The sequence below is a fragment of the Roseibium sp. genome, from assembly GCF_965216085.1.
GTDB lineage: Bacteria > Pseudomonadota > Alphaproteobacteria > Rhizobiales > Stappiaceae > Roseibium.
Genome location: NZ_OZ244138.1, coordinates 403,946 through 518,587 on the forward strand (window position 1 = coordinate 403,946; position 114,642 = coordinate 518,587).

Sequence of the window (114,642 nt, forward strand, 5' to 3'; positions counted from 1 at the left end):
TTCAGGTCCGGCAGCACCAGGCCAACAGCTTTCGCGGCGCCAGTTGACGTCGGGATCATGGACATGGCTGCCGCACGGCCGCGGTACAGATCCTTGTGCATGGTGTCCAGTGTCGGCTGATCGCCCGTGTAGGAGTGGATCGTGGTCATCATGCCCTTGTCGATGCCAACTGCATCATTAAGGACCTTGGCGACCGGGGACAGGCAGTTGGTGGTGCAGGACGCGTTGGAAACAACAAAGTCTTCTGCAGTCAGCGTGTCGTGGTTGACGCCGTAAACGATAGTTTTGTCAGCGCCGGCCGCCGGTGCGGAAACCAGAACCCGCTTGGCGCCTGCATCCAGATGCGCAGAAGCTTTTTCTTTGCTGTTGAAGATGCCGGTGCACTCCATGGCAACGTCAACACCGAGTTCGCCCCACGGCAGTTCTTTCGGGTCGCGGATCGCGGTTACTTTGATCGGCGTGCCACCATCGATGGAAATTGTTTCTCCGTCGACGGAAACGGTTGCCGGAAACTTGCCGTGTACCGAATCGTAACGCAGCAGGTGTGCATTGGTTTCAACCGGGCCGAGGTCGTTGATGCCGACAACTTCAATGTCGGTGCGTCCGGATTCGACGATGGCACGCAGGACATTGCGGCCGATGCGGCCGAAACCGTTGATTGCTACCTTCGTTACCATACTTTTCTCCCGCATTGTGGCGCCAGGGGAGGCCTGGCGCGATAAAAAGGCTACTGCATTTAATCGATTTAGTTAAAAAATAATAGTCCAAAACCCGGCGGAAATCGTAGGAAACGATGCCGCCGGGAAATTCGATGAATTAAGCGCCGAGTTTTTCTTTCGCTGCGGCAACAACAACATCCTTGGTGATGCCGAAGTGCTCGTAGAGTTCTTTATATGGCGCGCTGGCGCCAAACCCGGTCATGCCGACAAAATGGCCATCATTGCCAATGAAGCGGTCCCATCCCATACGGATACCCGCCTCTACCGCGATCTTTACCGGGCTGGAGCCGATGACAGCATCCTGATAGTCAGCGGACTGGGCCTCGAACAGTTCAAAGCTCGGTACAGAGACGACACGTGCCGCAATACCTACTTCAGTCAGTTCTTTATGGGCCTCAACTGCGATTTCAACTTCAGACCCAGACGCAAAGATTGTGACCGCGGCATCGTCTTCACTTTCGATCAGAACATAGGCGCCATTGGCACATAGGTTCTTCTCTTCGTAGGATTTGCGCTGGGCCGGAAGGTTCTGGCGGGTGAGAGCCAGAACAGACGGGGCATCCTTGCTTTCCAGCGACAGCTGCCAGCACTCGAGTGTCTCGGTGACATCGGCCGGGCGGAAGAAGGTCAGGTTCGGAATCGCACGCAGCGCTGCAAAATGTTCGACCGGCTGGTGGGTCGGGCCATCTTCGCCAAGACCGATGGAATCGTGGGTCATCACATGAATGACACGCTGGTTCATCAGGGCGGCAAGGCGGATAGACGGACGGCAGTAATCAGAGAAGATCAGGAAGCCGCCGGAATAAGGGATGAGCCCGCCGTGCAGCGCCATGCCGTTCATGGCAGCTGCCATGCCGTGTTCGCGAATGCCGTAGTGAATGTAGCGGCCAGAGAAATCGTCCGGGGTCACCGGCAAAGTCTGCGCCGTCTTGGTGTTGTTGGAACCGGTCAAGTCGGCGGAGCCGCCGATGGTTTCCGGGATGACTTCGTTCAAGACACCCAGAACCGCTTCCGAAGCCTTACGGGTTGCCATCGTCGGCAGGTCTTCGGAAAGTTGTTTTTTGTAATCCAGAACAGCCTGTTTCAGGCCTGACGGCAGATCGCCTCGGTTCCGGCGGTCAAATTCGGCACGCTGTTCTGCGTCTGCATCATTGAAGCGCTTCTGCCAGTCTTTATGAGCCTGCGCGGAGCGCAGGCCGGCGATGCGCCAGGCATCGAGAATGTCGCTCGGAACTTCGAACGGCTCATGCGGCCAGTTCAGCGAATCGCGGGTACCGGTGATTTCTTCAGCGCCAAGCGGTGCGCCGTGAACCTTTGCTGTGCCAGCCTTTGTCGGAGCGCCAAAACCGATGGTGGTTTTGGCCGCGATCATGGTCGGCTTGTCGCTTTCCTGCGCCTGGCGGATTGCGGAGGCAATGGCATCGGGGTCGTGACCATCAATGCTGATGGTGTTCCAGCCGGAAGCTTCGAAACGGGCAATCTGATTGGTCGAGTCGGTGATGCTGACAGCGCCATCGATGGAGATGCCGTTGTCGTCCCAGATCACGATCAGCTTGTTCAGCTTCAGATGACCTGCCATCGACAAGGCTTCCTGGCTGATGCCTTCCATCAGGCAGCCGTCGCCCGCAAGGACATAGGTGAAGTGATTGACGAGGTCTTTGCCGAAACGCTCCTCTTGGAGGCGCTCTGCGATTGCCATGCCGACTGCGTTGCCGAGGCCCTGACCCAGCGGGCCGGTGGTTGTTTCGATGCCGGCGCCATGACCGTATTCCGGGTGGCCGGCAGTTTTTGCGTCCAGCTGGCGGAAGTTCTGCAACTCTTCAATTGGGAAGTCTTCATAGCCGAGCAAATAAAGCAGGCTATAAAGCAGCATGGATCCGTGACCGGCGGACAGGACAAAACGGTCGCGGTCGGCCCAGTTCGGGGCGGTCGGATCGAATTTCAGAAATTCAGTGAACAGGACTGTGGCGATATCGGCCGCGCCCATTGGCAGTCCCGGGTGTCCGGATTTGGCCTTTTCCACGGCATCAATGGCAAGGAAGCGGATTGCATTTGCCATGCGCTGGTGTTTTTCAAGATCGCTCATCTTTGTCCCGTCGCTTGCGTTAGTGCTCCTGGCGCCAGCGTGGACCGTCCGGCGCGGAGAATGGTGTGGTGCGTTGCTTTAAAAAGATAACTGTCGTCAGTTTCGATCAGGCGCCAGACAAATATCAGGAACCGGCAGCGAGTCAATAAAGCGCTGACAGGGTTGTGAGGGAATAAATTCCGCATTCAGGGGTTATTGAATTGAGGAAATTAACAATGGTCCCATTGACGGAAAGAATATGCTGCACCTAATCTCGACATCCGGTAACAGATTTACCTTTTTTGATTTGTCAGGTTGCCAAGGAAAGCGAGAAACCCGCAAGTTGTTTGCGGGCGCATCATTTTTTGTGCGAAATAGCTATGCTGAATGTTGCTCTCTTCAAGGGGCTGGGTTCAGCCGCCACGACGGGGAATTGGGGTAACGCTTTATATGGCGGATGTCGATTGCATGGAAAAGACCAGCCTGGCCGATGCCGTAAAGCGCCTTGAAAATGCCTTAGGTCAACTGGAAACTGCGGTTCAACGCCGTTTGGATTCGGATCGCTCTCTCAATTCTTTGCAAGATGATTTGCAACGGATGGGTGAGGATCGCTCCCAACTGGCTGCCACTTTGGATGAGAGCGAGGCGAAAGCCTCACGTCTGGAAGAGGCAAACAAGGATGTATCCCGCCGTCTGGTTACGGCGATGGAAACGATCCGCAGCGTTTTGGATGCACACGGAGGCTGATGGCACTTGGCCCAGATTAGCGTGACCATAAATGGCAAGTCGTTCCGGATGGCTTGCGACGATGGTGAAGAGCAGCGCCTGGAAGGCCTTGCGGCCCGTTTCGATGGCTGGATCGGTGAGCTGAAATCGGCATTTGGTGAAATCGGCGATCAACGCCTCACCGTGATGGCCGGGATCATGGCAACCGATCAGCTTTCCGAGCTGGAGCGGAAGGTTGCGCGCCTGGAGCAGGAACTGGCAGCCGCCAAAGACCAAGAGGCGGCGGCCGTGAACAACATGAGCCAGCACGAGGAAGATCTTTCCAGGGCGGTGAATACAGCCGCGGCACGGATTGAAAGCCTTGCTGAGGGCCTGAACAAAAGCCTGCGCAGCAATTCTGATTGACGGCGGCTTTTAAACATGTCCCCGTTTCGTTTGGGAACAAGAATATGCCGCTCTGGTAATTGCGCGGCGTTGTCTCTATATGCGGTAATCGTGGCTGCCCGATTTGTCAGGATATTTATCCCCGGGGCCTTACGCATTCCTTAGGGAGCTGTCCCTGCGCTGGGCCGTGGTCCGTTGCATACGGCGCCCACCTACTTTGTAGGTTCTCCGGGATTGCAGATCCAACGGTCGGGCGGCTACGCTGCTTGAGGACGCTGCCTCAAGCCGGGTCACGCAAAAACACATGACATAAGACACCGATGACGACCCAGACTTCCCTCGCTCACGAAAAAAATCAGCTCCGAAAAGAGGCTCTTGCACGCCGCAAGGCCATGCCGGAAGTTGATCGGATCGAAAAAAGCCTGGCGCTTGCCGAGCATGTTTCCGGCCTGCCGATATCTCCTGGAACTGTGGTTGCAGGATTTTGGCCAATCCGGGATGAAATTGACCCACGCCCGCTGATGGATCAATTACGTCAGGCGGGCCATCCCTTGTGCCTGCCCGTAGTCGCCGAGCCGCACCTGAAGTTCCGGAGGCTTGAACGTGGCGCTGAAATGGAGCCGGCTGGGTTCGGCACCATGGCGCCAGGTCCTGAAGCTGAAGAGCTGCGGCCTGACGTTTTGCTGATGCCGCTGGCGGGTTTTGACAAACACGGCAACCGCATCGGATATGGAAAAGGCCATTACGATACTGCGATTGCTGCGTTGGAGAAGGCCGGGCCGGTGGTGTGCATTGGCCTTGCTTTTGGCGTTCAAGAAGTTGACCTTGTCCCGGCCGAAGGACATGACAAGCCCTTGGCAGGCATTTTAACGGAAGACGGATACAGATCCTTCCGGTAAACCGGGGCCAGATTTGAAGTAGGCGTTCTGCGAGGTTTTATGCGTATTCTTTTTCTGGGGGATTTGGTCGGCCGGGTCGGCCGCACGGCGGTCATTGAACAGCTGCCGGGCCTGGTCGAAGAACAGCAGCTGGATTTCGTGATTGTGAATGGCGAGAATTCCGCCTCCGGGTTCGGGATTACCGAAGCGATCTTGCAGGACGTTCTGGATGCAGGTGCAGATGTCGTCACCACGGGCAATCATGTCTGGGACCAGCGCGACACGCTGGTTTACATCGAACGGCAGGACCGGTTGCTGCGCCCGGTGAACTATCCGAAAGGTACTCCGGGGCGTGGCGCGCATCTTTATACCGCCCGAAATGGTGCCCAGGTGATGGTCGCCAACGTCATGGGCCGGGTCTATATGGACGCGCTCGACGACCCGTTTGCGGCGATGGACAAGGTGGTCAATGACTGTCCGCTTGGTCAGGTGGCGGACGCCATCATCGTGGATGTTCATGCAGAAGCGACCAGCGAAAAACAGGCCATGGGCCATTTTCTTGATGGCCGGGTGAGCCTTGTGGTTGGCACGCACACGCATGTGCCGACGGCCGATCATCAGATCCTGGAAAATGGTACGGCATACCTGTCAGATGCTGGTATGTGCGGCGCCTATGACAGTGTGCTGGGCATGGACAAGGAAGAGCCGGTCAATCGCTTCCAGCGTAAGATCCCTGGCTCAAGGTTTACGCCAGCAACGGGCCCAGCCACCATATGCGGCGTTGCGATTGAGACCGATGACCGCACCGGACTGGCGGAAAAAGTTGGCCCGCTCAGAATTGGCGGGCGTCTGGAGCCAGTGCTGCCGTCCTTTTGGACAGCTGATTGAGAGGTATCAATCTCCGCAATTTCCGGAACTGGATTTTCAGCGTCAACTTGCCTATAAGCGGGCGAGTTTTCTAAAAAGCAATCCGACTGAGAGCCGAGAAGAGCCATGGCAGGCCATTCAAAATTCAAGAACATCATGCACCGCAAGGGACGTCAGGATGCCGTCCGCTCCAAGATGTTCTCCAAACTGTCCAAGGAAATCACCGTCGCCGCAAAGATGGGCGACCCGGATCCAGATTCCAATCCGCGTCTGCGTTTGGCGGTCAATAACGCCAAAGCCCAGTCCATGCCGAAGGACAACATCCAGCGGGCGATCAACAAATCCCAGGCCGGTGATGCGGAAACCTATGACGAGATCCGTTACGAGGGTTATGGTCCGGCAGGTGTCGCTGTTGTTGTTGAAGCCTTGACCGACAACCGTAACCGGTCCGCATCCAACATCCGGTCCTATTTCACAAAATGTGGCGGATCTCTGGGCGAAACCGGCTCGGTGTCATTTATGTTCGACCGGGTTGGCGAGATCATCTACAAGCCGGAAGCTGGCGAAGCCGATGCCGTTTTGGAAGCGGCCATTGAAGCGGGTGCTGAAGACGTGCAGTCCGATGAAAACGGTCACACGATCTACACAGCCTTTGAAGATCTGAACGATGTCGGCAAGGCGCTTGAAGACGCGCTCGGTGAAGCCGACTCCACCAAGATCATCTGGAAGCCGCAGAACCTGACACCGGTTGATGCGGACAAGGCCCAGACGCTGATGAAACTGATCGACATGCTGGAAGATGATGATGACGTTCAAAACGTCTACACCAACTTCGATGTTGATGACGAGACGATGGCGCAGCTGGCGTCTTAAGCTGACAAAACGTTTGTTGATCAACCCCGGCCCGGCCGGGGTTTTTCTTTTGGGAAACGCAATGCGCGAAATCTACGAACTCACCCAACTTGACGGCAAGTCTCTTCAAGAACGGACGTTGAAACTGTCCGAAGAGGCCGGCGAACTGGCCCAAGCTGTTTTGACAGTTACCAAAGCGCCCGGCAGCACCTACAAAAACCATTCCTTGGCAGATGTTCGCGAGGAAGCCGCAGATGCTGCAATTGTCGCGCTTAGTATTCTGGCACAAACCTGTTCGTCTGAAGCTGAGTTTTCAGCGGAATTGGACCGGTTGATAGGCGCTAAGTGCGCCAAATGGAAATCTGTGCTCTCGCAGGATTGATTGAAATTCCATTCGTCCGGCGATGCTCTGTACCAAAATCGATTGTCATCTGCTTCCCGAGTGTGAACTATCAACTGGACACGAATGGGGAGAAAACAGATGTCTTGGTTGCCGACATTGCTGACAGATACACCAGAAGATGGTTATGAGCTTGCCATCAAGCTCTCGCGCATGGCGGTCAAAAAAACTCAGCCTGATGACGCGGCGCGAGAAAAAATGCGCAGCGACTATGCGTTTAACGCCGACAGCCTGACGAGTGTCTCTCAAGTCGTTGCGACCAATTTTCAAACCATTGCCCAAGCCAACAATTATTGGCGCGATTGAGCTGTATGCTTTTACGGCCGGAAGACCGGATCAAGCGCAGGAAGGCTTGTGAGAGCTGCGAGAGCAATCAACAAATTTGCGATCCAGCGGTAGAGGCGCTGATCAGCGTTTTTGAATGCTTTGGAGCCTAGAAACAGCGAAATCCCATAGGCCGGAACCGCGATAACAAGCAGGCGGCCGACTTCGAGCGTGAAAAACCCGTTCAGGATGTAAGCGATGAAGGTGCCGATGCTTGCCAGCGGAAAAAACAAGATAAGGTTTGCCCGGATAACCTCAGCACTATGATTGCTGGACAGCCAGAAGGCTGCGACTGGCGGCGCTGAAACTTGAGAAACACCGCCAAGAACACCGGAGACCGCTCCGACACCAAAGGAGACGGGTCTTGTCGGTTGTCGCTGATACCGCCAGCCGGAAACAACAAGCGCCAGCATCGCGATGACGACAAAGCTGATGATCCAGCGCAACGCGAGTACATCCATGTTGGCGAGCATCCAGGCACCTGCATGCACAAAGATCACCGACCCAAAGACGGCCGGTAGAACCGTTGACCAGTCACACAGGCGGATGGCGCGTCTCACCAGAGGCAGAGAAACGATGCTGTCAATGAACAGGAAGGTTGCTGCCGCAGTAGATGGCAGCATGACGCTGGCAGCGACAGGCATGAAAATCATGCCGGCGCCAAATCCGGCGAACCCGCGGATATAACCGGCGATGAACAAAATGCCCGCCAAAAAAAGCAGCAAGTCTGGAGAGTAGGACGCAAAGATATCGAACATACGGGCTCGCAAATTGCAGGAGTTTGTTGGTAAGCAGCGCTTTCACTGGCGTCAATGGGCAAGTTTTGTTACCGATTTGTTCCATGACACATGCGATTCGATTGCTGGGGATTGATCCCGGCCTGCGACGGACCGGATGGGGCATGATTGAGGCTTCGGGAAACCGGCTGTCTTTCATCGCTTCCGGGACTGTGACGTCGGACAATAAAAAGAGCCTCGCAGAACGGCTCGTTCAGTTGCACGACGGGTTAAGCGAGGTGGTGCGCCAGCATGATCCAGCGGAAGCGGCAGTCGAGCACACCTTCGTCAACAAGGATGCCGGCGCGACTCTTAAGTTGGGACAGGCGCGTGGTATTGCGCTTCTGGTGCCGTCGCTCGCTGGATTGTCGGTTGCTGAATACGCACCGAACCTGGTCAAGAAAACGGTGGTCGGGACGGGGCACGCGGAAAAGGAACAGATCCGGGCCATGGTCAAGGTTTTGATGCCGCGTGCGACCTTTAATTCTGACGATGCGGCTGACGCCTTGGCGATTGCGATCTGTCATGCGCAGCACCGGGCGAGCAGCGCCGCCAAACTTGCAGCTTTGGGGGCGGCATGATCGGGAAACTCAAAGGGACCGTCGACAGCTATGGCGAGGATCATGTGATCCTGGATGTTCATGGGGTTGGATATCAGGTTCATTGCCCCTCGCGTATTTTGCAAGGTCTGCCGCGGGCTGGTGAAGCCGCCGTTCTTTTCATCGAAACCATCGTTCGCGAAGACATGATCCGCCTTTATGGATTTGGCCATGAATCTGAACGCGAATGGTTCCGGATCTTGATGACCGTTCAGGGTGTGGGAGCCAAGGTGGCGTTGGCGATCCTTGGCATTTTGAAAGCCAGTGAAGTTGCCAATGCAATTGCGTTGAACGACAAGGCGACGATTTCGCGCGCGCCGGGCGTTGGAAAACGTGTTGCAGAACGGATAATGACGGAGTTGAAAGACAAGGCACCCAGCCTTGCCAGCGTTGATCAGGACACCATTGCCGTCTCGCAAAACGTGGCGGACAATGTTGCCTCGCGTCCCGTTGCCGAAGCAGTGTCGGCTCTGACCAATCTCGGTTATGGCCAGCCGCAAGCAAGCGCGGCTGTTGCCAAAGCCATGCAATCTGCCGGCGAAGATGCAACGACCGAAACCTTGATCCGCTTGGGTCTGAAGGAGCTGGCAGGATGATAGCCTTTACCTACGCCGTGATTGCGGTTGTCTTTGTCGTGCTTGGAATCGGCGGAATCATGTATCTGGATCACCGGTTTTCCCTGACTGTCGGCGACCGGCCGTTTGCGATCAAAGGGCGCCGGATTGAATCTGACGATCCATTCGTCGTTCGCCAGTTCAAGAAGTTCTATGCGCTTCGCGTGGCCTATTCGTTGTTCTTGCTTGTGATGCTGTTTGTGGTGGTCTCCCATGTCGGATGAATCGCGGATCGTTACTCCGGAAATCCGGGGAGACGAAATCGACAGCACCATGCGCCCGCAGGCGCTGGATGATTTTGTTGGACAGGCACAGGCCCGCGCCAATCTGAAAGTCTTCATCGGCGCAGCCAAAGCGCGCGGTGAAGCTCTCGACCACGTTCTTTTTGTCGGGCCTCCCGGACTTGGCAAAACCACGCTCGCTCAGATCATGGCGCGTGAGCTTGGGGTGAATTTTCGGGCAACGTCCGGTCCTGTGATTGCAAAAGCCGGCGATCTGGCCGCGCTTTTGACAAATCTGGAAGAGCGCGACGTTCTTTTCATTGATGAAATCCACCGGTTAAACCCCGCCGTTGAAGAAGTGCTCTACCCGGCGATGGAGGACTATCAGCTTGATCTGATCATTGGTGAAGGGCCGGCGGCGCGTTCCGTAAAGATCGATCTGGCGAAATTCACGCTTGTCGCGGCAACCACCCGGCTTGGGCTTTTGACGACGCCGCTACGCGACCGCTTTGGCATTCCCGTCCGCTTGGAGTTTTATACGGTCCCGGAACTGGAACATATCGTCAAACGCGGCGCATCGATCCTTGGCATTGGAATAGCCGAAGACGGCGCGCATGAGATTGCAAAACGTTCCCGTGGAACGCCCCGGATCGCCGGACGTTTGTTGCGCCGTGTCCGGGATTTTGCCGTGTTCGAAGGCGTCGAAAAAGTTGACCGGACCCTTGCTGATAAAGCGCTCCGCCAGCTGGAAGTTGATGGTGCGGGGCTCGACAGCCTAGACCGCCGCTATCTCAATCAGATCGCCGTCAATTTTGGTGGTGGACCGGTAGGGATCGAGACCATTGCCGCTGCGCTTTCGGAGCCGCGCGATGCGATTGAAGAAATTGTGGAACCTTATCTCATTCAAAACGGATTCTTACAGCGGACACCGCGGGGGCGAATCCTCACACCAACTGCATTTGAGCATCTCGGGCTTGCTGCCCCGCCACGTACGGATGGACCGCAAATGGGACTTTTCATGGATTCGGATTAAGTGAATCCTAATGAAACCTTACAGGGCTTTAGCAATTTTACTGATCTCAATTATAACTAGTTAACCTTTAGTTGGCGTTTTGCCCCTAGTTTGCTCGGAACTCCTGGGGGGAACTATGCGTAAGCGTTTATCTTCAAAACTTGCACTGATGTTTTTGGCCGGCGCAATGGTGATGTGTGTCGCTATTGTTGTTGTCACATCCACGATTTCCCGTGATGTCGCTAATGGTCAGGCCGACAGTGCTCTTAAAAGTGCGACCAATGCGAAGCTGAAAGTCTTGGACCTAGCACTGGGTCAGGTTACTGACAGCGCCAAATTCTTCTCTACTCTTGAAGAAGCAAAAGACGGCCTGATGAAGACGCTGGTCGGCTGGAAAAACCTGAAGGAAAACCAGACTGCGATCCTTCGGAAAATGTTCGTTGAGGACAATCCGCACCCAGAACACGAGCGCCATCTGCTGCATGAACCATCAGAGTCGAATTACTACGTAAACAATCACAAAGTGATTCATCCGGCCTTTCAGGAGCTTATCGCTCAAGGATTGTTCTCCGATGTCGCGCTCGCAAATCCAGACGGCTTCATCACCTACTCCTATAACAAGGGTCCGGAATTCGCGTATCACTATGATGCTGCTGAAATTAGTGGGCATCCGGTTCAAACGGCTTTAAAGCCCTTGTTCGCAAAGTTACCGGATGAATCTTTGGAGTCTGGCCAGATCTTCACTTCTGGTTTTGTGACTATGGATAATGGTCAGGTTTCTCTCGTGCTTGCAGCGCCGGTTTTCTATCTCGACCGGTTCTTTGGTGCGATTGCATTCTCTGCGAATATGGAAAACCTTGCCGGTCTCTTGAACGAACCAACAGGCCTGGCTGAGAGCGAACAAATCTTCCTCATTGATGCCGTGAATCAACTCGTCAGCTTTGATGAGATGGGTAAGGTAAATGAGGTTCATACGGCCGAAAGTGCCGCTCAAGACGGCCTCACCATGGAATTCCACGGCGAAGGTTACCGTTATGCCGAAGCCAAAAGCGCATACGGCAACACCTCTTATGGGGTGGTCGATGCTGTGCGCCAAACCGAGCTTTCGGCCGCTGCAGATCGAATCACCTACGGTGCTGTTATCTCCGGTATTTTGTGCCTGCTGCCGGTTGTCGGTTTGATTTGGTGGATCACCGGTCGGATGTTTGCACCGCTGGAGCGTTTGTCAGGAACAGCCCGCAAGATTGCAGACGGCGATCTTGAAGTTGGTGTTGAAGCGACCGAACGCCAGGACGAAATTGGCCGCATGGCGCGATGCATTGAGATTTTCAAAGAAAACTCGATCGAACGCGAACGCCTTTCTGAAGAGCGGAAAGTTGGTCATATCGCCCGCGCTGAACGCGAGCAAAAGATTGATGATCTAATCAACGACTTCCGGACCGAATCCCAATCGGTTCTGGAGCTCGTGGAAACCAACATCATCCGAGTGGAAGAATTGTCCGCCGCTTTGAGCACCCGGTCTTCATCGGCTGCTGATCAAGGGCAGACCGCGGTCACGTCTTCTGAAAATGCGTCTTCAAATGTTCAGGCGGTGGCGTCTGCGACTGAAGAACTGAATGCATCAATTTCGGAGATTTCACGTCAGGTCGAAACGACCGCGACGATCGTTGAGCAGACGACCGTTGCAGCTCAGAGCTCAAACTCCAAGATTTCTGGTCTTGCGGAAGCGGCCAACAAGATCGGCGATGTTGTCTCGTTGATTTCCGAAATTGCAGAACAGACCAATCTGCTTGCGCTTAACGCTACGATCGAAGCGGCGCGGGCAGGGGATGCTGGCAAAGGATTTGCGGTTGTTGCCTCTGAGGTGAAATCTTTGGCTGGTCAGACCGCCAAGGCAACGGAGGAAATCTCCGCTCAGATCGCTGCAATCCAGGCGTCCACAACAGACGCGGTTGAAGAGATTGCTCGCGTGTCTGAATCTGTTGAAGAGGTCAATTCTTATACCGGAACGATCTCAGATGCGGTTCAACAGCAAGGTGCTGCTACAAATGAGATTTCCCGGAACGTGGCTGAGGCTGCCGATGGAACCCGAAGTGTTGCATCCACCGTTGTGTCCCTCAACCAGGGTGTTGCAGAAAACTCAGAGGCGGTTGGCGACATGTTGAATGCGACCATCGAAATGAAGCAGCAGGCCGATCGCCTGCGGGGCTCAGTCGAAAAATTCCTGAGCGAGGTTGCGGCTGCATAACGCCGCACCTAGGTAAGACCTGCTGGGCTTTCCGGTTTTCTGACCGGGAAGCCCTTTTCGATTTTAGGAGTATGCAAAGTGAGCGATTGGCCGGATCTTGCAGGGCGCTTGGATGACAGTGGTCATGTTCTGCCGGTGCGGGTCTATTATGAAGACACCGATTTTACCGGGATCGTCTATCATGGTGCTTATGTCCGGTTCTTTGAGCGGGCAAGGTCCGATTTTCTCCGCTTGATCGGCATTCATCATAGCGAATTGGCAGAGGGGGGCGATGGCCTTTCGCTGGCATTTGCCGTCCGCACAATGACGCTCGATTTCCAAAAGCCTGCGAAAATCGATGATGTTCTGGAGGTCCGAACCAGTCTTGCCGACTACAAAGGAGCCCGGATCAAGCTGGATCAGCTAATTTATCGCGGAGAGGACCTTTTGGTGTCTGCGGCTGTTACAGTTGCCGTAATTTCTTCTGAAGGTAAACCAACACGCCTTCCGACCCCGCTTGCGGATAAACTCGGCCGCCACCGACCCTCAGAGCAGAATTGACCTTCAATACACTGTAATTGTTGGACCAAGAGCGAATTCTGACCGGTTCAGGTAAAATATTACGATCCGGGCCGTCTTGTTAAGCTTGCAGTAACCTTAATTGATTCCTTTAGAAAAGGGGGCATTTGCGCCCCGTTAGTCCCAGTTTTGACAAAATCAAACGTCAGAGAGGCGTAGGCCCGAGGAGCAATCGCTCCCGTGACCGGTGCAATCGGGGCACCGGTTCTCTGAATGCAACATGCATCATGCGGCCGAGAGGTCATCGAGTTAATGGAAACACTAGTCGAAACGACATTGGCGGCGCCTGAGGGCGAGCTTTCTTTTTATGCCTTGTTCTGGCAGGCGCACATCGTGGTGCAGATTGTCATGTTGGGGCTATTGGCCGCATCGGTATGGTGCTGGGCAATCATCGTCGACAAAATCATGCTGTTCGGCAAGACACGGCGCCAAATGAACCGGTTTGAAACCGTGTTCTGGTCCGGGCAATCCTTAGAAGAGCTTTACGGCACTTTGCACAACCGGGTGAACCATTCGATGGCAGCGCTTTTTGTCGCCGCCATGCGCGAATGGAAACGCAGCCACGAAGGCGCCCGGCCTGCCATAGGAAGTTTGCAGCAACGCATCGACCGGGTGATGGACGTCACCATTCAGCGGGAACAGGAGCGTCTGGAAAATCGTTTGCTGATCCTTGCCACTGTCGGGTCTTCAGCCCCGTTTATTGGTCTCTTCGGCACGGTCTGGGGCATCATGACAGCCTTCCAGGCGATCGCCGCTTCAGAAAGCACAAACTTAGCTGTTGTTGCGCCGGGGATTGCGGAAGCTCTGTTTGCGACGGCGCTTGGTCTTTTGGCTGCGATTCCAGCGGTTATTGCCTATAATAAATTCTCCTCCGATGTCGGTCGGACGGTCGCACGGATGGAAGGCTTCGCCGACGAATTCTCCGCGATCTTATCGCGGCAGATCGACGAGAGGGGCTGATCCATGGCGATGCATGTCGGGTCTGGACAGGCTGGAAGCGGACGCCGCGGACGGCGCCGGCAGCGCAGCCTGCCGATGAGTGAAATCAACGTCACCCCGTTTGTCGATGTGATGCTGGTGCTCCTGATCATTTTTATGGTCGCCGCACCGCTACTCACTGTGGGTGTGCCCATCGACTTGCCCGAAACAAGAGCGAAAGCCTTGGAGGGAGACACGGAGCCGATCACCATCTCCATCAACTCGCTTGGCGAGATTTACATCCAAGATACGCCAATTGCGATTGACGAAGTCGTCCCGAAACTCGAGGCGATTGCTGCCAATGGCTATGAAGAGCGCATTTATGTGCGCGGTGATCAGGATGCCGACTACGGCACCATGATGAAACTCATGGGCCGGATCAACGCGGCCGGCTTTAAACGGCTCGGCTTGGTTACTCTGGAAGAACGGGACTCGTAACGCGTCATGCGCGCAGGTCTCATCGCGTCTTTGGCCGGTCATACGGCCCTTATGCTCTGGGGCGTTGTCGCCTTTCCGGACGCGGAGAGCTTTACTGTCCCGCAGGTCGAATCTCTGCCGGTAGACCTGGTGCCTATCGAAGAATTCACTCAGCTGCGCATCGGCGAAAAAACTGCCGAGGTTCGGGAAGTTGCTGCTCTGCAGCCCAGCGAAACTCCGACCGAAGAGACGCCGCAGCCGGCCGACAAACCTGGCGAGAGCCAGGTGCAGCAGCCGACACCGCCAACGCCATCTCCGGCGCCTGCACCCGAGCCAACGCCTCCTGAGCCGCAACAAGTTGCCGAGCCTGAGCCTGCAGCAGAACCAGCACCATCTCCGGAACCTGTGCCAGAACCGACTCCAGCAACGGAACCAGAACCAGCTCCTGAGCCTGAACCTCAGCAGGAGGCTGCGCCTGCCGTTCAACCAATCTTGACCAGTGTTGCGCCCCGGACCAAGCCAAAACCGCCGCGCCGGCAACCTGAAAACAACCGCGATGAATCGGTCGTGAGTGAAGTCGCAGCCTTGCTGAACAAGGTTGAACCGGCCGGGCATACCGGCAGTATCTCGGAGCAACCTGCATCGCTCGGATCGCGCCAGGGCGCACCGAATATCAGGATGAGCCAATCCGAACTCGATGCATTACGCTCCCAGGTGGCCATGTGCTGGAATCCTCCGGTTGGTGCAGTTGGAGCTGAGGATCTAAAGGTCCGGGTCCGGTTCAACCTATCGCAAAGCGGCGAAGTGTCTGGCGGGCCGGAAGTTGTAAATTCAAATGGCAATCCAGCGTTCCGGGCAGCCGCCAGCAGTGCTGTCCGGGCTGTGATGCGATGCCAGCCGTACTCTCTTCCTGTCGCCAAATACGAAGCCTGGCAGGAAGTGATCATTAATTTTGACCCGAGGGAAATGCTCGGTGGTTAGTCCGGTCAAAGATCCGGCAATAAAAGGTAAGGGAGCTATTGTGCTCATGCGTGAGATGTTGAAGCGGTGTTTTTGTTTCGGTGGCTCGAAAGCCGCTGCGCTGCCAGTCATTCTTGTGTTGTTTGCTGCGCTACTTCCTAAACCTGCCGCTGCTTTGGTGGAAATCGACATCACACAAGGCAATGTCGAGCCGCTTCCAATCGCGCTGCCGCAGTTTTCTTCCGAAGGCGGGGACACCAAATTGGCAGCCGACATGACGTCGGTAATTGCCGCGGACCTGAAACGCTCCGGCCTTTTTAACCCCCTGGATCCGGCAAGCTTCATTCAAAAGAACATGAGCGTGAATTCCACACCACGCTTTGGCGATTGGCGCACGATCAGCGCCCAGGCCCTGGTGACCGGCACCGTGAGCAAACAGGCGGACGGTAGGCTGCGCGCCGAATTCCGTTTGTGGGATGTTTTCGCAGCAGAACAGATGCTTGGCCAACAGTTCTATACGACACCGGAAAACTGGCGGCGTCTGGCCCACATCATTGCCGATGCGGTTTATGAGCGTCTCACCGGTGAAAAGGGCTATTTCGATACGCGCATTGTGTTTGTCGACGAGACTGGTCCGAAGAACAAGCGAGTTAAAAAACTAGCTCTGATGGATCAGGATGGGGCCAATGTCAGGTATCTGACCCGCGGTGATGATCTTGTGCTGACACCGCGGTTTTCGCCGACCAGCCAGGAAATCACCTACATGTCCTATGGCGGCAACGACCCGAGTGTCTATCTGCTCAATATCGAGACTGGACAACGGGAGATTGTCGGCAACTTCCCTGGAATGACGTTTGCACCGCGGTTCTCGCCGGATGGGCAGAGTGTTGTTATGAGCCTGCAGCAGGGCGGCAATGCCAACATCTTCAAGATGGATTTGCGGTCCCGCCGTACGACACGATTGACCAACACGGCTGCGATTGATACCAGCCCGTCTTATTCGCCGGACAGCAAACGCATCGTTTTTGAATCGGATCGGGGTGGCTCACAACAACTCTATGTGATGAGTGCCGCTGGCGGGCAGGCGCAGCGTATTTCCTTTGGGCCAGGGCGGTATTCGACACCGGTCTGGTCGCCGCGTGGTGACCTGATTGCCTTTACCAAACAGCACCAGGGGCGCTTCATGATTGGCGTCATGCGCCCAGATGGCAAAGGCGAACGGATCCTGACAGAGGGTTATCACAACGAAGGGCCAGCTTGGGCACCAAATGGCCGTGTTTTGGTGTTCTTCCGGGACACGCCAGGGGCCAACGGCGGCCCGCAAGTTTGGACGGTTGATCTGACCGGGTACAACGAACAAAGGCTGGAAACACCTGCCTTTGCGTCGGACCCGTCTTGGTCACCGTTGATCGACTAAGAAAATCAGTAAACGAGTATTAACCAGTCTTGTACAGAGCGCATTAACCGACTTTGACTAGAAAGCGTTTACTTAAATGCGGGGCGCATTTTGGTTTCAGGCTGACGGGCTGGGGTAAGGAGACGAGAATGTTCAATTTGGTGAGTGCGTCCAAGGGCGCGCGTTGGATTGCGGTCTGCTTCACCGTTTTGTTTGTTGCAGCCTGTGCGCAAACAAAGCCGGATGGACTGGCAACCAATGTCAAGCCGGGAACCGGGCAGGATTTTGTCGTGAATGTCGGTGACCGGGTCTTTTTTGAAGAAGATCAGTCGACACTGAATTCACAAGGACAGGCGACGCTGGCCAATCAGGCGAAGTGGCTGAACCGCTATTCCAATTATACAATCACTTTGGAAGGTCATGCTGACGAGCGTGGAACCCGCCAATACAACATCGCGCTGGGGGCCCGCCGGGCTCAGGCTGCACGCGACTATCTGGTTTCTCAAGGCGTGTCTGCATCGCGCATCAAGACGATTTCCTACGGCAAGGAACGTCCGGTCGCCGTTTGTAATGACAACAGCTGCTGGTCGCAAAACCGGCGGGCTGTCACGGTGTTGAACAACGCCACCAACTGATCTCAGCGTAAAAGCCGCAGGAACGCCGGGCCTTGGCCCGGCTTTTGCGTTCTGGAGTGCAGTTGACGTCGAACCAATCGAACGAACGACGGTCAAACTTTAGCCGAACTCGAAGCGCTTTGTGCTCTTGAGTGAACGCGTCGGCATGTTAAGACATTGGCTGCACAGCGGAGGGATGAATGAACACTTTTTATCGGCTGGCATGTCCGGTTTTAGCGGTGATGTTTTTCGCCGTGGCAACACCGTCTCATGCCCAGCTCTTTGGGAAACGGAAGGACGACTCGTCCGTCCGTATTGGCCAATTGGAAGAACGGATCCGCACGCTAACAGGTCAAATCGAACAAATGGCCTTTCAGATGCGTGAACTTCAGGACCAGTTGCGCCGGATGCAGGAAGACAATGAATATCGGTTTCAGCAGCTTGAAGGCGGAACTCCTGGAAAGCGGTCTGATGCTGCACCTGGTCTCGGTCAGGACGGAACGCCACAAACCGGCAACTTGATTGCACCGGGCGGCGGTTTTGCGACTGTTCCTGGAAATGGTTCTGGCGATGGGGATTGGGCGCAATCCGGAGGGTATGAAGCAGGCAGCGGCTTGCCAACAGACGGTCCGATTGACCTGTCTTCGCTCGCCAAGGGGCTGGAAACGGTGCCCGGGACCGCTCCTGCTGTGACACCAGGGCCGGAGTTTTCGACGGATGACGATGCCATTGCCGGGATTATCGGCAGCGGCGATCCGCGGACCGACTACGACCAAGCCTATTCTATGGCTGTGAACGGGGATTATTCTGCAGCGGAAACAGGGTTCCGGACGTTCCTGGAAAGTTATCCGGACCATGAGCTGACAGCCAATGCGCAGTATTGGCTCGGCGAAAGCCTGTTGGCGCAACAAAATTACCGCGAAGCGGCTGATGCGTTCCTGAAGACGTATCGGGATCATCCCGGCAATTCAAAAAGTCCGGACAGTCTGTTGAAGCTCGGTGTCTCTCTGCGGGGCCTGGGTGAAACGGACGTTGCCTGTGCAACATTTTCTGAACTTCTAAACAAATTCCCGAACGCCGCGCCTGCGGTTCTATCGCAAGCCCGGGATGAGCGCCAACGTGCCCAATGCTCCTGAGAAGCCAGTTCAATATTCTGAACTTCGCGATGGCGACATTGACCAGCTTTTTGCTTCTTTCAAAGATTTTTCAGAAATTGCTCTAGCGGTCTCCGGTGGCGCGGATTCAACCTGCCTGTTGATTGCTTTTCATGATTGGGTGTCCCGGAACAACTGGGACGGCACGTGTGAAGTTTTGACCGTGGATCATCAATTGCGGCCGGAAAGCAGTCAGGAAACCGGCTTTGTCCAAGACTTATGCAATTCTCTCGGCATTCCTTGTTTTGTCCTCAAATGGAAGAGTGAAAAGCCGGCTTCGGGATTGCAGGAGGCAGCAAGGGACGCCCGATACCAATTGATTGCGGACCACCTCTCTCAATCTGGATCGGAAGCCGTTGTTCTTGCGCATCATCTTGATGATCAGGCCGAAACATTTCTTGACCGTCTGACACGGGGAAGCGGGATTTACGGCCTGGGAGCGATGGCACCGGATGAACCAAACGGACCCGCCGGGCTGCGACTGATCCGGCCCTTCCTTGACGTGCCAAAAGAAAGTCTAATCGCGACCCTTGAAGCCCGGAACCAATCCTGGTGTGAGGATCCGTCTAATCAGGACCATAAATATAAGCGAAGCCGCCTCCGGAAGATTTCTGGCCTTCTTGCCGAGGAAGGGCTTTCTACGAAACGGATTGCGACAACCGCACGGCAGTTGAGGCGAACCCGTGCAGCCATTGAAAGTGTCCTTGCCCACATTTTTTTTGATCATGTTGAAGAACATCCTGCTGGCCCGCTGCGCATTCAAAAACATGTATTTACGGCGCAAGCTGAGGAGTTCCGGCTACGTCTGTTGATCTTGATGATCGAGCGGGTAACGGGCCGGTCACATCTGCCGAAGCTGCGGAAAATAGAAGCCTTGGATCAATGGATCTTAGCGCAAAAAAACGGGCGTCAGACGCTTGGCGGGGCTATGCTGGAAATCAAACGGGACGCGATTTTGGTTTGGAAAGAAGTTGGCCGTGCGCGCCCGGCCACATTGGAAGCGATTTCCGGAAGTGGTTGTTGGGACAACAGGTTTCTTTATCGAATAGGCGCTCTGGATGCGAACTATTTGAACGAGACGGAGCTCTGTCTTGGTCCGCTTTACAATGCTCCCGTTGACCGGCAGTCGCTCCCCTGGCCAAAGGGCTGGCCAAAGGAGGCATTTGAGTGTTCTCCGGTCTTCTGGACAGGGAATGGGGCCGTATGTGTGCGGTCGGCAGCTTCCCTCTTCTGGCAGGACACATATGGCGGCCAATGCGATATTACGCTGCAGCGCATCCCGTTTCCGCCAAAATTGGCCGGTAACTATAGAACCGATCTTGAGGGATCGTAGTAATTCTGCAGTTTTCGCAGGCGCGAACATCTGCTAGGGGTTTCCTTAAGAAAATAGTCAGCGTGCCTGTGCAATATGGCGCACCATCTTGGCAGCGGGCTATAGGCGACCTATCTTCGCTGAAAGAAATGTAACCGTGCGCAGTCAGTCGCGTCGGGCGGTTTAGGGATAGAAATGAACGCACATTTTCGCAACTTCGCGCTTTGGGTGATTATCGCCCTCTTGCTGATCGCATTGTTCCAGCTTTTTCAAAGCCCAACACAGAACAGTGCGACGGATGAGATTGCCTTTTCGGAATTCATGAACAAGGTCGACCGCGGCGATGTCCGATCGGTCACAATTCAAGAACAGAAGATCTCAGGCAGTTCGACAAGCGGGCCGTTCCAAACTTATGCGCCTGAAGGGGCTCAATATGTTGACGAACTTCGCTCCAAAGGCGTTCTAATCAACGCCCGTCCACCGGCAGAAAGCTCGCCGCTTCTTGGCGCTCTGTTCTCTTGGTTGCCGATGCTGATCATCCTCGGGATCTGGATCTTCGTCATGCGCCAGATGCAAGGATCTGGCGGTAAAGCGATGGGTTTTGGCAAGTCCAAAGCCAAATTGCTGACAGAGGCCCACGGCCGGGTCACCTTTGAAGATGTGGCCGGGATCGACGAGGCGAAGGAAGACCTGCAAGAAATCGTTGAGTTCCTGCGTGATCCGCAGAAGTTTCAGCGTCTTGGTGGCCGTATCCCGCGCGGTGTTCTATTGGTCGGCCCTCCGGGTACCGGTAAAACGCTGACAGCCCGTGCTGTTGCCGGTGAAGCCAATGTTCCGTTCTTCACGATTTCGGGTTCTGACTTTGTCGAAATGTTTGTGGGTGTCGGCGCAAGCCGTGTCCGTGACATGTTCGAGCAAGCCAAGAAAAACGCGCCTTGCATCATCTTCATCGACGAGATCGATGCGGTTGGCCGTCACCGTGGTGCCGGTCTGGGCGGCGGCAACGACGAACGCGAGCAGACTCTCAACCAGTTGCTGGTCGAGATGGACGGCTTTGAGCCGAACGAAGGCATTATCATCATCGCGGCGACCAACCGTCCGGACGTTCTGGATCCGGCTTTGTTGCGCCCGGGTCGGTTCGACCGTCAGATCGTTGTGCCTAACCCGGATGTCACAGGCCGTGAAAAAATCCTCAAGGTGCACATGCGCAAAGTGCCGCTGGCACCGGATGTTGATGTCCGCACGCTTGCTCGAGGCACACCAGGCTTCTCCGGCGCTGACTTGATGAACCTCGTCAACGAAGCCGCTCTTTTGGCTGCGCGCCGGTCCAAGCGCCTTGTGACCATGGCTGAGTTCGAGGATGCCAAGGACAAAGTCATGATGGGTGCGGAACGCCGCACACTGGTCATGACTGAGGAAGAAAAGAAACTGACCGCCTACCACGAGGCCGGCCACGCTTTGGTTGCGCTTCATCAGGATGCTTCTGATCCGATCCACAAGGCCACCATCATTCCGCGCGGACGTGCGCTCGGTATGGTGATGCGCTTGCCGGAAAAAGATCAGGTGTCGCTGACCCGGGCCAAGTGTAAGGCCGATCTGGCTGTGGCCATGGGCGGACGTGTGGCAGAGGAAATGATCTTCGGCTACGAAAAAGTCACGTCCGGGGCGTCCGGCGATATCCAAATGGCCACCAAGCTTGCCCGTGCAATGGCAACGCAGTTCGGCATGTCCGACAAGCTTGGTCCGCTTCTCTACGGTGAAAACCAAGAAGAAGTCTTCCTTGGTCATTCGGTGGCGAAAAACCAGACGGTTTCCGATGAAACCCAGAAAATCGTTGATGCGGAAATCAAATCCTTCGTCAATCAAGGATATGAAACTGCGAAGAAGATCCTCGGCGATCATGAAGATCAGCTGCATACCATCGCCAAAGGTCTTCTGGAGTATGAGACCCTGTCCGGTGATGAGATAAAAGGCCTTCTGGATGGCAAGCCTCCGGTTCGCGACACCGATGACGATCAGCCGATTGGCCGCTCGTCCGCGGTTCCGTCTGCCGGCGCCAAACGCGGTGGCGACGAGCCAAGTGGTGGTATGGAGCCACAGCCGCAGGCTTAATCATTCCCTAAATGGTTGATTTTAAAGTGCCCGGTAACTCACCGGGCATTTTTCATGTGGCGGCTTGTTTTAGGAGTGTCAGTGGATGGTAACATTTGCTCACACGAATTGACTCCGAGCGCCATTAAACTCGGTTACAACAGCGATGTTTCAGAACTCAAAAGGGTTGGTTTATGCGTAAGTTCTTCGGCACCGATGGGATCCGCGGAGAGGCTAATGCCTATCCTATGACCGCCGAGATGGCGCTTAAGGTGGGCATGGCCGCAGGTCTGGTGTTCAAGAACGGCGGTCATCGCCACCGTGTTGTGATCGGCAAAGATACTCGCTTGTCCGGTTATATGTTGGAGAACGCACTTGTCGCGGGCTTCACCTCCGTTGGCATGGATGTGTTTTTACTGGGTCCGTTGCCGACTCCAGCCGTTGCAATGCTGACACGGTCCCTGCGAACCGATCTGGGCGTGATGATCTCCGCCTCTCACAATCCTTACCAAGACAATGGAATAAAATTCTTTGGGCCGGATGGGTTCAAGCTCAGCGATGAGATTGAAAAAGAGATCGAGAGCCTCATCGAAATTGATGTAAGCGCACAGCTTTCCAGTGCCCATGATTTGGGGCGGGCCAAGCGTATCGATGGTGCACAGGAGCGCTATATCGAGTCGGCAAAACGCACCTTACCGCGGAAAATGAGCCTGGAAGGGCTTCGTGTGGTCATAGATTGTGCCAATGGTGCGGCCTATAAGGTTGCGCCGGAAGCGCTGTTTGAGCTTGGTGCCGATGTCATTCCGATGGGTGTCTCCCCGGATGGGTTCAACATCAACAAAGATTGTGGTTCGACATCGACGGATGCTTTGTCGAAGAAAGTCCATGAGGTCCGTGCGGATATCGGGATTGCGCTCGATGGTGATGCCGATCGGGTTATCATTGTCGATGAGCATGGCACGGTCGTAGATGGTGATCAGTTGATGGCTGTTGTCGCCCAATCCTGGCAAGCAGGTGACCGCTTGGCTGGTGATGGAATTGTGGCAACGGTCATGTCAAATCTTGGCCTGGAACGTTACCTGCAGGGCCTAGGGCTCAGCCTCGCACGGACAAAGGTTGGTGACCGGTATGTGGTCGAACACATGCGGGCAAACGGTTTCAATGTTGGCGGGGAACAGTCTGGTCATATTGTCTTGTCAGACTTTGCGACCACCGGTGATGGTTTGATTGCTGCACTTCAGGTCATGGCTTGCATCAAGGAGCAGGACAGACCGGTATCGGAAGTCTGCCGCCGTTTCGAACCCGTGCCACAGATCCTGAAGAACGTCCGGTATGCTGGTGGAACTCCGCTGGAAAAGGATCAAGTCAAATCGGCGATCGAAGATGGTGAAGCCCGGCTCGGCACATCCGGCCGGCTGGTGATCCGGGCATCTGGAACGGAACCGTTGATTCGCGTGATGGCAGAAGGCGACGATGCCGAGTTGGTCAAGCAAGTGGTTAATGATATCGCAGGTGTTGTTGCATCCTCCGCAGCGTAAGTGCGGCATAGGTCATAAATCAGAATTGATTTTGCGAAAAAGCCAGCAGTTTTTGCTGGCTTTTTTAATAATAGGTAAAGTTCACTTTGAGTTGTTTACCATCTCTTAACGTAAAAAAACACGGTTAAAGAACACGGTTAAGTCAACCTTAATGAATACGGGTCATCTTCGTCGTGAGATTGGTGTGTCCGCTATGAACATGCAGACGCTATATCGGAAGAGGACGAGGACATGGACAATATATTTAAGCGTTTGTCTTTGACCGGCTTTGCTGTTGTGCTTTCTACTGCGGGCTATGCAGCTGATTTGCCGACACCGGTCATTGAACACGTTCCGGTTGCTCCGGCAGCCACTGGTGGCATCTACCTGCGCGGTGATATCGGGTATAAGATTTACAGCGATCCAAGCGGTAGCTTCAGCAACCCTGCGATTGGCGATCTGCGCTATGAGCGCGAAAGCCTCGACAATGCCTGGATGATTGGCGTTGGTGTCGGTTATCAGTTCAACAACTACTTCAGAAGTGATCTGACGATCGATTATGAGACCAAGGCTGGCGCTACGGGTTATGCACCGTGTGGCGGCTGTGTACCGGCCGGATCCTTCTCGACTGAAAAGGCGGACATCGACGTCTGGACAGTCATGCTGAACGGTTATGTTGATCTGGCAACCTGGAACAACATCACACCATATGTTGGTGCCGGTATTGGTGCGGCTTATGTCAATGCCAGCAACAAGACTTCGTACAACCCGGATGGCACGTCCTCAAGCTACGACGGCAGCAACGGCCAGTGGAACTTTGCTTGGGCTTTGATGGCGGGTGCAGAATACGCCATTACGCCCAATTGGAGTGTTGATGCCGGTTACCGGTACAAGAACCTCGGCGAAGCAAAAACCGTCCAGCTCCATAATGTTGGAACCGGTACATCCCGCGAAGTCTGGGAAGACCTGACGGCGCATGAGTTCCGGCTTGGTGCCCGCTATACGTTCAACACAGCGGCGGCTCCGACCTACTACGCTCCGCAAGGGCCGATCTCGAGCAACTTCTGATAATATCAGACAAAACGCTTTGAAAGGGCCGGTCATCGACTGGCCCTTTCGTATTAAAATGCGGCAATTGATTTGACCTTCGAGCGATCAGGTCTTATCCCAATAGGTGGGCCACCCCTCCCCAACGAGGGGCTCCTATCTGTGAGGGTAGACTTGAAATGAGCACACTTATCGCCAAGCCGGACGACCGTCCGGCCAATCCCAATTTTTCTTCTGGTCCCTGTTCCAAACGTCCGGGCTGGTCGCTGGACGGTTTGTCAGATGCGCCGCTTGGCCGGTCGCACAGGGCCAAACCCGGCAAGGCCAAATTGGCCGAAGCCATCGATCTCACCCGCAAGGTTCTGGGCGTTCCGGATGACTACCGGATCGGTATTGTTCCGGCATCCGATACCGGCGCTGTCGAAATGGCTTTGTGGTCGCTGCTCGGCGCACGCGGTGTCGAAATGCTCGCCTGGGAAAGTTTTGGTTCGGGCTGGGTGACCGATGTGGTCAAGCAGCTGAAACTAGAGAACGTCCGCAAGCTGGAAGCGCCTTACGGCGAGTTGCCGGATCTCGGCACAGTCGATTTTGCGAATGATGTTGTCTTCACCTGGAACGGCACCACCTCCGGTGTCCGGGTGCCGGATGGCGACTGGATCCCGGCAGACCGCGAAGGCCTGACCATTTGTGATGCGACATCGGCTGCCTTCGCGCAGGATCTCGACTTTGCAAAGCTCGATGTTGTGACCTTCTCCTGGCAAAAGGTTCTCGGTGGTGAAGCCGCACATGGTGTTCTGATCCTGAGCCCGCGTGCCGTGGAGCGTCTCGAATCCTATACGCCAGCCTGGCCTTTGCCAAAAATCTTCCGCCTGACCAAAGGCGGCAAGCTGATCGAGGGCATTTTCCGCGGCGAAACAATCAACACCCCGTCGATGCTTTGCGTGGAAGATTATCTGGATGCTCTGAAATGGGCAGATAGCCTTGGCGGCCTGTCCGGTCTTATCAACCGCGCCGACAGCAATCTGAAAGTTCTGGCGGACTGGGTGGCGGAAACGCCTTGGGCGGAATTCCTGGCAAAAGACCCGGCAACCCGGTCGAACACTTCGGTTTGCCTGACCGTCGTCGATCCGGACGTTTTGGCACTTGGCTCTGATCAGCAAGCCGCCTTTGCCAAAGGGATGGTTGCACTGCTTGATGGCGAAGGCATTGCCTATGACATCGGTGCTTATCGGGATGCCCCGTCCGGTCTCCGGATTTGGGCTGGTGCCACGATCGAGACCAGCGATCTTAAGGCGCTGACGGTCTGGCTCGATTGGGCCTTCCAAACTGAGAAAGCAAAACTCGCTCAGGCCGCCTGAGTGAAATGTTTGAGCTTCATAGGAGCAATTGGTTCGCTGACATTCGATTGTTAGTCGATATCAAGAAACCAGTTTCGGGGGTTCGGGACTCGGAGAGCTGCTTTCCCGAACTACCTGATGGTATGCGAATAGATCATTGTGTTTTGGATGCACTCACTTTCACGGCTGATGAGGGAGCATGCTTCAAAATTTCGATGAAAATTGAGCCTAAGCCCAATCTCAATTCTAATTGGGAAGCCGGTCAAGCGCTTGATGCAATGGTCTTTGATGACGCTGCTGGGAACACCGCATGCATTGGTATGCGTGATCCTGACTGGATGGAGACGGAATTCCCTATCCGGGTCCTGCGTGCGTCGACAAGGGACGCTTTGCATCTAGCTGCTTTCTATGAAGTTTTTGCATCTACGAAAGTAACGGTTGAGTTTGCCACTGCCTGGACGATCAATGCCTCTAACGAACAAGAGGCTCTTTCCCCTTGGTTTGCGGTGGATCGAACTCTCTCTTTCTAAGGAGAGGCTCATATGGCCCCGAAAGTATTGATTTCTGATAAGTTGTCTCCTGCCGCCGTGCAGATCTTCAAGGATCGCGGTGTGGAGGTGGATTTCCTGCCTGATGTTGGCAAGGACAAGGAAAAGCTGCGCGAGATCATCGGCCAGTACGATGGTTTGGCAATCCGCTCAGCGACCAAAGTGACTGAAAAGATTATTGCGGCTGCCGATAACCTGAAAGTTGTCGGCCGGGCAGGCATCGGTGTCGACAACGTCGATATCCAGAAAGCCACGGCGCGCGGCATCATTGTGATGAACACGCCTTTCGGCAATGCCATCACGACGGCTGAACACGCCATCTCCATGATGATGGCGGTTGCCCGCCAAATCCCGGCAGCAGATGCCTCGACCCAGGCTGGAAAGTGGGAAAAGTCCCGTTTCATGGGCCGGGAAATCACCGGCAAAACCCTCGGCCTGATTGGTTGCGGCAACATCGGCTCCATCGTTGCTGAGCGTGCGATTGGTCTCAAGATGAAGGTTGTTGCCTTCGATCCGTTCCTGACGCCGGAACGCGCCGTTGGGCTAGGTGTTGAAAAGGTCGAGCTCGACAGCCTTCTTTCCCGGGCCGATGTCATCACGCTGCACACTCCGCTGACGGATAAAACCCGGCACATCATTGATGCAGCCGCGATCGAAAAAATGCGGAATGGGGCTTACCTCATTAACTGCGCCCGTGGTGGCCTGGCGGATGAACACGCCGTTCGGGATGCTCTGGACAGCGGCAAGCTGGCGGGTGCGGCGTTTGATGTTTTTGTTGATGAACCTGCCAAGGAAAACGTCCTCTTCGGTGCACCTAACTTTGTCTCAACGCCTCACCTTGGAGCGTCGACTGAGGAAGCTCAGGAAAATGTCGCGCTGCAGGTGGCAGAACAAATGTGCGATTATCTGGTTGATGGGGCCGTCCGCAATGCATTGAACATGCCGTCGATCAGCGCCGAAGAAGCGCCGAAGCTAGCGCCTTTTGTCCGCCTGGCTGAGCAGTTGGGGTCTTTTGCCGGACAATTGACCGAAACGGCAATTGAAGGAATTCGGTTGGAATATGCTGGCGCCGTTGCGGATATGAACGTCAAAGCGCTGACGTCTGCGGCCCTGACAGGTCTGCTGACCCCTTTGCTGCAAACCGTCAATATGGTGTCAGCACCGACTTTGGCTAAGGAACGCGGGATCAAGATCGAAGAGGTCCGGCGCGACAAGCAAGGTGCTTATGAGACTTATATCCGTTTGACTGTTGAGACTGAGCGCCAAAGCCGCTCTGTTGCCGGCACTGTGTTTGCTGATGGCAAGCCCCGGATCATCCAGGTGAAGGGCATTAATATGGAAGCCGAGCTTGGCGAACATATGCTGTACATCACCAACGAAGATAAGCCTGGATTCATCGGTCAGTTGGGCATGGAGCTGGGCAACAGCGATGTCAACATCGCGACCTTCAATCTTGGTCGGATCGGCCCTGGCGAGGGCGCGATTTGTTTGGTCGAAGTTGATGGTGAGGTTTCAGAAGCGGTGATGGCCCGTTTGGAATCGGTGTCTCACGTTAAACAGGTCAAAGCACTGAAGTTTTAAGCACCGAAAACGCCCGGTCGATTGCCCGGGCGTTTTTCTATCACGGCTTTGCTGTTCTTTCCTGACGGGTAAACAGACGGCCATCAAGCACGATCAGGCCTAAGAGCAGAATTGCAAAGCCGGTCAGCTGAATGGGTGAGAGATTTTCGCCCAACAATAGCCAGCCAAAAAACAACGCGCTCGCCGGCACCAGCAACGTGACCAGTGACGCATTGGTCGCGCCAGCTTCTGCAAGCAGGCGGAAGTAAATCAGGTAGGCCATAGCGGTTGCAAAGACACCAAGCGCCAGAACGTTCAGCCAGGCTGTCAAACTGGGATCAGAAAACGACCATCCGCCAGATGCAAAAACAGCAACAGGCAGCATGATTACGGTCGATCCTGACAGCTGACCGGTTGCTGAAACAAGTGGCGGTAGCGACTTGAAGCGTTTGGCAAAGGTTGCGGCAAAGGCATAGGAAACCGCAGCCCCAAGGCAGGCCATCTGTGCCCAAAGCGGGTCAGACACTATGCCGGAGAGTGAGCCGGACAGCATTGTCGCCACACCTGCTACACCAAGCAGAATTCCTGCAATTTTATTGACGCTGAGTGTTTCCTGGCGGAACAGGACACCGGCAACCAAAACGGTGAACACCGGTGTTGTTGCGTTTAAAATGGACGCAAGACCCGCGCCGATTGCAGTTTGTCCGGCAAACAACAACGAGAATGGAATCACGTTGTTCAAGAGACCCATCATCAAAAACGAAAGCGCCATCTTGATTGGAAACTGTTTCAGTGCGCCTTGAGCCCACAACACAGCCCACAGCACCGCGCATGCAGAAGCCACTCTGAAAAACACCAGTGTGAGCGGCGGAATTTCCGCGACCGCAACTTTGGCGAAGATAAAGGACCCACCCCAGACCGCACCGAGGACGATCAAAAGTATCCAGTGACGAAGAGACATTTTCAGAATTCCATTGTCAGTCTGCGCGAATCTCTGCCTAACATGGCCTCAACTTGTCAGACACCCGAAATGCGAGCCGGTTTGTCTAAGACGGACGCAAGGATCGATAAACAACAATGAAGACTGAACCAAGCGGCGGCTCAATTGCCAACCGCATTTCTCCGCTTCTGGTGGCAGCGGCGTGTTTGCTGGGCGCCAATGGTCTATCCATGACCATGATCGCGGTTCGCGGCCGGGCTGAAGGGCTGTCAGATGGCAGCATTGGTCTGCTCGGGTCGGCCTATTATGCGGGGATGGTCGTTGGTGTTCTCTTGACGCCATGGCTGGTGGCGCGCGCTGGTCATATCCGGGTTTTTGCAGCCTTTGCGTCAATAAGTGCAATTTCCGTTCTCGCGATCGCGTTCTTGCCGCCAGGCTGGAGCTGGATGGTTACGCGGCTTGTCAGTGGAGCTGCCTTCTGCGGTACGGCGATGGTTTTGGAAAGCTGGCTCAATTCGATTGCGTCCAACAACACCAGAGGGCGGATATTGTCAGTCTACAGAATTGTAGACTTGGGCGCCGCTATGGGCGGGCAGTTTATCCTGCCGGTATTCGGTGCCTCAGGTTCAGATATTTTGATGGTTCTGGCGGTCTTGTTCTGCTTTGCGCTTGTTCCAATTTCGCTATCGCGCAGTGACAATCCGCAGGCACCGAGTGGCAAAATCGTGAATCCTTTGCTCTTGTGGCGGGTGTCGCCTGTCGTGATGGTGGGGGTTCTGACAATCGGGCTTACCAATGGCGCATTCCGTATGGTCGGGCCGATTTACGCGGAGACGATTGGGCTTGGGCTCGAGCTGGTTGCGGCTTTTATCGCAATCTGGGTGTTCGCCGGGGCCGTGTTTCAATATCCTGCCGGATGGATCTCGGACCGGATCGACCGCCGGATCATTCTGACAATTTTCACTGCGGCAGCCGGCTTGGCATGTCTGTTCATCTCCAGATCGATGACGGATACTGAACTTTTTATCGGTGTCTTTCTGTTCGGCGGGTTTGCTTTGCCGCTCTACTCCTTGCTTGCAGCCCATGCGAACGACCATGCAGAACCTGGCCAGTTTATTGATGTCGCGGCCGGATTGACCCTGGCTTATGGAATTGGGGCCGTATTCGGCCCTGTCATCGCATCGATGCTTATGGAAGTTTTTGGGCCTGGTGCCTTTTTCGTCTACACCGCGACATTGCATTTGGCGCTGGTGGTTTTCATTATCTTCCGTATGTCGAGCCGGTCGGCTGTTCCGGTCGATCAGCGCAGACGGTTTGTCTGGCTCCTGCGCAATTCGCCAGTGATCTTCCGCTTGGCTGGCGGTGCTAAAAATACGGACCCAACAGGGCTTGCAAGCGGGCGCGTTTCTGAAGAAGAAGCAGCAGATGAAAAAAGAGGCTGAAGCTGGGAATTAAATTGCTGTTGAAGACTCGCGCAGCCCGGCATTCATGGCTATAGTCCGCGCCGTTTGCCCCGGAACCATGTCCGGGGCTTGTTGTGTTGGTGCGGTTGAGCATCACGAACCTGCTTTAGGAGAGCAAAAGCTAGATGGCGAATGTGGTTGTTGTCGGTTCGCAATGGGGTGACGAAGGCAAAGGCAAGATTGTCGACTGGTTGTCGGAACAAGCCGATGTCATTGTAAGGTTCCAGGGCGGACACAATGCCGGGCATACACTCGTCATCGATGGCGTCAGCTACAAGCTCTCCCTGCTTCCCTCCGGTGTTGCGCGCCAGGGCAAGTTGTCGGTGATCGGCAATGGTGTGGTTCTGGACCCGCATGCACTGGCAGAAGAAGTTGAACGGCTTGGAGAACAAGGAGTTGTTGTAACTCCGGAGAGCCTCCGGGTCGCTGAAAACGCGACATTGATCCTATCTCTGCACCGTGAGTTGGACGCGCTGCGCGAAAACTCTAACACCGGTACAAAAATCGGTACGACCAAACGGGGCATCGGCCCGGCGTATGAAGACAAGGTTGGCCGCCGGGCGATCCGTCTGATGGACCTGAAAAATCTGACCACGCTTCCGGCAAAAATTGACCGCCTGCTGTCGCACCACAATGCGCTCCGACGCGGTCTTGGACAGAATGAAGTCGCTGCCGACGTTATCTTCGAAGAGCTGACGAGTGTCGCCGATAAGGTCCTGCCGTATATGGACAAAGTCTGGTACCTGCTGGACGAACAGCGCCGCCAGGGTAAGCGGATCCTGTTTGAAGGAGCGCAAGGCGCACTTCTTGATATCGACCACGGCACCTATCCGTTTGTAACCTCCTCCAACACAGTCGCCGGACAAGCCGCGACAGGTTGTGGCCTTGGCCCGGGTTCAGTCGATTATGTTCTTGGAATTACCAAGGCTTACACCACACGCGTTGGCGAAGGTCCTTTCCCGACTGAGCAGGAAAACGAAGTCGGAGAGTTCCTCGGAACGCGTGGTCATGAATTCGGTACGGTTACCGGCCGCCGCCGCCGCTGTGGCTGGTTCGACGCTGTTCTCGTGCGTCAGACCGTCTGCACCTCCGGCATCAATGGCATTGCCTTGACCAAACTCGACGTTCTGGATGGTCTTGAAGAAATCAAGATCTGCGTTGGTTATGAACTGGATGGCGAGCGGATCGACTACCTGCCTGCTTCTCAAGGTGCGCAGGAACGGGTTAAGCCGATTTACGAAACAATGCCGGGTTGGAAAGAATCGACTGAAGGTGCTCGAACCTGGGGCGAATTGCCGGCGCAGGCGATCAAATATGTCCGCCACGTTGAAGAATTGATTGGTGCACCGGTCGCGATCCTGTCCACCAGCCCGGAGCGGGATGATACAATTCTTGTGCAGAATCCTTTCCAGGATTGAGATATTTGCCGTAAACAGAACAATACTGGGAAGTAGAAATGGGGCGCCGCGATTCGTGGCGCGCCAAACGGAGTTTTGAGTTCCAGTGTTCTGGAACGAAAGTCGTGGTGGAGTATCGATTGCGCGTGCCGCCGGGCAGGGTGTAAAGAAGGCGGATAACTCTTCTAGAACTTGCTATAAGTCACAGAGTGATCGCAAACCTGAGCCAAGAGACGCAAAAGCGCAGTTGGCCAGTAGGCAGGAAGATGGCTGATTATTATTCGATATTAAAGAAAACGATCGCGTCCTTGCCCGAAAGCAACGGGGCCGCCCGCCGGAGTGTTTATAGCCGCGCGCGCAATGCCATCGTCAATCAGCTAAAAGCCTATGAACCGCCCCTGTCGCCTTCGGAAATCACAGCCGAACAGCTCCGCCTGGAAGAAGCGATCCGTAAGGTGGAAGCAGAAGCTGCCCGGGCGAGCTTAGGACTGGAACCACCTCCATCAACGGCTCCTGCAACTCCAGCTGCGCCTGCTACGCCGCCTTCTGAACCACTGGCTGTAAGTGCATCTGCATCGGTATCGGAGCCATCGGTTCCTGTGTCCGCGCCAACAGAACCGGCTGTTGTTGCACATGAGCCTGCAGGCATTCAGGCTGAGGCACCGGCCAGTCCTCCGGTTCAGTCGCAGGTGGCCGACGTGCCTGCGCCTTCAGACGAAGTGCCCGCCGCGACAGCTGCAGACGCCAGTGTTGCTGAAGCAGCTCCGGTTTCATCTGCCTATGCTGCACCTGAAGATTTAGAGCCGCCACAGCATCAGTCCGCATTTGAGGAAGTTGCGCCGGAGCCTGAGAGCACTGCGCTGTTTGAAGATGAAGATGCTGCTCTGGAAACCGCAACCGCCGGTCTTACAGAGCCGGGCATGGATGCTCGGAAAAGCCGCGTAAAACTGTCGGCATCTGAGGCACTGCAGGGCGGTGAAGGCAAAAGCCGGCTCGTTCCAATTGCCGCAGCTGCGGCTGCCGTAATCCTCATTCTTGGCGGTGCAGCCTATTTTCTGCTGCCAGGCCCTTCAGGCGATACTTCGACTGAAACATCGGTTTCTGAGCCGAAAGAGCAGCAAACTGCTGTTGTCACCGAAACGACTCCTGAGCCGGAAAAACCTGAAGTGCCGGCGGTTCAACCGGTCGGCGAGACACCTGCTCCGCAAGACGATGCTGATGCCGGTAAAAACACCGACCGTTTGCTGAATGAAAACGAAGATGATTTTGTTGCTTCGGACGCGCGCAGCGTAACCACAACGACGATCAACCCGCAACCGGCTGCTCCAGTAACGCCGAGCCAGCCGTCAATCGTTACAAATGTTGAGAGCTCACCTTCTGCAGAGCAGCCAGCATCTGAAGGCGGGCCCGTCGCTGTCGTTGGCGATCCAGTGCCGCAGGACAGCCTGGCGGCAGTCACGCCGCCGCAAGTTGAGCAGCAACCATCCGCTGAGGCTGCCGACACGGGCGCGCAGCGGTCAATTCTCTATGAAGAAGGTGCGGACGCCAGCGCAGCTGGCACAGCGGCACAAGGCGCCGTCATTTGGACACTGGGCGAGGAAACAGGTCTGGGTGGCCAAGCACAGTCGGTTCTGAGCGCCTCTGTTGAAATTCCGGAACGGGACGTGAAAGTCGATATCCGGATCAAGCCGAACGATGATACGTCGTTGCCAGCGAGCCACTTGGTCGAGATCAAATATGAGTTCCCGGAGAACTTTTCCGCCGGCGATATCGTAAATGTGCCGGGCCTTGTCATGAAGCCGACCGAAGAAGCGCGCGGTGATGCACTGATCGGCGCCTCTGTGAAGGTGTCTCCGGGTTTCTTCTGGATCGCCTTGTCGAGTCTGCCGAATGAGCAGCAGCGAAATTTGGCGCTCCTGCGGGAACGCGGCTGGATCGATATCCCGATGCTTTATGAGAACGGCAAGAGGGGTATCTTGACCCTCGAAAAAGGAACCGCTGGTGCGGACGCCGTAGAAAAAGCCGTCGCTGCCTGGCAAGCTGGCTAATAAGCCAGACGTGTGTCTGTGATGCGAGCGCGAAGAGATGGGCTTGCATTTTGATGAAGAGCGGGGCATTGTCCTGCTTGGTCCGAGGGGTGTTCCGGAAACCGGAACTGAGATGGCACTTAGCCGAACCCTTAGAACCTGATCCGGGTCATGCCGGCGAAGGGACGGAAACCTTAGCCTCTTCCCGGATCTCCAATGTCATTTTCGGTCTGCGCCGAAGACGGGAGATCCTTATGTTTGCTTGTGCTCTTAAGCGCAAGTCGTGGGCCATGAATATGGCCTATGAACGCGATTACGACCGATGCCATCAATGCCTCCTTCGTTGCGGAGAAGCATTGTGACAGTCGTGTATTTTCTCTTGAAACGGTGTGCCGGGCTGGCTGTCGCAGTTCTTATTTGGGCTGGACTTGTTCAACTGTTTGAAATTCCACCCTTCATGCTGCCGAGCCCGGAACGGGTTTTCTTTGTGTTTCAGGACCAAGGTGCATTTCTGCTGCATCATGCAGCCATCACCTTTTCTGAAACTCTGCTTGGCTTTGTGTTTGGCGTTTGTGCCGGTTGCCTGCTGGCAGTCACGATCTGGCTGTTTCCCTTGGCAAAACGCGCAGTTATGCCAACCATCCTGGTCACCCAAGCGCTTCCCGTTTTTGCGATTGCGCCGATCTTGGTGCTTTGGTTGGGATTTGGCCTTGCTTCCAAGATTGTGATGGCCGTGCTCGTCATCTTCTTCGCTGTGACGTCAACCTTCTATGATGGATTGCGGCGCCTGGACCCTGGCTTGGCCGACCTCAGCCGGCTTTATCGCGTATCCAGGCTCCGCGAACTCTGGGTCTTCCGGTTGCCCTCGGCCTTGCCATCGCTCGCATCTGGACTGCGGATTGCTGCCGTATTTGCCCCGATAGGCGCAATTGTCGGCGAGTGGGTCGGCGCCAAAGGCGGCCTTGCTTTCATCATGCTTCAGAGCAACGCGCGCATGCAGACTGATGTCATGTTTGCGGCCCTGATCCTGCTCGCTTTGATGGTGCTGACCTTAAGGTTCGCCGTCGACCACTTCACACGTTTTCTTGTTCCCTGGCAGGTCGAAGACTGATCTGCTGTTCCTTGGAGGATTGAATGAAAAAAACACTGCTCTCCGCCGTTTTCGCCGCTGGGCTTCTGGCGTCGGCACAAGCCCAAGCCGCTGATAAATTGGTGGTATTGATGGATTGGTTCACCAACCCGGATCACGCGCCGGTCATCACAGCGCAGACAAAAGGTTTCTTTGAAGCTGAAGGTCTGGAAGTTGAACTGATTGAGCCAGCAGATCCTGCTATGCCTCCGAAGTTGGTTGCCGCCGGGCAGGGAGACATCGCGATTTCCTATCAGCCGACCTTGCATGCGCAGATCGAGGAAGGCCTGCCGTTGAAGCGGATCGGGACACTGGTTGAAACCCCGCTGAACTCCTTGATTGTTCTGAAAGATGGTCCGATCAAGGAATTGAAGGATCTCAAGGGCAAAAAAATCGGCTTCTCTGTGTCCGGCTTTGAAGACGCTATGCTCGGCCAGATGCTGCGGTCTGTCGATCTGACAGTCGAAGACGTAGAGCTAATTAACGTCAACTTCGCACTGTCACCGTCTCTGATGTCCGGCCAGGTCGATGCAGTTATCGGCGCATACAGGAACTTTGAGCTCACTCAGATTGAGATCGAAGGCAAGGAAGGCAAGGCATTCTATCCGGAAGAAAACGGTGTGCCGATCTTTGATGAGCTGATCTATGTGGTTCATAAGGACAAGACGAACGATCCGCGTTATGAAAAATTCATGGCTGCCGTCGAAGCTGCGACCATCTATCTGACAAACCATCCGGACGAAGCCTGGAATGCGTTCATTGAGGCTTATCCGAACCTCAACGATGAACTGAACAAGCGGGCCTGGGCCGATACCCTTCCGCGCTTTGCAAAACGCCCGTCTGCTCTGGATGCCGGCCGGTATCAGCGGTTTGCCGAGTTCATGGCGGAAAACAATCTGATTTCCAAGGTGGTTCCAGTCGGAAGCTACGCGGTCGAAATCCGCTAAGGCTGAGTAATATTGTGGCAGCGCCGGTCACTTTAAGCGCTGCCACAAGCCCAGCATTGGCTGATGATTGATTTATTTGATGTTTTCAAGTCTCGCATATGGCTGCTGAATGACTACATTTATGACGTCAAAACGGTCTATCACGCGGGATTTCCAATCATGGGCCCGTCGAAATTAGGTATTTTTACGGATCCGAGAGTTTTGTAGTTTAGAATTATCGGATATGAATACTGTGCTGCGGCGCCATATATTTTGTTCTTATAGAATAATTTTTGTGTTGTTGCTTTATTTTTATTTTCTTTCATCTAACTCGAAAATGTATTTTTTGTTTTATATTGTTTATCCGGTTTTTGTAGGAGAATTCATGTCGACTTAAGGTTTTATTGTCTTCTTTTACTCGTCACGTAAAAGTGATGATTTTGTAACTATTGTCAGAAGAGCGGATGTTTGTATTTATTCGTTTCTTGAATGTATTTCGAAGAATTTCATTTTTTAGAGTTAGTAAAATAATTTTCCTACGTTGGGTGATTTTGGTCTATTTATTTGAATAGATTAATCTATTTTTGAAGTCTGATTTAAAAATTGATAATGGAAAACGGTTTTTAATAATCTTAGAAATTGAAAAATTTTGGTAGAAAAAGTGCCGACCCGCGAATGTCTTTTCGTCATTTTCGTGATGGTGGAATTTCCTTCTGTCAATTTTGGAGGTGAAGCCTAAGATCAGTCTTATCGCCGAAGTTTTAGTGGGGGATATTATGGCTGCTATTTATCGCTTTTTTAATCCGGCAACTGGGTCACATTACTTTGCAGTTGGTGATACTGAACGTGCTGTAATTGCTGCGCAAAATCCAACATGGCTCAACGAAGGCAAGGCCTTCGATGCAATTACAACTGCCGCGACCGGTTTGGTCGGTGTTGAGCGCTGGTTCAACCCGTCATCTGGTCGATATCTGTTTACCGCTGATGAGTTCGAACAATCTGTTTTGCCAGCCACAGGCTGGGTGAAGCAATTGGATGCCACTTGGTATGTCAGCCGGGGAGAAAGTGCCGAACTTGGCTACACATCCGGTGTTTTCCGGTTGTTTGTTCCAGCTTTGAACGGTCACGTGTATTCATCGAATTCGGTTGAAATTGGTATTCTTGAGTCCACTTTGAACGCGACAAACGAAGGCCAAGCTTATTTCATCAGTCCAACCGGTGGCGAGGTGATTACAAACGCGATCGTACTCACTACGAATACGGACATCCCAGGTGCGACTTCACCTTCGCAGGACACAACCGGCACAACTGGAGATGATAACTATTCTGGGCGCTACGATCCGACGGGCAATGCGACTACCTATTCCAATGCGGATGTTTTGTCTGGCAGCACTGGCACAGACACCATGACCGTGCTGGTCACTAGCACTGACGGTAATACCGTCGATTCCGTTTCTACAGGCGTAGAAAACTTCAACGTTACCAATCAGTCTACGTCCGCCAATAGCTTCATCTGGAATTTCCAGAACATCCAGGGTGAAACGACTGTTACGGATTTGAGCTCAACAGGGACGGGGGGCAGCAACAGCATGCTGATCAACGTCGATTCGAGCGCAACCGCAGCGATGACAACCTCAAAGGGTTTGTTTGCGGTCAATTACTCCGGTGCAACATCCCGTACAGGGACTTCGGATTCATTTTCCCTTCAGCTGAATGGATCCGGTGATTCCACAAGTTCTGCGCATTTCAGCACGGTAGACACCAGCGGCAACATTGATACCAGTTTTGAAGTCGCCAACATAACCAGCTCGACTGCTGCATCAACGGTGTCGCTTGGCACGGCTGGGAATGGCGGTGGAATGACGCTGACAACCGTCAATGTGTCCGGCGATGCCGATCTAACTCTCACTGAACAACAGAATTTCGCCGGACTGACAACCGTAAACGCCAGCACCTTTACCGGCGCTTTGAACATCAACGCTAGTGGGTCGACGTCGTCCGGCTTTTCCTTCACGGGCGGCAGCGGAAATGACCGGATTTTGCTGGCCAACAACACTGTGAACTCTGCAACGACGCTGAATGGCAACGGTGGCACTGATACTCTTGCGACGTCGAATATCAACACCCTCACAACATCGACTGTGAATGCAGCGACGAACTTTGAGGTTCTGGAAGATATCACCGGGGCTCGGAGCTTCACGGCATCGAACTTCACAAGTATCAACTCGTTCCTTTTCAGCACTGCTACCACCAATAACCGGGCGACAATGTCTGGGATCGAAAATACCGATTCAATCGCGATTTCTTCTGATATCACCTACGGCGGTGATGAAGGCTTGCGATTGTCGGGGAATTCGGCCGGTACGACGGCCAATCTGGAACTGAGGGCGACGAGCGCAACCAACGGTGAAGTGGCAATCACGTCCAGCAACAACAATAACAACGTCTCTGGCATCGGTTTGGAAACAAATGTTTCTACCCTCAATCTCAGCAGCACACTGTCGTCGGGGACGCAAACCAATGCCAACTTGATCAAAGGGACGTCGACTAATAACGATTCTTACGGCATCGAAAACAGCAATGTCGCCAACGTCAACATTTCCGGGTCTCACGCTTTGACCATCAATGCGGACGCGGGAACGTCCCTTGCAAACGGGCAGCAGGTCTACGGCTTCTCGTCGGGTGTCAATGCGGATGCCAGCAGCTTCACTGGTGTCTTGCGGATCGCCGGATCGTCCGCTGCTGATACGATCCAGGGGGGCTCAGCTGCTGACATCATTTATGGTCTGGGCGGTGCCGATGTCATGACCGGCAATGGCGGGGCGGATCAATTCCGTCATGCGCATTACAACAATTCCGTTGACCGGATCACTGACTTTACCGTTGGGACCGACAAGATTGGACTGAACCAGATCAACTTTGGCAACACGACAGCCACCCAGGCTGGAGCAACGCTGAGCACAGCCGACTATGTTACCAACGTCTCGACGGTCACGACCATCGGCGGCGGTGCAGCAAACACCGTGATTGAATTGCAAACATCGCAGTCCACGACGGATATGACCAACAATACCGGTTCTGCCGTTGCTGCTTATGTGCTGGTGCACAACTCTACGACCGGTAGAGGCGAGCTTTGGTATGATGCGGACTGGAGCACGACAGCAAACCGGTCTCAAATCACGACATTCGACAATGTGACGTCGTTGACCGGAGTCCAGGCCTTTAGCAACACGGACTTTGTCGAATACAGCTTCTAAAGCCCACGTTGTCAGGCAGCGCCACTTCTTAGGACGTGGCGCTGTTTTCCGTTTGAGGGGCGTTCGTATTGATTATCTGGTCTTCAAACCGGTCGAAAAAGGTGCTCAGAGCCGGTGCAAGTTTGCGAGCAGCTGCGAGTTCTGTTGCCGAAGATCCTGTCTCGCCGGATTTGACCGCAGACGTCAGACTGTCATGGATACGGGCAAGTTTCCGGTAGTCTTCAGATGCAGCGTAAGTTTCATCGCCGATCAGTGCATAAAGGCGGACCGGTTCGCTTTTGCCTTTGAGTGGAATTTCGCCGGCTTCCAAATAGGCAAGTTCGGGCGCCTGTGCTCTCGTCTCTTCAGAAACCAGCAGTTCAGCTCCCACCGCCTTGCAGCTCGATTCAATTCGTGAGGCGACGTTCACCGCATCCCCGATTACTGAGTAATTGAAGCGCCGTTCTGAACCCATATTGCCGACACAGGCATCGCCGCTGTTCAGGCCGATGCCGATCTTAACCGTCTGAGCCTTGAGATCGCGGGCTTTGAACCCGAACGCGTCCCGAGCGTTGAGATCCTCGACAATCTTGAACATGGCCAGGCTGGCGCGGCAGGCTTTTCCCGCATGATCTGGGACTGCCAATGGCGCATTCCAGAAAGCCATAATGCTGTCGCCGATGTATTTGTCGATCGTGCCGCCTTCAGCCTGGATGGCATCGGACAAAGGCGACAGGAGAGTGTTCAAGAATGCGACCAGCTCTGTCGGTGTAAGTTGCTCTGAGATTGGGGTAAAGCCACGGATGTCCATGAACAGAATAGTCATCGGCCGGATTTCTCCGCCGAGTGTCAATTGATCCGGGGTCTTTTCAAGCTGAGTCACAAGGTCAGGTGAAAGGTATTGGCTGAAGGCCTGGCGCACAAAGCGTTTTTCCCGCTCGGTGAGGAAATAGAGCATCGCAGTGGCGGCCGCAAAAACCATGAAGGCGGCAAGGCTCGGATAAATTGGATCAATCAGCAGGCCTTGTTCCAGAAACAAATAGAACGAGCCGCCAATCAGAACGGTTGTCACTGCCACACCGATCAACGCGGTGCCAAGACTGCCAACTACCGGCAAAATCAGAATGAAGAGCGAACCGGTCAGGATCGTTGTCAGGGTCTCCAGGCCCTCGGCCCAATCCGGCCGGTTCAAAAACTGACCATTAATCATTTGTTCCAGCGCCTGGGCATGGACAGAAACCCCGGGCACCAAATCCCCAAGAGCCGTTGCACGGATGTCGCGAAGGCCGGCGGCCGATGTGCCCACCAACACGATATGGCCTTCAATCAGTGGTGCGAGGTCTGCGTGTTTGTCCCGAGCAAACAGTTCTTTTGACTGGATGTACCGGTCAGGCCGATCGGGGGTGTAATAGACCCAAATTTCACCAGTGGCGGTGGTTGGGACTGTGAAAGCGCCGATTTTTAAATCGGTTATGGCCGGTGTGCCACTGTCGATCTCTCCGCTGGCACTCGTTGTGCGCACGATCAGTCCACTGGCGCCTTGCGCAACCCGTAAGGCTTCGGAGGCCAATCCTGGATACACACTTGTCCCATCGCTCATGATGAGGGGTACCCGGCGGATGACACCGTCGCGGTCATCTTGAGACACAGAAATTGAGCCAACGCCGCTGGCGCTTTCCTGAAGAATATCGAGGCTGGGCACTGCAGCGGGAAACGGAGGGAGGATGCTTACAGGATCAGCGCCGCCGTAGGCCATTCCAGTTTTTTTTATCGGAACACGTCCTGTCGATTTGTCTGTAATCGCAAAGCCAAGAACGACCGGATATGAGGCAATTGTCTCGGCCAAAGACTCGTCATTGTCGGGCAAATCTTGCAGTGATTTTATGACATGATCCGGTGTTCCGGCCGGCAAGAATGCTTGTATTTGTGCCGGAGATGTCCGGTCTGGCTCAGGAAAGATTACGTCGAAAACAACGGTCGCAGCACCAAGCTCCATCAAAACATCGACCAGTTCGGCGATCTTAGTTCTCGGCCACGGCCATTGCCCGATATCCGAGATGGACGCTTCATCAATATCGACGATACGTACGGGTGCTGGTTGATAATCGCGGGGCTGGAACCGCTGATAATAGTCGAAGGTCAATTCGCGGACGGCGACAAGAAAATCCGGATTGGCAATCCTCAGACCGGTCATGAGAATGAGGACGAGCGTCGCAGTCAACGCGACAAACCCTCGGCGGGAGAAAATGGCTTTGATCTGAAAGGTCATTCGGGCCTGACTTTTTGAAAATCAAGCAAACCTAGGACGTGGGTGGAGAGGGAGCAAGTGGACGGCCGTTCTCCGAACAAAAAACGCCGGGCTGTGGGCCCGGCGTTGTGATGCTTATTGTTGCCATCGGTTATGCGACCGGCTGTGGCTCCATGGTGCGCGCGCTGCTGCGGACAGCCTTTTGAACCTTTTCGAAGGCCCGGACCTCGATCTGACGTACACGCTCCCGGCTGACACCGAATTCACCGGAAAGGTCTTCCAGCGTCATCGGGTCTTCAGAAAGACGGCGGGCTTCGAAGATGCGGCGCTCGCGCTCGTTCAAGACACTCATGGCATCGCTGAGCATCTTCCGGCGCATGTCCAGCTCTTCCTGGTTGGCGAGCAGGGTTTCCTGGCTGTCGCTTTCATCCACCAGCCAATCCTGCCATTCGCCGGCATCGGCTTCGGCCCGGATCGGTGCGTTGAGGCTGGCATCACCGCCGAGGCGCCGGTTCATCGACACCACTTCGTCCTCAGACACGCCGAGGCGGGTGGCGATCTCTTTGACCTGATGCGGTTTCAGATCGCCTTCATCCAGGGCCTGGATTTTGCCTTTCAGGCGGCGGAGATTGAAGAACAGCCGTTTCTGGTTGGCGGTCGTGCCCATTTTGACCAGGGACCAGGACCGCAGGATGTACTCTTGGATCGCTGCCTTGATCCACCACATGGCGTATGTCGCCAAACGGAATCCTTTGTCCGGCTCAAAACGTTTGACCGCCTGCATCAGGCCGACATTGCCCTCTGACACGACTTCGCCGATCGGCAGGCCGTAGCCACGGTAACCCATAGCGATTTTGGCGACGAGGCGCAGGTGTGAATTGACCAGACGTTCGGCAGCCTGCGGATCCTCATGCTCTTTGTAGCGCTTGGCGAGCATGTACTCTTCCTGCGGCTGGAGCATCGGAAACTTGCGAATCTCATCCAGATATCGGCTGAGACCACCTTCACCTGCGGTGAGCGTCGGTAAATTTTGGGCCATTGAATGCACCCCCCTTCGTCAAATTCGCTCGGTCACCCTGTTTGTCCCGCTAAGCGCAGACAAAGAAAACGGGCACACCAAATGCACATCCCATGTCCATTCCGGCACACGGGAACTCATAATATAGGTTGGAATTTGCCGATTACATGGCCGGAAAGCGGAATGGCTTCCTAAAATTTTTGTAATGCAGATAAAAGCTTTGCAAAATCCTCTGGATATGGGCTCTCAAAACGCAAAGTTTTTCCTGTTGTCGGATGTTCGAAAGCGAGCAATCCGGCATGCAGTGCCTGCCTTTGAAAACCGCCGACCAGGCTTTTCAAAGGTTCTTCCAACCGGTTGATTTTCGTTTTGAAGCCGGATCCGTAGTCGTCATCTCCCAAGAGCGGGTGGCCGATATGAGCCATATGAACGCGGATTTGGTGGGTGCGGCCAGTCTCCAGGCGGCACTCCATAAGGGAGGCCAGAGCCGCTTGATCAGAGGGACCAAATCGTTCTTTAACTTGCCAATGGGTAATGGCCTGGCGTCCGCTTGTTTTTACAACGGCGATCTTCTGGCGGTTCGCTTGGGAGCGTGCCAGATTGGCATCAATGGTGCCTTTGAGGCTGGATGGCGCGCCCCAAACGAGCGCCGAATAGGCCCGTTCAAGCGGACCCGTCCGGCCATGGTCGGCGAATTGTGCTGCAAGCCCTTGGTGAGCTTGATCCGTTTTGGCAACGACCAAAAGACCGGAAGTGTCCTTGTCGATCCGGTGCACGATCCCGGGCCGTTTCACACCACCAATGCCAGATAGGCTCTCGCCGCAATGATGGATGAGGGCGTTGACAAGAGTGCCGGTCCAATTGCCGGCGCCCGGATGAACCACCAGTCCGGCCGGTTTGTCGATCACGATTAGGTGCTCGTCTTCAAAAATGACTGACAACGGGATGTCTTCGCCCTTGGGCTCCGGGTCTTCCAGTTCCGGTAGGACCAAAGTAATCTCATTACCTTCATTGACCCGGAATTTCGGCTCAACTATTTTCGCGCCTCCGATGGAAACGCTACCAGCCTTGATCAGAGTTTGAATTCTGTTCCGGCTCAACGTTTCCAGATGCGCTGCAAGTACGGCATCAATTCGTTTGCCAGCGTCGTCAGGCTCAACCGTCATAGTGAAATCCGCGTCATCGCCGGCCGGATCGTCTTGGGAAAATTCTGTCATGTCTCAACCTGATTACCGGGATGAAGGTCCGGAAGAAGCGCCTCTGGATCCTGCTGCCCAGCGGGTACAAGCAAAGCTGAAGCGATTGCTGCTTGGCTCATCCCTGATCATGTTTGCTGGGTTCATCGCTGTCTTTGCAGCAATCCTTTATAAGATCAACTCCTATGAAGCAGATCCTTCCGGCATTGCGTTCACAGAAAGCGTGAATGTTGGGCCAGATGCAGAGGTTCTTCAGGCCACACTTGCCGATGGAATGATGCTGGTTCTTATCCGTGAAGGCACCACAACAGCCTTGCTTCGCTTTGACCCGGCCAACGGAAAACTGTTGGGCCGGACCGCCTTTATTGGCAGATAGTGGTTATGAACAGCTTGTTGCTAAAAAAATGACGCAAGGGGCTTGCGTCCGGCGCTGAGCCCATTTATACGCACGGTCCTCGGCTTGAGGAACAACGTCTCTCGAGCTTGCGCGCCCATCGTCTAGCGGTTAGGACGCCGCCCTTTCACGGCGGAAACAGGGGTTCGATTCCCCTTGGGCGTGCCATTCTTTTTCCAAAAGCAGAATAAAAACAGTCCGTGCCTTTCGGTGGGCGGCTATGCCGTGTGGCGAGACTTTCCACCCGATCAGCTGGTCTCTGGGTTTTCCGTTTCGATCAGTTTCGTGTCAGACTCAGCGGCGATCTCTGCAAATTCCGGACTGGGGCAGCGGTCGGTAACCAGAGTTGTTACCTGAGAGAGATGTCCGACGCGGACAGGCGCGGTCCGTTCGAACTTGGTGCTGTCGGCAGCCAGGATCACATGCCGCGCGTTTTCCATGATCGTCTTGGTGACTTTGACTTCCCTGTAGTCGTAGTCGAGGAGTGAGCCATCTGGATCGATCGCTGATGCGCCGATGACAGCAAAATCCACCTTGAATTGGCGCATAAAATCCACGGCAGCCTCCCCAACAATACCGCCGTCGGCATGGCGCAGGACACCGCCGGCCACAACAACTTCGATCTGGGAATAGCCGCGCATGAGGCTGGCTACATTGATGTTGTTTGTGATCACCATCAATCCGTGATGCTGCAATAACGCCTGTGCGACTGCCTCAGTCGTCGTGCCGATGTTGATGAAGATGGATGCATTGTCCGGGATGAGGGCGGCAACGCTGGAGCCGATATCAGCTTTCTCTTTGCTGGAGATGATCCGGCGGGCTTCATATCCCACATTTTCAATGCCAGACGATAGAAGTGCACCGCCATGTGTTCGTGCGAGCAGGCGGCGTTCGCATAATTCGTTCAAATCCTTCCGGATCGTTTGAGGGCTGACTTCAAATCGCTTTGCGAGGTCCTCAACGCTGACACGGCCCATTTGGCGGGCCAGTTCCAAAATCGCATTGTGGCGTTCAATCAACATGAGGAAAGTGTCCAGTCGGCAGGAAAGTCTGTTGTTTCAATCAAAGATGCAATGGCCTGTGTCAAGCTGCGGCACAGGGGGCGAGTCTTAGGCGACATCTTTGTTTTTTTGTTTTGTAACCCGAGGTTTCCGGCGCGTCTTTACTTCCTTCACCGCCGGAGTATCGGCAGACGCCACTTCTGTCTTATTTTCGACCTGCTCTTCTGGCTTAGCCGTTTTTCCGTCTGACTTGCGATTTGAGGCAACGATCCGGCTGACGAGGGCTTCTGCAGCAGACGCGATATCTGCGGTCGAGGATGGGTCTGCTGGTTTCGCCGGGGGGGCGGTTTCTGCCTGAGGAGGCTGTGTGCGGGATGACGACCGGCGCACGCGCTTTTTCGGTTTCATGTCGGCCGGAGTATCGGAGCGTGCGGCGGAGGCTGCTGCTTTTGGGGCAGGCTTCGCGGGCGCGGGTGCTTTCTTTTTGGCGCTGCCCGATAGTTGCGTCACCAGATGACGGAAATCCTGGCGGATCTGAGTCAGGCCCGGGGTGGCGGCCAGATCTTGTTGCAATTTCGCGATTTGACCAGTCAGGCGCTGGACAGTGTGTTCCTTCGCCTTGAGTTGGGTCAGTTGCTTGGCGTTTTCTGTTGCCAAGGACTCCAGCTGGCTTGTCAGATGTTTCTGCAGATCACTTTCTTTTATGTCGCTTGCTTCCAGCTGCAGTGACAGGCGTGTGACTTCCGCCTGTGCCGTAATAAACTTCGATTCTGTATCGACCAGTTGCGCTTCCAGTTCTGCAAGTTTTGTTCTTGCCGTTTCTGCACGCTCGTTGTCCAGTTCTCCGGCGACGGAAGGTTCATATTTCGCGAGTTTGGCCTTTAGGGTGGCGACCTCCGCTTCCAAGCCTGTAATTGTTGCGAGCGACATCGTATCTGCTGCCGGTAGCCAATCGTCATCTTTCTTGTCAGCTGCGCTCGCGTCCTCTTTGGACCGGTTTTCAGACCAGCTTTCAGCCAAAGCCTGCTCGGCGTCGGCGAGTTTCTTTTTAAGTGTGGTTATCTCTGCGGACAGAAGGTCGATAGCGTTTTCGTCACTTGTTTTTGCCTCAACTTCAGACTTGAGGCCGGCCAGCTCCGATTGATGAGCTTGCCCCAATGCATCGATCTCAGTTTTTAAGCGCGAAACCTCGATGTGACGTTTTGCTGCCTTTTCCCGCTCAACTTCCAACTGGCGTTCAACGCGCCGCAAATCGACAGCATGTTGCGCACGGACTTGATCTTGCGCGGCCCTGACTTCAGCGTAACTTGATGGATTGACGGCGCGCAATGCTTCTTCGGTCAGCCGGGCGGCGCGGCGATAAAAGGCTGGCAGAATTGCAAGGCAAAGCAGCCCAGCAGTGCAAAATCCGAGTGCCACATACATCGCCGCTTCTATCACATCAGGCTCCCAGATCGCCTTCTAACGCTCAATACGTTCCACCATCATTAGATGACCTATAAATAATAGCCAAGTCTCCTCTAAGGGAGGTGTCTTGCAATATTATATGTGGGTCATGGCCCTAAAAGGGGTTCCAAGTCGGTTTCTTTGTAAACTTGAGATAACCTATGTTGAGGCCGAGACGGGCGCCCACCCCAGCTTTAATTGGAACAACAAAAACCGAATTTTTTGACAAAACCGTCATTCCAACGCCCCCGACCAAATAAGCTGACCCGTTGACACCGGAAAACCGATCATAGACCCGGTCGACGCTGGGCAGATTGTAGATGAGCATCATGACACGGGCTCCGTCGGCACCAAAATCGAAACCGAGTGACGGTCCTTGCCAGAAAATCTTGTGATTGCCGGCATTGCGCGTATAGAGCTGACCCTCGCCATACCGTGCGCCAGCGACAAATGCGCCAGACCCTTCTTCTCCTAGGATATAGCCGTTCGGTTCGCCATAACTGGCAAAGGCCTTCTCAACGACCGAAGCCAGTCCTCCGGATAGGGAGCCAAAAAACTGGTGACCGGTCTGCAGGATTTGGTCTTGTTCATAGGTATTGACCGGTTGCGCTTGGCTGGGCGTGCTGTCCTGAGCCCAAGCAGAATTGGGAGCCGGTGCAATCATGAAAATCACTGCAGCCATAGACAAGAGGGTGAAAAAATGCCGGGACAGATATGTCATCCAGTGAACTCCTTGCCGCCGAATGGCGGTGTCTTTCTCGCCGCGCTGCGGGTCCTCAGTGTTAGACTTAACGAATACAGTGCTGATTCGCAGTTGAATTGAAGAGAACCGCTTACGCCGAATCAATGAAACGTTGGTCCCAAAAAAAGACCTGGATGTGTCTTTCTGCAATCCTGTTGATGGTTGTTTGCCTTTGGAATGTGGAAGGCATGGCCCGTCCACAGAGATTTGTGCCTGATCCAATCACCGGTTACGCGATTGGCGGACATGATCCGGTGAGCTATTTCGTTGATGGTTATCCGCGTAAGGGGAGCCGGGAGCATACTTATGCTTGGGGCGGCACCGAGTGGGTCTTTGTAAACAAGGGCAATCTTGAAGCCTTTAAACTTCACCCGAACGCCTACGCGCCCATGTTTGCAGCTTGTGGCGGCTATGGTTTGTCGGAGGGGTTTGCAACGGCAGGCAATCCGTTCATCTATGCCGTCATCGAAGGCCGCTTGATGTTTTTTTATTCGGTGGTCAACCGGTTCCTCTTTATTGTCAGTTCAACCCAGCGCTTGAATGAAGCGCGCGAGAATGCAGCCAAGGTCGGCTGCACGCCTGGGTGATTCACTTCTCATCGACCCTCGAAGTTCGCGAATAAGCCGTCTCAATAGGTATTTCTGTCACAAAACGCGGCAAATTAACTTGGATGAGCCGGAATTGTGGCGTTCTCGCGCCTTGGCAGCGGCTTTTAGGATGTGTAACTCTGACCGTGTGATCTGCGAATCAGATCGCTTTCCATAAATCCATAATGAGCAACGCAGAGCCATGTCCGCACTTAAAGAGCTTTCCTCTCTGGATCTAGCAGCCCTGGTCGCCAGCCGGGTGTGTCACGATATTATTTCTCCAGTGGGTGCCATTACCAATGGCTTGGAGGTGCTGGATGAGGAAGGATCAGAGGACATGCGCGAATTCGCCATGGACCTCATCCGAAAGAGCGCCCGCCAAGCATCGGCTAAACTTCAGTTTGCCCGGCTTGCATTTGGCGCTGCCGGTTCTGCCGGTGCGGAAATTGATCTTGGCGATGCCCAAGTGGTTGCCACAGGGTTTATGGAAAACGAAAAATCGAATCTAAATTGGCAACTCGATCGGCATCTGATGCCGAAAAATTATGTGAAGCTGCTGCTCAATCTTATCTTAATCGCCAACCAGTGTGTACCGCGGGGCGGTGATATCAAGGTTGAAATGTCTGGCACACCACAATCGCCATCTTTCGAATTGATCGCAGCCGGTCTCAATCCGCGAATTCCTCTCGGAATGAAGGAAACCCTAGGCGGAGAAGAGCCTGAGCGGGTTGATGCACATTCTGTACAGCCGATTTATAGTCTTCTTTTGGCTCGTGAATGCGGCATGGGGTTAACAATAGATAAAGAAGAAGAATTCGTAAAAATTACAGCTCTTCCGGTTGAATAACTTAGGTCTGAAAAGAATCTGTTTGTTTCAGCGTATCTTAACGGTTTGAGGCCAACCTACTCTCATGGACTTCCCGGTCCAGACATCCTTTTCAGGGTGCGGAACCAGTAACAAGTCGGGTGAGAGCAGGCCATGGACGACCTCCTCAGGGAATTTATTACCGAGACCAATGAGAGTCTCGACGTTGTTGATGTGGAGCTCGTGAAATTCGAGCAAGAACCAAACAACGCTACGATTCTAGACAACATATTCCGTCTGGTACACACGATCAAAGGTACCTGTGGGTTCTTGGGCCTTCCCCGGCTTGAAGGAATTGCACACGCCGCTGAAACCCTCATGGGCAAGTTCCGTGACGGTGCGCCGGTGACGCAGGACGCGGTATCACTCATTTTGATATCTATTGACCAGATCAAGGATATTCTTGGTGAGCTGGAAGCTGCCGAGGGTGAAGAACCTCAAGGCGACGACAGTGAGCTGATCGGCAAGCTGGAAGAGATGTCAGCCGCGGCTGATGCGGCAATGGCCGGCGGCGCCGCGGCTGAAGAGCCGGCTGGCGGCGAAGAAGCCGAAGCCGTGGCCGAGGAAGAAGAGCCTGCCATCGATGTGCCAGACCAGAGCCTGGAGCGGCCGCTACGCCCCGGTGAAGTTTCTCTGGATGAACTGGAGCGCGCGTTCCAGGAAACTGAGATCGAAGTCGAGGTTGCCGAGAGCATCGAAGAAGAGGTGCTTGAGGAAGAGCTGGAAGCAGCTCCTGTACCGGCGCCCGAACCCGAGGTCAAAGCTGAACCTGCTGTGGCGAAAGCGGCAGAGAAGCCGGCTGATAAGAAGCCTGCAGCTAAGGCAAAACCTGCCGGAGATGGGGCTGAGAAAAAAGCTGCCGGTGGCGGTGTTTCGAACCAGAGCATTCGTGTTGCAGTTGATACGCTTGAACACCTGATGACCATGGTGTCCGAGTTGGTGCTGACACGGAACCAGCTTCTTGAGATCGTCCGCCGGCACGAAGACAGTGAATTTAAGGTACCTCTGCAGAGGTTGTCGAACGTCACTGCCGAACTGCAAGAAGGTGTCATGGCGACCCGGATGCAGCCGATCGGCAATGCCTGGCAGAAACTGCCGCGGATCGTTCGTGACCTCAGTCAAGAACTGGAAAAACCGATCGATTTGGAAATGATCGGTGCAGACACAGAACTGGATCGCCAAGTCCTTGAGATGATCAAGGATCCGCTGACCCATATGGTCCGGAACTCTGCCGACCACGGTTTGGAACTGCCGGAAGACCGGCGTGCCGCCGGTAAGCCGGAAAAGGGTATTATTACCCTGGCGGCGTATCATGAAGGTGGCCACATCATCATCGAAGTGCGCGATGATGGTAAGGGCATCGATGTCGACAAGGTGAAGGCCAAGATCCTCGAGCGGGGGCTTGCGACAGAAGCTGAAATCGAAAAGATGACGGACGCTCAAGTCCAGAAGTTCATCTTTGCAGCAGGCTTCTCCACCGCTGCTGAAGTGACCAGTGTCTCCGGACGCGGCGTCGGCATGGATGTTGTCCGCAACAACATCGAATTGATCGGCGGTACGGTTGATCTGCGTTCGGTCTCGGGCAAAGGTTCAAGCTTCATCATCAAGATCCCGCTGACGTTGGCGATCGTATCCACGCTGATCGTCGAAGCCAGTGGTGACCGTTTCGCAATCCCGCAGCTGTCCGTTGTCGAGCTGGTTCGTGTTCAGACAAATTCTGAGCATCGGATCGAACGGATCAAGGACACGCCGGTTCTGCGTTTGCGCAATAAACTTCTGCCACTGGTTCACCTATCTCAACTTCTCGGTATCTATGAAGGTGAGAACGTTGAACAGGCGATCGATGCCGACAACGGCTTTATCGTGGTGATGCAGGTTGGCAGCCAGACCTTCGGTGTTGTTGTCGACGGTGTCTTCCATACGGAGGAGATCGTGGTCAAACCGATGTCCACGATGCTGCGAAACCTGGACATGTTCTCCGGAAACACCATCCTCGGAGATGGTTCCGTGATCATGATCATCGATCCGAACGGGATCGCCGGTGCCATGGCTAGCCATGCTTCCAGCGCGGTTGCCGAGCACGGTGAAGATGAACAGGAAGAACTGCAGCAAAAAGCGATGACTGGCCAGAATGCAATCTCGCTGCTTCTGTTCCGTGCAGGAGCGCCGGAACCGAAAGCGGTACCGCTCTCCTTGGTTACACGTCTCGAAGAGTTCGATGTTTCCAAGATCGAGCGGTCCAACGGCCGGGACCTCGTTCAATATCGCGGTGCGCTCATGCCGCTGGTTTACGTCAACGAGGGCGACAGCCTGAAGACGGAAGGCACACAGCCAATGCTGGTGTTCTCCGATGCGGGCCGGTCTATGGGTCTTGTTGTTGATGAAATCGTCGACATTGTTGAAGACCGCATGAACATCGAAGTGGGGTCCGAGCGGCCAGGTGTACTTGGCTCTGCCATCGTCAAAGAACGCGCAACCGAGATCATCGACCTTGGCTTCTACTTGCCGCAGGCATTCGAAGACTGGTTCATGCGCAAGGAGATGGATATTGAGGCACTGACGAAGAAAGTCCTCTTCGTTGATGACTCCTCCTTCTTCCGCAACATGCTGACACCGGTTCTCAAAGCGGCAGGTTATGATGTCACGACCTGTGTCGGTGCGGGGCAAGCCTTCGAATTGCTTGAGAACGGTGACAAGTTCCATGCGATCGTCAGCGACATTGAAATGCCGGAAATCAATGGATTTGAGTTCTGTGAAGCGATCCGACGCGATCCGCGCTTCCGGCAGATGCCAATTCTGGCGTTGTCATCGCTGGTCACGCCGGCGTCTATCGAGCGAGGCCGCCAGGCCGGGTTTGATGACTATGTCGCCAAGTTCGACCGCCCTGGTTTGATTGCGGCCTTGAAAGATATCTTTGCCGGTGAGTTGGGAGCTGCAGCATGAGTGTGTTGGAGAACAAAGTAGCCGGTGACAACAGTGCCGGAAACGACATGATCCAATATGTCACCGTTGTGATCGGTGGCCAGTTATTTGGATTGCCTATCTCGCAGGTTCATGATGTATTTGTACCTGAGAGCGTGACCCGAGTGCCGATGTCGGCGCCGGAAGTTCAGGGTGTTCTCAATCTGCGCGGGCGCATTGTTACAGCCATCAACATGCGCCGGCGGCTGCACTTGCCGCCGTTGGAAGACGAGCAGATGATGGCCGTAGGTATCGAGTACAAACAGGAAAGTTATGGGCTGGTGATCGACACGGTTGGTGAGGTTCTGACCTTGCCGTCCAGTTCAGCTGAACCAAACCCATCAAACCTCGACCGGCGTTGGGCAGAAATCGCCGGCGGTGTTCACCGTCTCGATGGACAGTTGATGGTGATCTTGGATGTGGACCGCTTGCTCGGAGCGATGTTCACCGAACCTATGGCAGCAGCATAATAACAGGCCCAAAGATGGCCGATAATGGAGTTACGCCTGATGAAACAGTGCCTTGTTGTAGATGACTCTAGCGTCATTCGGAAGGTCGCCCGTCGGATCTTGGAGGATATGAACTTTGAGATCACAGAGGCTGAGGACGGTCAGCAGGCGCTAGATGAATGCCGGAAGACAATGCCGGACGCCATCCTTTTGGATTGGAACATGCCGGTTATGGATGGACTTGAGTTCCTGACCAGTTTGCGAGCCGAAGAAGGTGGTGAAGGTCCGGTAGTTGTTTTCTGTACAACGGAGAATGACGTTGCTCACATTGCGCGCGCAATCCGCGCCGGTGCGAATGAATACATCATGAAACCTTTCGATCGGGAAATCGTCGAAGCCAAGTTTCAGGAAGTCGGACTTATTTAGTACAGAGTTGGTCGTTCTCAATGGCATTTGCACAACGAAATGTGTCCGCTGGGGTTAATACGGGGGCTGACCCGATTAAAGTTATGGTGGTCGATGACGCGGTCGTGATCCGCGGACTTTTGACCCGTTGGCTCGGGGAAGACAAAGACCTTAAGGTTGTCAGTTCGCAACGGAACGGAAAACTGGCAGTCGAAGACATCGAAAAAAGCAATCCAGATGTCGTTGTTCTCGACATCGAGATGCCGGAAATGGATGGCTTGACGGCTCTGCCGCTGATGCTGGCCAAGAAACGCGATCTCGTCGTGATTATGGCATCTACGTTGACCCGCCGGAATGCGGAAATCAGCCTGAAGGCGTTGTCTCTTGGCGCTTCGGATTATGTCCCGAAGCCTGAATCTACGTCCGAAGTCACCACATCGATCGATTTTCGTCGCGAGCTGGTTGACAAGGTCAAGGCGCTGGGCGCCCGGGCCGTACGTATGCGTACTCCTGTGCGGACGATGCGGGCTGAAACCCGTGCGGGCCGCACAGCGCAGCCAACTACTCGCCCCGCATCAGCCGCTGCCCGTCCTGCAGTGGATACACGGGCAAGCTTTCGTGGAGCTGGACAGCAAGCAGGTGCGGGCGGCAAATTCCAGCTGCGCCCCTATGCTTCGGTACGGCCTCGCATTCTGGCGATCGGATCGTCGACCGGTGGCCCTCAGGCCCTTCAGGAAGTGATGAAAGAAGTCGGCACGGCGATGAATGATGTGCCGGTGGTCATCACGCAGCACATGCCGCCGACCTTTACCGCAATCCTTGCCGAACATATGGGTAAGGCCGCTTTGCGTCCCTCCAAGGAAGGCGAAGACGGCGAAGAACTCAAAGCCGGGAACATTTATGTAGCGCCCGGCGGCAAACATATGACCTTGGAAAAGGAAGGCGGTTCAGTAAAAATCTGCCTCAATGATGGGCCTCCAGTCAACTTTTGTAAGCCGGCCGTTGATCCGCTCTTCGATAGTGTTTCGAAAGTCTACGGATCTGCGTGTCTCGGAATCATCTTGACGGGTATGGGGTCCGATGGTGCGGGCGGTGTTCGCACAATTGCCGCAGGGGGCGGTAGCGTCATTACCCAGGATGAAGAAACCAGCGTTGTCTGGGGGATGCCCGGAGCAGCCGCGCAAACCGGAATGTGTTCGGATGTTCTTCCGTTGAAGGATATTGGACCGAAAATCTCTCGCGTATTGAAGGGGAACACACGATGACCCCGAGTGAGTTTGATTTTCTGAAAAACTTCCTGAAAACGCGGTCCGGTCTCGTGTTGTCGAATGACAAGCAATATCTGGTCGAAAGCCGTTTGTTGCCGATTGCCCGCAATTCCAAACTGGAAACCTTGAGCAACCTGATTCAGGCTTTGCAAAAAGGTGGCAACCGGACCCTGGAAACCGACGTTGTTGAGGCAATGACGACCAATGAGTCGTTCTTCTTCCGCGACAAGACGCCGTTTGAGCATTTCAAGGAAACGATGCTGCCGGCGATGCTGCAGAACCGTGCTGCGCGCAAACAGATCAAGATCTGGTGTGCCGCTGCGTCCACAGGGCAGGAACCTTATTCGCTTGCGATCTGCCTGAAAGAAGCAGCCGCCAAGGTTGGCGGATGGCGTGTCCGGATCTTGGGGACGGACCTGTCCCAGGAGGTTCTGGAGAAAGCGAAGACCGGTCTCTACAGCCAGTTTGAGGTTCAGCGGGGTCTGCCGATCCAGCTGCTTTTGAAATACTTCGATCAGAAAGGCGATATGTGGCAAATCAATGCCGGTATGCGTGCCATGATCGAATGGAAAAAACTCAATCTTCTGGAGCAGTTTTCTCATATCGGCGAGTTCGACATTGTCTTTTGCCGGAACGTTCTGATCTACTTTGATCAGGAAACCAAAACCGAAATTCTTAACCGGATTGCGAAATCCTTGCCGGATGATGGGTTTCTTGTGTTAGGGGCGGCGGAAACTGTTGTCGGTTTGACGGATGCGTTTAAGCCGGTCGCCGGAAAACGTGGTTTGTTCCAAAAGAAACAGGCGGCACAAACCGGAACCAGGCCAGCGCTTGCCACTGGTACGTCCAGGTTGGCTGCCGGCGGAACAACCTTCCGCTAAACACCGCAAAGACTTTGAATTATGAGGCCCGGTCGATCGAGAAAGATCAGCTGGGCCTTTTCGTTGCCGGGTGCTTGTGAGCTGGTGAAAGCTCTTTAGTGCCTTTGAGTGTTTCGGGAAGTCGCTGAAACAATTAGTATTCCAGGCAGGGTTCGGTGATCCGAGTTTGGCCGGTAACGTTCTAGGCCGTGGACGCGCGGTCATTTGATTCAGTTTTTGCTGAATTCTGCTCTGCCCAACCAGTGACTCGGCTGACATAACGCCGGCTCACCGGAATCTGCATGCCATCTTGTGTCTCAATCCGCGTGTTGTTGCCTTTTCGAACAACCTTTCGGATCGCTTCGTTGGCGATCCAATGGCTACGGTGAACCTGCATGCCAAGCGATTGCGGCAATTCCCGCAGAATGTCGCTGAACCTATAGAGGATCATCCGGGTTTCGGAAGTTCCAACAAGTTTGACATAGTGCTCTTGTGCTTCTGCGCGGAGCAATGTGCCAGTGAACGGCGGTGACAAGCTTTCAAAAAATGAGGTCTGACCTGCGACGTTTTCTGGAAGCACACTGCCATCTGCTAGTTCATCCGATGTGGTTTCAAGCGCCTCTTGTGCAACGTTCGTATGCTTGCCAATGCTTACGATCATTCTTGTTTCCGCTAAAAGCGGAAGGGAGAGCAGCCCGCACAAGAACGCGTGGTTGTCCAAGAGGTAGCCAAGTTCCAGGAGAAAGGCACCAACTTGCGGATCCGGTCCTCGAGCTGTTCCTACTGTGGACCCAAGCTCAGGAAGTCCGAGCACGATATCCATCGCCGTGACCGAAAGAACAAAAGGCAAATAACTGGCAAGTCCCGCCAGACAAAGCGCGGCGACCTTCCGCCTATTCAACGCTGGTATCAGTCCAACAAGAAGAAAGAACGCAAAAAACAGCGTGGCTTCAATCGATATCCGGACAAACCAATACCCGTATACACTCAAGACATTCCAGCCATCCGGCCGTGTTTGCTGGTTCGCGGCAAGCAGAAAAGCGGCACAAATTGTCATGGCAATCAGCAACAGCAGGTTCTGCCGGGACATCGACTTTTCCTCTAGAAATGGCTCAATGCACTATACCATTGATGATGCATGAATGACATTCCCCGTTAAGGCATTGAAATAATGTGAAATTCATTTCCGTTCAAGAACTCGCGAATTATCTCATTTAAACCCCGCATGGGAGGTTTCAACACTGCTATTTTATCCCAGATACCCCAAGAGCGATTGGAGCCACTGCCATTTGTTCTGGGATTTTGGCTTCCTTCGAGTTTTGGCAACCAAAGGAATAACCAATGAGTGAAATTCAGGTTCGACTGACACGGCGTGCTGCCTTGTTGGGAGCAGGGGCGACGGCATTAGGGGCTGGCGTCGCGTCGTCCGGAACGGTTCATGCTGCTGCCGAAAAGCAAGGCGCCATGGCAGCGCCGGTTGCACGTTACCATATTGGTTCCTTTGAAGTGAACACTTTGCTTGATGGCGCGGTCACTGTTGGGGAACCCCAGAAGACGTTCGGCATGAACGTTGATGCTAGCACGTTCTCACAAGCGTCTTCGGATAACTTTATTCCCGATGACAGTTTCAAGGCGTTTTTTACACCGACGCTGGTCAACACAGGTCAAGAGCTAATTCTGTTTGACACCGGTGTCGGAGAAGGGGGGCGTCCGGCACGTGGCAACATGCGCGCCGCGCTGATGAGCGCAGGCTATACGCCGGAGCAAGTCGATGTAGTCGTCATCACCCATATGCACCCAGATCATATCGGCGGCTTGATGGAGGCGGGCGCGCCTGCATTCCCAAATGCCCGCTATGTGACCGGCCAGAAGGAGTTTGACTTCTGGTCTGCTATGGACCCGGAAGCCAATGGCGTTACCAAGCTTATGGCAAAGAATGTCAAACCGCTTGCCGAGAAAATGACATTCCTGGGAGATGGCGGGTCAGTTGCGTCTGGGATTACAGCAGTGGCTGCACACGGGCACACACCGGGTCACACCCTTTATATGCTGGAAGATGGGGGACAGCAGCTCCTTCTCGCGGCTGACCTTGCCAACCACTATGTCTGGTCATTGGCTCACCCAACGTGGGAAGTTCGGTTTGATATGGACAAAGAAGCGGCGGCTGCGACGAGGCAGTCTGTCTTGAGCATGCTGGCCAGCGATAAGGTTCCTTTTGTCGGCTACCATATGCCGTTCCCGTCCGTCGGATATGTTTCCACTGAGGGAAGCGGGTTCCGCTACGTTCCAGCGTCTTATCAGCTCAATCTCTAGTGCACAGGCCCCATCATCCTGAAACATAGAGGAGGAAACGGCCGGGAGCCCACCCCGGCCGTTTCTTTGTTTTGAGCGGGCCATGTTGACCTGAAAACAGAACGCATCGCTTTTTTGCCGTTGATGTCTGTGATTTCAGAGAGAGAACAGCGAGCCCGCTTATACGGCATATGATCTATCTGAATTCTGCGCTCCAATCGAAAAGGGCGGATTCTTCATAAGACATTGGCCAGTGTGAGAAATGGGCCGGAGTATGCGCTGAAGATACCAGGTCGCTGGCCGGAAAATACGGTTTGATATCGATGATCGGCGTCTCTGGGAGCGTGTCTATGTACGGTGTGGTAACGCTTCCGGTCTTAATATCCACGCCAGTGACCGCAATTGCGGACAAACAAACTGGATTTGGCCGGTCCGGTGATCGGGATGCAAAAACGCCAACATCCTGGTCGCAAGCGGTATAGGGGGCAGGGCAGATGAGCGGGGCATTCCCCGGAGCATCGGCTCTGTCTGCAAGCCAGAAAACAAAAGCATGGCTGAATTGGTCTAGTCCGGTAAGTCCCTGCCGGAAGGCTTCGTCGATTCGAACCTCAAAGCCGCTTTCCGCCCGGCATACCTTCCCAATCACCGTCAAAACGTGTGTCATTCTTCTCGTCCTTGTATCGAAAATCAGTGATCAGGCCTGATGCAAGCAGCCTGCCGATACTTTATTGAAAGAACAAGAAGAAAGCAGAAACTCAGTGCTTTACCGGATACGTTGGGCCAACAAAAAACCCCGCCGGAGGCGGGGTTTCGTCATCTCATATTTGAGGAACTGCGTTATGCAGCGACCTCAACATCCGGTTCGCGCAGAACGTAGCCACGTCCCCAAACCGTTTCGATGTAATTCTTGCCAGATGTTGCCGCTGCAAGCTTCTTGCGAAGTTTACAGATGAAGACGTCGATGATCTTCAATTCCGGCTCGTCCATGCCACCATAAAGATGGTTCAGGAACATTTCCTTGGTCAGGGTCGTGCCCTTGCGCAAGGAGAGAAGTTCCAGCATCTGATATTCCTTGCCGGTCAGATGCACACGCTGGCCGCCAACTTCCACCGTTTTGGTGTCCAGGTTGACCTTCAGGTCGCCGGTTACGATGACGGACTGAGCATGGCCTTTCGAGCGGCGGACAATCGCATGAATACGTGCCACCAGCTCGTCCTTGTGGAACGGCTTGGTCATATAGTCATCGGCGCCAAAGCCGAGACCGCGAACCTTGTCTTCAATACCGGCATTACCGGAAAGAATTAGGATCGGTGTCTTAACTTTCGAGACCCGAAGTGTGCGGAGAACCTCATAACCGGACATATCCGGCAGGTTCAGATCCAGCATAATAATGTCATAATCGTACAGTTTGCCGAGGTCGATTCCTTCCTCGCCAAGGTCTGTCGTGTAGACGTTGAAGTTCTCGGACTTCAGCATCAACTCGATGCTTTGCGCTGTCGCGTTATCATCCTCAATCAACAATACACGCATGCCAATCCCCTTGTTCTGCCTTTCCTGGGCAAGTCGCAACGGCTGTGTCGGCGCCTGCTACGTAGGACTGCTGTTAACCCCGACTCAATCTATCGATTAATGGTTAACAAATTCTATTTCATAGCGGCAAGGCTCGCGGAAACGTTTCTGTGAACAAAGCCCAACTAATTGAATCACTGGAAAGAATCCAGATTCATCTTTCTTAATGTTGAACTTTAAGAAATCGGCGTAACCGACTCCGTTCAGATTCCTTTCAACAAAGCCAGAATAACTTCGATATGACCCTCGCTCGTGCGTCTTTCAAAGGTTAAGATTAACCAGAGTCGTAAACGATCGGTTACCAAAACCGTTAACAGGGGAAAGAAATTAACGTGAAGGCGCTTTTTGCCGAGATTGATTCGCTCATGTCGACGGAAATTTATGGCCGTGTAACCGCGGTTCAGGGCCTTCTTGTCGAGATCGCCGGACCGATTCACGAGATGAGTGTCGGGTCCCGTTTGATGATCGACAGTGGTGAGGATAACCCCAAAGTTCCCGCAGAAGTCGTTGGTTTTCGCGATGGCCACGCCTTGTGTATGCCGTTTTCAGGCCTAGAAGGTGTCCGCATGGGCTGCAAGGCGGTGATCAGTTCCCGCGAGAGTGTCGTACACCCCAGCAATGAATGGCTCGGGCGGGTGGTTAATGCACTTGGTGAACCAATTGATGGTAAAGGACCTCTTCCAAATGGCGGTCTGCCTCGCAAATTGCGAAGCGCACCACCGCCCGCTAACGAAAGATCCCGTGTAGGGCCTCCTCTTGATCTCGGGGTCCGGGCTCTGAATACCTTTGTGACTTGTTGCGAAGGGCAGCGGATGGGCATTTTCGCCGGCTCCGGTGTCGGTAAATCGGTTCTCATGTCGATGCTTGCTCGCAACACCAAATGTGACACGGCGGTCATTGGCCTGATCGGCGAACGTGGCCGCGAAGTGCAAGAGTTTATTGAAGACGACCTTGGCGAAGAGGGATTGGCGCGGTCGGTCGTCGTTGTTGCGACCTCTGACGAAAGCGTCTTGATGCGCCGGCAGGCCGCCTATCTTGCGATGACGATTGCCGAACACTTTCGCGATGAGGGCGACAAGGTTCTGTGCATGATGGATTCGGTGACCCGATTCGCCATGGCGCAGCGGGAAATAGGCCTGTCGATCGGAGAACCGCCTACATCCAAAGGGTATACCCCAACGGTCTTCACCGAATTGCCGCGTCTTTTGGAGCGGGCGGGACCTGGGAAGGTGGGGTCTGGATCGATCACGGGCTTATTTACGGTTCTTGTCGAAGGCGACAATCACAATGAACCGGTTGCCGATGCCGTGCGCGGCATTTTGGATGGGCACGTTGTCATGGAGCGGGGAATCGCGGAACGCGGGCGGTACCCGGCTATTAATGTGTTGAAATCTGTGTCCCGGACCATGCCGCGCTGCGTGCCATCAGATCAGCAGCCGGTCTTAAGAAAAGCCAAGCAGCTTCTGTCCACTTATACGGACATGGAAGAACTGATCCGTCTTGGGGCTTATCGAAGAGGGTCTGACCCAACCGTGGATGAAGCGATCCACAGATTCGGACCGATTGACGACTTTCTTAATCAAGGTAAGGATGATGCGACGTCAATTTCTGACGGTTATGTGCAACTTGCCAACCTTTTGGAAATGACTCCGGGATAGACTGCCCGTGTAAGGGGAGTATTGAGTAATGAAAACCCGAGACAGTTTGATCCGTTTGAAGCGGTTTCAAGTTGACGAAAAACGGCGGCAGCTCGCCCAGATCGAGAGTATGATATCCGAGTTTCATCGGATGGCAGACGAGCTCGATGATCAGATTCGCACCGAACAGGAGCGGACCGGGATCACTGATGTGACGCATTTCGCCTATCCCACATTTGCAAAGGCTGCGGCGGACCGGAGAGACAATCTGCGTAATTCAGCACATGAGCTGGATGATCAGTTGCAACGAGCTCAGGACGAACTCAGTGAAGCGATCGAAGATCTGAAGAAGTTTGAGCAGCTGGAAGAACGGGATCAGCAGCGTGAACGGACGGCACAGGAGATGGCCGAACAAGACCTTCTTGATGAAGTCGCTGCGCGCGGGCGGTCCAGGTTCTAGTTTTCGGGCCAAGCCGAGACATTTCAATATTAGATACTGCTAGCCGCCTCTTTTTGGCGGTAAGCCGTGTTTGTGCGGCGTGTTACCTTTAAGACAGTAGATTATCGTCCTGCGATTGTTGTTTGTCGCGGGATCTGTTCCTATGTGAACTGTCGTCTCTTGGGTCAATAAGCATAAAAAGCTGACTGTATGCGCCTCGTTATCGCTTTTCTTCTGCCGATCGCGACCTTTTCCTTTGCTCTTGGTATCACGCTGCCAATGATGCGGCTGGAGAAGCTGTATTTTCTAGAAGAGCGGCCGTCTCTCATCGACGTTATTCAAGGACTTTGGGTTGAAGGGGATGCGGCATTGGCTGTAGTCATCGCCCTCTTTTCAGTCATTTTTCCGGCGGCGAAAATCGCATTGACCCATGTGGCCGCTGTTACTGGTGGTCGGTCCCGATCGCTGTCGCTTTTGTCCGCGGTCAGTAAATGGTCAATGCTGGACGTTATGCTTGTTGCGCTTGTTTTGTTCGCGGCCAAGACCAGCGGGCTGGCGGCGGCGTCACTCTTGCCGGGACTGTGGTTCTACGCCGGCGCAACGCTCGCTACGGCGCTGGCCGCGATGCTTTGCCAAAGAGCTTAGAGCGTTTTGCGCTCTAACAAGATCGGTCAAGCGATCGCGAGCTTTCCTGAGTCGCGGGGCTCTTTTTCCGAATCGCGGGTCTTCCGCTTGGCCTGAAAGTCTGTGCAACGCGCACCCTTACTTGCCTCAAGTTCTTTCAAATAGGCTGTATAGGCGCCAATCCAACTGGAGCCTTTTGCTGGGGGGATTCTCAAGTGATCGCAACGCGCCTTGACAAAGAGTGCGAAGGTTTGCGGTTGAAGACCACATCGGGCTGCAGTGCGCATGACGGTCTCAAGCTTGCCATTGAAAATCGCATCTTTCAGCGACTTTAATGCGATGCGGCCCCGGATGCCCATCAACTCGATGACATGATTGAACCGCTGATCTTGAAGCAAGAGAGTAATCAACGCGTCTGCCGTTGCTCCGGCGCGCTGTGCTTCCGCCCACAACAGACTCATATCTTGATTGTCGAGCGCATGGCCAAGTTCGCGGCGCAAAGTTTTGAGCCGTGCAATTTGGTCCAGTTGATCCTGCGAGAGCGCGCCCTGAATGATGGCATTCAGGCGTTTTTTGGCCTCATCATCTACAAGTGGAAGCAGTTTTTGGCAGACCGCTGGCGTCAAATCAGATCTTAGAGAGAGGTTCTCCCTGACTGAAACGTCTTCGGCTGCCATCCGGACCAAGCAGAGCATAGCCTCACGGGACAAACGGATTTCCCGATTGCCGGCCAGGATCCGGTGTATTGGCTTGTCGCCTTTTTGTGCCAAAACATCCGAAACCTGCGCGGTCAAATCGCTTCGCTGAGCGATTGCCTGTAGATGGCGATTGCTGAGGGCCTCCATCAAATCCAGCAAATCTTCTTGTGAAAACACTGGCGAGGACGTTAGGACTGGCGAGGCAACTGAGACGTCGTCTGTCGCGATTTTCCGGGCAAGAGAAACCGGTGTATTGGGGCATGCCGACATTTTTTTTGCCAACCGGACTCGGTCATTCGCGGTGGCATCGCCATAAAGTTTCAAAGTGACTTCGGCGAATATCGTGAGTTCTTGTGTGGTGCGCTGGTCGAGGTCTTCGGTCACCAGCTTGCAAAGCTCACCGAACAACGTCGTACGTGCGGCGTCGGTCCCTTTCTCGGCAAGTTTGACTAGTGACAGTGACATTCTTCCTCCCATGTATGAGAAGAAGAACGGTATATTGTTATTAATACGTTACCGAATCTTCGATTGGTGAAATATGACCTAGCGGCAATTTGATGTTTTTATTGATATTTAGCGACGTAAATAGTTAAAATTGACAATATTCCAATCTATTGGAAGATCGTGGCTTGTATGCGTAGCCGGTACGAGCCTCCTTGAGACTCAGGTGCCGCCGGAGTACTTCACTTTTAGCGAGAACCGTTTTTCGCATGCCTGACCGTTCTGATGGACCCTTCATGACACTTCTTCTCAGCCGTCTTTTTCCGTTCATTTTGATGTTTTGTGTTTGGGCCACATCGGCAGTCTCCCAAACAACGCCTGATGGGACGAAACAAGCAACCGAGATTGGCCAAGCCAGGGAAGCTTTGATCCAGATATTGGAAGACCCAGATAGTCGGGCCGCTCTGATCAAGCAGCTGACAGCTGAGAAAGACGCCGGAGGCAATGAGCAGAGCTCCCCGCCAGAAACTGAAACGGAAGTTAATGTTTCTCGGTCTGCCAAGGACGGAATTGTTCTCACCATTGGCGAATACACGCGAGCAATCGCCGATCAGGCCGGTGTCCTACTCAATCAAGCGGGGCGCTCCATAAATGGTTTAGGGCTGATTGCGACAGGCCAAATTCCGGTCAAATGGGACCGGGTTCAGACAGTCCTTACACAAGTCATTTTCGTCTTGTTTGCTGCTTATGTGGTCTATGCGGCTGCTCAAGTGCTTGCCCGAAAATCCTACCGGCGATTGGCGGTGAAAGCCCGTTATGGCGGCGGCATCGCACGGACCAGTATTCTACTTTTTACAACCCTCATAGACACAACAACGGTCGCGCTGGGGTTGGGCGGAGGATACTTATGCGCACTGGTTGCCTATGGCGGGCTGGAAGCAGGCGTCACAATCCAGGAAAGCCTGGCACTCAATGCGTTCTTCGTCACTGGAATGGCAAACGTAGCACTGCGGTTTGTTTTTGCTCCAAACCGCCCAGAACTGCGTCTGTTGCCCTTTGATGATACCAGTTCAAACTACTGGTATGGCCGCTTGCGGCTTTATATGTACTGGACCAATTACGGCATCTTCCTGGCAGTTCCGGTTGCCAACATTGCAGTTTCCTTTGTCTTAGGAAATGCGCTGCGCTTCCTCGTGGTGTTAAGTGGGATGCTCTACCTGATGGCGCTGGTAATTCGAAACCGCACGACGGTCCGGCAGGGCGCCTACCGTTACTCAGAAACGCTTCATAGCGTATTGGCTCAACGGGCGATCGCCAATCTTGGCAAAGTTTGGCATATGGCAGCCTTAGGCTACATCATCGCGATTTTCATTATTTGGGTTTCCCGTCCCTTTGATGCCACGACAATCATTTTACGCGCGACCGGTCTGTCTGTCGTCACGGTGATGGCCGGCATGGCGTTGTCGTTGATCATGACACGGGCGATCCGCGGCGGTATTCGGTTGCCCGACAACTGGAACCAGGCGCTTCCAGCTCTTCAATACCGTTTGAATGCGTTTGTGCCGCGGATTTTAAAACTTGTCCGGTCGGCCGTGTTCCTGGGAACCGTGCTGATGCTGCTCGACATTTGGGGCGTGTTCCGTGTTCGCGCCTGGTTTGAGAGTGAGACCGGTGCCCGATTGCTCAGCAGCACAGGGTCAGCGCTTTTGGTGCTTTTGGTCGGCTTTGCGGTTTGGCTTGCTTTGATGTCATGGGTGGATTTGCGGCTGCAGTCTCGCAGCGGCCGGATCGTCACTGCCCGGGAGCGCACGCTGTTCCAGCTCTTCCGCAATGCCGCAACTGTTGTCATCCTGGTGATGTCGTCGCTTCTGGCTTTGTCTGAGCTGGGCATTGATATCGGCCCGCTCATTGCCGGTGCCGGTGTCGTCGGTCTGGCAATTTCTTTCGGTGCCCAGACGCTGGTAAAGGACATCATTACAGGCGCCTTTATTCAGATTGAAAACGCGTTCAATGAAGGGGATGTCGTGACCGTTGCCGGCATTACTGGAACGGTTGAAGGAATAACGGTCCGGTCGGTGCGGATCCGGGATCTCAATGGAACCTCTCACATTATCCCATTTTCGTCTGTCGACATGGTGTCGAACTTCATGCGCGGATTTTCCTATCATGTCGCGATCATTGGCGTGGCTTACGATACCGATGTTGCTGTTGCGAAAGACGCGATGCTCGAGGCGTTCCGCAGGCTGCGGGAAACAGACTATGGGGCGAAAATTCTTTCCGATATGGAGATGAACGGGGTGATTAATTTTGGTCCAAGCTCGATCGATATTCGAGCACGGATCAAAACTCTGCCGGGTGATCAATGGTCTGTCGGGCGCGCTTACAATGAGTACGTGAAACAAGTGTTTGATGAGCGGAACATCGAAATCCCATTCCCGCAGGTCACCTATCATGCGGGAACTCCGCCATTTGTTGGGAACGAGGGAGAGAAGACCGCGAAATCGAAACTGCCGAAAAAACCGAAAGCCATTTCGGGTGACGCGCCTCCCAGCGAAGGTGTCGAATAGGCTTAAATCTCCCAATTCTTAGCCAAAAAATCTGGTTCAACTGCTAACTGGCTTTTGATGAAAGTCGGATGTGCGCTTGTGCGCGCATTTATTGTGATTGATTTTCGACTGGTTTCGAATTATTTTCGCTTTTAGAATAATCGCGCGAAAAGAACGGAGCCTTAGACGGACCATGGCGGCGGACTATGATCTTTTAATAATCGGTGGCGGAATTAACGGAGCAGGGATTGCCCGTGATGCTGTCGGCCGTGGAGCATCGGTGATGCTCGTTGAAATGGGGGATCTTGCCGGAGCCACATCATCGGCCTCGACCAAACTCATCCATGGCGGCCTGCGCTACTTAGAATACTATGAGTTCAATTTGGTGCGTAAGGCCTTGAAAGAGCGGGAAGTCCTTTGGAGGTTGGCGCCGCATATTGCCTGGCCGCTGCGTTTTATTCTTCCGCACCACAAAGAGCTGCGCCCAGCATGGTTTCTACGCCTTGGTCTGTTCATGTATGACCACCTTGGTGGCCGTAAGCTGCTGCCGGCGACCAAAACAGTTCCGCTCGACCAGGGCATCTTCAGCAAGGGGTTAAAGAAACTCTTTCATAAGGGCTTCGAATACTCGGATTGCTGGGTCGATGATGCGCGCCTTGTCGTGTTGAATGCGCGGGATGCTGCGGATCGCGGCGCGAATGTACAAACCCGCACAAAATGCGTCAGCGCACGGCGTGACGGAGACCATTGGCAAGTGGTCTTGAAGGATCTGACAACCGGTATCGAACGCACTGTCACCGCATCTGTTCTGGTAAATGCGGCTGGTCCCTGGGTTGCCGAAATGCTGCGTGGTGTTGTCGGGGCCAACAATTCTTCAGCTGTCCGTCTGGTCAAGGGCAGCCACATCATTGTGCCGCGCCAGTTTGACCATGACCGCTGTTTCATTTTCCAAAATGGGGATGGACGGATCGTTTTCGCCATTCCTTATGAAAACGACTTCACCTTGATAGGGACAACCGACGTCGATTTCGAAGGTGATCTCGGCAAGGTTTCAATTGCAGAAGATGAAGTTGAGTATCTTTGCAAAGCTGTCAGCGAGTATCTGGAAAAACCCATTACCCCTGACGATGTCGTGCACACGTATTCTGGTGTCCGCCCGCTCTATGACGATGGTGCGAGCGAGGCAAAAGCGGCGACCCGGGATTATGTGCTGGAGTTGGATGCTGGCGACAACAAACCGGCTGTTCTGTCCGTATTTGGTGGCAAAATCACCACCTATCGGAAACTTTCCGAACAGGTGTTGGAAAAGCTGACGCCATTCCTGCCGTTCAAGCGCGGAACGTGGACGGATGAGGACGCGCTTCCAGGCGGCGATTTTGCGGTGACATCCTTTGATGACGAAGTGGAGCGTTTGTCTTCCGATTATCCGTTCCTCGGCAAAATTTTTGCGGCGCGGCTGATCCGTCAATATGGGACGGATGCCCGAAAAATTCTGGGCAGTGCGAAGAAGGCTGCCGATCTGGGACAATTTTTTGGCTACAACCTCTATGAGGCCGAAGTGAAATGGTTGGTAAGCCAGGAGTGGGCGCGCACGTCGGAGGACATTCTTTGGCGGCGGACCAAACTGGGTTTGCGGTTGAATTCCGATGAAATTGCGGCGCTGGACAGCTATCTGGACGCTCATCTTGCAGAATTGGTCGGCACTGCTGCATAGTGCTGGGCTAGAAATCTAAGCCGCCGGCAACCGCCGGCGGTTCTTTTGAACAATAAACAAAAATGATGTGGGAGGAGCGCCATGGCCGGATCGGTATTGGCGATTGACCAAGGCACTACGTCAAGCCGTGCCATTGTCTTTGGCGAGGATTTTCAGCCGGTCAGTGTCGGCCAGCAGGAGTTTCCGCAACATTTCCCGAAATCGGGTTGGGTGGAGCATTCGCCATCTGATATCTGGACCAGCACCCTGCGCGTCTGCCGCGAAGCGATGGAAAAGGCGCCGGACAAGGGCGCGAACGTTGCGGCTATCGGAATTACCAACCAGCGTGAAACAACGCTGGTTTGGGACCGCAAGACAGGCGAGCCGGTCTATAACGCTATCGTTTGGCAAGATCGCCGCACAGCCGATTTCTGTGCGAAGTTGCGGAACGAGGGTCTGGAATCCAAGTTCACAGCCAAAACGGGCCTACTGCTAGATCCCTATTTTTCGGGCACCAAGATCGCCTGGATCCTCGACAACGTCGACGGTGTGCGCGAGCGCGCAGAGCGCGGCGAGCTAGCGTTTGGGACCGTAGACAGCTGGCTGATCTGGCATTTGACCGAAGGCGAAGTTCATGCAACCGATGCAACCAACGCCTCGCGCACTCTGATCTACAACATCCATGACAACGTCTGGGACACGGAGCTGTGTGAGGTTCTGAATATCCCGCTCAGTATGCTTCCGGAAGTCAAAGACAGCGCCGATGACTTCGGTGTTGCCAAGGCAGATTTGTTCGGCAGGGAGCTCCCGATTCTGGGTGTGGCTGGAGATCAGCAGGCGGCGACCGTGGGTCAAGCGTGTTTTGAACCAGGTATGGTCAAGTCGACCTACGGCACCGGATGTTTTGCCATCATGAACACTGGCACGACCCCGGTTCTGTCAGGCAACCGCATGCTGACAACTATTGCTTACCGGCTGAATGGCGAGACGACTTACGCCTTGGAAGGCTCGATCTTTATTGCTGGCGCTGCCGTGCAATGGTTGCGCGATGGCCTCGGTCTCATTGAGAGCGCCGGTGATACGCAAGGCTTGGCGGAACAGGCTGATCCCAATCAGGATGTGTATTTGGTTCCGGCATTTGTCGGGCTTGGTGCGCCTTATTGGGACGCGGATGCCCGCGGGGCCATGTTCGGCTTGACCCGGAATACAGGCCCTAAGGAAATCGCCCGGTCTGTTCTGCAGAGTGTCGGCTACCAGACTTGCGACCTTGTGTCCGCCATGCAATCGGATTGGCCGGATGCCAAATCTCCGGTCTTGCGGGTCGACGGCGGCATGACAGCGTCCGATTGGACTATGCAATTCTTGTCGGACATTCTAGGTGCGCCTGTCGACCGACCGACCGTTGCCGAAACAACGGCACTGGGTGCCGCTTGGCTCGCCGGGAGCAGGGCCGGTGTCTGGCCGGGGCAGAAAGAATTTTCCGCCAAATGGAAGCTTGAAAAAAGATTTGAGCCCCATTTGGAGCCGGAACGGCGGGAACAACTTCTCGCTGGCTGGAAAGACGCTGTACGACGAACACGTTCCAACCTGACATAATATGATCCATCAAGCTCCGGCAATCGCCGGAGCTTTTTGATTAATGACATTACTTTAGCCTTTTCATCGTTCTCCCGGCCAGGTGTAGCGCGAGTCGGGGCGTGGGGCCAAAAGACTTTCAACTTCAATTAGATAAAGGCTGATAAGCCTGGATTCTCCGATCTCTGCTCTCCGCTTTACTGCCTCGGGGAGGACCAGCCGGGGCTTTGTTTCATTTCTCGCACTCAGTTTGCGGTCAGTCAGATAGCTGTTGCTTTATTCGTTATTTCGGGTATTCTCGAAATATGGAAAAAGAAGATGCCTTGAGAGCTCTGGCAGCACTTGGCCAGGAAACCCGCCTCGACGTCTTTCGCCTGCTGGTGAAGGCGGGAAAAGACGGCATGGCAGCTGGCGCCATATCAGATGCTCTAGAAGTGCGTCCAAACACCCTGTCGACCCACTTGAGCGCCCTCTCCCGGTCCGGTCTCGTGCGAGCTGAACGGGATGGGCGCTCAATTCATTACCGGGCCGATCTTTCCATCATGGGCGCCTTGACGACCTATCTGCTGCAGGATTGCTGCGGCGGAAACCCGGAACTCTGCGCTCCGATCATAAGTTTTCTGGATGACAGCGATTGTCGCAACAAAGGCCGGTGCTGAATCCGGCAAGAGGTGGGGCTTCAATAACATGCGTAATGCCTTGTTTGTCTGCACGGCCAACTCCGCACGCTCGGTTTTAGGCGAAGCGATCCTGCGCCATTTGGGTGAGGGGAAATTTCAAACCTTCTCAGCCGGGTCGACACCGCGCGGCATGGTCAATCCGGATGCAATTACTTGTCTTCAGGGGCGCGGTCTGCCGACGGATGGTTTCCGGTCCAAGAGCTGGGAAGAGTTCGCAGGGCCAGACGCACCCAAGATGGATTTGATCATCACGGTTTGCGACAGCGCGGCAGGCGAAGCCTGCCCAGTCTGGCCGGGTCATCCATTTGTGGTCCATTGGGGTATCCCGGATCCGGCGGGCGTTGAGGGCGATGATGCCACACGTGGCGCCGCCTTTGATCTCGCTTTTGAACGCCTGGAACGCCGTGTCAGTGCCATGTTGGCACTTGGCGATGCGGTGTTTTCTTCAGCTGACGGCAAGGCTCAACTGTCAGCCATCGGCACATCTGCCGACGACTAGGATCTTCAAAAAATGTCTGAATTCACTCTCTCCCGGCGCCTGGTTGCTGAAGCGCTTGGTACTGCGATGCTCGTTGGAACCGTAGTTGGATCCGGGATCATGGCGGACAAATTGTCGGACGATGTTGCTGTGTCGCTTTTGGGAAATACCATTCCGACCGGCGCAATCCTGGTGGTTCTGATCACCTTACTGGGGCCGATCTCAGGTGCCCACTTCAATCCGGCCGTGACATTTGTCTTCTGGCTGAAGCGGGAGCTGACAGTTCCCATCGCACTTGCCTATATCGCAGTTCAGATCCTCGGCGGGATCTGTGGATCGCTGATTGCCCATGTGATGTTTGAGCTGCCTGTCTGGCAGGCCTCCACCACGGTGCGCACAGGAAGTTCCCAATGGGTTGCGGAAGTGGTGGCGACCTTCGGGCTTCTGGCCAGTATTCTGGCCGGGATTAGGTTCCGCGCCGAGGCTGTGCCGTGGCTGGTCGGTCTTTATATCACTGCTGCCTATTGGTTTACCGCCTCGACTTCTTTTGCCAATCCTGCTGTGGCGATTTCTCGAGCCTTCACGGATACGTTCGCCGGGATCCGTCCGGTCGATGTGCCTGGGTTCATCGTCGCTCAGCTGATTGGTGCGGCTTTGGCGCTGGCTCTGTTTTCCTGGTTGCTGCAGGCGGAAAAATCCGTGCCCGAGGGCGAAAAGGTCCACACTCAGAAAACTGGCTAAACCAGCTTTCGTTATCCTCTTCTGCGCTTGCAAAACACGGCAAGGATTGCTTGAAGGGATGGATGAGCAAACCTGACGTTTATGTTGTCGGAGCCGGCATTATCGGGCTGGCTACCGCCGCGAATCTCCTGCAACGCGGATACCGGGTGACCATTCTGGACAGGGAAGGTCCGGCGGCGGGCGCTAGCCAGGGCAACGCAGGTGGTATCGCCTGGACCGATGTTGCTCCAATGGCCGCTCCTGGAATGTGGAAGCAGGCCTTCAAGTGGCTGATGGACCCGCTTGGGCCACTCACCGTCCGGCCTGCCTATGCCCACAAAATCCTGCCCTGGATGCTTCGGTTCCTGGCGGCGTCCAACCCGAAGCAGATGGAACGCAGCACCAAAGCGCTGGCAGCGCTCAATGCCGAAGCCTGGCCGTCCTGGGAGCGGCTGTGGCGGGTGTCCGGCACGCACAACCAGGTGCGCAAGGACGGCTGTCTGGAACTCTTTGATACACAGGCCTCTCTGGATGGTGCCCGGCCAGGCTGGGAAGAACAACGCCGGTTTGGCATTCAGATTGATGAGCTAGATGTCCGGGCGATCCGGGAACTGGAACCGTCGATATCTGACAAAGTCGTCGGCGGTGCTTTGTCACCTGAGTGGGCACAAGTTGATGATCCGAAGGCCTTGTGTCTTTCCTTGGCTGATTGGCTCAAAGGCCAGGGTGTGACATTCGACATAGGCGAGGTGAGCAAAGCTGAACGTCAAGACGATGGGGCCGCACTCACACTCAAAGACGGGCGGACCATAGTTGCCGGTAAACTTGTGATCGCCTGCGGGGCTTGGTCGAAGAAACTTGCAGCGCAGTTGGGCGACAAAATCCCTTTGGATACGGAACGCGGCTACAACATCACCATTCCAGAGCCGGGCGTGACAGTGAACCGCTTTATCCTCCTACCCGGTCACGGATTTGTTGTATCTCCGCTTTCCATTGGCTTGCGCGTTGGCGGGGCTGTTGAATTTGGTGGTCTGGATCTGCCGGAAAACTGGAAGCGGGTGGATGCCATGGTGACCAAGGCCCGGCGGTTTTTCCCGGATCTGCAAACAGACGGTGGCAAACGCTGGATGGGGTACAGGCCCTCCATCCCGGACAGCTTGCCGGTGATTGGTCCAGCCTCTAGCGGCTACGGGATTTATTATGCCTTTGGCCATGCGCACCACGGGCTGACGGAAGCGGCGGTGACCGGAGAAATGATCACCGATATGATTGATGGCAAAGCCCCAACGGTTGACCCGGAACCGTTCCGCGCCGACCGGTTTTAGGCGAGAAAGCGGTGGTCTTTGTTTGACCACCGCTTCACTTTGCTACAGCGTCATTTTTATCAGCGGCTGCTGAGTGTCTTCGTCGATGTATTCGTCGGTCTCTTGAAACCCATAGGCTTTGTAGAACCTGCGTCCAATCGAATTCTCCTTGAAGACCTCGACGGTCAAGCTGCCTTTTTGGGACTTCGCGTAATCGACCAAGGCACGTCCGATGCCGTGGCCATGATAATCGGGATCGACGAACAGACCTCCGATGTGACCGTCCAGTAGGCCGATAAAACCGAGCAGTTTTTGGTCTTGGGCAAAGACGTGTGTTTCCGATATTGGCAGATAGAGAGAACGGATTTTTTCTTCCGCCTCAGCAAGAAATGACGGGCTCAAGAACGGGTGGGCAAGGTCACTGGCTTTGCGCCAGATCTCAAGGATACGGTCCGTATCCGCTGTTTCACAAGTTCGGATCATTTGGATAAAGTTGTCCTGTTCCGGCTGAAATCAGCCAGGCCAAAAGTTTTGATTTGGTTGGCAAACGCGGCTTGAGAACTCGAGCGGCGCCGTGCAGCGGGTCCCTTTGGCACCCGTTCAATCAGGACATAAAATCTCCAAGTCAGGCGAAGACGGATATCACATAAGCGTCTGTTCGAAAACTGTTACATATGTTCCATCGGAGATTTCCGGCGTTCGCGGTAGAGCTGATCAAGCCGCCAGGTGACGATTGCAAAAACAATCCATCCTGTATGGAAAATCACCCCTGCCAACATCACGATCCAGCCCGGTATTGGACCAATTGCTGCGCGGGCAAAGGCTTCGGTCAAATCGGTCAGCGGGACTGGATGAATGGCAACCTTGCCATAGTAGGCAACGGCTTGAATGGCCAAGATCCAGGAATAGTTGCTGCGCAGCCGGCGGCCGGCCGCGCGTATGAAGCTGATGTGGTAATGCGGCGTTTCATAATCCTCGCCGAGCATCTCGCCCCAAGCACCGTTCCATTTGACACCCTCGCCGCGCAGCAAAGGTGCATAAAGATCGATTTCCAGCAAACGGGCCCGCGCGCGAAATAGATTGTAGTACCGGTACCGGCGCGCCTCAAAGATCAAAAACACCGTCACCAAAAGACCCACCAGGACCATTGGCAATGGAGACGCCGCAATGTTGGAAAATGTGGCAGACAACGCAATGCCAGTGGTCACCACCGCCCAATTGGTGGTGTTGTCGAGCCGAGTGCGCCAATGAGTACTGCGGAAGACTTCGGCGCGATAGAGATGCGCCAACGCACCGAAGGCGGCCGGGTCTATTTCCTGCTGCTTTGCGGGTTGCGATGTCTCTGTGTCAGGCATTTGGACAGTCTTGAGCTTGGGACTGCCAAAATGCTACTGCGATTTCGAAGGGTTGGCCAGTTTTCAGGCCCTTACCAAGCGAAGAAAATCGCCGGACATCGTGTCCGGCGATCTAGGGTTAGGACCCATTAATTTGTTTGGAATGGCACGGCAAACGGCGATGAGCTGCAAGGAAAAACGTGAAAAGCGGGCTTCTGCCCGGTTGAACGGTTTGACGCCGCAGATCGAAGCCGTTTTCGCGTCTTTTCAAGATAGGATGAATTTGCCCGGCAACGTCGTTGCAACCCTTTGGAAACCGGACGGTTTCCTGCAGATTTGCGTCTCGTATCCGAACAAATTCCTTCCTACCATTTCAACCAAATTAATAGGTCCTGACCCTAGGCCTATCTCTTTTTCTTGTTCATGGCGGCTGCTAGGGCTGCGGCCATAGCGTTGTTGCCGCTGTCATTGCCTGACTGTTTTGGCGCACTGCCCTTGGTGCCGCGCGGGGCTCCGCCCGGGCCGCGGTTGCCGCCGGGACTTGAGGGGCCCCGTCCGCCGGCTCCTGAACGGTTTTGTCCGCTGCGTTCGCGCTGACCCTGATAATCGGCCTGGGATTTCATGGTCATGGAGATGCGCTTGCGCGGAATATCGACCTCCAAAATGGTGACTTTGACGATGTCTCCGGCTTTAACGACCTTGTGCGGATCGTCGACGAACCGGTCGGCCAGCTGCGAGACATGGACAAGCCCGTCCTGGTGAACGCCGACATCAACGAAGGCGCCGAAGTTGGTGACGTTGGTGACCGTGCCTTCCAGCTTCATGCCCGGCTTCAAGTCGGAGATCTCCTCAACGCCGTCTTGCAGGGCAGCTGTCTTGAATTCCGGGCGTGGATCCCGGCCCGGTTTTTCCAGTTCCGACAAGATGTCCTTCACCGTCGGCAGGCCGAATTTCTCATCGGTGAAGTCGGACGGTTCTAAGTTTTTTAAGACACTGTTGTCGCCCATCAGCTGGCGCACATCCCGGCCGCAAGCTTTGACGATGCGTTTGGCCAGAGGATAGGCCTCCGGGTGCACGGAAGAGGCGTCCAGTGGTTCCGCTCCCTCGGTGATGCGCAAGAAACCAGCGCAGAGTTCAAACGCTTTTGCTCCGAGGCGCGGCACGTCTTTCAGCTGAGAGCGTTTGTCGAACCGGCCAATCGCATCCCGGTGTTCGACCACGGCTTTCGCAAGGCTGCCGGACAGACCAGAAATACGTGACAAGAGGGCCGGAGAGGCGGTGTTGAGATCAACGCCAACAGCATTCACTGCGTCTTCGACAACAGCATCCAATGCCCGTGCGAGCTTGGTCTGATTGACGTCGTGCTGATATTGGCCAACGCCGATGGACTTCGGTTCGATCTTGACCAGCTCGGCAAGCGGGTCCTGCAGGCGGCGGGCGATGGACGCAGCGCCGCGCAAGGACACATCGACATCCGGCATTTCCTTGGCAGCCAGTTCAGACGCGGAATAAACAGAGGCGCCGGCCTCGTTGACGATCACTTTGACCGGCCGCTGGGCGCTCGGAATGTCGGTCAGAACATCGCCGGTCAGCTTGTCGGTTTCGCGGCTAGCGGTGCCGTTGCCGATCGCGATCAGGCCAACTTTGTGTTTGGCAATCAGCGCCAGCAAGGTTGCCCGGGAACCCGTAACATCATTGCGCGGCTGGAACGGATAGATCGTTGCGGTGTCGATCAATTTGCCGGTGTTGTCGACAACAGCGACTTTGACGCCGGTCCTGATACCTGGATCGAGACCGAGCGTTGCTTTGGACCCGGCGGGCGCTGCAAGCAACAAGTCTTTGAGGTTCCTGGCAAAGACCTGGATCGCTTCTTCTTCCGCCTTGTCGCGCAGGACACCCATCAGATCGAGTTCCAGATGCAGTGCGAGCTTCACTTTCCAGGCAAAGCGGGCCACATCCATTAGCCACTTGTCTGCCGGGCGGCCACGATCGGCGATGCCGTAGGTGTCAGCGACCATTTTAACAGCTGGGAGAACTGGTGCCGGATCGTCGGCGTCGACCGTAAGATCGACAGACAGGATACCTTCGTTGCGGCCGCGGAAAAGCGCAAGTGCCCGGTGGCTCGGGATTTTTGCCCAGCTTTCCGAATATTCGAAATAATCGGCAAACTTGGCGCCTTTGTCCGCCATGCCGTCGATCAATTTGGATTGCACAACGCCGCGTTCTTCAACATAGCGGCGCAGACGGCCGACGAGTTCAGCGTTCTCCGCGAAACGCTCCATCAGAATTTGGCGGGCGCCATCAAGAGCCGCTTTGGTGTCGGCCACGCCCTTGCCTTCGTCGATAAACGCCGCCGCTTCGGTTTCCGGAGCCTTGGTGGCATCGTCAAGCAGCATATCGGCGAGTGGTTCCAGGCCGGCTTCCCGAGCAATCTGGGCTTTAGTGCGCCGTTTCTTCTTGAACGGCAGATAGATGTCTTCGAGTTGCGATTTGGTTTCGGCGGTTTGAATGCTCGCAGTCAAGGCATCGGTCAGTTTGCCCTGCTCGTCGATTGATTTTGTGATGGCGGCTCGGCGGTCCTCCAGCTCTCGCAGGTAGATGAGTCGCTCTTCCAATTTGCGTAGCTGGCTATCGTCCAGGCCGCCTGTGGCTTCCTTTCGGTAGCGGGCGATAAAAGGAACAGTCGAACCTTCGTCGAGCAGTTGAACGGTGGTGTTCACCTGGCCGGCCTTACAGCCGATTTCATTTGCGATCCGGTGCGCAATGCGCAGAGCGGTTTCAGCAGAAAGGGACTGCGCTGATTTTGTGGAGCCTGAATCCGAAGGTGTGACTGTTGCCATTTGGGATTTTCACTTTCACGGCAGAAAAACAAACCGGGACGATAATTCGGACGGGCTTGGCGTTAAAGCCATCTCGGAGCCTCATCCACCAGCAAATTCAAGCCGAATTAGCGACCGCTCTTAACCGAAGCGTAGTCCATTCAGTGGAAAATACTTCCGATCAGGTCTGATGGCGGTCCTAATTCGAACGAATTGCACATTTATACGTATTCTGGAAATCCGTTCGATTGGTAACATTCACTGGGTTAGTTCTGGAATCGCATCCTACTAAAGCGTGCCGATGAGACAATTCGCTTTTTAAGTAAGCGGCATGGGCATTCGGTTGCTGATGGTTTAATACCGGTTTGCGCGGTACCAAAAACAGAGGAGACTGGATCGTGACACGAGGCCGGCCCCGTAAGACGGAAAAAGAAGACGCCCTTCACGGCATTATGTGCGCCTTCTGGCAGAATGGATTTAAAGCCACATCCATGAATGATCTGGTCGAAGCCTCTGGAATGGCCAAACCTAGCTTATATGCCGCCTTCGGCGACAAAGAGGCGATGTTTGAGAAATCGCTCCTGCATTATTTCGATTGTTACGGGGATCTTGTTTTCGGTCCACTAATGCGTGCTGAAAAACACTATCTCGTGGATGTCCGCAATCTGATACAGACTGTTGGCTATCTGGCCGCAGACAAATCCACACCATTGGGCTGTTTCCTGTTCAATGCCCAGGTTGAGAACGCATACGGTACCGAAAAGCATAAGGTCCTTTTGTCCGATCTGGCGCAGACACGGTATGGCGGCATCAGAACGCGGCTCCTTAAAGCGGTTGATGCCGGTGAGCTTTCGGACGATGTGGATATCGATGCTCTTGCAACTTATGTCGACGGCCAGCTCGGGGCAGTGTCCATTCTAGCCCGCACGGGGGGCGGCAAAGGGCAGATCGATCAATTTGTCGAAACAGCTTTGAAGGCGCTGCCGAGCGAAACGCCTTTCGATTTCGACGACCTTCCCGAGTTCACCTTACGACAGTGATCTTTTCTGCGGCACGGGTCACTGCTGTATAAAGCCAGCGGTCCCGATGTTCGCGGAATGCCCAACTTTCATCGAACAGAACAACATCGTCCCACTGAGACCCCTGGGCTTTGTGGACCGTCAGAGCGTAGCCGTAGTCGAATTCGTCGGCCTTGCGCCTGATGGCATAGGGAATGCTCTCTGCACCGTCTTCAAACATTGCCGGAAGCACTTTGACCTTGACCGCGGTCTTGATCAGTTCGTCCTCTGAAACAACATCAAAACGCAATGTGTTGCCGCGCGGCTGGCGCAGGCGTTTCACTGTCCACAAACCGCCGTTCAACAAGGCTTTGCTCTTGTCATTGCGCAGGCAAACCAGCTTGTCGCCAACCGCCGGCATGGGGGTAGTGAAGTCTTTCAGTTCCCGGATCCGGCTGTTGTAAAGCCGGCGCGTCTTGTTGGTGCCAACCAAAACTTGGTCTGCCGCTAGGATTTGATCCTTGTCGATCTGACGCCGGTTGATCACTTTGCTCTCGCCAAACTCCCCATAGTCCAGGGAACCGCCTTCGCGGATGGTCATGGACATGCGTACAATCGGATTGTCCTGGGCTTGGCGGTGGACCTCGGTCAGCATGATGTCGGGTTCGGCTTCGGTGAAAAAACCTCCGCCTTTGACCGGTGGCAGCTGTGCCGGATCCCCCAGCACCAGTACCGGAGTGCCGAAGGACAGAAGGTCCCGGCCAAGTTCCTCATCCACCATGGAACACTCGTCGATGACAATCAGCCGGGCTGTTGCTGCCGCACTGTCCCGTTTGATGGCGAACTGCGGACCAGCGTCCTCCTCATCATCGTCAGTTAGGTCTTCTTCTTTGGCCGAGCGTGGACGGTAAATAAGTGAGTGAATGGTGCCGGCATCTTCACACCCTTTTTGGCGCAACACATGCGCGGCCTTGCCGGTAAAGGCGCCAAAACAGACATCGCCGTCAATGTCCGCAGCCAGGTGCCGGGCGAGCGTGGTCTTACCGGTGCCGGCATAGCCAAACAAACGGAACACCTGGCGGTCTCCGCGTTTCAGCCAGGCAGCAGTTTCCTGAAGAGCAGTGTCTTGTTGCGGCGACCAGGCCAAGTGGGTGCTCCGAGGTTTTCAAAGGGAGTTGCCTCCTTAACCTGATTTGCCACCAAGCGCCAAGGGGAAGACAGACCTTATTCTGCTACCCAAGAACCGAAAACGAACTGTCCTGATTGATGCTACGCTTTCTGGAGAAGGTCGCTGTGTTGATCGTATGATCGACGTGCGCCAGCCTGAATTGCAGCGGCTCCTTGTCCTGCGCGCCGCCCTCCTCGCAATAGGCGATTAGCTCGGCCATCAACCGGCCGGCGACGGGTGCGTTTTTGAACTGATTGCCGCTGGTTCCGATTGCCAGATAATAACCAGACACATCGCTGCAGTCGTAAATCGGCAACCAATCGTCGGTGGCATCATAAAGATCCGCGACGCCGACGGGATGCTGGGACACACCCAGTTCAGGCAAACGCTGGGAATACCGATAGGCATAGGTGAGGGCCCGGTCGCTCAAATCGCGCGAAAAGTCATCTGGATCAACGTCCTGCGGAGGGTCGCAAGGAGGGTTTTCGCTGCCGATCATCAATTGGCCGCCACTGCCAGGTTTGATGTAACAAGCGATGTCGTTGTCCGATACGATCAAGCCTTCTCTTGAGTATCCGAGGGTGTCAGGCGGCGTGATTTGAACAACTTCCTGGCGCAGCGGGCGTGTCCGGATGTTCATGCCCGGGTCGCCCTGCAATAAGGCATTGACCTTGCCGGAATGCGGGCCGGCAGCATTTATGACAATTGGGGCGGCAATGGTCCGCCCGTCGTCCAGATCAACGCCGGTGATCCGGTTTTCCGCCACGGAGATGCTGGTCACTTTTCTCTTGAACAAGAACGTGCCGCCACGGGCTTCGGTTGCGGTTTTGAGGTTGCGGGCCGCCAGCTGTGGATCATCGACATAACCGCCTTGGGGAAAGTAGACCCCGCCGGAGATTTCGCCGCCAGAAGTTTCACCAAAGGCTTCATCGTCCATCTTTTTCGCTGGCGCATAACAGTTCAGATTGTAGCCGGGCATGGCCTGCCGGATTTGATCTGCAGACCAATGTTCATGGCTGATGCCGAGCCGCTCAGCACTTTTCAGAACTTTCTCCAAATATCCATTGGCCGCGGTCTTCATCACCAGCGTGCCGGTTTCGATAAAGCGGGCGAGGTCTGGGTTGTCTTCGCAGCCGAGGTATTCGGACCAGTTTCTCCATTCATGGTAGCCCTCAAAGGCCATGGCAGAGCCGTCGAGGGTTGAATAATAAGTGCGGACGACGGCGGCCGAACTCGACGTCGAGCCATACCCAGCTGCGGGCAGCATATCGATATTCAGGGTCCGGTATCCCTTTCTGGCGAGATTAAACGCGATCGCGCAGCCAATTACGCCAGCTCCGATGATTACGGCGTCGAAGTGCAGGTCAGTGGGACCAGACGGGTTGGTTGGCGCGATCATATGAGTCTCCAGAAAAGGGTCCGACAAGATCACGAGCAACCCGCAGGTTTGTCCAGTGGAAAATCCGCCGGACTATGTTCAGAATTGGTCACAGGATCGTTGTTCAATTCGTCAAATTGATAAATTTTTCCTGCATTGTTTAAAAAAATCACCGAACTATGGGAATTCTCAAGGTTTGTAGAATCTGTTCCCAAGTCTCCCGTTGAACGTTCCACGCGGTATTTGCATGATTTTTCAAGTGTTGTCGGTTTTGCCGACTTTTCAATAACTTGGAGATTGGTGTGCCGCTTGGGAAATCGTACGAGTGGCCAACGCTGGGCCTATTGTTGGCTTCTGCGATGGCTTGGGCTGGAGTGATTTGGTTTTATTCTGATTGGGGTGGATGGATTGTCTGCCCGCTGGCAGCGGTTTTGGTCACACTTCAGTCTTCCTTGCAGCATGAAGTTTTGCATGGTCACCCAACCAAAAGCGCCAAATTGAACGAGGCGCTGGTGTACTGCAGCTTCGGTTTGTTTATTCCCTACCAGCGCTTCAAAGCACTGCATCTGCGCCACCACAATGATGACCGCCTGACGGACCCTTATGATGATCCAGAGGCCTTCTATCTCGCGTGGGGGGACTGGCAGAAGCTGCCAAAGGCAATTCAGGCGGTTCTAACTCTCAACAACACCCTTGCTGGAAGATTGCTGATCGGCCCGGCGGTCTCGCTGATCGGGTTTTATGGCTCCGAACTCCGGCTGCTGAAATCTGGCGATAAATCGGTGCGCCGGGCGTGGGGCCATCATATCTTGGGGCTGGTGCCGGTTGTTCTGTTCGTGACGCTTGTGGGTGGAATGCCGCTTTGGCTTTATGGTCTTGGAGTAGCTTACCCAGGCATGAGCCTGTTGATGCTGCGCACCTACGCCGAACACCGGGCCCACGAAGACACCGAAGCGCGGTCTGTCATCGTCGAGTTCTGCCCGATCTTTTCCTTGCTGTTTTTGAACAACAATCTCCACATCGTACATCATTCGTTCCCGCGCGCGCCGTGGTATGCTCTCCCGGGCCTTTACAGGTCCGCACGGGAGGAATGGCAGGCGCGCAATCAGGGTTATGTGTTCAAGAGCTATTTGGAGATGGCAAAGATTTATCTGTTTAAGTCCAAAGAACCGGTGCCGCATCCGCTGGTAAGACGCGAAGTCACAGACGCCGCGCGGTCGGCTTCATGACGGTTGCGGAGTTCCGCCCTGTTCGTCTGCCCATGTATGACTGGCCAGAGGTGGCAGATGAAACGCGTGTTTTGGAAGCAGCACTGACAGATGAGATTTGCCACGCACTTGCTATTGCTCCTTCTACGCTGCAGCCGTGGGAGCCGGACATTGATCTTTACGATCTTTGGAAAGACCCGGGTCTTTTGCTTGCACAGACCTGCGGCTATCCCTTCACCCATGATCTGAAGGGGAAGGTGTCCCTCATTGGCGCGCCGGAACATGAGGCGGTTGGCTGTTCTGGCCCCGCTTATTGCAGCCAGATCATTGTCGCTGCGAGCAGTCCGTTTCGGACCTTGGCGGATCTAAAGGGGAGCCGGGCTGCCTTTAACGGACCTGACAGCCAATCCGGCATGAATGCTTTGCGTCATGCTCTGGCTCTGCTGGCTAACGGAAGGCCCTTTTTTAAGTCCGTGGCGGAAAGCGGCGGTCACTTGGCCTCCATGGCAGCAGTCGCTGAAGGGCGGGCAGATGTTGCCGCCATCGACGCTGTTTGCTGGGCGCTTGCAGGGCGCGAAAAACCTCAACTGGTCAGCGGTCTGCGGGCGCTCACACAAACCGCTCAAGCCCCGGGATTGCCGTACATTACGTCAGTCCAATTCAGCCCGGTGGAGAGGCAAAAAATAGCCGAAGCTATAAGCAGCGTCTTTGCCAAAGCTGAGACAGCAAAAAGCCGCGAACGGCTGTGCATTCGCGGCTTTTCGAAACTGGTTCCAGAAGACTATACGGTCATTCTGGAGATGGAGACGCAAGCGGCAGCTGCCGGATATCCGGTGCTCGCTTAACGCCGTCCTTTTCGCCGATTAACGGCCGGTTTTGCGTGCTTTTTCAGCTTCGCTCAAACGCAGATTATGATTCATGCGGGCGAGTTCAGCAGCGGAGCGTACGGAGACAACACCCATGAGGTTGGTGCCGAGTGCTTGTGCAAGATAGGTCATGGTAATCCCAATCCTGAATAGGTTCGCAGTGTTAAAGTTGAAAGGGCGGTCCGCTGCCTAATTGACGGGCCGCTTGACTGCTATATGGGCACATCTTGCGATTCAATCAATCGAATAGTATTCATCGTATCGTTCAAAAAAATTGAACTGACAAAACGTCAGGATCTATCCATGGAAAAACTGCCGGGTACGGGTACCGAGCTGATCGATATGGAACTTTACCGCACGTTCCTTGTGATCGCCGAAACGTCAAGTTTTTCAAAAGCTTCAGATCTCATTGGGCGAACACCTTCAGCGGTTTCCATGCAGATCAAGAAACTGGAAACTTTGTTGGGGGTTGCGGTATTTGCAAGGGAGGGTCGCACAGTGCGCATAACTCCTGAAGGCGAAGCTCTCCTTGGATATGCGCGGCGTATCTTGATGTTGAATGAAGAGGCCGTGAGTCTGTTTGTTGCTCCCTCTGTTGAGGGGGAAGTCCGGTTCGGTGCGCCCGCCGATTTTGGTACGCGATTTCTGCCCAACATCCTGTCCAGGTTTGCCCGCTCCCATCCAGGCGTCAACGTCGATGTGCACTTGGATGGTAGTTCGACGCTGGACGAGAAAGTCCGCAAGGGCGAACTCGACCTCGTATTATCCACGGTGAGACCTGGAGCGCCTTTACCGTCAGCGACAGATATCGTTTTTTCTGAACCATTGGCCTGGGTTGGGATTGAAGGTGGCATCGCCTATGAGCGCGATCCGCTGCCGCTGGCTGTCTCTACGCCCGGCTGTCCCTGGCGGCGCGCAGCGCGCAACGCTCTTGATGCGGCCCAAAAACCTTACCGGATTTCCTATACCAGTTTTCACAGTGCTGGTCAGGAAGCAGCACTTCTGGCCGATCTTGCCGTTGCTCCATTTCCGGCGAGCGTCGTCGAGCCGCCACTGCAGATCCTGGATGACCGGCATGGCCTGCCGACGATCGGCGACTATCACATCGTCATGAAGGAACGGTCCCGGGCCGGGCAGGCGACACATGCGTTTGCCCAGCATGTCGAGGAGTGTTTCAAAGAGATCGCGCTCGGGACCGCATGAGGCTTTGATTTAGGGCATTAACCATAAAGTTAACAGATCGTAAATATCCGTCGCTTCATAGTTAACAAAGGGTTACTCTCTTGCGGAATGCAAAATTCCGCGAAGCGACGAGGCGACCTATGAAAACCACAGCGAAGGCTTTGATTGCGTCTGTATTAATCACGGCCTCCGGCACTGCGCTGGCAGGCGACACCACACGTATCCTCCATGATGAGCCTTATGGGGCCATTGTGACCAAGGAAGCTGGTGTACTTGTTTTCCGCGGCCTGCCGCCGACCCGCAAAGTGGTGGTCAATCCGGGCGGCAAAACCCCGGTCCAATTGCGCCACACTGAAGTGAACGAAACGAATGTTGTGGTCATGTCCCAGGACGACTATGTGCGTGGTCTGGGCGCCAAGATTGTTCGCCTGAAGTAACGATCTCCAGATCTAACCGGGCGCCGTAAGGCGCCCGTTTTCATGCCTACATCCGCATGCGTTCCGCTTTTGGGTCGAACGGCGGGTCCAGGAGGATCGTTGCTTTGCGGCGTTCGCCGAGGATTTCAATTTCGAATGCACCGCCATCGGTGTTCTCGGCCAGCTCGGCAGGCACATAACCTTGCGCCAATGATTTCTGGACGTGATGGGCATACCCGCCAGATGTGATCCAGCCGATCACCTTGTCCTGGTGCCAGATCGGTTCATCGCCCATGACATCCGCATCACCAGCGTCCACGTCAAAGGCGACGCGTTTGCGTTTTGGCCCTTCCTCAAATTCCTTCTGAGCGGCGGCCTTGCCGATAAACTCGGGCTTGTCGAGTTTCACAAACCGGCCGAGGTCTGCTTCAAAGGCGCCATAGACCGGACGGAACTCTCGGAACCAGGTGCCAAAGTTTTTCTCCAGCCGCAGGCAAAGAAGAGCTCGCATACCAAAATCTTTGATGCCGAATTCGGCACCGACGTCCTTTAAAGCCATATAGACTTGGCGTTCGTATTCCGGTGCCATCCAGATTTCATATCCGAGATCTCCGGTGTAGCTGATCCGGTTGACCTTGCAGGGGGCATTGGCAACATCCATTTCCCGGAAATCCATGAAGCGGAAGGCAGCATTGGAGACATCCTCGCCAACAACCTTGGCCAGGACATCCCGGGATTTGGGACCGGCGATCGACAGACCGACCCAGCCCAAGTTGATCGCCCGGATCGCCACGCTGCCGTCATCCGGCAGATGCTGTTCGAACCAGCGCATGTGATAGACCTCGGCTTGGGACGAACCGAACATGTAAAAATGGTCTTTGCTCACCCGAGCGATGGTGAAGTCGCCGATCAGTTTGCCGTTTTCATTCAACATCGGGGTCAGGATCAGACGTCCGATCTTGGGCATGGTGTTGGTCATCAGCTTTGACAGAAAGTTATCCGCCCCAGAGCCGGTGATCTCGTATTTCGCGAAATTGGCGATCTCGGTGATCCCAACACGTTCCCGCACCGCCCGGCATTCCGCGCCAATGGCGTCAAAGTCGTTTGACCGGCGGAAGGAGACAATGTCTTCAGCCTTTTCGCCTTCCGGGGCAAACCAGAGCGGTGTTTCAAGACCCCAGCTGTCGCCCATGACCGCGCCCTGACCGAGCATCTTGTCATAGAGCGGCGTTGTCTGATGCGGGCGCCCGGCGGGCAGTTCTTCGTTGGGGAAACGGATGCGGAACCGGCGGCTGTAGTTCTCCTGAACCTTCTTGTTGGTGTAGGCGAGGGTAGCCCAATCCCCATACCGGGCGACATCCATGCCCCAAATATCGTAGCCCGGGTCGCCGTCGATCATCCAGTTGGCAAGCGTCAGGCCGACACCGCCGCCCTGGCTGAAACCGGCCATGACCCCGCAGGCCACCCAGTAATTTTTGAGCCCCTTGACCGGGCCAACCAGCGGATTGCCGTCCGGGGCAAAGGTGAACGGGCCGTTGATGATCTGCTTGATGCCGGCGTTTTGCAGGGCCGGGAAATGCTCAAAACCAACTTCCAGCTCCGGGGATATCCGGTCAAGATCGGGTGCCAGAAGTTCGTGGCCGAAATCCCAGGGCGTTTCTCTCGGGCTCCAAGGGCGGCAGTTCTGCTCGTATGTGCCGAGCAGCATGCCCTTGCCTTCCTGGCGGGTATAGATTTCACCGCCAAAATCGAGAATGCCGATCAGTTCCTTGCCTGTTGCCTCATTGTGGGCGACCACTTCCGGCATTTCGTCGGTTAAGAGATACATGTGCTCCATGGCCAGAACGGGAAGTTCCAACCCCGCCATACGGCCGCATTCGCGGGCCCAGAGCCCACCTGCGTTGACGACATGTTCTGCGTGGATGGTGCCCTTATTGGTGATCACATCCCAGGTGCCATCCGGGGTTTGGACAAGCTCCTCGACCTTGGTGTGCCGATAGATTTCCGCGCCGTTGATCCGTGCGGCCTTAGCATAGGCATGCGTCGTGCCTGAGGGGTCGAGATGACCTTCGATCGGATCCCAGAGCGCACCGATGAAGTATTTTTCATCCAGGATCGGGAACATTTTCTTGGCTTCTGCCACGGAAATCAGTTCCAGATCCATGCCGAGATAGCGGCCCTTGGCTTGGGCAAGGCGCAGAAAATCCATCCGTTCGGGCGTGTCCGCCAGCATGACGCCGCCGGTCAGATGCAAGCTGCAAGATTGACCGGAGATTTCCTCCAGTTCCTTGTAGAGATCGACCGTGTAGCTCTGGAGCTGCGAGACGTTCGGATCGCCATTGAGGGTGTGAAACCCGCCGGCCGCATGCCAGGAGGAGCCGGAGGTCAGTTCGCTGCGCTCGACCAGAACCACGTCTTTCCAGCCAAGTTTGGTGAGGTGATAAAGCACGCTGCAGCCAACAACACCGCCACCAATCACGACGACCTGGGTATGGGATTTCATGTGTCTTTGCTCCAAAGGATATTTTCGTGTTGGGCTGGAAATGCCGGGAGTTAGAAGTCGGCCATCTAGAAGTCGGTTGGTGCTCCGCCTTCTTCCTTGCGCTTGGCAACAAAGGCGGTGAGTTCTTCGTCAATGGCCGGATCGAGCGCTGGCGCCTCATAGGCTTCCAGGGCTTTTTTGTAGAGTGTGTTTGCCTTGTCATAAGCGACCGGGCTGCCCGCTTCTGCCCAGGTTTCATAATTGCGCCAGTCCGAGACGATCGGGGCGTAGAACGCATCCTTGTAGCGGGCTTGGGTATGCTCGGTTCCAAAGAAATGTCCTGCGGGGCCGACATCCTTGATTGCATCAAGAGCCAGCGCTTCATCAGACACATCCAAGGGTGTCAGATATTCGGCCAGCATTTGTAAAAGATCGACGTCGGTGATGAATTTTTCGAACCCCGCTGAGAGGCCACCTTCGAGCCATCCGGCAGCGTGTTTGACCAGATTGCCGCCGCCGTTGATCGCTCCCCACTCCGACAACGTGGTTTCAAGCGCGGCCTGGTAATCGACAGTGTTGGCCGCGCAAACGCCGGAGGTCCGGAAGGGCAGGTTGTAGCGCCGGGCCAACTGACCGCTGACCAAGGCTGCCTTGACATATTCCGGAGTGCCGAAGGCCGGGGAGCCGGACTTCATATCGACATTTGAGGTGAAGCCGCCATAGACCATCGGGGCACCGGGCTGGATCATCTGGGTGAAGGCAATCCCAGCGAGCGCCTCGGCGTTCTGCAAGGCCAGAGCGCCGGCAACGGTGACCGGTGCCATGGCACCGGCCAGAGTGAAAGGCGTAAGCACGCTCACCTGTCCCGCCCGGGCCATTTCGATCAGGCCTTGCAACATCGGCGTATCCAGCCGGAGCGGTGATGAGGAATTGATGACGGTGATGACGCTCGGCGTTCTGCGGAACTCCGCTTCGGACAGCCCCATGGCAATACGGGTCATTTCCAGTCCGTCTTGGTTCCGTTCCTTTCCGAGCGAATAGATGTGAAACACCTTGTCCGTCAGGCGGATCATGTCGGTGACACAATCAAGGTGCCTAACGGAGGCATGTAGATCGACCGGTTCGACCGGATAGCCCATGACGCAGTGGATGATGTTGAAGAACTGAGCCAGTTTTAGAAAGTTGCGGTAGTCTTCCTGATTGCCGGGCCGTCTTCCGCCGTCCCGGTCCACTGCGTTCGGTGCGCTGGCAACACTAGAGAAAGAAATGTGATCCCCGCCCATGATCAGATTGTGGTTCGGGTTTCGGGCATGAACGGTGAACTCAGCCGGAGCTTTGGCAACCAGCTCGTCGACCATTGCCCTATCTAGGCGGACCCGGTCGTTTCCAGGCGTCACATCTGCCCCAGCTGCCTTTAGGATTTCTTTTGCTTCGTCATGCAGGAAATCGATACCGATCTCTTCCAGAACCCGCATGGATGCATCATGGATGCTCTCCAGCTCATCGGCCGACACCGCCTCTACCGGTTTGTAGATATGGCGCGGCTGTTTGAACGGCTTTTGCGGAAAGAGGTCTGGGCCTGCCTTGTCTCCACCACCCCGCCTGCGCCGCCCGCGCCGGCCTCTAGCAGTGTCGCCGGTCTCTGCAGGATCGAGTTGACTGGTCATAACAAGGTACCTTCTGCTGGCCGGATGAGCGGAGCTGAACAATTTTCAGGCCTGGGAAATTCATCGGCTGCTCCCAGTTCTCAACCTTAGCGGAAGGTGTATTTTTTTTAGGGCGTCTGAGACCGACGGCGGTTGCCACTATCGCGACATTTGACAAAATCGGCCATGAAAGCCGGAAACGGCGCTTGCTTAAGGCTTGACGGCTGGTCTCTAAACAGACCAGAAAATGGAGCAACAATTGTAAGGTGTTACGTGAACGACCGGATGACAGACGCCGAACTGCTGGATTTTTTGCAAGGACGCTATCCGTTCGGCGATCTCAGCGGAACCTGGCTAAGACCTCTGCCGAGTTCCTACACCCACCGGTTTTGGCGCCTGCAGACACCGGACCGGGATTTCGTCATCAAGGAGTATTTTCCGGGGCTGGAAAGCAACCCGCTCTATCCGACACTCCCGGAAGAAGAAGCCACCGCGTTGATGCTTTTGGAGCGTCATCAGCTGGCTCCGCGCCTTGAAAGCTTTTTGACGAGTCCTGCTGGAACGCCCCTTGTGGTCTATGGTTATGAACGCGGGGACGAGGCAGAAATCGATGTGCGCGATGCAGCAAAGCTTATCGGCCAGTTCGCGGCGCTGAACCTGAAGCCAGAAGGCTTGATGGAGGTGCCCGCCGGATATCATCAGGTGCTGGCCCATGGTGACGCTATTCTGAACGAAATTCCGAACTGCCGCCGGGCGGCCAACCTGAAACGGCTGCGGCCCCAGGAAAGTGCAGTTGAAAACACCGCATCTGTTGAACGGCGTCTCATTCACCGTTCGCTGTGTCTGGGCACCGTTCAAATGACGGCAGCTGGTCCAACGTTGATCGATTGGCAATATGCCGGTTTGGGCGATCCGGTTGAAGATATTGCCTGTTTTCTGTCTCCCGGCCTCTTGACCCTCTATGGCCTGAAACCGCTGGTTCTTTATGCCGAAGACCTGTTCCTCGAAAGCTATCCCGACCGCAATATTGTGGCGCGTTTTTTTGAGGAACGGCCTGCCTATCATTGGCGTTTGGCCGCCTATTGTCTGTTCCGCCAGGAAACGCTCACCCATGTGAATGCCCCGGCGTCACGGGCATATGCCCGTGCCTTGGAGGAGGAAGTGGATTTGCTCTTAAGGCTGCGCAGCCGGTAACAAATGTCCTATCTGTGGGCGATAGTCTGCTGGTCTTTGACCGCCAGCACGGAGGACACCAGCGATACTGAGAACGGCACGAAATAAGTCAAAACGATCTTTAAGACACCTGCTGTGTCGAGGGTGCCGAGCAGCATCCGGTCGCCGTGATTGATGCAGGCCAGCAGGGTGCCGACAATGGCTGCGATGACCGCCGCGCGCTTCAGGGCCGGTTTGCCGAGGGCTGTTTGGCGGGCAATTGGATCAAGCATTTTGGGGAGTTCTTGGGCTATTGGAAGACCCCTTCCATAAAGGCAGTGCCTTTGCCAACAACAAGAGACCTCGCGGCTAACTCGCCCGATCGTGACCTTCTGTCATCGGCCTTAGGAGTGTTATCAGCCTGTCATCGGCCTCTAATAGATGGTCGGCATGACCATCCTGCTTTCTTTCGTCACAAAATCTTTCGGCTCTCACAAAGCCCTAAATCACGTCGATCTGGAAATCGAAGACGGGGTGTTTTTTGTTGTTTTGGGTCCGTCCGGCTGCGGCAAGTCGACTCTGTTGAGGGCAATCGCCGGGCTTGAGCCGATCGACAGCGGCGAGATTGCGCTGGGCGGGGAGATTGTCGCGCGGGACGGCTTTCATCTGGAGCCCGAACGCCGACAGACAGGTATGGTGTTCCAGTCCTATGCGTTGTGGCCGCACATGAGTGTGGCCGCTAACGTGGCCTTTCCGATGGAAACGGCTGGATTGAAAAAGGCGGAGATAAAAGCCCGGACCGCGGATCATTTGAAGACCGTTGAACTGACGCCGTTTCGCGACCGCAAACCGGCGGATCTGTCCGGCGGGCAGCGCCAGCGGGTGGCGTTGGCGCGCTGCCTGGCGCAAGGCGCAAAGACGGTTCTGATGGATGAACCGCTGGCCAATCTCGATCCGCATCTGCGGGGCGCCATGGAAGAGGAACTGGCAGCCTTCCACAAGATGAGTGGTGCAACCACACTGTTCATCACCCACGATCAACGTGAAGCAATGGCGCTGGCCGACAAGGTGGCGGTGATGTGGGACGGTGAGATCCTGCAGGTGGATGAACCCGATACACTTTACCGGCGGCCGCACTCCGAGAAGGTCGCGGGATTTATCGGCCGCAGCAGTCTTGTGCCGGCACGGATCGAACAAGTGGATGGGACTCGAGCCTGGGTGCTCGTCGGGGAGCACGGGTTTGAGGCTGAGTGCGCACTTGGCACAACAACGGGGACCGCAACTTTGTTGCTTCGTCCTGAGCATCTGGTGCTTGCATCCGGCGGTCATGGCCTCAAGGCAACGGTCGAGCGGACGATTTACCGCGGCGGCTTCTGGGAAGCCTTTGTTGCGATCGACGGCCTTTCAAAACCTTTGATGATGAACCTAAACCGAGCGGCCAAGATTGGTGAGAGCTTGTTCTTAGAGAACTTGCGGGGGTGGGTGCTGCCGAGTTGAGCCGATTACCTCAATTTTTTCCGCATGGCGCAGCGTTTTTTCGGGAAAGGAAGACCTGCGGAGAGTTCGTCCTGAACCAGTTTGAGCAGTCTTGGTTCACAGTCCTTGTCGGCGAGGATGTCAAAACCCAGTTTCTCATAGAACGGCGCATTCCAGGGCACATGGCTGAAGGTCGTCAGTGTTAGTTCTGACAGTCCTCGAGATCTGGCTTGCTCTTCCGCATGTGCCAAGAGCGCCTGGCCGATGCCCTGTTTTTGATGATCGAAATGGACAGAAATCTCATAAATATGCAGGGCGCCATCTTCCGGGAGCGCGGCGAGAAACCCGACCGGTTTGCCATCCTTTGTTTCGGCCAGCCAACTGGTTTGCGCTGCGATAGTTCGACAGTGCTGATCTTTTGTTGCACAGCTGCCGTCGGCAAAAGAAGCCAGGCCATCAATCGCTCTAAAGGCCTGGCTGGCTGAGATCTCCACCGCCTGAAGATCTGCAACGTCGCTTTCAACAGTTTTGCGGATTTTGAATGTTGAAGCCATCAGCGTGTGATCAATCTTTCCAGGGAATGGTTCCAGCCGGTACACGGTTGGCCAGGCTGTTCATCGCCAGCATGACGAAGATCGTCGCAAGAACAACCACAACAGACATAGCCGCCGCAAGGGTTGTATATCCGCCATCTTCATAGTTGAAAATGGTGGTGCCGATGGTTTCATTGCCCGTGGACCATAGGAGTGCAGAGACCGTCACCTCGTTATAGGCGGTCAGGAAAACGAGGATTGCGCCGGAAGCAGCAGAGGGTGCTGTGAGCGGAGCAAAAACCTTGAGCACCCGCCGGGCAAAGCCAGCTCCGGAGACCTTTGCGGCATCTTCCAAGGATCGATCCAATTGCAGAAAGGCAGCGGCCACCGGTTTCAAGCCGACGGCCAGAAACACTGAGATATAGGCAATCAGGATAATCCAGAGCGTCCCGTAAAGGGAGACGTTCAAGACTGGCAGGGGCCGGATGAGCGCCAGAATAAAGGCGATCGACATGACCAGCCCGGGAACCGCAAAGGCAATCTCGGCTTGAGACGCGGCAAAGATGCTTACTCCCCGGGCCCGCTTATGCCGATGGCTAAGGAAGTATCCGAGTAGAATACTCATTGCCGCAATAAGGGTGGCGGCGACAGCGGCAACAAGTGTTGAATTGGCAAAAGCGCGCAGGGTCACGGATTGCCGCCACAGGACTTCGAAAAAGTTTTCCAGCGTCAAGGTTCCGGCCGACAGGGGCAGGCCATAGGTCGTCACCAAGGAGGTCGCCAGCAGCGAGACTGCCGGTAGTAGGAGCACCAGCGCAACAAAGGTCCAGAGTGTCAGTTCGACCCAGATCCGTTTGCGCTTAAGAGAAATGGCGAGCGGATCCTGCGGCAGGCCGATCAGGCTGGACCGCATGCGCCGTTGCAAAAAGCTTTGGATGAGCAGTGCAACAAGTGCGACAGCCGCCAGAATGACCGAGATCACGGCAACGTTTGGCAGGACATCCGGGCCGAAGCTGGCAAGCCGCCGCCAGATCAATACCGGCAAGGTGGTGTAACGCGCCGGAATGCCGATCAGAGCGTTGATGCCGAAATTGCCGAGCGCGGCGACAAATGCGAGCGCGAAGCTTGCCAGCAAGACCGGACCGAGCAGGGGCAGGGTAATCCTTGTGAGCAGCCGGAAAGTGCCCGCGCCTGAGATACGGGCCGCGTCGGAGAATTCACGCGGAAAGGATCTGAGTGCTGCCCGGACCAACAAGAACACCAGTGGGCTGTGTTGCAGGGTCAACAGAAGCACCAGGCCTTCACGGGAGTAGAGCGGATGAGTGGATCCGAGTTCCGGCGCAAGTCCTATCCAGGCAAGCAACGGGCTTGCCGGTCCGAGCGCTTGTATCCAGGCGATGGCGGTCACATGCGGCGGGATCATCATTGGCAGAAGGATCAGGAACACCAGCAGGCCCTTGGTGCGCACATCGGTCAGTCCAATGATCAGAGCGAGCACCGTGCCGAGAACGGTCGCTGCCAAAGCAGACAAAAAGCTGCTTTCCATGGATTGCCAGAGCGCGCGTAGAACCGACCGGCTTGTCAGCGCGTCGGTCAAAGGCCCAAGAGCAAACGCCCCCTCGTGGGTCAGTCCTATCTTGAACAGCAACAAGAGCGGCAGGCCGCACAGCAGCGTCGCGCAGACAACCAAAATGGCGAGAGACAGTCTCTCGCCATTCCAGACCTTATGATGAAAGGCTTGCGCCATTCGGATTTAACCGCCGAAGATTTCGGAGAACTTCATCTTGTTGGCTGTGTCCTGTTCCAGGGCCTTGGCCGGATCAAAATCCATCAGCTTGATCTGGTCGCGGGCCGGGAACCCCTCCGGAGCTGCAACAGCCGGATGGGCCGGCAGGTAGCCTTGGGAAGATGCCAGCTTCTGGCCGTCTTCAGACAAGAGGAAGTCGACAAAGGCTTTGGCCGCATCCGGATTTTGAGCGGTCGAGAGGATGGCAACCGGCTCGGTGACTGCGGAAACTCCTTCTTCCGGGAAGACGAATTCCACTGGAGCACCTTTCAGTTTTTCACGGATCGGCAGGAAGTCGACCACAAAACCATAGAGTTTTTCACCACCAGCAATCGCCTTGTAAGTGCCGCCGTTGCCGCCTTTTGGATTGGCGCCCTGATCCGCCAAGCCCTCATAATAGGCCCAGCCGAGATCCGGATTGGAAGTTAAAGCGGCCATGTGTATGGTTGCAGCGCCAGAGGTCAGCGGAGACGGCATGGCCAATTTGTCCTTGGCCTCGGCTTTCAAAAGGTCTTTGTAGGAAGACGGCTTCATCGGCGCATTTGTGTTGTAGACGATGCCGGAGGTGATCAACTTGGTGGAGAAATAAGTTTTCTCTGCATCCATCAGTGCCGGGTCATAGGCAGAGACGTCAGCGCCCTCATGCGCCATCAAACGGCCTTCCTTCTTCAGACCTTCCATGGTGACCATGTCAGCGATCAGAAGAACGTCCGGCTTGGGGCTGCCGGCCTCGAATTCGGCACGGAGCTTGGCCATCATTTTGGTGGTGCCGTCGCGGACCCACTCCACTTCAACACCCGGGTGCTTGGCAGTGAACGCGTCGACCGTTGCCTGCGCGTCCTTGTTCGGCTGTGAGGTGTAGAGAACCAGTTTGCCAGAAACATCGCCAGCAAAGGCGGAAACAGTTGCGCCAGCGAGAAGGCCGGCTGCCATCAGAAACTTTTTCATGTCACGGATCCTTGTGCGAAGGGCCGCAGAAGCAATTGCGGATGGCCATCGCTAGCAGGCTTGTGTGACAGATTTTTTTTGACTGCTAGGTAAAACTGCGTGACCGCCGACATTGGCGGCCACAGGTGTCTGAAACCAGGTGCATTTCTGTTGTCAGGTATAGGTTACTGGTGTTCCTTCAGAAACCAAGTCCAACCCATAAGGTGCACCATCGAGCGCTTCAGCAAGATGATGGATCGGTTCCAGATAGAGCTCATAAGTTGAGTGGTGCAGTGGCAGGATCTTCTTGGGTTTCAAGAGGGCAGCAAAAACGGCGACATCGCCGGCGTTCATGCTGATTTGGCCAAGCGGCCCGGTGGTGCCGACGCTGCCAAGGTGCGGGATGAAAAGGTCTGGAGATCCCAATGGTTCCAAAGCTGCGACGACCGGTTTGGTTCCAAATGTATCGCCGCCCCAATAGACGGAGTACGACCAGTCACCACGGTTGAATGTGAGCCAATACCCATTGCCTTCGCCCAAAATAGCTGCAATTTCCGGATTTTCAGAGTGATCGGCCCGGATCGCCGTAATCTCAACGGTGACATCGCCTTTCGTGATGGTTTTTTTCTCGCCCCAGGCCAGGGAGGAGAGGTTGGAAAACCCTTTTTGGGTCAACGTATCCAAGTCGTGTGTGGGGGCTATCATGGGGATGTTCTTGGCAAGTCTTGCTTCGGCCTCCTGATCAAAATGATCTTCGTGCATATGGCTCACCAGGACATGATCCACCGAATCCAGATCTATCCCCTGGAAGGGTGTCAGTCGGCGGTGAAACTTTATGTTGGGTCCTTTTACGAGATCAAACATTTCATTCGGATCGCCCATCTTGAACGCCTTGTCGCCCTCACCAAAACACGGGTCGGTCAACAGCGTAAGATCCCCGCAGGTCAACAACATGGTGGCACTGCCGAGCCATGTGATGGTGAGTCCATCTTGGGATATGCTTCCGGCCGTGCTGGTGGACGTGGTGCTGGCAAGGGCCAAAGGCGCGGCAAGGCTGGTTGTGCCGGCGGTTTTCAGGAAATCTCTTCTTTTCATGACAATAGTCCTCTCGTTTGAACCATGACAGAGAGGTAGATCTGAAACTTTGTCTGATGTAGTCAGTTAAAAGTGGTTTATCTATTCAAGAATTTCAGGCAATGACAACGCTCTCGCATTTTGAAACATTTGTGGAAGTGGCTCAAAGCGGTAGTTTCGCAGCGGCTGCCCGCACATTGGCGCTTCCCCGCTCGACCATCACCGCCAGGATCAAGGCGCTGGAAAGCGCGCTTGGAACAGCGCTCTTTCATCGGACGACCCGTCAGGTGCGGTTGACGGCAGACGGCCAAACTTATCTGGCGCAAGTGCAGCCGGCACTGGCGGCACTTGCGGCGGCCGGAGAGAACCTGAAATCAAGTCAGGTGCCAAAAGGTCTTGTCCGGATGTCCGTGCCGGTCGACCTCGTTCAGCCGTCCTTCGCCCGTGCGCTCAGCAGCTTCCAGGAACAATATCCGGAGGTCGTGCTGGACGTGCATGTCAGTGACCAAACGGTTGACCTTGTCCGGGACGGATTTGATCTGGCCCTGCGTGGTCTGCGAGTGACCACGGACAATGCTGTCATGCGCAAGATCGCGTCCAATCGGATGGTTGCCGTTGCCCGTCCGGATGTTGCGGCCCGGTCCGGGTTTGAAGACCTCATGAAGGCCGGATCAGTTATGGATCCAATCGGTGCATTCGAGGAAACAAGTGCAAAGCCTTTCGGGTTCAAGACGCGCAATTTTCAGCTGGCCAAGGAAATGCTCCTGACTACGGACATTGCCGGGCTGTTGCCCCGCGCGATTTGCGCAGATGAACTGGCCAGTGGTGATCTGGTTGAACTGCCAGTGGATATAAAGCTTCCCGAAATCCCGCTTTTTGTGGTTCTGCCCACCGGGCGTCATGTTCCAAAACGCGTTCGTTTGTTTGTTGATCATCTTATTTCCGCGTTCCGCTAGCCTCTGTGAACGCGTTTCAAATGAAATCCTGTCGTTGCTGTTGGACTGAAGGTCGGGTATCACCGGCCTTAATCGATTAAATCTTTCAAATAATAATGGGCACTGAGCATGACCTCTCAAGGCGCACAAGCGGACATCGGCCTGATCGGCCTTGGCACAATGGGCGGAAATCTCGCGCTCAACATTGCGGAGAACGGCTTCCGGATTTCGGTTTTCAACCGGACGCTTGAGAAAACCGATCAATTCATAGCCAAGGCCGGAGCGCTGGCGGAAAAACTGGTGCCAAGCAAAACGCTGGAAGACTTTGTTGCGTCCATCGCCTCTCCGCGTGCCATCATTTTGATGGTGCCCGCAGGAGACGCCGTTGATGCTCAAATTGCAGCTTTGCGGCCTCTTTTGGATGCAGAAGATCTGATCATCGATGCGGGCAATGCTAATTATCACGACACCAACCGCCGGGCAGCCGACGCTGAGGCTCAAGGCCCGCGTTTCATGGGAATTGGCGTCTCAGGCGGTGAAGAGGGGGCCCGGTTCGGGCCCTCGATCATGGGCGGCGGTGCCAAGGATGCCTGGGATCAGGTTGGCCATATTCTGGAAGCGATTTCCGCCAAGCATGACAACGAGCCTTGCGCAGCGTTCCTTGGCGCGGCGGGAGCCGGTCATCTGGTCAAGACCGTGCACAACGGTATCGAATATGCCGATATGCAGATGATTGCTGAAGTTTATGGCGTGATGCGCGACGGCTTCGGTATGTCATCCAATGAAATCGGCGATGTTTTTGAAAAGTGGAACGGCGGCATTCTGCAGTCCTATCTGATCGAGATTTCCTACAAGGTTGCTAAGACCGCGGATCCGGAAACCGGCAAACCGATGCTGGACATCATTCTGGATAAGGCCGGTCAGAAGGGTACTGGCCGCTGGACTGCGATCGAAGCGTTGATGCTCGGCACGCCCGCCAGCGCCATCGAAGCGGCCGTTGCAACCCGCAACATGTCCGCGCGCCTGGATGAGCGCAAGAAGGGCGAAGCTGAATTCGGTGCCGCACCGAATGAGTTGGACCGTGAAGCGGTATCTATCGATGCACTGGAAGCGGCGCTCATTGCCGGCAAGATTATCTGTTATGCGCAAGGCTTTGGCTTGATCCTGGAAGCGGCCAAACAATACGGCTGGGCGATGCCTCTGCCGGAGATTGCAAAGATCTGGCGCAACGGCTGCATCATCCGCTCGGCGATGCTGAACGATATGTCCGCAGCCTTGGCCGATGACGATGAACGGAACCTGATGCTAGCGCCGTTCTTCTCTGACAAGCTCAAGGAAACCGAAGCCATGCTGCGCCAGGTGGTGGCCCAAGCTGCGCTTCACGGCCTGCCGGTACCGGCGCTGTCCGCAGCGCTGTCCTATTTCGACATCATGCGTACGAGCTGCTCAACGGCCAACATGCTGCAAGGCCAGCGCGATTTTTTTGGCGCCCACGGCTTTGAACGGACAGATAAAGACGGCACCGGTTACCACGGCCCCTGGGCAATGGGGTGATCCGGGACGTAATTGTCGAATAGATTTCAAAAAGGCTGGTTTCCATTACCGGCCTTTTCTTTTTGACACTGTGATGACGGGATCCTGTCAACGAACTGGGGTTTGTCCGTTGAAGGCGGCCATTGCCTGGCCGGTTTGGCGGCCTAACTTCCGATGTCATGACTCAAGCAAACCGGCAGGAAACCTCGAAACAGCTAATCCTCCTTCTTGGAGATCAGTTGTCGTTGAATATGACGTCTCTGAAAGCGGGTAACCCAGAAACGGACGTCATTTTGATGGCGGAAGTGGCCGAAGAGGCGAGCTACGTTCCGCATCACAAGAAGAAAATCGCTTTTGTATTTTCATCGATGCGGCATTTTGCTTTGGAGCTCGAAGCCGCGGGCTGGACTGTTCGTTACACTCGAATCGATGACCCGGATAACGCTGGAAGCTTGCTGGCAGAGGTGAAACGGGCGCTTAAGGAAACCACGATCAAGACCGTCGTGATGACGGAGCCTGGGGAGTACCGTTTAAAGGCTGATTTTAAATCCTGGGTCGGAGAGTCCGGTATTGATTTTCGAATGCATGAGGATACACGGTTCATTTGCAGTCATGATGAGTTTCGCAAATGGTCAAGCGGCCGGAAACAACTGCGGATGGAATACTTCTACCGGGACATGCGCCGTAAAACCGGTTTGCTGATGAATGCAGGCGAACCGGAGGGTGGACGTTGGAACTTTGATACGGAGAACCGCAAGCCTGCCAAACATGATTTGCTTTTTCCACGTCCTTTGGCCGTAGAATCAGATGCAATCACGGCAGATGTTCTCGATCTGGTCGATCAGAGATTTGCAACAAATTTTGGGACTTTGCGTCCCTTCCGATTTGGTGTCACAAGATCGGATGCAGAGCGCGCGCTCAAAGTGTTTGTTGAGCAGGCGTTACCTTGTTTCGGCGATTACCAGGATGCGATGGTGACGGGCGAACCGTTTTTGTATCACTCGGTTTTAGCGCAGTACATCAATGTAGGTTTGCTTGATCCTTTGATGGTTTGCAGGGAAGTGGAACGTGCCTATTATGAGGGAAATGCTCCGCTAAATGCTGTAGAAGGTTTTATCCGCCAGATCATCGGCTGGCGCGAATATGTCCGGGGCATCTACTGGCTGAAAATGCCGGGATATACGGACGAGAACTTTTTCGGAAATCACCGGCCATTGCCGAACTTCTATTGGAACGGCGACACCGAAATGGCCTGTCTACACAGCGCTATTGGCCAGACGCGCGATGAGGCTTATGCGCACCATATTCAAAGATTGATGATTACTGGCAACTTTGCTCTTCTCGCAGGCGTTGACCCGCATGCGGTGCATGAGTGGTATCTGGCAGTCTATACAGATGCATATGAATGGGTTGAAGCGCCGAATGTGATTGGGATGAGCCAATTCGCAGATGGTGGCCTTCTGGGATCAAAACCCTATGCGGCCAGTGGCAATTACATCAATAAAATGTCGGATTACTGTGGCAATTGCCGGTACGATGTTCGTCAAAAGTCCGGTCCGGACGCATGTCCATTCAATCCGCTTTATTGGGATTTCATGATGCGAAACGAAGATAGACTTCGCAGTAATCCGCGCCTTGCGCAGGTTTACAGGACATTGGACCGCATGGATGAGGATAAGAAAGTTGCTGCTCAAGTAAGCGCGAAAGCTTTCCTCGCCTCGTTATGATTGTCTTGCGCCAGGTGGTGGCACAAGCCGCGCTTCACGGTCTACCGGTACCGGCGTTGTCCTATTTCGACATCATTCGCACCAGCCGCTCAACGGCCAACATGCTGCAAGGCCAGCGTGATTTCTTCGGTGCGCATGGATTTGAGTGGACCGACAAGGATGGCTCCAGCTACCACGGTCCTTGGGCAATGGGTTGATCCGGGACACCACCAGAGAGATCGTTGTTGGAAAGGCCGGGGGCGCGCGGCCTTTTGTTATTTTGGCGCCTCTGATCTGTCACGTAAGTGCGTCTGCAATTTCTTTCCAGACCGCAGCTGGATCACCATTTCTCGAGGGTTTTCCGGCCCTGCCGAACCAATAAGCGGCGTTGCCATGATCGCCTTCAATGAGGTGGCAAAGAGCATGGATCCAGTCGTGATCTGCCTCGCCCTCTGCGCTTTGGCAGATTTCATGGGCTAGATCCCACTCCGGTCCCAGTTGAAGGTTGCCTTTTTTCAGCCACCAGAGCGTTTTAAGGGGGGCTGAATAGTTCTGCGGCGGTATGGCCGCGGACACATCCATATCTTCTAGGTCAGACATCAAAACTCCTATACGAACTCAAGAATGCTAATGGGAAATCATGTCCTCACGCGAGTGTGATTTGGCGTGCATAGGTTCTCTTAACTCTCTTCGATAAAATCAGCTCATGTTTCGCATACTGCTCATCATTGGCCTTCTATTCGCCGGCGCAACCCAAGGGTTCGCGCGCAAGGTGGATGTTGCCGTTGACGATGTGCCGTCTTACCTCAGTCTGGACCAGGTTGTTGCTGAGCTTCGAGCTGCCGATTGTTGTGACGAAACCGTGGTGATTCAGGCGAAGTCGACCTATTGCAAATCCGACTGCAAGGGCGTGATTGCCAGTCTTTTGGCTGTGCCTCATAAATCCGCGCAAGTGCCGGATGGTCTGGTGTCTACGCGTCAGAGTTCTGTGTCCGATTACCTGGAGCCAGGCCCTCCCAAGTCCTGAAATTTCACAGTTTTGACGGATCAAAGAATCCGCCTCAAGATCAATGAAATTCAGGAGACATCCCGTGATTACCAGACGAGACTTGCTGCTTGGAAGTGCAGCCGTGCTTGCTGCCTCACAGCCGCTTGTGGCCGAGGCGCACCACACCGCGAAATACAAGAATTTTAAAGTCGATCCGCAATATGAACCGCAGTCCGTGCGTTATGGTTTTCGCTATGAACGCGGAACTATCGTGGTCGATCCGAAGAACCATTTCCTCTACCTGATCGAAGGGTTTGGCAAGGCGCGCCGCTATGGCGTTGGTGTCGGCAAGGCCGGACTTGCCTTCAAGGGCATTGCGAGCGTGGAGCGCAAAGCCGAATGGCCAAGCTGGCGGCCGACCAAGAATATGATCCGCCGGGAGCCGGGAAAATACGCCAAATACGCCAAGGGTGTGCCAGGCGGTTTGAACAATCCCCTCGGGGCCCGTGCGCTGTATCTTTATAAGAACGGCCGGGACACCATGTACCGCATTCATGGAACCACACAGCCGAAGTCCATCGGCCGGTCGGTCTCCAACGGATGTATCCGTATGATCAACGATCATGTTATCGATCTCTATAACCGCGTTCCGCTGGGAACCAAGGTTGTGGTGCTTTAAACCCTATCGATCCGGATACATCTGAAATGACAAGAAACGTGACACGGCGTCAGGCCTTGTCCGGCGGTTTGGCCATGGTTGGCCTTGCGCTGGCTGGCTGTTCGCCAACACGCACAGCGCCCGCACCGCAACCGGTTAGGCCGCCGGTCGATCGTGACTTCATCTTAAATTATGGCTCGCGGCCGAACGAAGAATTTCCTCTGCCGGCGATTGATCCAAAGGTCTTGGAACCGAAATTCCGCCGAATGCGGGTTGCGTATCAGAGCAATGAGGACGACGGGACGATCATCGTCGATACGTCCAGTTTCTATCTCTATCTGGTTGAACCGAGCGGGACGGCCATGCGGTATGGCGTTGGTCTCGGACGGCAAGGGTTTGAGTGGTCCGGTCGGGCGCGGGTTGCCTGGAAACGGCCCTGGCCGACCTGGACGCCGCCAGCTGAAATGATTGCCCGCGAACCACATCTGGAGAAATACAGTGCCGAGAACGGCGGTATGGAGCCGGGTTTGGGTAATCCGCTCGGAGCCCGTGCGCTGTACATCTTCCAGGGCAATGTCGACACGCTCTACCGTCTGCACGGCACCAACGAACCGGCCTCCATTGGCAAGGCTGTGTCCTCCGGATGTGTCCGCCTCATCAATCAGGATGTGATCGATCTTTACGACCGTGTCCGGCCCGGAGCCAAGATCGTGGTGACGTGATCCGGGCCGCAGTGGATCTCAAAATTTGAATAGGTGACCTTATGAAAAAGCACAGGAAACCGAAGAAACAAACATCTAATAAACCTCAGATACAGAATGCAAAGACCAGGCATGATGATGTCTCTGCCGGGCGCCGCAATTTCCTGCGGCTCACCCGCAATATTGTCATCGGCGCAGGTGTCGTCGGCGGAGTTGGCTATGCGCTTGCCAGCAATGTCATCAACACCCTGAACGAACACGATCTGACGCGGGTTGGCAATGGGACGCCGACCATCGTGCAGGTCCATGATCCGAATTGCTCCTTGTGTCTGGCCTTGCAGAAGGAAACCCGATCCGCCTTGAAGCAGTTTCAAGACGGCCGGCTGGACTATGTGATTGCTAATATCAAGTCCGCGAGCGGCCGGGCCTTTGCCAACCGATATGGTGTTCAGCATGTCACTCTCTTGCTGTTTGACGCGGACGGCGAGCTCAAGAACATCTTGCAAGGTCAACGTGGATCGCATCAGTTGAGGGCCGAGTTTTCAAGATTATTAGCCGGGTAAATATCTGGAGCGGTTACCGCCTTTTCAGCGGTATGAAAACGAATAGTCGACGCCCCGGACTTGATCCGGGGCCAAGTCTTGCTTGTAATGGTCCCGGCTCAGAAGTCGGGACGGCAAAGCTGGAAAGCACCAGCACCAAATCCGCCGCGAGGAGGCCCTCCGGCGTTTTGGCTAAACGTTCTTCCCTAAGCCACAGGAGTGGCGGGGCGCGCCGGGCCTTGCCTGCGCAACATAAAAAACAAGAGTCTTCGGCAAAGCTTGACTGCCCCGCCCGGGCTGTTTGGTGCGCGCCGTGGCACAGCACCGGCCAGACTCGAAGTGCAGGGTGTCAATCCGCGCTCCGCAGCACGCCCAGCCGGCCGCTACTCGGTGTTGCCGCTGCAGGGTCACCGCCGTCCATTATCGCGCCGGACCCCGGTACGGTTCGTTACACCGGCCCGTCAGCCCCGCCCGATCCGCTCCCTTTTGGAGGACGGTCCCCCAAAAAGCCCGTGTAAGCGGATACACTGATCATCATACGACAGAGGCATGGGGGCGTGGATAAGAATTCTTTGTGTCAGGAGAGGCGTCCGTTTGTTGCCCAGAACGCAAACGACGGCTGTGCCAGGAAGACCGGAAGCAGACCCTATTGTCAGGGCTGTCGCGGCTGGAAAAACCACGTTGCCCTTATATCAGGCCCGCGGGGAGCTGTGTCGCCTGCCCCCATTGTTTGGGCGATTGTCCATACAGGCGTTTGAATTCGCGGCTGAACTGTGAGGAACTCGCATAGCCCACGTCCCAGGCCGCTTCGCTCACGTTCATCCCGCCGGCAATCTTCATGGCGGCGTGATTCAAGCGCATGGATTTCGCGAACTGGATCGGTGACATCGAAGTTGCCTGTTTGAACTTGCGGTGAAACACGGCCCGGCTCATACCGGCGTGAGCGGCCATGTCATCAATGGTGACCGGTTCATTCAGGCGTGCTGACAGGAATTGAATGGTTCGGGCGATTTCGTTGCCAACCCCGAAAGCTCGGTGCGCGGCGATACCCGCGTCACCCTTCAAAACGGCATAAAAGAGCTCGCGTAGCCTGTCCTCTCCGAGAACCGCTGCATCCAACGGGTTAGAGGCTAGTTGGACAAGCCTGTGCAGGGCATCGGTGAAGGCAGCATCCCACTCGGCAAGCGCCAGCCCCGGTGGCAGCGCGCCGCCGCCAGTTCTCTGGATAGAGCCAGTGGCGCTCTCAATCTCAATGGTCAGTTCGGTCATCACCCGCGTATCAAGGGAGATTATGACGCCGAGGAGCGGTTTTTCCAGTGAGGCAGTTGGCGTGCCTGCCTCCACCGGCATCGACATCGGGCAACAAAGATACCGTCGGCTGTCATAAACATGCCGTTTGCCGTCCAGAATGGCTTCTTTGGCACCGTTAACAATGGCAACGACTGTAGGCTCGTAAACCGCGGGTGTGCAGGCTATCGGTTCTGTAACGCGGAAGAGCTGCACGCCCTTTACCCCGGTTTCGACCAATCCGGCATCTGGGAGGCAGGCGTCGATGATCTGCCTGATCTGTTGTCTGCTCATATCGTGCACTTGCCATGGGGAAGTGCCTAATACAACTCCTTTGAGACAATTGGGCATGTTTTCAAGATTAATTCGCCTGCTTTTTCTCTACTTCGATATTTATGTTTCATTTCATGTCGGCGGGAATGTCCCGCCGGAAACAAGTAGCCAGCCTTTGCTGGAAGGAGCATGACGTGGAAAATAGATTTGGGCCAAAAGGCTGGACACCGGAGCGCCTTGGGTCTCTTGCGGGCAAAACCTATGTGATCACCGGTGCAAACGGGGGCGCTGGTTTTGAGGCTTCGCGGGTATTCCTGTCAAAGGGTGCTCGCGTGGTGATGATGAACCGCAGTGCGGAGAAGTCAGTTGCGGCCATTGATGCTTTAAAGCAGGAGTTCGGGCCGGACGCTGAGGTCAGTTTCATCCGCATGGACCTTGCCGTATTGGAAAGCGTGCGGGAGGCGGCAGCGGAAATCCGGTCAACGGTTCCCCAAATAGATGCCCTCATTTGCAACGCGGCCATAGCGCAGGTGGCCACACAACAGCTTACTGTGGACGGCTTTGAAAGCCAGCTTGGCGTGAATTACTTCGGTCATTTTCTGCTGTGTGGGTTGTTGTACGAGCGTGTTGAACAATCCAAGGGCAGGATCGTGGTGGTTGGCAGCAATGGCTATAAGATGGGCGACAAACGGATCCGGTTCGAAGACCTGAACTATGGCAAGGACTACTCCGCATGGAACGCCTACGCCCAGAGCAAACTGGCTCAGATGATATTTGGTTATGAGCTTCAGCGCCGGGGGCAGGCAGCTGGCAAGGCCGTACAGGTCCACGTTTGTCACCCCGGCGCGTCGCGAACCGGATTGATCCGCGACACGGCAAGTCTCACCACAAGGGTGCTGGCCACTTTACTTTCGCCGCTGGCACAATCCGGAGAGCGAGGCTCCTGGCCAGAGGTCATGTGCGCCACGGAAGAGGGGCTGGAACCAGCAAAATATTACGGACCAACGAAGTTCGAAATGGTCGGCCCAGTTGGCGAGTGTGCGCTGGAAGCATTCGCTCTGGACCGAGAACAGGCTGCCAAGCTTTGGGCACTCTCCGAGGAGAAAACGGGATTAAACTGGTCGCTTTAGGTGGCACGTTTCTCCACCGCCAAGTGATGGGTTGTCGCTGTCCTCAGATTTCTGCCGCATGTTGATGCTAAAAGCGAAGCCTGAGGAGGTGTGATCACTTTATGGCTGAAGGGGACGTGATCGTACTGGGTGGAACTGGGTTCCTTGGACAACGGGTCGTCCGGAAGCTGCTGGAGCGCGGACACTCAGTTGCTGTCGGGACGCGGTTTCCTGATAAGATTGCTCGCCTCCCCAATATCTGGGGTCGTGAGGTTCGCCCGGTCAAGGTCGACCTTCTGAAAGATGAGGTTATGAGCCGCGCCCTTCAAGGAGCGGGGACGGTGATCAACTGCATCGGGTTTTATGTCGAAACGCGCGATCAAACCTTCTGGGACGTTCATGTTGATGCGGCGCGCAAGATAGCAGACGCCGTCGAGGCTTCCGAGACTTGCAAGCTGATCCATATTTCCGGGATCAGGGCGTCTTCGACGTTTCGCTCAGCCTATGTCCGCGCGCGGGGTGAGGGCGATGAGGCGGTCCGCAGTGCCTGTGCCAATACCATCATCTTACGGCCAAGCGTTTTGTTCAGCCGCAGCGGCGCCTTTTTCGGCGACCTAGATGCAATCATACGGATGCTTCCAATTGTGCCGCTTTTCGGCACAGGCGGGACACGGCTTCAACCCGTCTATGTTGGGGATGTGGCCGAAGCTGTTTGTCAGGCCGTCGATCAAAAAAGAGAGTTGGGCGCAATATATGAGCTCGGCGGGCCTGAGGTGTTCAGCTACCGTGAGATCGTGACCCGGCTCGCTGCCCGCTCGGGCCGGCGCCGGTTGCTGCTGCCGGTGCCATTTCAAATCTGGTGGCTGCTTGCTTCCCTGGCAAGCCACTTACCGCGACCGCCCGTCACCCTTGGGCAGGTGGACCTGATGCAACGGGATAACATCGTTGCCACTTCGGCCAAGACCTTCGCAGACCTCTCAATTGTTCCAAAATCCGCTACTAAGTTGGGTCTGGTTTGATGGTACTTTTTTCACGCGAAAACTGCTTTCAGAAGGACCTCACGGTCGACGCAGATTATACAAATTGCGTGGATCGAAGTGGAAACGATGTTCCGCTTGGTGAAATTCAGCCCGTCAACAGATCCGTCACACGTGTCATCAGCATCAAAAACTCGGCGTCCTTGCCCGGTGTTTTGACATCGAGATCCGCGTGATCGCGCAGGAAAACGTTTGGCTCCATTTCGCCTTCGGACATGGCCAGCAGCGCTTCATATCCGGTCGTGAAAATGAGATCTGGGTTTGCCGAAGCGGAGTACCGTGCGTTGATGGTGCCATTTTCAACCTGAAGATCGATTGCCTCGCCATCGACGCGCAGTTCTGCGCGGAAAGATAGGTCGTCCGTTGGAATCCGCCTGGCTGCCGCGCCCAAGGTGGTGGCAACGGTCCTGAGATTTCCGGGTTTGACCGTTGGAACCTCCGGTTTGAACTGCCCGCCAAACATAGCCAGCTCAAAAATGACATTGCCGGTCTGCCGGCCAAGATCAGTCAGTTCATAAACAGTGGTGCCATGGCCAGCGTCCTGTTTTTCGATCAAGCCGTCGTCGGCAAGCTTGGCTAGCCGTTCGGTCAAAAGATTTGCTGCGATACCGGTCAATCCCCTTTGAAGGTCTGAAAACCGGGCTGGGCCTGCATGCAGATCCCGCAGGATCAACAAGGTCCAGCGGTCTCCGATCCGGTCGAGCGCGCGGGCAATCGGGCACAGCAATTTGTAAGACCGGGCTTTGGCCATTCTGTCCTCACGGTTTTGTTACTTTAAAAAATAAAGTGAACACTTTATTTATCTAACCAGAAACTAGACAGGAGACCTGCCGTGTCAACACTGCCGAACATTCTGGTTACCAGCGCTGCCGGAAAAACCGGTTTGCCGCTTACCCTTCAACTGCTCGAAAAGGCCTTTCCTGTTCGGGCGTTCGTCCGCAAACGCGATAACCGGTCCGACCTGCTGGCCAAGGCAGGCGCTGAAATCTTTGTCGGCGATCAATATGCCCTTGGCGACATGCGCAAGGCGATGGCCGGGATGCAACGGGCTTACCAATGTGCGCCGACCGCGCCGAATGGATTGCACTACAATGCGGTGTTTACTGTTGCTGCGTTCGAGGCACAGCTTGAGCATGTTGTGACTTTGGGCCAGTGGCTGGCGGCAGCCGATCATCCATCCTTGTTCACCCGCGAAATCTATTTGTCCGACACACTCATTCGAATGCAATCCGGCTTGACCGTGACCTCGGTCAATCCCGGCTGGTTCGCCGACAATTATCTAATGGTACTGGATATGGCGGCACATCTCGGCCTGTTCGCCATGCCGCTCGGTGATGGCCGTGTCAAAAAGAACGCGCCGCCGTCCAACGAGGATATTGCTAGCGTCGCAGCAGCAGCCTTGATTGACCCAGTATCTCATGCGGGAAAAACCTATCGGCCGACCGGACCTGAGTTGCTGTCGCCCAACGACATCGCTGCGGCCATGGGCCGGGCGCTGGGCCGGAAAGTCTCCTATATGGACATTTCCGAAAAGATGATGACCAAGGCACTTCGGGCCCTTCCGCCGTCCAACTACTCAGAAGCTGCGGTCTCACAGCTTGCCATTTATGCAGAAGAATACCGGCGGGGCGCCTTTGCCGTGACCGCGCCAACCGATCATGTTGCTAAGGTCGGTGGCCGCCTTCCTGAGACCTTTGAGAGCATTGTCCGCCGGACGATCGCGGAACGGCCTGATCTCAAGCCACGTTTGTCCAGGCGGATTGGAGCTTTGGCCGGTTTTGCAAAGATGCTGCTGACGCCTGCCTTGGACCTTGAGGAGATCCAAAGAGAGCGGGATTACGTCCGGATTGCCCAACCACAGTTCTGTCAGGACACATCGGAGTGGCTGGAGACCCATTCTTCTGCCGCGCTGCGGACACCGCTTCGGCAGGCATCCTGATTTTTCATAACACTTCAGACGACTTGATCCCAAACTTCCAGGAGAACCATCACATGACTGCCACCTCAATCTTGTTGGAACGTAACCAGGCTCTTGCCGAAGGTTTTGATGCTGCAGATCTGCCGATCCTGCCGAAACTCGGTACCATGATCCTGACTTGCATCGATGCCCGGGTCGACCCAGCCCATATCCTTGGCCTGGAGCTTGGGGAGGCCGTTGTGATCCGCAACAACGGCGGACGGGTAACCGATGCCACGATCCAGGAAATCGGTGCAATTGCCTTCATGGTCAAGCAGATGAGCGGTGGACAAGGGGGCGGGTTCGAGCTGGTGATCCTGCAGCATACTCAGTGTGGTGCGCAGCGTTTGGCTGATCCTGACATGCAGCAGGCGCTGAAGAAAAACCTCGGCATCGACGTATCGCAGTCAGCAATCCATGATCATGAGGAGACGATGAAAGACGATATCAAGCGTCTGCGCAGCGCCCCGGAAATCCCGGACAATATCGTTGTGTCTGCGCTGCTCTATGATGTGAAAACGGGCGCTGCACGCGAAATCGTTGCGCCAGAAATGCTTGGAGGGAGAGCTTAGAGCCTGTCGCATCTAATTGGTTTCATTTGACCGCGACACATTTGATCTCTGGCTAGGCGGTTTGCGTGCGATGGTGTGATCACCATAAGCGCAAAACAACGACGCGAGTGAGCAAATGTGTCCGGCCCTTTTTCTTTCGCTTTTTGATATTGAAGGGTGCAGAAAATCGGCCCATCGGCAGCGTTGCGCCGCTCACACGATCAACCAGATCGCGTTTCACGAACGCGCCTAGCCGAAGGAGCCGTTTTTCAGCATCAAATGGATCCAATTAGATGCGACAGGCTCTAACTTCCCGGCTTATCTGAGAATAGGTTCGGGCTGGAAAGTTCTATAACCGATGCCCGGACCAAGATCTCAAAAACTCGAACTCAGATGATCAATAAGCGCACGGACCCGCCGGGTCAGATGGCGGTTGGGCGGGTAGAGCGCATAAAGACCAAAAACACTGGTTCGATAGTCCGGCAATACTCTCTCCAAGCGGCCATTTTCCAGCTCGTCTTCAATCGCGTAATAGGGCGCCAGCGTGATGCCGAGACCGCCAATGGCCATGCGGGCCAGCGCTCCGGGGGAGTTGGTCTGAACGGCGCCGTGCAGCCGCACGACATGTTCCTGATCCCTGGAAAAGAACCGCCAGACATTCAGCTCAACCTGATTGTTGTCGACGAGGCAGACATGGGTGCTGAGGGCTTCCGGCGCGGACGGCCGGCCATGCCGGTCGAGATAATCCGGTGCGGCACATAGGACCAGCTCCATGTCGGAGAGCTTTTTCGCTATCAGCGTTGAATCCCGCAAGGCGCCAATTCGGACAGCCAAGTCAAACCCTTCTTCAACCAGAGCGACCCGGTTGTCCGTCAACTTCATGTCGAGTTCGACATCCGGATTTTCTTTCAAAAACGGGATCAATGCCTGTACGAGTTTTGTGCTGCCAAATCCTGTTGGTGCGGTTAGGCGGATGGGACCGGAGAGGGCGGTCTGACGTTCGCGCACCAAAGAATCCAACTCATCCATCTGCTCCAGAAGTGGGCGGGAGCGTTCCAGATAAGCAGCGCCAACATCGGTCAGCGAAACACTGCGGGTGGTCCGGTTGAACAGCTGGGTCTGCAACTGGCTTTCGAGCTGTTGGACGTATTTGCTAACCAGCTTGGTTGACAAACCGAGACGGCGGCCGGCTCCGGTAAAGGACCCTTCTTGAGCCACAGCAACGAACGCTCTGATGGTTTCAATCTTGTCCACGTGGGGGCTCTCTTTGGCTATATTGTCTCCGTAATATACATAATCATTGAATAGATTGGAGTATTATATCTTTTTTGTGGATCTGCATATTTCGTTCAGCGCGACACCAAAGACAGTTCACGTGTTTCGCGATCATAAAATCTCAGGAGAACGAAATGTCCAATGCCGTCAAAGTTTACAGCTTCCCGCTGTCTGGTCACTCACATCGGATCGAGCTTTTTGCCAGCCTTGCCGGAATCAATCATGAGATCGTCAAGGTTGATCTGGCCGCAGGTGAACACAAGCAGCAGCCGTTCCTCAAACTCAATCCGCTTGGCAAGGTGCCGGTGATCGAAGACGGTGGTGTTGTCGTCTCGGATTCGAATGCAATTCTGGTCTATCTGGCCCGGAAATATGCATCCAACTGGTTGCCAACGGATCCTGTTGAAGAAGCTGAAGTCCAAAGAATTCTGTCGCTTGCGGCCAATGAAATCGCCAATGGACCGGCAGCAGCGCGGTTGGCAAATGTCTTTGGTGCGGACGTTGACACCGACCGGGCGAAGGGTATTGCAGCGGTCGTTTTTGAGTATTTCGAAACCCACCTGAATGACCGGGAGTGGCTTGTTGGCTCCAAGCCGACGATCGCAGATATCGCGGTCTATACCTACACAGCGCATGCACCGGAGGGAGATATTTCTCTCAAGGATTATCCGAAAATCCAGGCTCTGCTGGCCCGCATCGAAGCGTTGCCAGGGTTTGTGCCGATGCCGAAAACACCGGTTGGCTTGGCCGCATAAACTTTGCTTGGAGGAGGGGCATTTGCCCCTCTTTCCGCCGCAGTTTCCTAAGAAATTGTAGTCAGGATGAGTTTGATGACTGTGTTTCATTCACCGGAAGACACTGCCGGTACGCCGTCCCCGTTTCATTACGGAGAACAACAGGTGCAGGAGCGGCTGGGCGTGCGCCAAATCGAAGATTTTGCTCGCAAGGTGATCCGGCCGTATATGCCCGATCAGCACCGCAACTTTTTTGAAGCGCAGCCGTTTCTGATCGTGTCTGCACGGGACAACGACGGACGACCCTGGGCGACGATCCTGGAAGGGGAGGATGGTTTTGTGGCGTCTCCGGATCCGGAAACCCTGACGATTAGGTCTAGGCCAGTCTCCGGTGATGCGTTGGAGCAGTCATTTTCGGCTGGGACCGATATCGGCATTCTTGGGATCGAACTGGAGACCCGCCGCCGCAATCGTGTCAACGGGCATGTCGCGGAGAATCGCGACGGGCAGATTTCGTTTGCGGTCGGCCAATCCTTTGGCAATTGCCCGCAATACATTCGCGAACGTCCCTATTGGCGTGTTTCCGAGCGAACACCTGGGCCGGTACAACGCGGGGGCGGATTATCGGAGACCCAGCAGGACTGGATCCGGGCAGCGGATACCTTCTTCATTGCCAGCGGCTATCGCGGTGAGGGCGAAGACAGATCCTTTGGAATGGATGTCTCCCACCGCGGCGGGGAGCGTGGTTTTGTTGAGGTGATCGATGACCGCACCATCCGGTTTCCGGACTATGCCGGGAACAATCATTACAACACGATCGGCAATCTGCTCGTTGATCCCAGGGCAGGGTTCCTGTTCCTGGACTTTTCCAGTGGCAGTCTGCTGCAACTGACCGGTACGGCCAGTATCGACTGGGACACCGAGGATGTTGATGCCGTTCCAGGTGCCCGCCGCCTTATAACTTTGACGATCGAGGAGAGTGTCGAACTCCCTTCCGCCTTGCGCCTGCGCTGGCAGGAAGACGCGGACTCGGCACGTTCGCTACGGCTCGTTGAGAAGACACGGGAGAGCGCCGATGTCATGTCATTTGTTTTTGAGGCCCGGGACGGCGGCCCGCTTGCGCCTTTCAAGGCCGGGCAGCATTTGCCAATCGAACTTCAAATCCCAGGAGCCGGTGGGAAGATCAGCCGCTCCTACTCCTTGTCTGGCTCGCCAAAAGATAGAGGCTACCGCATCTCTGTAAAACGCGACCCGCAAGGCCTGGGCTCACGATATTTGCACGACGGTCTAGACGTCGGCAGTCTGGTGCAATCCCGCAAACCTGCCGGTGGTTTTGAGGTTTTGGATGGGGATGCGCCTCTGGTTCTGGTGAGCGCGGGGATCGGCGTCACACCCATGCTGAGCATCTTGCATGAGGTGGCCGCTGAGGCTGGTTCCCGGCCGGTGTGGTTTGTGCACAGCGCACGCGATGGCGCGCATCATCCATTTAGCGATGAGGTTAGAAAACTGGCGGAAGGACGCGACTGGATCAATGTCTTGACCCACTACAGTCAGCCGCAATCGGCTGATCGGTTAGGCCAGGACTATCACCGGAGTGGCCGGATCACGGCAGCCAGCCTGATCGATCTCCTTCCCGGGCCAGGAACAGAGTTCCTTCTGTGTGGTCCGGCTGGTTTTACAGCCGATATCAAATCCGGTCTTGAAGCTCATGGGATACCGGAAACCCGGATTCATTCCGAGAGTTTCGGATAGCAGGCAAAAGCAAACCGCGCAGCCAGAGTGTGCTCCAGCTGCGCGGTTTTGTGGCTATCTTATCAGGAAACGTTAGCCCGGGAGATAGGTCTGGCCGACAAACTTCGCAGTCGCGTCCGGAGCTGCAAGGAACTGCTCATAGAGCTGCGTTGAAGTCGGATCCGGGAAGACGTTTTCTTCTCCGTTTTCCAAGGCGTCGAGGATCTGACGAACAACCTCTTGTGGTGCGGTTTTGTCGGCATCGAATTGCTCGGCCATATCGGTGTCCACCGGCCCTGGATAGACGCCGACAACCTGTGTTCCCTGACCAGCGAGTTCAGCGCGCAGGCCCTGGGTAAGTGAATGAACGGCAGCTTTGGAGGCGCTATAGGTGCCCAGAACCGGGAAATTGATGTGCGAGGCGATGGAGCCAATGTTGATGATCGCGCCGCCGCCGTTTTCCTTCAGAACCGGAGCAAAGGCCTGGGACACATTCAAAGTGCCGAAGAAATTGGTTTCCATTTCGAGGCGGCCGCGCTGATCAGCGCCCGGCGTTGTGAAACTGGAAAAACCTGCGGTTCCTGCATTGTTGACGACAAGCGCGACGTCCTTGTTGGCAGCGGCCGCAGAAATATCTTCGGCGTTGGTGACATCAAGTTTGAGGGCCACCACCTTGCCGCCGTTCTCGGCGACCAGTTGCTTCAAATTGTCGGTGTTGCGGGCACCGGCGTAAACCTTTGCCACGCCACGGGACAGGAGTTCTTCAACAAAGGCCCGGCCAATTCCGCGGTTTGCGCCAGTCACCAATGCTGCTTTTCCTTGGATTTTAGACATCAATCTGAGTTCCTTTTGGGGTCGGATGTGGAATAAAGTACGCTTCGGTATTTTAATAAGGTCTTGAATCCGGAATTCAAGAGAATAAAATACGGATTGGTACTTTAATTTGCCCCGATGATGGAAGCTTGATCCGATGCCCAGAGGCCGGCCGCGAAAAATCGACCCGCAAGATGCGCTGAAATCTGCCCTGCACACGTTGTGGGAACAGGGCTATGACCGCACGTCTATGGCCGATCTTGTTAAAGCCACCGGTATGGCAAAACCGGGTCTTTATGCAAACCTCGGCGATAAGGACGAAATCTTCCAAAAAGCCCTGGAGCTGTATCAGGACGAAATGGGCACTCCGATGATTGAGGCGCTGGTTCAATCTGACGAGCCGCTTAAAGACAGTCTCCGGGCAGCCCTGCGCGGTGTTGTCCATGCAAAAGAGGGCAGCGGATTGCCGGAGGGCTGTTTCATCATCAACAGCACGATCAATTGCTCGGCCCAGCCAGATCATATTCAAGACAAGATGCGCGCCATGAACATGGCACGGCGCGATGCCTTTCTTCGGCGTCTGGAGCGGGCTCAGACGGATCAAGAACTGCCGGAAGGCACAGATATTGTCGCGCTTGCCAATTTCTTCGCAGGACAATCCGCGTCAATCTTCACCATGTCCCAGGCCGGCCTGCCGCTTGAAGACCTTGAAGCGATGATTGAGGTCAGCCTGTCGGTTCTGCCGGACGCCAGCGATTGACAAAAACAGCAGATCCGACACGCCACTGCTGAAATCTGCTTATTGAAAGCAGACTTCAGATGATCTGTAATTGGCCAAGAATCCGGTAGAGCCAAAACGGCTCTGGCAATTCGACAGGGCTAATGATGGCAGCGGAACATCGCGCAAAACGCAGAACCTTTCTGAAAGTCGTCCGCCGGGTCCTGATTGGTCTGGGCGCATTGATCGTGATTGCGGGCGCTGTGTTCACTGCGGTTTTGACGCTGGACATGTTTTTGCCGCTACGCCAGGCGGTTGCCGGACAAATCCTGACCTCGCAGCTTGATCGCAATACCCAAGTGAAAGGCGCTGTTGCCTTCGATCTCGGACGGGTTGTGACCGTGCGCATCGAAGATGCCGTTGTTGAACGGCTCAGCACAAACGACGGATCGCCAGGCCGGTTTTTTGAGTTTGTGCGCTTCGATTCCCCTTACCAGCTCTTTCTGGGGGATGTGTCTCAGATCTTCAATTTCAAGATGGCCGGTGCAGATATCGAGATTGCTGAGACCGCCGGCAGATCGGCTGGAAGGGGATCAGAGTATTTCCAGCTTCCCTCCGATATCATCAACATGCCGGTGTTCGATACGCTGAAATTGTCCGATGTTACCTTTCATTATATCGGAGAGGCCGTTGGCTGGGATGAAACCCTTCAAATTCAAACTCTGCAGATCGCACCTGCGGCCACTGCCGGAGAGCTCGCGATCGTCTTTGAGGCTGTGCTCAATGGAACTCCACTGAAAATCTCCGGAGAGATCGCCCGGCCGCCGGATGGTGGACCTTTAAAGGCGGGGCGCTTTGACCTCAATCTTCAGTTTCCTGGGCTGAGTACCAAAGTGTCCGGGACAATCGATACGTCAACAGAGGTTGCCGGTGTTGAGGGGCGTGTCGAATGGGTCTCACCGTCTTTGTCCGAAGCATTGGCCTCAGCAGGGATTACCAGTGAGCTTGACGGCACCATCAATGCATCCTGGCAATTTTCGGGAACGCTCGATGCGCTAACGATCTCGCACATCGATATTGCTTTTGTCGGTCAGCATGAAGATCGTGTCCGGGTGTCCGGTGCGATTGAAAATGCGAGCATCGATCCAGTGCTTGATCTGGCGTTTGATGCATCGCTTGTTCCCCTGGCGCATCCTGACAATGAATTGGCAATTGATGTCTTGGGTCTTTCTGGTGAGGTCCGCGGTCCGCTCAACGGCCTGGCAGTTGATAATGCTCAGCTGAAAACCAGCGCGGCTATTTTGGACATCGAAACGATTGGCCCAATCACAGTGGGCCGGGTTGCAAAACAGGACGATGGCCGTATTAGCTTGGAAGAGCTGGTCATCAAAGATGGCCCACCGGATAAACCCCATCTTGTCCTTTCCGGGCAAGTTGCCGACGTCATTGGGCTCACCGGTATTACCCTTACTGGCAACTTCCAGTTTCCTGTGGCGCTGCTGTTGGAACCCAACGTGTCGCCCAAGCCGGATCTTGGCACCCTTGAAGGGGTCATCGAGATCAGCGATGCGGCGAGCTGGCTTGGGCTTGAAACGCTCCAGGGTTCTGTGGTGGGGACAGATCTGCTCGATCTCAGCTTTGCACTGACCGTTCCTGAACTTCGTCATGTCGATAAGTTGGCGTTTTCAACTGAGCTCAAAATTCCCGACCCTGCAGAATTGCTGAGATCAGGATTGATTGAGCCCGATCGGGAGTTACCGGCCATATTGTTCACAGGGGAAAGTTCATTGGATGCCGGACAGTTGGGTTTGGTTGGCGCTCTTGCATCCGGGTCCAGCCAGATTGAAGCGGACTTGTCCATGGGTTTTCAATCACAAGAAAACGTCTGGCTTTTGCAGGGCGACATTTCCTCAGATGCCATAGATCTCTCCGAGATTTCCGGATTGGCTGATTTCGTTGAACTCGGGCTGGCGGGGCCAAAGGATGCGGTTTCGCTGACAGATGGGATTGCATCCAACGTCAAGGTTGATGTCGGTGTTGCGGCCAAAAGCCTTGTGTCCGGCAAAAAAGAAGCGGGCAACATTTCGGCAAATGTTCATTTTGAAAATGACATCCTGAAAGTTGCCAATCTCTCTATGGCGTATATTGGCGGCTTGGTGAAAGGCGATTTTGGCGTTGACTTTACCCAAGACGCTGCACGCGGTTTTGCCAAAGGCCGGAT

At 54.9% G+C, this 114,642-nt stretch carries 105 protein-coding genes, 1 tRNA gene, 1 other RNA gene, 1 pseudogene and 1 riboswitch (2 of these 109 only partly in view); of the genes and pseudogenes, 76 read left to right on the top strand and 32 right to left on the bottom strand.

Annotated elements, in window-relative coordinates:
• Both gap and tkt read right to left on the bottom strand, forming a co-directional pair.
• Positions 1-677: the 5' portion of a type I glyceraldehyde-3-phosphate dehydrogenase gene (gene gap, locus ACOOFE_RS01955; RefSeq protein WP_420413415.1), read on the bottom strand. The gene continues 334 nt to the left of window position 1, outside the view; the window shows 677 of its 1,011 coding nt (coding positions 1-677); its start codon is at positions 675-677; its stop codon lies off the left edge, out of view.
• Positions 678-816: 139 nt separating this feature from the next.
• Positions 817-2,805, bottom strand: a complete 1,989-nt coding sequence (tkt, locus tag ACOOFE_RS01960; protein ID WP_420413416.1) for a transketolase — start codon at positions 2,803-2,805, stop codon at positions 817-819.
• 447 nt (positions 2,806-3,252) lie between these two features.
• Here tkt and ACOOFE_RS01965 point away from each other — a divergent pair, with 447 nt between their 5' ends.
• The 8 genes from ACOOFE_RS01965 to ACOOFE_RS02000 all read left to right on the top strand — a co-directional run bounded on the left by ACOOFE_RS01965 (position 3,253) and on the right by ACOOFE_RS02000 (position 7,197).
• The gene (locus ACOOFE_RS01965; RefSeq protein WP_168206290.1) at positions 3,253-3,531 is read left to right on the top strand and encodes a DUF4164 domain-containing protein; all 279 of its coding nucleotides are present in this window, start codon (positions 3,253-3,255) and stop codon (positions 3,529-3,531) included.
• Between the two features lie 6 nt (positions 3,532-3,537).
• Positions 3,538-3,915 (top strand): cell division protein ZapA, encoded by a 378-nt coding sequence (locus ACOOFE_RS01970; RefSeq protein ID WP_420413417.1) that lies wholly within the window; start codon positions 3,538-3,540, stop codon positions 3,913-3,915.
• An 88-nt stretch (positions 3,916-4,003) separates the two neighbouring features.
• Positions 4,004-4,158: non-coding RNA, 6S RNA (gene ssrS / locus ACOOFE_RS01975), on the top strand.
• 56 nt (positions 4,159-4,214) lie between these two features.
• Positions 4,215-4,793, top strand: a complete 579-nt coding sequence (locus ACOOFE_RS01980) for a 5-formyltetrahydrofolate cyclo-ligase (protein WP_420413418.1) — start codon at positions 4,215-4,217, stop codon at positions 4,791-4,793.
• Positions 4,794-4,832: 39 nt separating this feature from the next.
• On the top strand, positions 4,833-5,660 hold the full coding sequence (locus ACOOFE_RS01985; protein ID WP_420413419.1) for a TIGR00282 family metallophosphoesterase: 828 nt from the start codon (positions 4,833-4,835) through the stop codon (positions 5,658-5,660).
• A gap of 105 nt (positions 5,661-5,765) precedes the next feature.
• Positions 5,766-6,512 (top strand): YebC/PmpR family DNA-binding transcriptional regulator, encoded by a 747-nt coding sequence (locus tag ACOOFE_RS01990; RefSeq protein WP_420413420.1) that lies wholly within the window; start codon positions 5,766-5,768, stop codon positions 6,510-6,512.
• 61 nt (positions 6,513-6,573) lie between these two features.
• Positions 6,574-6,873, top strand: a complete 300-nt coding sequence (locus ACOOFE_RS01995; RefSeq protein ID WP_420413421.1) for a MazG-like family protein — start codon at positions 6,574-6,576, stop codon at positions 6,871-6,873.
• Positions 6,874-6,972: 99 nt separating this feature from the next.
• Positions 6,973-7,197 (top strand): hexameric tyrosine-coordinated heme protein, encoded by a 225-nt coding sequence (locus ACOOFE_RS02000; RefSeq protein WP_420413422.1) that lies wholly within the window; start codon positions 6,973-6,975, stop codon positions 7,195-7,197.
• 11 nt (positions 7,198-7,208) lie between these two features.
• Here ACOOFE_RS02000 and ACOOFE_RS02005 read toward each other — a convergent pair whose 3' ends face one another.
• Positions 7,209-7,973 (bottom strand): sulfite exporter TauE/SafE family protein, encoded by a 765-nt coding sequence (locus ACOOFE_RS02005; RefSeq protein ID WP_420413423.1) that lies wholly within the window; start codon positions 7,971-7,973, stop codon positions 7,209-7,211.
• An 83-nt stretch (positions 7,974-8,056) separates the two neighbouring features.
• Here ACOOFE_RS02005 and ruvC point away from each other — a divergent pair, with 83 nt between their 5' ends.
• The 19 genes from ruvC (at position 8,057) to serA (ending at position 28,195) form a co-directional block, all read left to right on the top strand.
• On the top strand, positions 8,057-8,572 hold the full coding sequence (gene ruvC, locus ACOOFE_RS02010) for a crossover junction endodeoxyribonuclease RuvC (RefSeq protein ID WP_141184872.1): 516 nt from the start codon (positions 8,057-8,059) through the stop codon (positions 8,570-8,572).
• On the top strand, positions 8,569-9,186 hold the full coding sequence (gene ruvA, locus ACOOFE_RS02015; protein WP_420413424.1) for a Holliday junction branch migration protein RuvA: 618 nt from the start codon (positions 8,569-8,571) through the stop codon (positions 9,184-9,186). The genes ruvC and ruvA overlap by 4 nt, the downstream gene beginning before the upstream one ends.
• Positions 9,183-9,428 (top strand): endonuclease, encoded by a 246-nt coding sequence (locus tag ACOOFE_RS02020; RefSeq protein ID WP_141184874.1) that lies wholly within the window; start codon positions 9,183-9,185, stop codon positions 9,426-9,428. The genes ruvA and ACOOFE_RS02020 overlap by 4 nt, the downstream gene beginning before the upstream one ends.
• Positions 9,418-10,458, top strand: coding sequence for a Holliday junction branch migration DNA helicase RuvB (ruvB, locus tag ACOOFE_RS02025; protein ID WP_420413425.1), 1,041 nt, complete (start codon positions 9,418-9,420; stop codon positions 10,456-10,458). Before ACOOFE_RS02020 ends, ruvB begins: the two co-directional genes overlap by 11 nt.
• A gap of 115 nt (positions 10,459-10,573) precedes the next feature.
• Positions 10,574-12,685, top strand: coding sequence for a methyl-accepting chemotaxis protein (locus ACOOFE_RS02030; RefSeq protein WP_420413426.1), 2,112 nt, complete (start codon positions 10,574-10,576; stop codon positions 12,683-12,685).
• Between the two features lie 78 nt (positions 12,686-12,763).
• The gene (gene ybgC / locus ACOOFE_RS02035) at positions 12,764-13,225 is read left to right on the top strand and encodes a tol-pal system-associated acyl-CoA thioesterase (RefSeq protein ID WP_420413427.1); all 462 of its coding nucleotides are present in this window, start codon (positions 12,764-12,766) and stop codon (positions 13,223-13,225) included.
• Between the two features lie 270 nt (positions 13,226-13,495).
• Positions 13,496-14,203 (top strand): protein TolQ, encoded by a 708-nt coding sequence (tolQ, locus tag ACOOFE_RS02040; RefSeq protein ID WP_141184877.1) that lies wholly within the window; start codon positions 13,496-13,498, stop codon positions 14,201-14,203.
• Between the two features lie 3 nt (positions 14,204-14,206).
• Positions 14,207-14,659, top strand: coding sequence for a protein TolR (gene tolR, locus ACOOFE_RS02045; protein WP_141184878.1), 453 nt, complete (start codon positions 14,207-14,209; stop codon positions 14,657-14,659).
• A 6-nt stretch (positions 14,660-14,665) separates the two neighbouring features.
• The gene (locus tag ACOOFE_RS02050; protein WP_420413428.1) at positions 14,666-15,619 is read left to right on the top strand and encodes a cell envelope biogenesis protein TolA; all 954 of its coding nucleotides are present in this window, start codon (positions 14,666-14,668) and stop codon (positions 15,617-15,619) included.
• A 46-nt stretch (positions 15,620-15,665) separates the two neighbouring features.
• On the top strand, positions 15,666-17,015 hold the full coding sequence (tolB, locus tag ACOOFE_RS02055; RefSeq protein WP_420413429.1) for a Tol-Pal system beta propeller repeat protein TolB: 1,350 nt from the start codon (positions 15,666-15,668) through the stop codon (positions 17,013-17,015).
• Positions 17,016-17,143: 128 nt separating this feature from the next.
• The gene (gene pal, locus ACOOFE_RS02060) at positions 17,144-17,629 is read left to right on the top strand and encodes a peptidoglycan-associated lipoprotein Pal (protein ID WP_141184880.1); all 486 of its coding nucleotides are present in this window, start codon (positions 17,144-17,146) and stop codon (positions 17,627-17,629) included.
• A gap of 179 nt (positions 17,630-17,808) precedes the next feature.
• Positions 17,809-18,744 carry a tol-pal system protein YbgF gene (gene ybgF / locus ACOOFE_RS02065; protein WP_168206291.1) on the top strand — a complete coding sequence of 312 codons (936 nt, stop codon included), beginning with the start codon at positions 17,809-17,811 and terminating at the stop codon, positions 18,742-18,744.
• Positions 18,716-20,095 (top strand): tRNA lysidine(34) synthetase TilS, encoded by a 1,380-nt coding sequence (gene tilS, locus ACOOFE_RS02070; protein ID WP_420413430.1) that lies wholly within the window; start codon positions 18,716-18,718, stop codon positions 20,093-20,095. Before ybgF ends, tilS begins: the two co-directional genes overlap by 29 nt.
• 174 nt (positions 20,096-20,269) lie before the next feature.
• The gene (gene ftsH / locus ACOOFE_RS02075) at positions 20,270-22,186 is read left to right on the top strand and encodes an ATP-dependent zinc metalloprotease FtsH (protein ID WP_420413431.1); all 1,917 of its coding nucleotides are present in this window, start codon (positions 20,270-20,272) and stop codon (positions 22,184-22,186) included.
• Positions 22,187-22,359: 173 nt separating this feature from the next.
• Entirely contained in the window at positions 22,360-23,703 is a 1,344-nt protein-coding gene (glmM, locus tag ACOOFE_RS02080) for a phosphoglucosamine mutase (RefSeq protein ID WP_141184883.1), read from the top strand.
• A 231-nt stretch (positions 23,704-23,934) separates the two neighbouring features.
• Complete coding sequence (locus ACOOFE_RS02085; protein ID WP_168206292.1) at positions 23,935-24,750, top strand: outer membrane protein; 816 nt, start codon at positions 23,935-23,937, stop codon at positions 24,748-24,750.
• A 158-nt stretch (positions 24,751-24,908) separates the two neighbouring features.
• Positions 24,909-26,087: a phosphoserine transaminase gene (locus ACOOFE_RS02090; RefSeq protein WP_420413432.1), complete on the top strand. Its 1,179-nt coding sequence runs from the start codon at positions 24,909-24,911 to the stop codon at positions 26,085-26,087.
• A gap of 5 nt (positions 26,088-26,092) precedes the next feature.
• Entirely contained in the window at positions 26,093-26,596 is a 504-nt protein-coding gene (locus tag ACOOFE_RS02095) for a hypothetical protein (RefSeq protein ID WP_420413433.1), read from the top strand.
• A gap of 12 nt (positions 26,597-26,608) precedes the next feature.
• Positions 26,609-28,195: a phosphoglycerate dehydrogenase gene (gene serA, locus ACOOFE_RS02100; protein WP_420413434.1), complete on the top strand. Its 1,587-nt coding sequence runs from the start codon at positions 26,609-26,611 to the stop codon at positions 28,193-28,195.
• Between the two features lie 40 nt (positions 28,196-28,235).
• Here the strand turns inward: serA and ACOOFE_RS02105 are convergent, their stop codons facing one another.
• Entirely contained in the window at positions 28,236-29,135 is a 900-nt protein-coding gene (locus ACOOFE_RS02105) for a DMT family transporter (protein WP_141184886.1), read from the bottom strand.
• Between the two features lie 116 nt (positions 29,136-29,251).
• Between ACOOFE_RS02105 and ACOOFE_RS02110 the strand changes: the two genes are divergently transcribed.
• The 6 genes from ACOOFE_RS02110 (at position 29,252) to ACOOFE_RS02135 (ending at position 39,313) form a co-directional block, all read left to right on the top strand.
• Entirely contained in the window at positions 29,252-30,556 is a 1,305-nt protein-coding gene (locus ACOOFE_RS02110; protein WP_420413435.1) for an MFS transporter, read from the top strand.
• A gap of 146 nt (positions 30,557-30,702) precedes the next feature.
• Complete coding sequence (locus tag ACOOFE_RS02115) at positions 30,703-31,995, top strand: adenylosuccinate synthase (protein ID WP_141184888.1); 1,293 nt, start codon at positions 30,703-30,705, stop codon at positions 31,993-31,995.
• Between the two features lie 245 nt (positions 31,996-32,240).
• The gene (locus ACOOFE_RS02120; RefSeq protein ID WP_420413436.1) at positions 32,241-34,022 is read left to right on the top strand and encodes a hypothetical protein; all 1,782 of its coding nucleotides are present in this window, start codon (positions 32,241-32,243) and stop codon (positions 34,020-34,022) included.
• Between the two features lie 75 nt (positions 34,023-34,097).
• A riboswitch (TPP riboswitch) is annotated at positions 34,098-34,204 on the top strand.
• 254 nt (positions 34,205-34,458) lie between these two features.
• Positions 34,459-35,112, top strand: a complete 654-nt coding sequence (locus tag ACOOFE_RS02125) for an ABC transporter permease (RefSeq protein ID WP_420415532.1) — start codon at positions 34,459-34,461, stop codon at positions 35,110-35,112.
• Between the two features lie 23 nt (positions 35,113-35,135).
• Positions 35,136-36,077 (top strand): ABC transporter substrate-binding protein, encoded by a 942-nt coding sequence (locus ACOOFE_RS02130; protein WP_420413437.1) that lies wholly within the window; start codon positions 35,136-35,138, stop codon positions 36,075-36,077.
• Between the two features lie 755 nt (positions 36,078-36,832).
• Positions 36,833-39,313, top strand: a complete 2,481-nt coding sequence (locus ACOOFE_RS02135; protein WP_420413438.1) for a hypothetical protein — start codon at positions 36,833-36,835, stop codon at positions 39,311-39,313.
• A 28-nt stretch (positions 39,314-39,341) separates the two neighbouring features.
• Here ACOOFE_RS02135 and ACOOFE_RS02140 read toward each other — a convergent pair whose 3' ends face one another.
• From ACOOFE_RS02140 to ACOOFE_RS02150, 3 genes are all read right to left on the bottom strand, one after another.
• On the bottom strand, positions 39,342-41,561 hold the full coding sequence (locus ACOOFE_RS02140; RefSeq protein WP_420413439.1) for a CHASE2 domain-containing protein: 2,220 nt from the start codon (positions 41,559-41,561) through the stop codon (positions 39,342-39,344).
• 130 nt (positions 41,562-41,691) lie between these two features.
• Positions 41,692-42,579 (bottom strand): RNA polymerase sigma factor RpoH, encoded by an 888-nt coding sequence (gene rpoH, locus ACOOFE_RS02145; RefSeq protein ID WP_141184894.1) that lies wholly within the window; start codon positions 42,577-42,579, stop codon positions 41,692-41,694.
• Between the two features lie 170 nt (positions 42,580-42,749).
• Positions 42,750-43,775, bottom strand: a complete 1,026-nt coding sequence (locus ACOOFE_RS02150; RefSeq protein ID WP_420413440.1) for an RluA family pseudouridine synthase — start codon at positions 43,773-43,775, stop codon at positions 42,750-42,752.
• Here ACOOFE_RS02150 and ACOOFE_RS02155 point away from each other — a divergent pair.
• The gene (locus ACOOFE_RS02155; RefSeq protein ID WP_420413441.1) at positions 43,774-44,130 is read left to right on the top strand and encodes a hypothetical protein; all 357 of its coding nucleotides are present in this window, start codon (positions 43,774-43,776) and stop codon (positions 44,128-44,130) included. The genes ACOOFE_RS02150 and ACOOFE_RS02155 overlap by 2 nt on opposite strands.
• Before the next feature lie 111 nt (positions 44,131-44,241).
• Positions 44,242-44,316 (top strand) — tRNA-Glu (locus ACOOFE_RS02160).
• Between the two features lie 80 nt (positions 44,317-44,396).
• Here ACOOFE_RS02160 and ACOOFE_RS02165 read toward each other — a convergent pair.
• The 3 genes from ACOOFE_RS02165 to ACOOFE_RS02175 all read right to left on the bottom strand — a co-directional run bounded on the left by ACOOFE_RS02165 (position 44,397) and on the right by ACOOFE_RS02175 (position 47,316).
• A complete protein-coding gene (locus ACOOFE_RS02165; RefSeq protein WP_420413442.1) occupies positions 44,397-45,170 on the bottom strand; it encodes a DeoR/GlpR family DNA-binding transcription regulator in 774 nt (257 codons plus the stop codon).
• An 87-nt stretch (positions 45,171-45,257) separates the two neighbouring features.
• On the bottom strand, positions 45,258-46,589 hold the full coding sequence (locus tag ACOOFE_RS02170; protein WP_420413443.1) for a hypothetical protein: 1,332 nt from the start codon (positions 46,587-46,589) through the stop codon (positions 45,258-45,260).
• A gap of 121 nt (positions 46,590-46,710) precedes the next feature.
• Positions 46,711-47,316, bottom strand: a complete 606-nt coding sequence (locus tag ACOOFE_RS02175) for a DUF1134 domain-containing protein (protein ID WP_420413444.1) — start codon at positions 47,314-47,316, stop codon at positions 46,711-46,713.
• A gap of 155 nt (positions 47,317-47,471) precedes the next feature.
• On the opposite strand from ACOOFE_RS02175, the gene ACOOFE_RS02180 reads away from it, so the two are divergent.
• The 7 genes from ACOOFE_RS02180 (at position 47,472) to ACOOFE_RS02210 (ending at position 54,753) form a co-directional block, all read left to right on the top strand.
• Positions 47,472-47,924, top strand: coding sequence for a YHS domain-containing (seleno)protein (locus tag ACOOFE_RS02180; protein ID WP_141184899.1), 453 nt, complete (start codon positions 47,472-47,474; stop codon positions 47,922-47,924).
• Positions 47,925-48,126: 202 nt separating this feature from the next.
• Complete coding sequence (chpT, locus tag ACOOFE_RS02185) at positions 48,127-48,771, top strand: histidine phosphotransferase ChpT (protein ID WP_141184900.1); 645 nt, start codon at positions 48,127-48,129, stop codon at positions 48,769-48,771.
• A 132-nt stretch (positions 48,772-48,903) separates the two neighbouring features.
• Positions 48,904-51,732, top strand: coding sequence for a chemotaxis protein CheW (locus tag ACOOFE_RS02190; RefSeq protein ID WP_420413445.1), 2,829 nt, complete (start codon positions 48,904-48,906; stop codon positions 51,730-51,732).
• Positions 51,729-52,220: a chemotaxis protein CheW gene (locus tag ACOOFE_RS02195; protein WP_141184902.1), complete on the top strand. Its 492-nt coding sequence runs from the start codon at positions 51,729-51,731 to the stop codon at positions 52,218-52,220. Before ACOOFE_RS02190 ends, ACOOFE_RS02195 begins: the two co-directional genes overlap by 4 nt.
• Before the next feature lie 39 nt (positions 52,221-52,259).
• Positions 52,260-52,625, top strand: a complete 366-nt coding sequence (locus tag ACOOFE_RS02200; protein ID WP_141184903.1) for a response regulator — start codon at positions 52,260-52,262, stop codon at positions 52,623-52,625.
• Positions 52,626-52,645: 20 nt separating this feature from the next.
• Positions 52,646-53,869 carry a protein-glutamate methylesterase/protein-glutamine glutaminase gene (locus tag ACOOFE_RS02205; protein WP_420413446.1) on the top strand — a complete coding sequence of 408 codons (1,224 nt, stop codon included), beginning with the start codon at positions 52,646-52,648 and terminating at the stop codon, positions 53,867-53,869.
• Positions 53,866-54,753, top strand: coding sequence for a CheR family methyltransferase (locus tag ACOOFE_RS02210; protein ID WP_141184905.1), 888 nt, complete (start codon positions 53,866-53,868; stop codon positions 54,751-54,753). Before ACOOFE_RS02205 ends, ACOOFE_RS02210 begins: the two co-directional genes overlap by 4 nt.
• A 181-nt stretch (positions 54,754-54,934) precedes the next feature.
• On the opposite strand, the gene ACOOFE_RS02215 is transcribed toward ACOOFE_RS02210, so the two are convergent.
• Complete coding sequence (locus ACOOFE_RS02215; RefSeq protein WP_420413447.1) at positions 54,935-55,822, bottom strand: LytTR family DNA-binding domain-containing protein; 888 nt, start codon at positions 55,820-55,822, stop codon at positions 54,935-54,937.
• A 251-nt stretch (positions 55,823-56,073) separates the two neighbouring features.
• Here ACOOFE_RS02215 and ACOOFE_RS02220 point away from each other — a divergent pair, with 251 nt between their 5' ends.
• The gene (locus ACOOFE_RS02220; RefSeq protein ID WP_420413448.1) at positions 56,074-57,045 is read left to right on the top strand and encodes an MBL fold metallo-hydrolase; all 972 of its coding nucleotides are present in this window, start codon (positions 56,074-56,076) and stop codon (positions 57,043-57,045) included.
• 175 nt (positions 57,046-57,220) lie between these two features.
• On the opposite strand, the gene ACOOFE_RS02225 is transcribed toward ACOOFE_RS02220, so the two are convergent.
• Both ACOOFE_RS02225 and ctrA read right to left on the bottom strand, forming a co-directional pair.
• Complete coding sequence (locus tag ACOOFE_RS02225; protein ID WP_420413449.1) at positions 57,221-57,688, bottom strand: TrmO family methyltransferase domain-containing protein; 468 nt, start codon at positions 57,686-57,688, stop codon at positions 57,221-57,223.
• A 173-nt stretch (positions 57,689-57,861) separates the two neighbouring features.
• Positions 57,862-58,554, bottom strand: coding sequence for a response regulator transcription factor CtrA (gene ctrA / locus ACOOFE_RS02230; protein WP_141184909.1), 693 nt, complete (start codon positions 58,552-58,554; stop codon positions 57,862-57,864).
• 371 nt (positions 58,555-58,925) lie between these two features.
• Between ctrA and fliI the strand changes: the two genes are divergently transcribed.
• The 3 genes from fliI to ACOOFE_RS02245 all read left to right on the top strand — a co-directional run bounded on the left by fliI (position 58,926) and on the right by ACOOFE_RS02245 (position 61,314).
• A complete protein-coding gene (fliI, locus tag ACOOFE_RS02235) occupies positions 58,926-60,251 on the top strand; it encodes a flagellar protein export ATPase FliI (protein ID WP_420413450.1) in 1,326 nt (441 codons plus the stop codon).
• 28 nt (positions 60,252-60,279) lie between these two features.
• On the top strand, positions 60,280-60,690 hold the full coding sequence (fliJ, locus tag ACOOFE_RS02240; protein WP_141184911.1) for a flagellar export protein FliJ: 411 nt from the start codon (positions 60,280-60,282) through the stop codon (positions 60,688-60,690).
• 189 nt (positions 60,691-60,879) lie between these two features.
• On the top strand, positions 60,880-61,314 hold the full coding sequence (locus ACOOFE_RS02245) for a paraquat-inducible protein A (RefSeq protein WP_420413451.1): 435 nt from the start codon (positions 60,880-60,882) through the stop codon (positions 61,312-61,314).
• 26 nt (positions 61,315-61,340) lie between these two features.
• Here ACOOFE_RS02245 and ACOOFE_RS02250 read toward each other — a convergent pair whose 3' ends face one another.
• Positions 61,341-62,456 carry a DUF2336 domain-containing protein gene (locus ACOOFE_RS02250; protein WP_420413452.1) on the bottom strand — a complete coding sequence of 372 codons (1,116 nt, stop codon included), beginning with the start codon at positions 62,454-62,456 and terminating at the stop codon, positions 61,341-61,343.
• A 272-nt stretch (positions 62,457-62,728) separates the two neighbouring features.
• Here ACOOFE_RS02250 and ACOOFE_RS02255 point away from each other — a divergent pair, with 272 nt between their 5' ends.
• From ACOOFE_RS02255 to ACOOFE_RS02285, 7 genes are all read left to right on the top strand, one after another.
• Positions 62,729-64,999, top strand: a complete 2,271-nt coding sequence (locus tag ACOOFE_RS02255; protein ID WP_420413453.1) for a mechanosensitive ion channel domain-containing protein — start codon at positions 62,729-62,731, stop codon at positions 64,997-64,999.
• A 172-nt stretch (positions 65,000-65,171) separates the two neighbouring features.
• Positions 65,172-66,692: a glycerol-3-phosphate dehydrogenase gene (glpD, locus tag ACOOFE_RS02260; protein WP_420413454.1), complete on the top strand. Its 1,521-nt coding sequence runs from the start codon at positions 65,172-65,174 to the stop codon at positions 66,690-66,692.
• 81 nt (positions 66,693-66,773) lie between these two features.
• Positions 66,774-68,267: a glycerol kinase GlpK gene (gene glpK, locus ACOOFE_RS02265; protein ID WP_420413455.1), complete on the top strand. Its 1,494-nt coding sequence runs from the start codon at positions 66,774-66,776 to the stop codon at positions 68,265-68,267.
• A 284-nt stretch (positions 68,268-68,551) separates the two neighbouring features.
• On the top strand, positions 68,552-68,905 hold the full coding sequence (locus ACOOFE_RS02270) for an ArsR/SmtB family transcription factor (protein ID WP_420413456.1): 354 nt from the start codon (positions 68,552-68,554) through the stop codon (positions 68,903-68,905).
• A 28-nt stretch (positions 68,906-68,933) separates the two neighbouring features.
• Positions 68,934-69,425 carry an arsenate reductase ArsC gene (locus tag ACOOFE_RS02275; protein WP_420415533.1) on the top strand — a complete coding sequence of 164 codons (492 nt, stop codon included), beginning with the start codon at positions 68,934-68,936 and terminating at the stop codon, positions 69,423-69,425.
• A gap of 12 nt (positions 69,426-69,437) precedes the next feature.
• Positions 69,438-70,145 carry an aquaporin gene (locus tag ACOOFE_RS02280; RefSeq protein ID WP_420413457.1) on the top strand — a complete coding sequence of 236 codons (708 nt, stop codon included), beginning with the start codon at positions 69,438-69,440 and terminating at the stop codon, positions 70,143-70,145.
• Between the two features lie 62 nt (positions 70,146-70,207).
• Positions 70,208-71,449, top strand: coding sequence for an NAD(P)/FAD-dependent oxidoreductase (locus tag ACOOFE_RS02285; protein WP_420413458.1), 1,242 nt, complete (start codon positions 70,208-70,210; stop codon positions 71,447-71,449).
• Between the two features lie 42 nt (positions 71,450-71,491).
• Here the strand turns inward: ACOOFE_RS02285 and ACOOFE_RS02290 are convergent, their stop codons facing one another.
• The 3 genes from ACOOFE_RS02290 to ACOOFE_RS02300 form a co-directional block, all read right to left on the bottom strand.
• Positions 71,492-71,911: a GNAT family N-acetyltransferase gene (locus ACOOFE_RS02290; RefSeq protein ID WP_420413459.1), complete on the bottom strand. Its 420-nt coding sequence runs from the start codon at positions 71,909-71,911 to the stop codon at positions 71,492-71,494.
• A 185-nt stretch (positions 71,912-72,096) separates the two neighbouring features.
• Positions 72,097-72,783 (bottom strand): DUF2270 domain-containing protein, encoded by a 687-nt coding sequence (locus ACOOFE_RS02295; protein WP_420413460.1) that lies wholly within the window; start codon positions 72,781-72,783, stop codon positions 72,097-72,099.
• A 383-nt stretch (positions 72,784-73,166) separates the two neighbouring features.
• Complete coding sequence (locus tag ACOOFE_RS02300) at positions 73,167-75,602, bottom strand: Tex family protein (protein ID WP_420413461.1); 2,436 nt, start codon at positions 75,600-75,602, stop codon at positions 73,167-73,169.
• 377 nt (positions 75,603-75,979) lie between these two features.
• Between ACOOFE_RS02300 and ACOOFE_RS02305 the strand changes: the two genes are divergently transcribed.
• Positions 75,980-76,621: a TetR/AcrR family transcriptional regulator gene (locus tag ACOOFE_RS02305; RefSeq protein WP_420413462.1), complete on the top strand. Its 642-nt coding sequence runs from the start codon at positions 75,980-75,982 to the stop codon at positions 76,619-76,621.
• Here the strand turns inward: ACOOFE_RS02305 and ACOOFE_RS02310 are convergent.
• Both ACOOFE_RS02310 and ACOOFE_RS02315 read right to left on the bottom strand, forming a co-directional pair.
• Entirely contained in the window at positions 76,605-77,726 is a 1,122-nt protein-coding gene (locus tag ACOOFE_RS02310; RefSeq protein ID WP_420413463.1) for an ATP-dependent DNA helicase, read from the bottom strand. The two genes, ACOOFE_RS02305 and ACOOFE_RS02310, sit on opposite strands and share 17 nt — an antisense overlap.
• Positions 77,727-77,811: 85 nt before the next feature.
• Positions 77,812-79,146 carry an NAD(P)/FAD-dependent oxidoreductase gene (locus ACOOFE_RS02315; RefSeq protein WP_420413464.1) on the bottom strand — a complete coding sequence of 445 codons (1,335 nt, stop codon included), beginning with the start codon at positions 79,144-79,146 and terminating at the stop codon, positions 77,812-77,814.
• 281 nt (positions 79,147-79,427) lie between these two features.
• Here ACOOFE_RS02315 and ACOOFE_RS02320 point away from each other — a divergent pair, with 281 nt between their 5' ends.
• The gene (locus ACOOFE_RS02320) at positions 79,428-80,354 is read left to right on the top strand and encodes a fatty acid desaturase (protein ID WP_420413465.1); all 927 of its coding nucleotides are present in this window, start codon (positions 79,428-79,430) and stop codon (positions 80,352-80,354) included.
• The gene (locus ACOOFE_RS02325; protein ID WP_420413466.1) at positions 80,351-81,178 is read left to right on the top strand and encodes a phosphate/phosphite/phosphonate ABC transporter substrate-binding protein; all 828 of its coding nucleotides are present in this window, start codon (positions 80,351-80,353) and stop codon (positions 81,176-81,178) included. The genes ACOOFE_RS02320 and ACOOFE_RS02325 overlap by 4 nt, the downstream gene beginning before the upstream one ends.
• An 18-nt stretch (positions 81,179-81,196) precedes the next feature.
• Here ACOOFE_RS02325 and ACOOFE_RS02330 read toward each other — a convergent pair whose 3' ends face one another.
• Positions 81,197-81,331: a hypothetical protein gene (locus ACOOFE_RS02330; RefSeq protein WP_420413467.1), complete on the bottom strand. Its 135-nt coding sequence runs from the start codon at positions 81,329-81,331 to the stop codon at positions 81,197-81,199.
• Positions 81,332-81,502: 171 nt separating this feature from the next.
• On the opposite strand from ACOOFE_RS02330, the gene ACOOFE_RS02335 reads away from it, so the two are divergent.
• Together ACOOFE_RS02335 and ACOOFE_RS02340 are read left to right on the top strand one after the other, a co-directional pair.
• Positions 81,503-82,402, top strand: coding sequence for a LysR family transcriptional regulator (locus ACOOFE_RS02335; protein WP_420413468.1), 900 nt, complete (start codon positions 81,503-81,505; stop codon positions 82,400-82,402).
• Positions 82,403-82,521: 119 nt separating this feature from the next.
• Positions 82,522-82,818, top strand: a complete 297-nt coding sequence (locus ACOOFE_RS02340; RefSeq protein ID WP_420413469.1) for a hypothetical protein — start codon at positions 82,522-82,524, stop codon at positions 82,816-82,818.
• 46 nt (positions 82,819-82,864) lie between these two features.
• Here ACOOFE_RS02340 and ACOOFE_RS02345 read toward each other — a convergent pair whose 3' ends face one another.
• Both ACOOFE_RS02345 and ACOOFE_RS02350 read right to left on the bottom strand, forming a co-directional pair.
• Positions 82,865-85,300: a GcvT family protein gene (locus tag ACOOFE_RS02345; RefSeq protein ID WP_420413470.1), complete on the bottom strand. Its 2,436-nt coding sequence runs from the start codon at positions 85,298-85,300 to the stop codon at positions 82,865-82,867.
• Positions 85,301-85,365: 65 nt separating this feature from the next.
• A complete protein-coding gene (locus ACOOFE_RS02350; protein ID WP_420413471.1) occupies positions 85,366-86,946 on the bottom strand; it encodes a trimethylamine methyltransferase family protein in 1,581 nt (526 codons plus the stop codon).
• Positions 86,947-87,210: 264 nt separating this feature from the next.
• Here ACOOFE_RS02350 and ACOOFE_RS02355 point away from each other — a divergent pair, with 264 nt between their 5' ends.
• Positions 87,211-88,119, top strand: coding sequence for a phosphotransferase family protein (locus tag ACOOFE_RS02355; RefSeq protein ID WP_420413472.1), 909 nt, complete (start codon positions 87,211-87,213; stop codon positions 88,117-88,119).
• Between the two features lie 8 nt (positions 88,120-88,127).
• Here the strand turns inward: ACOOFE_RS02355 and nrtS are convergent, their stop codons facing one another.
• The gene (gene nrtS, locus ACOOFE_RS02360; protein WP_420413473.1) at positions 88,128-88,370 is read right to left on the bottom strand and encodes a nitrate/nitrite transporter NrtS; all 243 of its coding nucleotides are present in this window, start codon (positions 88,368-88,370) and stop codon (positions 88,128-88,130) included.
• 157 nt (positions 88,371-88,527) lie between these two features.
• Here nrtS and ACOOFE_RS02365 point away from each other — a divergent pair, with 157 nt between their 5' ends.
• The gene (locus tag ACOOFE_RS02365; protein WP_420413474.1) at positions 88,528-89,574 is read left to right on the top strand and encodes an ABC transporter ATP-binding protein; all 1,047 of its coding nucleotides are present in this window, start codon (positions 88,528-88,530) and stop codon (positions 89,572-89,574) included.
• A 5-nt stretch (positions 89,575-89,579) separates the two neighbouring features.
• Here ACOOFE_RS02365 and ACOOFE_RS02370 read toward each other — a convergent pair whose 3' ends face one another.
• The 4 genes from ACOOFE_RS02370 to ACOOFE_RS02385 form a co-directional block, all read right to left on the bottom strand.
• Positions 89,580-90,107 carry a GNAT family N-acetyltransferase gene (locus tag ACOOFE_RS02370; RefSeq protein WP_420413475.1) on the bottom strand — a complete coding sequence of 176 codons (528 nt, stop codon included), beginning with the start codon at positions 90,105-90,107 and terminating at the stop codon, positions 89,580-89,582.
• 10 nt (positions 90,108-90,117) lie between these two features.
• Positions 90,118-91,833: an ABC transporter permease gene (locus ACOOFE_RS02375; protein WP_420413476.1), complete on the bottom strand. Its 1,716-nt coding sequence runs from the start codon at positions 91,831-91,833 to the stop codon at positions 90,118-90,120.
• 6 nt (positions 91,834-91,839) lie between these two features.
• Positions 91,840-92,820 carry an ABC transporter substrate-binding protein gene (locus ACOOFE_RS02380; RefSeq protein WP_420413477.1) on the bottom strand — a complete coding sequence of 327 codons (981 nt, stop codon included), beginning with the start codon at positions 92,818-92,820 and terminating at the stop codon, positions 91,840-91,842.
• Positions 92,821-92,973: 153 nt separating this feature from the next.
• Entirely contained in the window at positions 92,974-93,894 is a 921-nt protein-coding gene (locus tag ACOOFE_RS02385) for an MBL fold metallo-hydrolase (protein WP_420413478.1), read from the bottom strand.
• A 101-nt stretch (positions 93,895-93,995) separates the two neighbouring features.
• Between ACOOFE_RS02385 and ACOOFE_RS02390 the strand changes: the two genes are divergently transcribed.
• The 4 genes and pseudogenes from ACOOFE_RS02390 to ACOOFE_RS02405 all read left to right on the top strand — a co-directional run.
• On the top strand, positions 93,996-94,829 hold the full coding sequence (locus ACOOFE_RS02390) for a LysR family transcriptional regulator (protein ID WP_420413479.1): 834 nt from the start codon (positions 93,996-93,998) through the stop codon (positions 94,827-94,829).
• Between the two features lie 108 nt (positions 94,830-94,937).
• Positions 94,938-96,362, top strand: coding sequence for an NADP-dependent phosphogluconate dehydrogenase (gndA, locus tag ACOOFE_RS02395; protein ID WP_420413480.1), 1,425 nt, complete (start codon positions 94,938-94,940; stop codon positions 96,360-96,362).
• Between the two features lie 122 nt (positions 96,363-96,484).
• Positions 96,485-98,068, top strand: a complete 1,584-nt coding sequence (locus ACOOFE_RS02400) for a cryptochrome/photolyase family protein (RefSeq protein WP_420413481.1) — start codon at positions 96,485-96,487, stop codon at positions 98,066-98,068.
• Between the two features lie 5 nt (positions 98,069-98,073).
• A pseudogene (locus tag ACOOFE_RS02405) lies at positions 98,074-98,265 on the top strand (NADP-dependent phosphogluconate dehydrogenase); the annotation flags it as partial.
• A 79-nt stretch (positions 98,266-98,344) separates the two neighbouring features.
• On the opposite strand, the gene ACOOFE_RS02410 reads toward ACOOFE_RS02405, so the two are convergent.
• Positions 98,345-98,647 carry a hypothetical protein gene (locus ACOOFE_RS02410; RefSeq protein WP_420413482.1) on the bottom strand — a complete coding sequence of 101 codons (303 nt, stop codon included), beginning with the start codon at positions 98,645-98,647 and terminating at the stop codon, positions 98,345-98,347.
• A 106-nt stretch (positions 98,648-98,753) separates the two neighbouring features.
• On the opposite strand from ACOOFE_RS02410, the gene ACOOFE_RS02415 reads away from it, so the two are divergent.
• Genes ACOOFE_RS02415 through ACOOFE_RS02430 form a run of 4 tightly spaced genes read left to right on the top strand, consistent with a single transcriptional unit; the run spans position 98,754 to position 100,957 of the window.
• Positions 98,754-99,074, top strand: a complete 321-nt coding sequence (locus tag ACOOFE_RS02415; protein WP_420413483.1) for a hypothetical protein — start codon at positions 98,754-98,756, stop codon at positions 99,072-99,074.
• 43 nt (positions 99,075-99,117) lie between these two features.
• Positions 99,118-99,714 (top strand): L,D-transpeptidase, encoded by a 597-nt coding sequence (locus tag ACOOFE_RS02420; RefSeq protein ID WP_420413484.1) that lies wholly within the window; start codon positions 99,118-99,120, stop codon positions 99,712-99,714.
• Positions 99,715-99,740: 26 nt separating this feature from the next.
• A complete protein-coding gene (locus tag ACOOFE_RS02425) occupies positions 99,741-100,415 on the top strand; it encodes a L,D-transpeptidase (protein ID WP_420413485.1) in 675 nt (224 codons plus the stop codon).
• 41 nt (positions 100,416-100,456) lie between these two features.
• Positions 100,457-100,957, top strand: a complete 501-nt coding sequence (locus ACOOFE_RS02430) for a thioredoxin family protein (protein WP_420413486.1) — start codon at positions 100,457-100,459, stop codon at positions 100,955-100,957.
• A 666-nt stretch (positions 100,958-101,623) separates the two neighbouring features.
• Here the strand turns inward: ACOOFE_RS02430 and ACOOFE_RS02435 are convergent.
• Positions 101,624-102,517, bottom strand: coding sequence for an AraC family transcriptional regulator (locus tag ACOOFE_RS02435; protein ID WP_420413487.1), 894 nt, complete (start codon positions 102,515-102,517; stop codon positions 101,624-101,626).
• A 173-nt stretch (positions 102,518-102,690) separates the two neighbouring features.
• On the opposite strand from ACOOFE_RS02435, the gene ACOOFE_RS02440 reads away from it, so the two are divergent.
• Together ACOOFE_RS02440 and ACOOFE_RS02445 are read left to right on the top strand one after the other, a co-directional pair.
• Positions 102,691-103,626, top strand: coding sequence for an SDR family oxidoreductase (locus ACOOFE_RS02440; protein WP_420413488.1), 936 nt, complete (start codon positions 102,691-102,693; stop codon positions 103,624-103,626).
• Between the two features lie 101 nt (positions 103,627-103,727).
• On the top strand, positions 103,728-104,624 hold the full coding sequence (locus ACOOFE_RS02445; protein ID WP_420413489.1) for a complex I NDUFA9 subunit family protein: 897 nt from the start codon (positions 103,728-103,730) through the stop codon (positions 104,622-104,624).
• A 106-nt stretch (positions 104,625-104,730) separates the two neighbouring features.
• On the opposite strand, the gene ACOOFE_RS02450 is transcribed toward ACOOFE_RS02445, so the two are convergent.
• Entirely contained in the window at positions 104,731-105,393 is a 663-nt protein-coding gene (locus ACOOFE_RS02450; protein WP_420413490.1) for a winged helix-turn-helix transcriptional regulator, read from the bottom strand.
• Positions 105,394-105,474: 81 nt separating this feature from the next.
• Here ACOOFE_RS02450 and ACOOFE_RS02455 point away from each other — a divergent pair, with 81 nt between their 5' ends.
• The gene (locus tag ACOOFE_RS02455; protein ID WP_420413491.1) at positions 105,475-106,581 is read left to right on the top strand and encodes an NmrA family NAD(P)-binding protein; all 1,107 of its coding nucleotides are present in this window, start codon (positions 105,475-105,477) and stop codon (positions 106,579-106,581) included.
• A gap of 53 nt (positions 106,582-106,634) precedes the next feature.
• The gene (locus tag ACOOFE_RS02460) at positions 106,635-107,171 is read left to right on the top strand and encodes a carbonic anhydrase (RefSeq protein WP_420413492.1); all 537 of its coding nucleotides are present in this window, start codon (positions 106,635-106,637) and stop codon (positions 107,169-107,171) included.
• A gap of 354 nt (positions 107,172-107,525) precedes the next feature.
• On the opposite strand, the gene ACOOFE_RS02465 is transcribed toward ACOOFE_RS02460, so the two are convergent.
• Complete coding sequence (locus tag ACOOFE_RS02465) at positions 107,526-108,404, bottom strand: LysR family transcriptional regulator (RefSeq protein ID WP_420413493.1); 879 nt, start codon at positions 108,402-108,404, stop codon at positions 107,526-107,528.
• A 155-nt stretch (positions 108,405-108,559) separates the two neighbouring features.
• Here ACOOFE_RS02465 and ACOOFE_RS02470 point away from each other — a divergent pair, with 155 nt between their 5' ends.
• Positions 108,560-109,180: a glutathione S-transferase family protein gene (locus ACOOFE_RS02470; protein ID WP_420413494.1), complete on the top strand. Its 621-nt coding sequence runs from the start codon at positions 108,560-108,562 to the stop codon at positions 109,178-109,180.
• A 75-nt stretch (positions 109,181-109,255) separates the two neighbouring features.
• A complete protein-coding gene (locus ACOOFE_RS02475; protein WP_420413495.1) occupies positions 109,256-110,911 on the top strand; it encodes a pyridoxamine 5'-phosphate oxidase family protein in 1,656 nt (551 codons plus the stop codon).
• A gap of 72 nt (positions 110,912-110,983) precedes the next feature.
• On the opposite strand, the gene ACOOFE_RS02480 is transcribed toward ACOOFE_RS02475, so the two are convergent.
• Positions 110,984-111,724 carry an SDR family oxidoreductase gene (locus tag ACOOFE_RS02480; RefSeq protein ID WP_420413496.1) on the bottom strand — a complete coding sequence of 247 codons (741 nt, stop codon included), beginning with the start codon at positions 111,722-111,724 and terminating at the stop codon, positions 110,984-110,986.
• Between the two features lie 136 nt (positions 111,725-111,860).
• Between ACOOFE_RS02480 and ACOOFE_RS02485 the strand changes: the two genes are divergently transcribed.
• Together ACOOFE_RS02485 and ACOOFE_RS02490 are read left to right on the top strand one after the other, a co-directional pair.
• The gene (locus tag ACOOFE_RS02485) at positions 111,861-112,463 is read left to right on the top strand and encodes a TetR/AcrR family transcriptional regulator (RefSeq protein ID WP_420413497.1); all 603 of its coding nucleotides are present in this window, start codon (positions 111,861-111,863) and stop codon (positions 112,461-112,463) included.
• 125 nt (positions 112,464-112,588) lie between these two features.
• Positions 112,589-114,642, top strand: partial view of an AsmA-like C-terminal region-containing protein gene (locus ACOOFE_RS02490; RefSeq protein WP_420413498.1) — the 5' portion only. Its footprint extends 610 nt past the window's final position; only the first 2,054 of its 2,664 coding nucleotides appear in the window; it begins with the start codon at positions 112,589-112,591; its stop codon lies beyond the right edge, outside the window.

Coding starts and splice junctions, on each gene's coding strand:
- tkt (WP_420413416.1), bottom strand. CDS start 2,805: ATGAGCGATCTTGAAAAACACCAGCGCATGGCAAATGCAATCCGCTTC.
- ACOOFE_RS01965 (WP_168206290.1), top strand. CDS start 3,253: ATGGAAAAGACCAGCCTGGCCGATGCCGTAAAGCGCCTTGAAAATGCC.
- ACOOFE_RS01980 (WP_420413418.1), top strand. CDS start 4,215: ATGACGACCCAGACTTCCCTCGCTCACGAAAAAAATCAGCTCCGAAAA.
- ACOOFE_RS01985 (WP_420413419.1), top strand. CDS start 4,833: ATGCGTATTCTTTTTCTGGGGGATTTGGTCGGCCGGGTCGGCCGCACG.
- ACOOFE_RS01990 (WP_420413420.1), top strand. CDS start 5,766: ATGGCAGGCCATTCAAAATTCAAGAACATCATGCACCGCAAGGGACGT.
- ACOOFE_RS01995 (WP_420413421.1), top strand. CDS start 6,574: ATGCGCGAAATCTACGAACTCACCCAACTTGACGGCAAGTCTCTTCAA.
- ACOOFE_RS02000 (WP_420413422.1), top strand. CDS start 6,973: ATGTCTTGGTTGCCGACATTGCTGACAGATACACCAGAAGATGGTTAT.
- ACOOFE_RS02005 (WP_420413423.1), bottom strand. CDS start 7,973: ATGTTCGATATCTTTGCGTCCTACTCTCCAGACTTGCTGCTTTTTTTG.
- ruvC (WP_141184872.1), top strand. CDS start 8,057: ATGACACATGCGATTCGATTGCTGGGGATTGATCCCGGCCTGCGACGG.
- ruvA (WP_420413424.1), top strand. CDS start 8,569: ATGATCGGGAAACTCAAAGGGACCGTCGACAGCTATGGCGAGGATCAT.
- ACOOFE_RS02020 (WP_141184874.1), top strand. CDS start 9,183: ATGATAGCCTTTACCTACGCCGTGATTGCGGTTGTCTTTGTCGTGCTT.
- ruvB (WP_420413425.1), top strand. CDS start 9,418: ATGTCGGATGAATCGCGGATCGTTACTCCGGAAATCCGGGGAGACGAA.
- ACOOFE_RS02030 (WP_420413426.1), top strand. CDS start 10,574: ATGCGTAAGCGTTTATCTTCAAAACTTGCACTGATGTTTTTGGCCGGC.
- tolQ (WP_141184877.1), top strand. CDS start 13,496: ATGGAAACACTAGTCGAAACGACATTGGCGGCGCCTGAGGGCGAGCTT.
- tolR (WP_141184878.1), top strand. CDS start 14,207: ATGGCGATGCATGTCGGGTCTGGACAGGCTGGAAGCGGACGCCGCGGA.
- ACOOFE_RS02050 (WP_420413428.1), top strand. CDS start 14,666: ATGCGCGCAGGTCTCATCGCGTCTTTGGCCGGTCATACGGCCCTTATG.
- tolB (WP_420413429.1), top strand. CDS start 15,666: ATGCGTGAGATGTTGAAGCGGTGTTTTTGTTTCGGTGGCTCGAAAGCC.
- pal (WP_141184880.1), top strand. CDS start 17,144: ATGTTCAATTTGGTGAGTGCGTCCAAGGGCGCGCGTTGGATTGCGGTC.
- ybgF (WP_168206291.1), top strand. CDS start 17,809: ATGAACACTTTTTATCGGCTGGCATGTCCGGTTTTAGCGGTGATGTTT.
- tilS (WP_420413430.1), top strand. CDS start 18,716: ATGAGCGCCAACGTGCCCAATGCTCCTGAGAAGCCAGTTCAATATTCT.
- ftsH (WP_420413431.1), top strand. CDS start 20,270: ATGAACGCACATTTTCGCAACTTCGCGCTTTGGGTGATTATCGCCCTC.
- glmM (WP_141184883.1), top strand. CDS start 22,360: ATGCGTAAGTTCTTCGGCACCGATGGGATCCGCGGAGAGGCTAATGCC.
- ACOOFE_RS02085 (WP_168206292.1), top strand. CDS start 23,935: ATGGACAATATATTTAAGCGTTTGTCTTTGACCGGCTTTGCTGTTGTG.
- ACOOFE_RS02090 (WP_420413432.1), top strand. CDS start 24,909: ATGAGCACACTTATCGCCAAGCCGGACGACCGTCCGGCCAATCCCAAT.
- ACOOFE_RS02095 (WP_420413433.1), top strand. CDS start 26,093: ATGTTTGAGCTTCATAGGAGCAATTGGTTCGCTGACATTCGATTGTTA.
- serA (WP_420413434.1), top strand. CDS start 26,609: ATGGCCCCGAAAGTATTGATTTCTGATAAGTTGTCTCCTGCCGCCGTG.
- ACOOFE_RS02105 (WP_141184886.1), bottom strand. CDS start 29,135: ATGTCTCTTCGTCACTGGATACTTTTGATCGTCCTCGGTGCGGTCTGG.
- ACOOFE_RS02110 (WP_420413435.1), top strand. CDS start 29,252: ATGAAGACTGAACCAAGCGGCGGCTCAATTGCCAACCGCATTTCTCCG.
- ACOOFE_RS02115 (WP_141184888.1), top strand. CDS start 30,703: ATGGCGAATGTGGTTGTTGTCGGTTCGCAATGGGGTGACGAAGGCAAA.
- ACOOFE_RS02120 (WP_420413436.1), top strand. CDS start 32,241: ATGGCTGATTATTATTCGATATTAAAGAAAACGATCGCGTCCTTGCCC.
- ACOOFE_RS02125 (WP_420415532.1), top strand. CDS start 34,459: ATGCTGCCGAGCCCGGAACGGGTTTTCTTTGTGTTTCAGGACCAAGGT.
- ACOOFE_RS02130 (WP_420413437.1), top strand. CDS start 35,136: ATGAAAAAAACACTGCTCTCCGCCGTTTTCGCCGCTGGGCTTCTGGCG.
- ACOOFE_RS02135 (WP_420413438.1), top strand. CDS start 36,833: ATGGCTGCTATTTATCGCTTTTTTAATCCGGCAACTGGGTCACATTAC.
- ACOOFE_RS02140 (WP_420413439.1), bottom strand. CDS start 41,561: ATGACCTTTCAGATCAAAGCCATTTTCTCCCGCCGAGGGTTTGTCGCG.
- rpoH (WP_141184894.1), bottom strand. CDS start 42,579: ATGGCCCAAAATTTACCGACGCTCACCGCAGGTGAAGGTGGTCTCAGC.
- ACOOFE_RS02155 (WP_420413441.1), top strand. CDS start 43,774: ATGTCTCAACCTGATTACCGGGATGAAGGTCCGGAAGAAGCGCCTCTG.
- ACOOFE_RS02150 (WP_420413440.1), bottom strand. CDS start 43,775: ATGACAGAATTTTCCCAAGACGATCCGGCCGGCGATGACGCGGATTTC.
- ACOOFE_RS02165 (WP_420413442.1), bottom strand. CDS start 45,170: ATGTTGATTGAACGCCACAATGCGATTTTGGAACTGGCCCGCCAAATG.
- ACOOFE_RS02175 (WP_420413444.1), bottom strand. CDS start 47,316: ATGACATATCTGTCCCGGCATTTTTTCACCCTCTTGTCTATGGCTGCA.
- ACOOFE_RS02180 (WP_141184899.1), top strand. CDS start 47,472: ATGTGTCTTTCTGCAATCCTGTTGATGGTTGTTTGCCTTTGGAATGTG.
- chpT (WP_141184900.1), top strand. CDS start 48,127: ATGTCCGCACTTAAAGAGCTTTCCTCTCTGGATCTAGCAGCCCTGGTC.
- ACOOFE_RS02190 (WP_420413445.1), top strand. CDS start 48,904: ATGGACGACCTCCTCAGGGAATTTATTACCGAGACCAATGAGAGTCTC.
- ACOOFE_RS02195 (WP_141184902.1), top strand. CDS start 51,729: ATGAGTGTGTTGGAGAACAAAGTAGCCGGTGACAACAGTGCCGGAAAC.
- ACOOFE_RS02200 (WP_141184903.1), top strand. CDS start 52,260: ATGAAACAGTGCCTTGTTGTAGATGACTCTAGCGTCATTCGGAAGGTC.
- ACOOFE_RS02205 (WP_420413446.1), top strand. CDS start 52,646: ATGGCATTTGCACAACGAAATGTGTCCGCTGGGGTTAATACGGGGGCT.
- ACOOFE_RS02210 (WP_141184905.1), top strand. CDS start 53,866: ATGACCCCGAGTGAGTTTGATTTTCTGAAAAACTTCCTGAAAACGCGG.
- ACOOFE_RS02215 (WP_420413447.1), bottom strand. CDS start 55,822: ATGTCCCGGCAGAACCTGCTGTTGCTGATTGCCATGACAATTTGTGCC.
- ACOOFE_RS02220 (WP_420413448.1), top strand. CDS start 56,074: ATGAGTGAAATTCAGGTTCGACTGACACGGCGTGCTGCCTTGTTGGGA.
- ACOOFE_RS02225 (WP_420413449.1), bottom strand. CDS start 57,688: ATGACACACGTTTTGACGGTGATTGGGAAGGTATGCCGGGCGGAAAGC.
- ctrA (WP_141184909.1), bottom strand. CDS start 58,554: ATGCGTGTATTGTTGATTGAGGATGATAACGCGACAGCGCAAAGCATC.
- fliJ (WP_141184911.1), top strand. CDS start 60,280: ATGAAAACCCGAGACAGTTTGATCCGTTTGAAGCGGTTTCAAGTTGAC.
- ACOOFE_RS02245 (WP_420413451.1), top strand. CDS start 60,880: ATGCGCCTCGTTATCGCTTTTCTTCTGCCGATCGCGACCTTTTCCTTT.
- ACOOFE_RS02250 (WP_420413452.1), bottom strand. CDS start 62,456: ATGTCACTGTCACTAGTCAAACTTGCCGAGAAAGGGACCGACGCCGCA.
- ACOOFE_RS02255 (WP_420413453.1), top strand. CDS start 62,729: ATGACACTTCTTCTCAGCCGTCTTTTTCCGTTCATTTTGATGTTTTGT.
- glpD (WP_420413454.1), top strand. CDS start 65,172: ATGGCGGCGGACTATGATCTTTTAATAATCGGTGGCGGAATTAACGGA.
- glpK (WP_420413455.1), top strand. CDS start 66,774: ATGGCCGGATCGGTATTGGCGATTGACCAAGGCACTACGTCAAGCCGT.
- ACOOFE_RS02270 (WP_420413456.1), top strand. CDS start 68,552: ATGGAAAAAGAAGATGCCTTGAGAGCTCTGGCAGCACTTGGCCAGGAA.
- ACOOFE_RS02275 (WP_420415533.1), top strand. CDS start 68,934: ATGCGTAATGCCTTGTTTGTCTGCACGGCCAACTCCGCACGCTCGGTT.
- ACOOFE_RS02280 (WP_420413457.1), top strand. CDS start 69,438: ATGTCTGAATTCACTCTCTCCCGGCGCCTGGTTGCTGAAGCGCTTGGT.
- ACOOFE_RS02285 (WP_420413458.1), top strand. CDS start 70,208: ATGAGCAAACCTGACGTTTATGTTGTCGGAGCCGGCATTATCGGGCTG.
- ACOOFE_RS02290 (WP_420413459.1), bottom strand. CDS start 71,911: ATGATCCGAACTTGTGAAACAGCGGATACGGACCGTATCCTTGAGATC.
- ACOOFE_RS02295 (WP_420413460.1), bottom strand. CDS start 72,783: ATGCCTGACACAGAGACATCGCAACCCGCAAAGCAGCAGGAAATAGAC.
- ACOOFE_RS02300 (WP_420413461.1), bottom strand. CDS start 75,602: ATGGCAACAGTCACACCTTCGGATTCAGGCTCCACAAAATCAGCGCAG.
- ACOOFE_RS02315 (WP_420413464.1), bottom strand. CDS start 79,146: ATGATCGCGCCAACCAACCCGTCTGGTCCCACTGACCTGCACTTCGAC.
- ACOOFE_RS02325 (WP_420413466.1), top strand. CDS start 80,351: ATGACGGTTGCGGAGTTCCGCCCTGTTCGTCTGCCCATGTATGACTGG.
- ACOOFE_RS02330 (WP_420413467.1), bottom strand. CDS start 81,331: ATGACCTATCTTGCACAAGCACTCGGCACCAACCTCATGGGTGTTGTC.
- ACOOFE_RS02335 (WP_420413468.1), top strand. CDS start 81,503: ATGGAAAAACTGCCGGGTACGGGTACCGAGCTGATCGATATGGAACTT.
- ACOOFE_RS02340 (WP_420413469.1), top strand. CDS start 82,522: ATGAAAACCACAGCGAAGGCTTTGATTGCGTCTGTATTAATCACGGCC.
- ACOOFE_RS02345 (WP_420413470.1), bottom strand. CDS start 85,300: ATGAAATCCCATACCCAGGTCGTCGTGATTGGTGGCGGTGTTGTTGGC.
- ACOOFE_RS02350 (WP_420413471.1), bottom strand. CDS start 86,946: ATGACCAGTCAACTCGATCCTGCAGAGACCGGCGACACTGCTAGAGGC.
- ACOOFE_RS02355 (WP_420413472.1), top strand. CDS start 87,211: ATGACAGACGCCGAACTGCTGGATTTTTTGCAAGGACGCTATCCGTTC.
- nrtS (WP_420413473.1), bottom strand. CDS start 88,370: ATGCTTGATCCAATTGCCCGCCAAACAGCCCTCGGCAAACCGGCCCTG.
- ACOOFE_RS02365 (WP_420413474.1), top strand. CDS start 88,528: ATGACCATCCTGCTTTCTTTCGTCACAAAATCTTTCGGCTCTCACAAA.
- ACOOFE_RS02370 (WP_420413475.1), bottom strand. CDS start 90,107: ATGGCTTCAACATTCAAAATCCGCAAAACTGTTGAAAGCGACGTTGCA.
- ACOOFE_RS02375 (WP_420413476.1), bottom strand. CDS start 91,833: ATGGCGCAAGCCTTTCATCATAAGGTCTGGAATGGCGAGAGACTGTCT.
- ACOOFE_RS02380 (WP_420413477.1), bottom strand. CDS start 92,820: ATGAAAAAGTTTCTGATGGCAGCCGGCCTTCTCGCTGGCGCAACTGTT.
- ACOOFE_RS02385 (WP_420413478.1), bottom strand. CDS start 93,894: ATGAAAAGAAGAGATTTCCTGAAAACCGCCGGCACAACCAGCCTTGCC.
- ACOOFE_RS02390 (WP_420413479.1), top strand. CDS start 93,996: ATGACAACGCTCTCGCATTTTGAAACATTTGTGGAAGTGGCTCAAAGC.
- gndA (WP_420413480.1), top strand. CDS start 94,938: ATGACCTCTCAAGGCGCACAAGCGGACATCGGCCTGATCGGCCTTGGC.
- ACOOFE_RS02410 (WP_420413482.1), bottom strand. CDS start 98,647: ATGTCTGACCTAGAAGATATGGATGTGTCCGCGGCCATACCGCCGCAG.
- ACOOFE_RS02415 (WP_420413483.1), top strand. CDS start 98,754: ATGTTTCGCATACTGCTCATCATTGGCCTTCTATTCGCCGGCGCAACC.
- ACOOFE_RS02420 (WP_420413484.1), top strand. CDS start 99,118: ATGAAATTCAGGAGACATCCCGTGATTACCAGACGAGACTTGCTGCTT.
- ACOOFE_RS02425 (WP_420413485.1), top strand. CDS start 99,741: ATGACAAGAAACGTGACACGGCGTCAGGCCTTGTCCGGCGGTTTGGCC.
- ACOOFE_RS02430 (WP_420413486.1), top strand. CDS start 100,457: ATGAAAAAGCACAGGAAACCGAAGAAACAAACATCTAATAAACCTCAG.
- ACOOFE_RS02435 (WP_420413487.1), bottom strand. CDS start 102,517: ATGAGCAGACAACAGATCAGGCAGATCATCGACGCCTGCCTCCCAGAT.
- ACOOFE_RS02445 (WP_420413489.1), top strand. CDS start 103,728: ATGGCTGAAGGGGACGTGATCGTACTGGGTGGAACTGGGTTCCTTGGA.
- ACOOFE_RS02450 (WP_420413490.1), bottom strand. CDS start 105,393: ATGGCCAAAGCCCGGTCTTACAAATTGCTGTGCCCGATTGCCCGCGCG.
- ACOOFE_RS02460 (WP_420413492.1), top strand. CDS start 106,635: ATGACTGCCACCTCAATCTTGTTGGAACGTAACCAGGCTCTTGCCGAA.
- ACOOFE_RS02470 (WP_420413494.1), top strand. CDS start 108,560: ATGTCCAATGCCGTCAAAGTTTACAGCTTCCCGCTGTCTGGTCACTCA.
- ACOOFE_RS02475 (WP_420413495.1), top strand. CDS start 109,256: ATGACTGTGTTTCATTCACCGGAAGACACTGCCGGTACGCCGTCCCCG.
- ACOOFE_RS02480 (WP_420413496.1), bottom strand. CDS start 111,724: ATGTCTAAAATCCAAGGAAAAGCAGCATTGGTGACTGGCGCAAACCGC.
- ACOOFE_RS02485 (WP_420413497.1), top strand. CDS start 111,861: ATGCCCAGAGGCCGGCCGCGAAAAATCGACCCGCAAGATGCGCTGAAA.